This window comes from Nocardiopsis sp. iso_237, from assembly GCF_056173345.1.
The window spans coordinates 5602399-5716331 of the sequence record NZ_CM149669.1 but is presented as its reverse complement, the minus strand read 5'-3'; the positions used below and the strand labels follow the sequence as shown (position 1 = coordinate 5716331).

The following is a 113933-nucleotide window of genomic DNA, read 5'->3' as shown; positions in this document are numbered from 1 at the left end:
TTAAGCGGGAGGTGTGGGAGTAGTGGCGAAGTCCGTGACTGCCCACGAGCTGCGCGACCAGTCCGTCGAGGACCTGGTCACGAAGCTCAAGGAAGCCAAGGAAGAGCTCTTCAACCTCCGCTTCCAGGCCGCCACCGGCCAGCTCGACAACCACAGCCGTCTGCGCACTGTCAAGCGCGAGATCGCCAGGATCTACACGGTCCTGCGCGAGCACGAGCTGGGCATCGTCCCGCTGTCTGGTGAGTCGGCTGAGGAGACGAAGGAAGCAGCCGAATGAGTGAGAACCAGACCGCGACGCGCAACTACCGCAAGGTGCGCGAGGGCTACGTCGTCAGCGACAAGATGGACAAGACCGTCGTTGTCGAGGTCGAGGACCGCGTCAAGCACGCCCTGTACGGCAAGGTCATCCGTCGGACGACCAAGTACAAGGCGCACGACGAGGCGAACTCCGCTGGCGTCGGCGACCGGGTCCGCATGATGGAGACCCGGCCGCTCTCCGCGACGAAGCGTTGGCGCGTCGTGGAGATCCTGGAGAAGGCTAAGTAACCCCAGCCTGTTGGCGGCCGGCACACGTTGCCGGCCGCCGACCAGAGGGGTGAGACCACCTAGCCGTGCGGCAGTGGACCGCACGCATCACATCAGGAGCAGACGTGATTCAGCAGGAGTCGCGACTCAAGGTCGCCGACAACACGGGTGCCAAGGAGATCCTTACCATCCGTGTTCTCGGTGGCTCGGGTCGGCGCTACGCCGGGATCGGCGACACGATCGTCGCCACGGTGAAGGACGCCCTGCCTGGCGCTGGAGTCAAGAAGGGCGACGTCGTCAAGGCCGTTGTCGTGCGCACCGTCAAGGAGCGCCGCCGGCCCGACGGCTCCTACATCCGCTTCGATGAGAACGCTGCCGTGCTCATCAAGGACGGTGGGGACCCGCGAGGCACCCGCATCTTCGGCCCGGTCGGCCGTGAGCTGCGTGACAAGAAGTACATGCGCATCATTTCGCTGGCGCCGGAGGTGCTCTAAGCGATGAAGATCAAATCTGGCGACGAGGTCATCGTTCTCGCCGGCAAGGACAAGGGTGCCACCGGCAAGGTCGTCAAGGCCCTGCCGAAGGAAGACCGTGTCATCGTCGAGGGCGTCAACCTGGTCAAGAAGCACAGGAAGGCCAACCCGGCGGGCGGCCAGCAGGGCGAGGTCGTCACGAAGGAGGCCCCCATCCACGTGAGCAACATCGCGCTCGCGGAGGACGGCAAGGCCACTCGGGTCGGCTACCGCTTCGAGGAAGACGGAACCAAGGTTCGGGTCTCCCGTCGCACCGGTAAGGACATCTGATGACGGTTACCAACGACATCACCGCCCCTCCGATGCCGCGGCTCAAGGAGAAGTACCGCAACGAGATCGCTGCGGGCCTCAAGGACGAGTTCGACATCGCCAACGTCATGCAGATCCCCGGTCTCACGAAGATCGTGGTCAACATGGGCGTGGGCGAGGCGGCTCGTGACGCGAAGCTGATCCAGGGCGCGATCGCCGACCTTACGGCGATCACCGGCCAGAAGCCGAAGGTCAACCGGGCCAAGAACTCCATCGCGCAGTTCAAGCTGCGCGAGGGTCAGCCGATCGGCGCCAGCGTCACGCTGCGCGGCGACCGGATGTGGGAGTTCCTGGACCGGCTGCTCTCGCTGGCCCTGCCCCGGATCAGGGACTTCCGTGGCCTTTCCCCGAAGCAGTTCGACGGGAACGGCAACTACACGTTCGGTCTGACCGAGCAGGTCATGTTCCACGAGGTCGACCCGGACAAGGTCGACCGTCAGCGTGGGATGGACATCACGGTTGTCACGACGGCGACCACCGACGAACACGGCCGCAGCCTGCTCAAGCGGCTCGGTTTCCCGTTCAAGGAAGCCTGAGGGGTTACCACAGATGGCTAAGAAGTCCCTGATCGCGAAGGCGCAGCGGAAGCCGAAGTTCGGCGTTCGTGCGTATACTCGATGCTCGCGGTGCGGCCGCCCCCGCGCCGTCTTCCGGAAGTTCGGCCTGTGCCGTATCTGCTTCCGCGAGATGGCCCACCGGGGCGAGCTGCCCGGTATCACCAAGTCGAGCTGGTAGTTTCCGGTGGGGCCGACCCTGCGCGCTAGCGCGGTCGGCCCCCCGAAACGCCACCTGACGGTGGTACGAAGCAGTGCCCGTGCCCGCCTCCTGGCGGTGCACGGACCAGCTACATCCATTCAACAGGGCACGGCAGTCCCGGGAGGGACCGCGGTGCCCACGACCACGCCGAAGGTCCGTTTGTGCACTCTCCGGGGGTAACCCCGACGAGAGGCAGGCTCTGGGAAAGCCCGCACTCGGAAACCGCGGTGAGGAAGGGCCAGTCGGCCATGACGATGACCGACCCGATCGCAGACATGCTGACGCGTCTGCGTAACGCGAACTCGGCGTACCACGACACCGTGACGATGCCGTATTCCAAGATCAAGGCGCACATCGCCGAGATCCTCCAGCAGGAGGGCTTCATTCAGGGCTGGCGGACCGAGGAGGCCCCCGTGGGCCAGAGCCTCGTCCTCGACCTGAAGTACGGCCCCACCCGTGAGCGTTCCATCGCGGGAATCCGCCGGGTGTCCAAGCCCGGTCTCCGGGTGTACGCGAAGAAGGAGAACCTTCCGCGCGTGCTGGGTGGCCTCGGTGTGGCGATCATTTCGACGTCCGGTGGCCTGATGACTGACAAGCAGGCCAAGAAGCGTGGCGTGGGCGGCGAAGTCCTCGCTTACGTCTGGTAATAGGGAGAGACTGAAGCATGTCGCGAATCGGTCGACTGCCGCTCTCGGTCCCCAAGGGCGTCGAAGTCACGATTAACGGGCAAGACGTCACTGTCAAGGGGCCGAAGGGCGAACTCAAGCACACGATCGCCGAGCCGATCACCGTCTCCTTCGAGGACGGTATCGTCACGGTCGCTCGTCCTGACGACAAGCCGGAGAACCGGTCGCTGCACGGTCTGACCCGTGCGCTGGTCGCCAACCTCGTCGAGGGTGTCTCCAAGGGCTACGCCAAGACGCTGGAGATCCACGGTGTGGGTTACCGCGTCCAGGCCCGCGGCTCCAACCTGGAGTTCTCGCTGGGCTTCAGCCACCCGGTGGTCATCGAGCCCCCCGAGGGCATCACCTTCCGCGTGGAGAAGCCGACCATCCTCCACGTCGAGGGCATCGACAAGCAGCTGGTGGGCCAGGTCGCCGCGAACATCCGTGGTCTGCGCAAGCCTGACCCGTACAAGGCCAAGGGCGTGCGGTACAAGGGTGAGCACATCCGCCGCAAGGCCGGAAAGGCTGGTAAGTAGGCATGGGCATCACCGTGAGCCGTAAGCGCACCGCGAAGGCGACCACCTCCCGCAAGCGCCGGCAGTTCCGGGTCCGCAAGAAGGTCGTGGGCACCAGTGAGCGTCCGCGTCTGGCCGTGTTCCGCTCCTCCAAGCACATCGTCGCGCAGGTGATCGACGACACCAAGGGTCACACCCTGGTCGCCGCCTCCAGCGTCGAGACCGATGTGCGGGGCGCCGAGGGCACGAAGTCCGACAAGTCCGTCAAGGTCGGTGAGCTCGTCGCGCAGCGCGCGAAGGACGCCGGTATCACCCAGGTCGTCTTCGACCGCGGTGGTAACCGGTACGCCGGTCGTATCGCCAAGCTCGCCGACGCGGCGCGCGAGGGCGGGCTGGAGTTCTAGTTCGATGACCTCTGTACTGGCCAAGAACAAGCACGAGAAGAGGAATCACTGATGGCTGCAGCACCGCGGCGCGGCGCCGGTGGCGAGCGGCGTGATCGCCGTGACGATCGCCGCGGCGGCGCCGCAGACAAGGGTGTCTCCTACATCGAGAAGGTCGTGACCATCAACCGGGTCGCGAAGGTCGTCAAGGGCGGCCGTCGCTTCTCCTTCACCGCTCTCGTCGTCGTCGGTGACGGCAACGGCATGGTGGGCGTTGGTTACGGCAAGGCCAAGGAAGTTCCGGCCGCGATCGCCAAGGGCGTGGAGGCCGCGAAGAGGAACTTCTTCCGCGTCCCCCGCATCCAGGGCACCATCGTGCACCGGGTCCAGGGCGAGGAAGCCGCTGGCGTCGTCCTGCTCCGTCCGGCCGCCCCGGGTACCGGTGTTATCGCCGGTGGCCCCGTGCGCGCCGTCCTGGAGTGCGCCGGCATCCACGACGTCCTGAGCAAGTCGCTCGGTTCGTCCAACCCGCTGAACATCGTGCACGCCACGGTGGCGGCGCTCAAGGGTCTCAACCAGCCCGAGGAGATCGCGGCCCGCCGCGGTCTGCCGATCGAGGATGTGGCCCCGGCTGCCATGCTGCGCGCTCGCTCTGAGGCGAAGGCAGGAGCCTGATCATGGCCAAGATCAAGATCACGCAGACCCGCTCCAAGATCGGCGGCAAGGAGAAGCAGCACGCTGCTCTCCAGTCGCTGGGCCTGGGCCGGATCGGTAAGTCCACCGTGCGCGAGGACCGTCCCGAGGTTCGCGGGCAGATCACGATCGTCTCGCACCTCGTCACTGTCGAGGAGGTCGCAGAATGAGCGACTACAACCCCGACGAGCTGCTCAAGCTGCACCACCTGCGTCCCGCCCCGGGTAGCAACAAGGCCAAGATCCGCAAGGGTCGCGGCGAGGCTTCCAAGGGTAAGACCGCTGGTCGCGGTACCAAGGGCACCAAGGCTCGTAACACCGTTCGTCCCGGCTTCGAGGGTGGGCAGATGCCCCTCATCCGCCGGATCCCGAAGCTCAAGGGCTTCAGCAACGCCCGGTTCAAGACGACCTACCAGGTCGTCAACCTGGACAAGCTGAGCGAGCTCTACCCCGAGGGTGGCGAGGTCACCGTCGAGGGCCTGGTCGCCAAGGGCGCGGTTCGCAAGAACCAGCTCGTCAAGGTGCTGGGTACGGGTGAGATCACCGTCGCCGTGCAGGTGAGCGCCAACGCGTTCTCCGGCTCCGCGAAGGAGAAGATCACCGCCGCCGGTGGCACTGTCACCGAGCTGTAGGGGTTTCCCTACGATGCGTACTGGGGGCGCCCGCCCGGCAGGTCCGAAAGGTCCTGTTGGCGGGCGCCCTCACGTGTTGTGAGTGTTGATCGTTATGCCTCACGACACCAGGCGTCAGGTGATGACTGTTACAGTGCCATCTGTTTGAGCTCCCCGCTTGACGTAATGTGAGTACTTCCGAGCACCGGGCGACAGGCCCGGCGCTGACGTTCTACGACGATTCAGGATCGGCCGCGATGTCTGGAACCCGTTCCGCCGCCGAAGCCGCGCAGGAGGAGACGTGCTAGGTGCGTTCGTTCGTGCATTCCGCACGCCCGACCTGCGCAATAAGCTGCTGTTCACACTGTTCATCCTGACGATCTTCCGGCTGGGTTCGGTGATTCCCGCTCCGGGCATCGACTCGGCGGCGATCCGGGACCAGATGGACTTCATCACCGCGCAGGACCAGTCCGGTGTCTACGCGTTGGTGAACCTGTTCAGTGGCGGCGCCCTGCTTCAGCTGGCGGTGTTCGCGCTCGGGGTCATGCCGTACATCACCGCGAGCATCATCATCAACCTGCTCACTGTCGTGATCCCCCGTCTGGAGGCCCTCAAGAAGGAGGGCCAGGCCGGACAGAGCAAGATCACGCAGTACACCCGCTATCTGACCCTCATGCTCGCCGTGCTCCAGGCCACCTCCATCGTGGCCATGGCCCGCACCGGCGCCCTCTTCCAGAACTCGATCGACCCGTCGGTCTACATGCCCAACCAGGACATCCTCACCATGGTGACGATCGTCTTCGTGATGACCGCGGGTACCGCGATCATCATGTGGATGGGTGAGCTGATCACCGAGCGCGGTGTCGGCAACGGTATGTCGCTGCTGATCTTCACCCAGGTCATCGCGATGTTCCCCTCCTCGATCATGGGCCTCTACGAGGAGCGGTCGGTCTGGATCTTCATCATCATCTGCCTCGCCGGTCTGGCCCTGATCACCGCCGTGGTGTTCATGGAGCAGGCGCAGCGCCGTATCCCGGTGCAGTACGCGAAGCGCATGGTGGGTCGTCGTATGTACGGCGGCAGCTCGACCTACATCCCCCTGAAGGTCAACCAGGCGGGCATCATCCCCGTGATCTTCGCCTCCTCCCTGCTCTACCTCCCCCAGCTGGTCGTCGGTCTGATCGGACAGGACTCCACCCACCCGGTGGCGCAGTTCTTCCAGACCTACTTCCTCACGGGCACTCACCCCGTCTACATGGTGACGTTCTTCGTCATGATCGTCGGCTTCGCGTTCTTCTACGTGGCGATTACGTTCAACCCCACTGAAGTCGCGGACAACATGAAGAAGTACGGTGGGTTCATCCCGGGTATCCGTCCGGGGCGTCCGACCGCCGAGTACCTGGACTACGTCCTGACTCGTCTGACGACCCCCGGCTCGCTGTACCTGGGTGTGATCGCTCTCCTGCCCATGGTCGCTCTCGGCGCCACCGGTGCCGACATGAACTTCCCCTTCGGCGGGACGAGCATCCTGATCATGGTGGGTGTCGGGCTGGACACGGTGAAGCAGATCGAGAGTCACCTCCAGCAGAGGAACTACGAAGGTTTTCTGCGATAAATGCGTGCAGTATTGGTGGGGCCGCCTGGGGCCGGTAAGGGCACCCAGGCCCAGATCCTCGCGGAAGAGCTGTCGATCCCGAAGGTGTCCACCGGTGACATCTTCCGGGCCAACGTCAGCGGTGGTACCGAACTCGGCAAGAAGGCCAAGGAGTTCATGGACCGCGGCGACCTCGTCCCCGACGAGGTCACGAACGCCATGGTCAAGGACCGGCTGGCCCAGGACGACGCGGCGGGCGGGTTCCTGCTCGACGGGTTCCCCCGCAACGTCCCCCAGGCCGAGACGCTCCGGGGCATGCTCGCGGACCTCGGGACCCACCTGGACGTCGTCCTGGAGCTGCGGGTCGACGAGGAGGAGGTCGTCAAGCGCCTCTCGGGTCGTCGTTCCTGCCCCGAGTGCGGCCGCGTGTACCACGTGGAGTACGACGCCCCGAAGGTCGAGGGCAAGTGCGACAACGAGGGTGCGGCGCTGTACCAGCGTGAGGACGACCGTGAGGAGACCATCAGGCACCGCCTGAAGGTCTACCGCGAGCAGACGGCTCCGCTGGTCGAGTTCTACACCGGTGAGGGCCTGCTGGCCACCATCGCCGCCACGGGCCCCGTGGCGGAGGTGACGGCCCGCGCGAAGGCCGCCATCGAGGAGAAGCGGTCGGCGGTCTGATGTCTCCGAGGGATTCGGGCGTGCAGATCAAGACGCCGGAACAGATCGCCAAGATGAGGGCGGCGGGCCAGGTCGTGGCCCGCGCCCTGGACACCCTCCGGGCCGCGGTGCGGCCCGGGGTGTCCACCCTCGAACTCGACTCGGTGGCCGAGAAGGTCATCCGGGACGCCGGGGCCGTTCCGTCCTTCAAGGGCTACCACGGCTTCCCCGGTTCGATCTGCGCCTCGGTGAACGAGGAGGTCGTGCACGGCATCCCGACCGCCGAGCGCGTCCTGGCGGACGGGGACATCATCTCCATCGACTGCGGTGCCATCCTCGACGGCTGGCACGGCGACTCCGCGGTGACCATCGCGGTCGGGGACGCCCGGCCCGAGGACCTCGCCATGATGGAGGTGTGCGAGGAGTCCATGTGGCTGGGGATCGCGCAGATGCGTCCGGGCAGGCGCCTGGGTGACATCGGGTTCGCGATCGGCGGCCACATCTCGGCCAACGGCGGCTACGGCAACGTGCGCGAGTACGGCGGCCACGGCATCGGCACCGAGATGCACATGGACCCGCACGTGCTCAACTACGGCAAGAAGGGCCGCGGTCAGAAGCTGGTCGAGGGCATGTGCCTGGCGATCGAGCCGATGACCACGCTCGGCAGGCACGACGTGGTGGAGCTGGACGACGGCTGGACGGTCGTCACCCGGGACGGTGGCCGCGCCGCCCACTTCGAGCACACCGTGGCGATCACGGCGGACGGCCCGATGGTGCTGACCGCGCGTGAGTCGAACCGCGATAAAATCACCCAGATGGGGCTCGTCCAGCCGACCTGGTGACGGCGGGCCCACCCCCCGGACCACTCCGGCGACCAGCCGGAGCGGCGGGGGTGGCGACCACCCCCACGGGTGAGAGGCGAGGTACGCGCTGTGTCCGACCCGGTGCCGTCGATGCGATCGTCCGACTCCGAACGCGACCGCGTGGCGGGGCTCCTCCAGGAGCACTTCGCCCAGGGGCGTCTGGACCACGAGGAGTTCACCGAACGCCTCAGCCAGGCGTACCGGTCCCGGACCGTGGACGAGCTGGCCCTGGTCACCCGTGACCTCCCCGAGCGCGACCTCGCCGACGTCGGCCGGGTTCCGCTGGCCGACGCCGCGGCGGCCCCGCCCCTGCGGCTGAGGGACCCCGCCCTGATGGTGCCGTGGGTCCTCTACGGCGGAGTGAACGTCCTCTGCTTCTTCATCTGGCTGATCCTGTTCTTCACGACCGGGGCCAGCTACCCGTGGTTCCTGTGGGTCCTGGGCCCGTGGGGGATCATGATGTCCGTCGTGACGTTCGGGGTGCTCGCCGCCCAGCGAGGGCAGGGCGAGGACTAGCCTCCGCCGGCTCCCCGGGGCGGTGCCTCGGGGCGGGGAACAGGGTGGCCCGCGCGCCGGTTCGCCCCAGGGGACGTACGGTGTAGGGTTCTGTGCCCTTCGGTTAGGAGTACTTGCCCGAAGGGGATAGACTGTCACTGCCCATACGCGGGCTGTTGGGTCAGTCTGCCTTCTTTGTGCCACGTCATTCCACTCGACGTACGCTCTCTCGCAGTTGGCCCGAGCTTCCAGTGTGTTCAGGCTCTGGCGACCAGGGATCCCCCCGGTCGTCCGGGCTCTCGTGTCATGCGAGGCCCACTGGGGTCGCGTCGGGTTGTCATGATCAACCAATTGATGAGCGAGGCGTGGAGGACATGGCGAAGAAAGACGGCGCCATCGAGATCGAGGGTTCCGTTGTCGAGTCGCTACCCAACGCTATGTTCAAGGTAGAGCTCGACAACAAGCACACGGTCCTTGCCCACATCAGCGGCAAGATGCGGATGAACTACATCCGTATTCTCCCCGACGACCGCGTCGTCGTGGAGCTGAGCCCGTACGACCTCACGCGCGGGCGCATCGTTTACCGCTACAAGTAGCCCGTCAGGGGCCGACGGCCCAAGACTGGTGATGTGATGAGTTCGGAGTCACCATGAAGGTCAAGCCGAGCGTGAAGAAGATCTGCGCGAAGTGCCGCGTGATCCGTCGTAACCGTCGGATCATGGTCATTTGCTCGGACCCGCGTCACAAGCAGCGCCAGGGCTAACACCCCGGTCCGCTCGCCGCGGCTTCCGCACAGCGAGGACCCGGTAGGGGGAGGATCCCCCCGCCGGGCAGTGAAACAACGAAAACCTGTTCCGATCTCCCGCCGTCGAGGACGCGCGGGGGAGAACCCCCGGTCGGAGGCCGGGGCCTCGTCGATTGGGCGACGAGAGGATGGAACGGGTCAGACCTCCGCATATGCATGGATGGAGTCTCGCCCACATGGCACGTATTGCCGGCGTTGACCTCCCCCGCGACAAGCGGGTGGAGATCGCTCTTACTTACGTCTTCGGGGTTGGCCGTACCCGCGCCCTCGAAACCCTGAAGAACACCGGTGTCGACGGGAACACCCGCGTCTACCAGCTGTCCGAAGAGGACCTGGTCAAGCTGCGCGAGTGGATCGACGCCAACTACCAGGTCGAGGGTGACCTGCGTCGCGAGGTCCAGGCCGACATCCGTCGCAAGATGGAGATCGGCAGCTACCAGGGCATTCGCCACCGTCGTGGCCTTCCGGTCCGCGGTCAGCGCACGCAGACCAACGCCCGTACCCGCAAGGGCAAGAAGAAGACCGTGGCCGGCAAGAAGAAGGCCGGCAAGAAGTAGTCCGCCTCGGACCTTTCGACCGCGTCCGAGAAGATACACACGGACCGATGATCTCTGGGAGTTTCGCTCATGCCGCCTAAGGGCCGTCAGGGTGCCGCGCGCAAGGTGCGCCGCAAGGAAAAGAAGAACATTGCCCACGGGCACGCTCACATCAAGAGCACGTTCAACAACACGATCGTGAGCATCACCGACCCCACCGGTGCGGTGATCGCCTGGGCCAGCTCGGGTCAGGTCGGCTTCAAGGGGTCGCGTAAGTCCACCCCCTACGCCGCGCAGATGGCCGCCGAGGCCGCGGCCCGCCGCGCCCAGGAGCACGGTGTCCGCAAGGTCGACGTCTTCGTGAAGGGTCCGGGCTCCGGCCGGGAGACCGCCATCCGTTCGCTTCAGGCGACCGGTCTCGAGGTCGGCTCCATCCAGGACGTCACCCCGGTTCCGCACAACGGCTGCCGTCCGCCGAAGCGCCGCCGCGTCTGATTGGCACCGGTGCCCGCGCCTCCTACCGCGCGGGCACCCCGTGGTGCGGTCCGCCACCGTCTCCCGTGCGGAGACGGCGCGGACCGGGTAGGAATCCGAACAGGGGACACCACCACTCCGGTGGTGTCCGTCCGGTGGCCGTCAAATAGCGGGCGGCCATGTGGAAGGGAAGTCACGGACCATGTTGATCGCACAGCGTCCCACGCTCACCGAGGAAGTCGTCTCGGACCTGCGTTCGAGGTTTGTCATCGAGCCGCTGGAGCCGGGTTTCGGCTACACGATCGGTAACTCTCTCCGGCGCACGCTGCTGTCCTCCATCCCCGGTGCCGCTGTCACCAGCATCCGCATCGAGGGCGTCGAGCACGAGTTCACCACCGTGCCCGGGGTCAAGGAGGACGTCACCGAGATGATCCTCAACCTCAAGGGTCTGGTCGTCAGCTCCGAGCACGACGAGCCGGTGCTGATGTACCTGCGCAAGCAGGGCCCCGGTGTGGTGACCGCCGCGGACATCGCTCCGCCGGCCGGTGTCGAGGTGCACAACCCCGACCTGCACATCGCCACGCTGAACGGCAAGGGCAAGCTGGAGATGGAGCTGACGGTCGAGCGCGGCCGCGGTTACGTCTCTGCGACGCAGAACAAGCAGCAGGGCCAGGAGATCGGTCGGATCCCGATCGACTCCATCTACTCGCCGGTGCTGCGCGTGACCTACAAGGTCGAGGCCACCCGAGTCGAGCAGCGCACCGACTTCGACCGCCTGATCGTCGACATCGAGACCAAGCCGGCCATCCGTCCCCGTGACGCCGTGGCCAGCGCGGGCAAGACCCTGGTCGAGCTGTTCGGTCTGGCGCGTGAGCTCAACGTCGACGCCGAGGGCATCGACATGGGCCCGTCGCCCACGGACGCCGCGCTCGCGGCGGACCTGGCGCTGCCGATCGAGGACCTCAACCTCACGGTCCGGTCCTACAACTGCCTCAAGCGTGAGGGCATCCACAGCGTTGGTGAGCTGGTTGCCCGCTCCGAGCAGGACCTGTTGGACATCCGTAACTTCGGTGCCAAGTCCATCGATGAGGTCAAGCAGAAGCTCATCGACATGGGCCTGTCCCTGAAGGACTCCCCGCCCGGATTCGACCCCAGCACCGCGGCCGACTCCTACGGCTCCGAGGACGACGAGGGTGAGTCCTTCGTCGAGACGGAGCAGTACTAACCTTCGTCGCCCCAAGGTCCCCGGCCGAGTGCGGCCGTGGACCGCATCACTAGGAGAACGACACCATGCCCACGCCTACCAAGGGCGCCCGTCTGGGTTCCGGGCCCGCTCACGAGCGGCACATCCTGGCGAACCTCGCCACCTCGCTGTTCCAGCACGGCCGTATCCGCACCACGGAGGCCAAGGCCAAGCGCCTGCGTCCGTACGCCGAGAAGCTCATCACGCTCGGCAAGCGCGGTGACCTGCACGCCCGTCGTCAGGTGCTGACCAAGATCACGGACAAGTCCGTGGTGCACGAGCTCTTCACCGAGATCGGTCCGCGCTTCGAGAACCGCCCCGGTGGTTACACCCGTATCACCAAGATCGGTCCGCGGAAGGGCGACAACGCCCCGATGGCCATCATCGAGCTGGTCGAGGCGCTGAACGCGCCCGCCGCTCCGGCCGCCGCTCCCGTCGAGGAGACCGCCACGGCCGAGGAGACCACCACGGAGGCCCCCGAGGCCACCGAGGAGAGCTCCGAGAGCAAGTAGGGCCGACGTGCGCCGGGCCCCAGGGCCCGCGCGCCAGGCTCGTCGAGTGCCCGACCCTCGCTGGGGTCGGGCACTTCTTCTTTTCACGGGGGCGTGTCCCGTGGGACGCGTCCGGATGCGGGGTGGGGATGGACGAGAACGAAACGACCGTCCGGCTGCGACTGGACATCGCCTACGACGGCACCGACTTCTCCGGGTGGGCGACCCAGCCGACCCGGCGCACCGTCCAGGGTGAGCTGGAGTCCGCGCTGGCGAAGGTGCTCCGGCTGCCGTCGGCCTCGGTGACGTGCGCGGGGCGCACCGACGCCGGGGTGCACGCGTGCGGCCAGGTGGCGCAGGTGGACGTGCCGCTCGCGACCTGGGAGAGCGAGGGGGAGCGGGTGCTGCGCAGGCTCGCCGGCGTGTTGCCCCGGGACGTGCGGGTGAACGCCGTCCGGGTGGCGCCGCCGGGGTTCGACGCGCGCTTCTCCCCCCTGTTCCGCCGGTACGTGTACCGGATCAGCGACGCCCCGTACGGGGTGGATCCGCTGCGCCGCCGGGACGTGCTGTGGCACCGGCACCCGGTGGACGTGGACCGGATGAACGAGGCCGCCGCGCTGCTGGTGGGTGAGCACGACTTCGCCGCCTTCTGCAAGAGGCGCGAGGGGGCCACGACCATCCGTGAGCTGCTGCGCCTGGAGTGGGTGCGGGAGGAGCGGCACCTGATCGCGGGGACGATCCAGGCCGACGCGTTCTGCCACAACATGGTGCGCGCCCTCGTGGGGGCGCTCCTGGCGGTGGGGGACGGGCGGCAGGGGGTCGAGTGGCCCGGCCGGGTGCTGGGCGCGGCTGTGCGCGACTCCTCGGTGCACGTGGTGGGTCCGCAGGGCCTGAGCCTGGAGGAGGTGCGCTACCCGGCCGACGAGGAGCTGGCCGGGAGGGCGAGCCTCACCCGGCGCGTGCGCGAGCTGCCCTGCAAGGGGCACGCGGAGTAGGCGCCACGGGGAGGCGGCCCTGGGACGGCCCCGTGGCCCCACTGGTCGAGCTGGAGACGCGGGAGGGCGCCACCCCGGTCCACGGTCTGTGGACAACCGGGTGGCGCCCTCCCGTGCGTCAGGCGCGGTCGTCGGCCAGGGCCGTGTGGGCGCTCTCGATGAACCCCTCACCGATGTCGCGCAGCTCGGTGGCGTCGGCGCCGTCCTCGGTGCCCTCGTCGCTGCCGTCACTGTTGGCGGACAGGGAGAAGAGGAGGTAGCGGCCCCACTGGCCGCTGCTGCCGTGGCCGCCCGAGTAGCCGAGGCGTTCGGCCGGGGTGCCCTCCTCACCGGGCAGACCGGCGAACCAGGCGGCGCCGACCAGGTCCTGGGCGGCCAGCGCGGTCTCGGCCTCGGAGTCGCTCGGCAGGGCGGCGATCCCCACCGTGACCGCGTGGTTCTGGTCCTCGCTCAGGTAGGAGGCGCGGACCAGCTGTCGGCAGTCGTTGTCGCTGAGGACCTGGCCGTAGTCGCCGTGGGTGCCCGAGGCGCAGTCCTCGCTGTCGTCCACGGCCACGCGGCTGAACGTGCCCTGGCCCTCGATCTCGATCTCCTCGGGGAAGAGGCCGTCGGGGGTGAGGGCCCCGGAGTCGGCGCCCTCGTCGGAGACCGCGGCGCCGCCGCCGGATCCGGACCCGAAGTAGAAGGCGCCGCCGCCCGCGATCGCGAGCAGGGCGACGAAGCCCGCGCCCATGAGGACGAGCTGGCTGCGGGGACGCTTCCGCGCGGGCCGGTCGTCGTAGTCCTCGTAATCGTCGTAGTCGTCGTAGTCGTCCCGCACGCTCTGGACGTCGAACTGGGCGGTGTCCGCACCGGCGTCCTCGGGCACCTCGTCCCGGTACAGGGGGCGGGCGCCCGCGGCGGGGGCGGCCGGGACCGCGCGCAGGTTCTGGGTCGCGCCCATGGCGTCGGCCGGGAAGACGGGGTCCTCGGCGGGTCTGGGCGGCTCGGGCGGCTGGACGGGGTACGACGGCGGGCGGGCCCCGGCGGGCGCGCCGTGCGGGGGCATACCGGGACCGCCGGGGGCGCCCGGCGGAAGGGAGTTGGGCGGGGGCGGGATCGGTCCGCGCATCGACTGCTGGCCGCCGGTGGGCATCGCCTGGGGGCCTCCGGGCGGACCGGGAGGCGGGCCGGGCTGGCCGGGCTGGCCGGGAGGAGGCTGTGGCGGACGGCCCTGCGCGTACGGCGGCACCGGGGCGCCCTGCCCGGGGTGCGGTGCGCCGGGGGGCAGCGGCTGACCGGGGTGGGGGTGGCCGGGAGCCTGCGGTCCGGTGGCCGGGCGTCCGGGGCCCTGCGGGCCGCCCTGGGGGCCGCCGGGGGGGACGTTCGGGCCGCTCTGAGTGAGATGTCCCATTCCGGGGTGGCCGCCCGTGGGGACGCCGGGGCCGCCGAGGCGCGGGCCGCCCTGCTGCGGGCCGCCCGGGTACGGCGGCGCCTGCGGGCCGCTCGGACCCGCGTGCGGCGGAAGCTGGGGGCCGCTGTGGGCACCGGGAACGCCCTGCGGGCCGGTGCCGCCCTGGGGCGGCTGGGGGAACTGGCCGTGCGGGGGACGGCCCGGAGCGGGCTGCGGCGGCTGCGGGCCGGAGGGCCCCGCGTGCGGTGGGAACTGCGGACCCGAGGGTCCCGCGTGCGGAGGGAACTGCGGCCCGGATGTGGAATGCTGGCCCTCAGGCTGGGAGGGCGCACCGAGCAGGTCCCGACCGTCGCCGGCCTCCGGCTGGAGAGGTCGTCCGTCTGGGCCGTACTGAGGCGGGTTCGGATGGGTACTGATGGGAGTCTCCGAAGGCTCTGAGAGTGGGACTGGGCCGCGGTTCGCCGGGCCCGTGGCCTGTGTCCGCGCTGTGGCTTCCGTACTGCTTCAGCGGACGTTCGGCGATCGTGACGGGCGTCTCCAAGGTGCGGTTCACCGCCCGTGGTACCGGGCGGATACCGGCCTTTTGGTGCAAGGGTAACCAACGCGCGGGCGAGAGCAGGACGAAGCACTCCCGGCGACAGGCATAATAAAAGGCGGAGAGGTCACGGATGTGAACCCGTCCCGGCGCTTTCCCGCCAGACGTATCCCACCGGTCGGCCCGACGCTCGCTTTGACCTGCGTTAGGGTGGACAGGTAGGATATTTCGTCGTTGTGCGTTGAGTTGCCGTGGGCCCCAAACTCCCGAAGCTGGGTGCCGATCCACGCACCATCGTCTGCGCACTCACGACCGGGTCGTCCTGATTGGACATGGGACATCCGGCCAAGTAACAGCCCCGCACCCGCGGCGGCTGTTCCCGGCCCCGCACCCGTAGGGGTGTTCCGTAATACGAGTCCACCATCCCGTTCGGGATGGGGCAGCCGACTGAAGAGCGAAGGCGAACGATCGTGCGCACATACAGCCCCAAACCAAGCGATGTCCAGCGTCAGTGGCACGTTGTCGACGCTACCGATCTCGTGCTCGGGCGTATGGCGAGCCAGGTCGCCACGCTGCTTCGGGGCAAGCACAAGCCCTACTACGCGCCCCACATCGACACCGGCGACTTCGTCATCGTCGTGAACGCCGAGAAGGTCGCCCTGACCGGCAAGAAGCTGGACCAGAAGCGCGCCTACCGGCACTCCGGTTACCCCGGCGGTCTGCGTTCGATCGCGTACGCCGACCTGCTGGAGAAGAACCCCGAGCGGGCCATCGAGAAGGCCGTCAAGGGCATGCTCCCCAAGGGCTCCCTCGGCCGTCAGATGGGCAAGAAGCTCAAGGTGTACGCCGGTGCGGAGCACCCGCACCAGGCCCAGCAGCCGGTTCCGTTCGAAATCAAGAAGATCGAGCAGCCCGCCTAGGCGTTCGCAGACTTTTACAGGAAGCACGAGGATAACCGTGGTCGAGCCCACCGGCATCGAAGACGTCGAGCAGGAAATCGCCGAGAACCCGGAGGAGTTCCCCTCCGAGTACACGAGCGAGTCGGACGAGACGACCGCCGCCTACGTCCCCACCGCGTCCGGCCCCAGCGCCGGCACCGGTCGTCGTAAGCAGGCCGTCGCCCGCGTCCGCATCGCCCCCGGTTCGGGCGAGTGGAAGATCAACGGCAAGCCGCTTGATGTCTACTTCCCGGACAAGGTCCACCAGCAGACGGTCAAGGACCCCTTCGTCTCCCTCGGGTTCGACGGCGCCTACGACGTCTTCGCCCGTCTTGACGGCGGCGGCACCAGCGGCCAGGCCGGCGCCCTGCGTCACGGCATCGCCCGTGCGCTGGCGACCCTGGACGCCGAGAACAACCGTCCGACCCTGAAGAAGGCCGGCTTCCTCACCCGTGACGACCGTGAGGTCGAGCGGAAGAAGGCCGGTCTCAAGAAGGCGCGCAAGGCTCCGCAGTTCTCCAAGCGCTAATGCTCATGCGCCGGCTCCTGCTCGGCTGAGCTTTCGCCCGTACGTCGTTCCCTCTGTCGGGGACGGCGTACGGGCTTTTGGTTTTTCCGGTGGCTTTCACCGCCACGCTGAACTTCACCGGCGCCCACTCCGGCGCCGCTTTCGAAAGGGGCTGTCGCCTGTGGCTCGGCTGTTCGGAACCGACGGTGTACGCGGTCTCGCGGGACGCGACCTGACCGCTTCGCTCACCCTGGAACTGTCCATCGCGGCGGCGCGGGTCCTGGCCCGCACCGAGGGGGAGCGTCGACCGCTCGCGGTGGTCGGCCGCGACCCCCGCGCGTCCGGTGAGTTCCTGGAGGCCGCGGTCGTCGCGGGTCTGGCCAGCACCGGTGTGGACGTCGTGAAGGTCGGTGTGCTGCCCACCCCGGCCGTGGCGTACCTCACAGGGGCCCTGGGCGCCGACTTCGGCGTGATGCTCTCGGCCAGCCACAACCCGGCGCCGGACAACGGGATCAAGTTCTTCGCCCGGGGCGGCCAGAAGCTGGAGGACGCCCTGGAGGAGGAGATCGAGGGCATGCTCGGCGTCCCCTCGACCCCCGCCGTGGGCGACGCGGTGGGCCGCGTCACGGAGTCCCACGACGGTGCCGAGCGGTACACCCGGCACGTGCTGGACTCGCTCCCGCACGCCCTGAACGGGCTCAAGGTCGTCATGGACTGCGCGCACGGAGCGGCCAGCGCGGTCGCCCCCGAGGCGCTGCGCCGGGCGGGTGCGGAGGTCATCGCGATCGGTGACCGGCCCGACGGTCACAACATCAACCAGGGGTGCGGGTCCACCAGCCTGGCGGCCCTCCAGGAGGCGGTGCGGCTGCACGGCGCCGACGCGGGTATCGCCAACGACGGCGACGCCGACCGCTGCCTGGCGGTGGACGCCGAGGGCAACGTGGTGGACGGCGACCAGATCCTGGCGATCCTGGCCACCGAGGCCAAGGACGCCGGGCGTCTGGAGCGGGACACCCTCGTGGTGACGGTCATGTCCAACCTCGGTCTGAAACTGGCGATGGCGCGCGAGGGCGTCACCGTGGTGGAGACCGCGGTCGGCGACCGCTACGTGCTGGAGGAGATGAAGCGCGGCGGGTTCGGTCTGGGCGGCGAGCAGTCCGGCCACGTGATCCTGCTCGACCACGCCACCACCGGCGACGGTCTGCTGACCGGCCTGCACCTGCTGGCGGCGATGGCGCACCGTGGACAGGGCCTGGCCGAGCTGGCCAAGGTGATGACCCGCCTGCCGCAGGTACTCATCAACGTCCCCGACGTGGACCGGTCCCGGGCCGCGGAGTCCGAGGAGCTGGCCGCCGCCGTTCGCGAGGCCGAGGCGGAGCTGGGCGAGACCGGCCGAGTGCTGATCCGCCCGAGCGGGACCGAGCCGAAGGTCCGCGTGATGGTGGAGGCCCCCGAGCTGGAGCAGGCCACGGCCGTGGCCGAGCGTCTGGCCGGAGTGGTGCGCACCGCCCTCGGGTAGGGCGTCCTCCCACGATTCCAGCGCGCATCCGGGCACATCGCGGCCCGGGTGCGCGTTTTCGTGTGTGTGCGGTGTGGTGGGGCGGCCCCGGACGGGCCGCTCCCTAGGGTCGGACGGGGATCGCCTGGTCCCCGGCGGGTGGAGTGGAGCGGGCATGATGACGGACGCGCGGTACGGGCACTCCCTCACCGTCGGTGTGGACATCGGGGGGACCAAGGTCGCCGCAGGGGTGGTCACGCCCGGCGGCCGGGTGCTGGCGCGGCTGCGCACGGAGACCCCGGCGCGGAGCAGGAGCGCCACGGTGGTGGAGGACACGATCGTGTCGGTCGTGTCCGAGCTGCGCCGCGAGTACCGGGTGCGGGCCGTGGGCGTCGGCGCGGCCGGGTTCGTCGACGAGCGCCGTTCCCGGGTGCTGTTCGCCCCGCACCTGTCCTGGCGTGAGGAACCGCTCAGGGACGCCCTGTCCGTGCGTCTGGGGCTGCCCGTGGTGGTGGAGAACGACGCGAACGCCTCCGCCTGGGCCGAGGTGCGGGCGGGTGCCGCACGGGGTGTGGACGACGTCGTGGTGGTGAACCTGGGCACGGGGATCGGCGGCGCGATCGTCCTGGGCGGTGAGCTCAGACGCGGGCGCTACGGGTTGGCGGGCGAGTTCGGTCACATGACGGTGGTGCCGGGCGGGCACCGCTGCGAGTGCGGGAACCGGGGCTGCTGGGAGCAGTACGCGAGCGGCAACGCGCTCACCCGTGAGGCCCGCGAGCTGGTGACGGCGGAGTCCCCTGTGGCGGAGGTGCTCTGGCAGGCCGTGGGCGGGGACCCGGCGCTGATCACGGGGCCGCTGGTGAGCGAGCTCGCCCGGAAGGGGGACCGTGCCTGCCGTGAGCTCCTGGAGGAGGCGGGCGGGTGGCTCGGTGTGGGGTTGGCCAACCTGGCGGCGGCCTTCGACCCGGAGCTGTTCGTGATCGGCGGGGGTGTGTCCGAGGTGGGCGAGCCGCTGCTCGGCCCGGCGCGGAACGCGTTCGCGAGGAGTCTGACCGGGCGCGGCTACCGGCCGGAGGCCCGTGTGGTCGCCGCCGCCCTGGGCAACGAGGCGGGCCTGGTGGGCGCAGCCGACCTCGCGCGCGAGGCCCTGCCGAGGGGGCGCGGACGCCGCCGCCAGCAGCGTCTGGGCAGGGCCCGGTGGTGAGTGTCAGCGCCGAGGGGTCAGCGCCCTCACGTCGACGTCGATGGGGAAGGGCACGTCCAGCTTGAGCCGTTCCCGGGCGACGGTGGTCGGGACGTACCGGGGCGAGGCGGTGCCGTCGAGTTCGTACACGTGGATCGCGGGTCCCGTCTCCTCGGGTTCGATCCGCCAGAAGTGCGGGATCCCGGCGGCCGCGTACTTCATCGGTTTGGTGGTGCGGTCCCGCTCCCGGGACTCCGGGGAGACGATCTCGATCGCGATGAGCACGTCCTCGGGCGGGACGTGGGTGGCCTCGTACCAGTCGAGGTGGTCGTCCCTCCCCTCCGCGAACTCGTAGACGAGGATGTCGGGCTCGGGCCGCTGGTACCTGCCCAGCTTCATCGTCATCCCGACCACGACGTCGACGTTCCCAGACGCGGCTCGTTGGATCTCGTTCGCCAGCCTCGTCCGCACGTGTGAGTGGAACCGGGTCTGAGGGGAGAGCGGGACGAGCGCTCCGTCGACGAGTTCCACTCGGGGTGCCCCCGGCGGAAGGTCGTCCATGCCGTCGGCGGTCCAGCCTCCGGGGGGTGTGAGAAACCGTTCGGGGGGCGGCTCGGCCATCGAATCCTCCTCGGTTGAATCCTGAAGTCCCTCTCAGTGTCGCTGGTCAGGGCGTTACCCGCGATTAACCGAACCCGGTTCTAGTGCGCGGGTCACATTCTCTGTAGAGTGCGGCCATGGATCTCAACGGAATCTCCGCCCTCGTCTCGGGCGGCGCCAGTGGCCTCGGTGAGGCCACCGCCAAGGAACTCGCCTCCGCCGGAGCCACCGTCGTCGTCGCCGACCTCAACGCCGAACGCGGCGAGGCGGTCGCCAAGGAGATCGGTGGCGTCTTCGTCTCCACCGACGTCTCCCAGGAGGACCAGGTCAAGGCCGCGGTGCAGGCCGCCGTCGACACCGGCAAGCCCTTCCGGGTCGCGGTCTCCTGCGCCGGGATCGGCTGGGCCACCCGCACGGTGGACCGGAACGGCAACCCCCACGACCTGGACAGCTACCAGAAGGTCATCCAGGTCAACCTCATCGGCACCTTCAACGTGCTCCGCCTGTCGGCGGCCGAGATCGCCAAGACCGAGCCGGTCAACGAGGACGGCGAGCGCGGCTCCATCCTCAACACCGCCTCCCTCGCGGGCATCGAGGGCCAGATCGGTCAGATCGCCTACTCCTCCTCCAAGGGCGGCGTGATCGGTATGACCCTCCCGGCGGCGCGCGACCTCGCCGCCATCGGCGTCACCGTGAACACCATCGCCCCCGGCATCCTGGAGACGCCCATCTACGGCGACGGCCCGGGTTCGGAGGAGTTCAAGCAGCGCCTCGCCGCCCCGGTCCCCTTCCCCAAGCGCCTGGGCACCGCCGCGGAGTTCGGCAAGCTGGCCCGGACCCTGCTGGAGGTCAGTTACGTCAACGGCGAGGTCGTCCGGATCGACGGCGGCCTCCGCATGCCCCCGAAGTAGGAGGACACCGTGTCCGACGAGGTTCTCTACACGGCTGAGGACGGCGTCGCCGTCATCACCATCAACCGTCCCAAGGCGAAGAACGCCGTGAACGCGGCGGTCGCGGCGCGCATCGCTGAGGCGCTGGACGACGTGGACGCCCGCAAGGACGTCAACGTCGCGATCATCACCGGCGCGGGCGGCACCTTCTGCGCCGGGATGGACCTCAAGGCCTTCATGAAGGGCGAGGTCCCGGTGGTCGAGGGGCGCGGGTTCGGCGGTTTCGCCGAGCGCGGCCCGAAGAAGCCGCTGATCGCGGCGGTCGAGGGGTACGCCCTCGCGGGCGGGTTCGAGGCGGTGCTCGCCTGCGACCTGGTCGTCGCGGCGGACGACGCCAAGTTCGGGATCCCCGAGGTGAAGCGCGGCCTGGTCGCCGGGGCTGGCGGCCTCCTGCGGCTCCAGCACCGCATCCCCCGCAACATCGCGATGGAGTTCGCCCTGACCGGCGACTTCGTCGGCGCGGGGCGCCTGGCCGAGCTCGGTCTGGTCAACCAGGTCACCGAGAGCGGCGGCGCCCTGGAGGGCGCCCGGGCCCTGGCCGCCCGGATCACCCCCAACGGCCCGCTGGCCCTGAAGGTCTCCAAGGAGATCATCCAGGCCTCGGACGACTGGTCCTCGGACCAGATGTGGGACCGGCAGAACGAGTTGGCGGGCCCCGTGTTCGTCAGTCAGGACGCCATGGAGGGGGCGATCGCCTTCTCCGAGAAGCGCGCCCCCGTCTGGAAGGGCGAGTAGCGCTCACCTGCCCGGCGGCCGTCCCCGAGGGGGCGGCCGCCGTTCGCGTTCTCCGAACCATGCGTTCCCGAGTGGTCACGCTCCGTGTGTAGCCTGGGATCTCCATTCCGAACGCCAAGGAGACGGCTTCGTGACCCTCATTCCCACTGGGAGCCGCCCCGCTACCCGGGTCGGGGCGCCCACGATCCTGGCGGTGGCCGACTCGTCGGAGCGGGTCGGGCTCACCGTCACCATGCTCGACCGGCTCTCCGGTGCCGGGACCACCGTCGGACTGGCGGTCGCCCGCACCGACCGGACCCCCTCCCCGGCCCGGATCCGCGACGAGACCGAGGGCAGCCGCCAGGCCGGTCTGCGGGTGCCGGTGCTCACCGCGCGCCAGGTCCGCTCCCTGGTCCGGCGCCACCGCCCCGACGTCGTGCTGCTCAACTGCTCCGGCCCGCTGGTGGAGACGCTGTCCTGCTCCCTGAGGTCCGTGGTGCGCCGGTACCGGCCCGTGGTGGTGTCCGCGCTTCCGCCGCTCTCGCTGCCCGCCACCGAGGGGGAGTGGCTGCACCGCTCCAGGGTCGACCTGCTCGTGGCGCACAGCCGCCGCGAGGTCGCTGAGTACGCCGCCCTGGGCGAGGGGCTCGGCGTCCGGGGGGAGGTGGGGCTGGGCAGCCTGCCGTTCGGACGGCGGACGGAGGGCGCCCGGCGCGACCGGATCGTGTACGCGGCCCACCCAGGGGCGCCGGACACCGAACGCGGGCGCCGGGGCGTCCTGCTGGCCCTCACGGAGCTGGCGGAGGGCCGACCCGACCTGGAGGTCGTCGTCCACCTGGGACGTGAGCGGGGGGAGCGCCACCCGTTCGTGGAGTCCTGGCGCTCACTGGTCCGCGCCGACCTGGCCGAGGACCACACGCTGGTCTTCCGCTCCGGGCGCCTGTCCGACCAGCTGGACCGGGCGCGCGGCCTGGCGGCGGTCGGTTCGGCGGCGGTGGTGGAGGCCGTCGCGCACCGGGTGCCCACCCTCGTCCTCACCGACTTCGGGGTCGGCCCGGAGCAGGGCAACGCGGTCTTCGAGGGCAGCGGCCTGCTCGGCACCCTCGCGGACGTGCGCGCCACCCGGTTCCGGCGGCCCAGCCGGGAGTGGGGAGAGCAGAACCACTTCCACGCGCCCGAGCACGACGACTGGGTGGACCGCCTGCGCGTCCTGCACGGGCGCAGGCTCCGGGGCGAGCTGGGGTGAGGCCCGCCGCGGTCAGGACTGGTTGCCCACCTCCACCGCTTCCTCCTGGAGCGGCAGGGCGGCCTCCGCGAGGGTGAGCTCCGCCTCCGGCGCCCGGTTCGCGGCGGCCAGCAGGTAGGGCTCCATGACCATCGCCAGCGACTGGGAGAAGGAGTAGGAGAAGTGGTTGGTGTCGTAGTACACCAGCTGGTTCCCGATCACTCCGTGGCACACCTCCTCCTGGCACAGGTAGTTGGTCATGTCCAGGAACCGGGTGTTGGGCGGGACGTCGGTGAGCTCCTCGTAGGGGGCCTCCGCCGCCATCGAGTTGGACCTCGGCTCCGAGCACTCCGACCGGTGGTTGCGGTCGGTGCAGTCGGGGACCCGGAAGGAGAACCGGGGGGTGTCCCGGACCGCGACGACGTCCACGCCCCGCTCGTCCAGCTGGCGCCAGCGCTCCACGAAGCCCTCGGGGACGTGCTCGTCGGGGCCGGTGCGCACACTCGTCAGCGAGGCCAGGGTGAAGACCGTGTCCGGTTCCAGCTCGTCCAGCGCGGCCATGACGTTGTCGTTCCACCGCGTGCACTCGGGGTACTCCGCACCCCGGTACCACTGCTCCTCGGCGCTGAACTGGCAGGCGTTCTTGGTCATCGTGACCAGCCGCCACCCGTGCTGGTCCGCGAGGGTCTCCAGGGCCTGGAACCAGTGCCGCACGTGGGAGCTGCCCACCAGGGCGATCGTGTAGTCGGAGCGCACGTCCCCGAACTCGCAGGTGACCACCTCGGGCTGGTTGGTCAGCGCGTTGCACTCGCGGGTCTGGTCGATGGTGTCCCGGGCGACCGTGGTCGTGTCCGGGTAGATCGGCAGGGCGGGCAGGTTCCGCGCCAGGTCCTGGTCGAGGTGGACGGCGGCGCCCGGGTAGGCGAGCGGGTTGGAGCTGAGCTCGGTGCGCAGCTGCCGGTCGCGTTCGATCGACTGCCCCCACAGGGACCCCGCCACCAGCACGGGGACGACGAAGAGCACCCCGGCCGCCAGTGACCACACCGGGGCGCGGAGCCCCCGGGTGGCCCGGTTCACGCCGCCGTCCACCAGCCAGCTCGTGGCCAGCGCCGCCGCGAAGGACACCCCCAGGACGAGCAGGCCGCCGCCGGGGGTGGGGCGGTCCAGCCCGGTCAGCTCCAGGTGCAGGACCAGCACCGGCCAGTGCCACAGGAACAGGGTGTAGGCGTGCCCGCCCAGCCAGGTCAGCGGGCGCGCGCCCAGGAGGCGGTTGGCGGACAGGCGGCCGTTCGCCGCCCGGCCCGCCCCCGCGAGGATGATCAGCAGCGCGGCCAGGGTGGGCCACAGGGAGGCGTAGCCCGGGTAGGCCAGGGAGTCACCGATCACGAACCCGCACAGGACCAGCGCGACCAGGCCGAGCCATCCGGCGGCCGTGCGCGCCCAGCCGGGCAGGTCCACCCGGTGCACGAAGAGCGCGAGCAGGCCACCCAGGGCCAGTTCCCACAGGCGGGCGCCGGTGTCGAAGTAGGCCCACACCGGCTCGGTGGAGGTGATCCACAGCGAGTAGGCGAAGGAGGCCGCGAACACCGAGCCGACCGCCACGGCGGCGCCCCAGCGGACGGAGCGGCCCAGCCGGGCGGCGACCAGTGCGGCGACGCCGACCAGAACGGGCCACAGCAGGTAGAACTGCCCCTGCACGGCCAGGGACCAGAAGTGCTGGACGGGGCTGGCGGCGGAGTTCTCCGCCATGTAGTCGACCGATCCCAGCGCCAGGTGCCAGTTCCCGTAGTAGAGGGCGGCCGCCCACACGTCCTCGATGACGGTGGTCCACTGGGAGCGCGGGAAGTACGCGTGGGCCATCAGGAGGACCGCGGCGAGCACCACCGCTCCCGCGGGGAAGAGCCGTTTGACCAGCTTGGTCCAGAAGGCGGCGAGGTCGACGCGCCCGTCGCGTTCCATGGCCCGGACCAGCGACCCCGTGATGAGGAAGCCGGTGAGCAGCAGGAAGACGTCGACACCGCCGGAGACCGTGCCGAACCAGATGTGGTAGACGGCGATCAGCAGGGCGGCGACGGCGCGCAGCCCCTCGATGTCGGGGCGGCGGCGGGTCACGCGGGGTGTGACGGGGTCGTGGGCGCGGTTCAGGGCGGGAACGGACACGGGTCTGCCTCGGGCTCGAAGGAGGTGAGGGCAGGGGCCAGCCGGGCCGTTCGGTGCTTGCGACGGGGTGCCGGAACGCGGTGGGGGCTGAGGGAGACGCCCTGCCGGTCCAGTATCAGCAGCACCGGGGTGTGTCCTGTGTGAGGTACGGGCGCTGTTGTCGAGTCGAGATGGAATCTGTGTGAATGCGTATCCCTGAACAGGGGAAACGTGTGTGCCGGGTCACATGTGAGGTTGCGGGTCCACCCGCACGGGGTTCGTCGCCCCGGCGCTCCCGTGGGGTGCGTCGAACCTCGCGTTCATCACGATGTGTCCCGATCTTGGTTCGTGTGAACCCCTTCGTTCACTTCGGCGTCTTCCTTTGGCTGACGAACACAACAGAGATGCCCCGGAGTACGGCCCTGACCGCGCCGGACCCCGGTCTTCGGTCTCCCCCCTGCGAACCCGCTGGCGCCGAGATCCCCCAGGCACCTCCGACGACGGCCACGTGGCCACGGGTCCCGCATACCCCGTGCCACGAGTTGCCCTACGCCGCCCCTCCGTGGCGGCACCCCCAGAACATGCCTGGAGTCACCGGAATGTCATCCTTCACCCTCCAAGACGTACGGGAACAGACCTACAAACCACGCGACTCGTGGTGGACGGTCTGGCTGGTCGATCCCCTCGCGTCCCGCCTGGTCCGCTTCACCGCCAACCGCACCTCGATCACCCCCAACCAGCTCACGCTGGCGGCCCTGGTCCTCGGACTGGTCGCCGCGCTCTGCTTCTACCTCGCTGACTGGTACTGGCTGCTCACCGGGGCCGTCCTCTTCCACCTGAGCTTCGTGCTCGACTGCATGGACGGCAAGATCGCCCGGCTCAAGGGCAACGGCTCGGTCTTCGGTAGCTGGCTGGACTACGTCTTCGACCGCATCCGCGTTCTGATCTGCGGAATCGCCCTCATGGGCGGCCAGTTCGCCGTCACGGGGAACCCGCTCTTCCTGTGGGTCCTGCTGGGCATCGTCTTCACCGACATGTTCCGGTACCTGAACTCGCCGCAGATGGCGAAGGTCCGCTCCGCCATGCGCCGCCACATCGCGCAGGCCATCCGCGAGGTGGAGGAGCACGCCCAGGACCAGGACACCAGCGGCGTGCGCCGTGTGGCGGCCGGGTTCGACGACGACGGTGCGGGCGACGACGACGGCGTCGCCATCGGCCGGGTCGAGCAGGTCAAGGCCCCGGTCGCCCGCGCCGAGAGCCGGTCGGACGAGCCGGAGGACACCGACGGGGCCGAAGGGGCCGACGGCCCGGTCGTCCTCACCCCGAACCGCAAGGCCAAGGCGCTCCAGAGCACCGCGCTCCAGGAGGGCTTCCACCAGCGGTTCCCCTGGTACCGGCGCTACCGTGACGTGCTGCGCGGGAGCCGGATCCGCCCGCACCTGTTCAGCGGTATCGAGTTCCAGATGGGCGTGTTCATCGTCGCCCCGCTGGTCGGGATGTTCTCCCCCGTCGGCATGGTGGTGACCATCATCGCCTCCGCCGCCATGATGCTCGCCTTCGAGATGCTCATCATCTACAAGCTGTGGCTCTCCACCCGGGAGTTCGCCCGGGTGACCCGGGACATCAACCAGGCCCTGGAGGAGCTGGAACTGGCCGCGCCCGAGAACCGGAAGGCCGCCTGACACACACCCTGACGAGAGTGGGCCCGCGCGAGGATCGCGCGGGCCCACTCTCGTCGATGACCGTCTCCGGCCCCGTGGTGGTCAGTCGCCCACGGGCACCGGGGTGTCGGCCGGACCCCGGAACGGGTCGGCCGGGATCGGCTCGGCGGTCGTGCCGAGCGGGAAGTCCAGCAGCGCCCGTTCGTAGAGGTCGTTCACGGCGGTGTCGAACCGGGTCAGCGAGTCCGGCTCGTCCGGGCCCAGCAGGTACTGCTTGAGCACCGCGCGGCGTCCGGCCAGCTCGTCGCCCTCCGGCTCGCGGGCGGCGGCCAGGACGGTCTCCAGCCCGGCCAGCCCGGGGCGCAGCACGTAGCCCGCGCCCGCCGACGGGAACTGCCGACGGAACTCGTCGTCGTCTGTTCCCTGCATGTCCACGATCGCGTACGGCTTCCCGCTGGCCACGAAGTCCGCGACCACGCTGGAGATGTCGCTGACCATCACGTCGGACTCGTTGAAGCACGAGAGCAGCGACGGAAGGGTGCCGGTGACCACGTGGTGGCGCAGGGGGCCCGAGGAGGTCCAGTACAGGGAGTGCCAGCGGTCCAGCAGCTCCCGGTAGCCGACCAGGTCCTCGGGGGACACGTGCCGCTCCGAGGCGCCCTCCCGGAAGGCGTCGATCCGCTCCCGCAGCTCGGTGAGCTCGCGCACGGCCTCGGGCGTCACCGGCTCCAGGCGGCCGTTGGCCTCCTCGATCAGCTCGATGATCCGCCGGTGCGCCGCTCCGGCGGCGGGGGCGCGCCGCCCCAGCAGCGGGTGCGGCTTGTAGATCACCGTGACCGGTTCGGGTCCCCTGACCAGCCGTTCCACCAGCTCCAGCCCGGCGGTGTCCGCCGAGGTGAGGTAGTTGTTGTCGTCCACGCCCTCCCAGGTCGGCGCGTAGATGACGGTCGGTACCGCGCGCTGTTCGGGCGGCCGGTGCCCCCGCACCTCCACCAGCTGCGGACGGCCCACCTCGACCACGTCGCGGTCGTCGATGGCGTGCCGGACCCGCTCGTAGCGGTCGCGGCCGCCGCGCCCGGCCACCCAGATCTCGTCGAAGATCCGGCTGACGCGGTTGCTGCTGGGCAGCTTGTCGCTGTCCCCGTGGCCGACGAACACGTGCTTGATCTCGGCGCGCTGGATCAGGTGGATGTTCTTGCCGGTGTTGCCCGGGTAGAGGGCCACCCGCACCGCCGAGAGGTCCAGGGCGGCCAGGTCGTCGGCGCGCGGCACGCACACCACCGGCAGGGAGGTCGGCTCCAGGTGCGGCAGGTTCCCGCGTTCCCGGAAGATCACCAGCGCGCGCCGGTCGCCCTTCTCCAGGGCGTCCAGCCACATGTTCGCCTGGTAGACGGCGTTCTGCTGGCCCACACCGAAGGTGAAGTACAGGACCACCTCGGGCTCGATCCCCCGCAGCGCGCGGTTGACCTCCTCGATGACCTCCTCATGGGAGGGCATCCGCAGGTGGGCCAGGAAGACCGGGACCACGAACCCGACCGCGACCACCGCCAGGAGGATCGTGAGCGCCGCGCCGGCCTCGGCCAGGACGGCCGGGCCGCCCGCGAGATGGCCGACGGCGCCCAGGACCAGCGGGAGGTCGGCCAACAGGAGTCGGCTCATGGACAGTTTCCGCAGCGGCTCGGGGACCTCGGGCACCCCGAGCGCGGACAGGTCCAGGTTGCGGGTCTTCACCGGCATCCTGGCCCGGCGGAACACCTGCTGGCGGAGCAGGTCGTAGGCGAGGGTCAGGACGAAGAACGCGGCCACGGCGCCGACGGTCCACCAGTAGGCGGGGGTGCCGACCGCGTCCACGGAGGCGTACAGCGCCAGCACCAGCACCTGACGGGCCAGGGTGCGCACGGTCAGGCCGAACCGGATGCGGCTCAGGACCTTGCCGAGCGCGGTGACGCGCTGGGAGACCAGCCACTCGGTGGCGTACAGGACCAGCGCCAGCGCGCCGAAGACCCAGACCTGGGCCAGGGCGACCTCGATCGCCTGGAGGAGGAAGGTCAGCCCCATGATCCCGAGGACGGCCAGGGCGGTGCGGTCCAGCCCGAGCCGCGCGAGGTAGTTCTTCACTTCGCCGCTTCCCGTTCCTTCTCGTGCGTGCGGGCTCCTGCCGGGGACAGGGCGGGGCCGTCCCGGCGCACGTCGACGACGTGGCCGGTCAGGTCGGAGAGGAGGACGTCGACGGAGGTGCGGGCGACCTGGTCGGAGCTGAGCAGGCTCCCCGCGGGTTCGTCACCGAAGGCCCTGGTGCGCATGGGCGTCTGGGTGCGCTCGGGGTTGATGCAGTTGATCCGCACCCCGTCGGCGGACCACTCGTCGGCCAGGGCCTGGGTGAGGTTGACCGTGGCGGCCTTGGTGGAGGAGTAGAGGCTGTACTCGGCGCGGCCCCGCGTGTAGGAGCTGGACGTGTAGAGCAGCAGCTGCCCGCCGGTCCGGGCCAGGTACGGGAAGGACGCGCGGGCGATGTTCACCGGCGCCAGGTAGTTGACCCGGAGGGTGTCCTCGATCTCGGCCGGGTCGGTCTGGTCCAGGCGGCCGATGCGCAGGACCCCGGCGGTGTTGACCACGAAGTCCACCCGTCCGGTGGCGGTGTAGGCCTGCTCCAGGGCACCGGCGACGTCGTCCGGGTTGGCGACGTTGGTGCGGGTGGCGCTGCGGGAGTAGCGGAAGACGCGGGCGCCGTGCCTCTCGGCCAGGTCCGCGACACCGGCGCCGATGCCGTAGCTGCCGCCGAAGACCACGACGGTCCTGCCGGAGAGCTCGCGGGCGTACTCCTCCTCGGACAGTTCCGGGGTGGCCGAGGTGGCGAGCTGGAAGAGCTTGTCCGCGATGAAGATGTCGACCGGCTGGGTGACCTTCATGTTCTGCTCTTCACCGGCGACCACGTGGATGGGGACGTCGGGGGAGTAGCGCAGCACGACGGAGCAGTCGTCGGTGGCCTCGAAGCCGGGGTCCTCCCACGCGCGCGTGTAGGCGTCGCGGATGGCGGAGAGCCGGAAGGCCTGCGGGGTCTGCCCGCGGCGCAGTCGCGACCGGGTGGGGACGTCGGTGATCAGCTCGTCGTCGACCTCGATGATGGTGTCCGACGACGGGATGGCCACGTCCACGGCCTCGTGGGTCTCCAAGGCCGTCACGCAGTCCTCGATGATCCGCTGGGAGAGCATCGGCCGGACGGCGTCGTGGAAGAGGACGTTCGTGGTGGGCGCGGGCAGGTGGGCCAGCGCGTCCAGGGCGAGCTGCGTGGTGGCGTTGCGGGAGGTCCCCCCGGGGATCACCTGGGTGACCTTGGTCAGCCCGGCGCGGTCGACGATGTTCTGGGCGTCGGTGACGAAGCCGGGGTTCATCATCACGATGACCTCGTCCACCCGCTCGGCCCGCTCGAAGATGGTGAGCGTGTGCTCCAGGATCGTCTTCCCGGCGATCTTGAGCAGCTGCTTGGGCGTCGCCAGGCCGATGCGTTGGCCGCTGCCTCCCGCCAGGACGACCGCCACCGTGCGGGTGGCGGGGGCGGGGATGGGACGCGGGGTGGTGATATCAGGCAAGTTCGTCTCCCGTGGAACTCGTGGAAACTCTGTGCCCGACCTTGGGGGGACAACGTGCTCGGTGGCGGCACGTCAGGCCGAGTCGCGGATGACCGTGACGCCCCGTGGGGTGAAGGGTTTCGCGGATGGTGTACTGACGCTTTTCTGGTGTTCACGCACCATTCGTACGAGAACTCCACATTGATGACGGCATGGGGCACGATCCGGTTCACACGCCGGGTTGACGTGTCGCCCACGGGGACGCGGTGGCGTGAGTGTGCCTGAGAGGTCCGCTGGCCGTCGTTCCCCACGTGGCGGATGCCCGGGGGATGTACGCAGATTTCGACGTTACCCCCCTCTGACCACGGAAAACAACGAAACATGCCGTGCTGTTCGGCACGCTGTGTCCGGTTGGTCGGCCCGGGAAGCGGGGCCGGGCCCGGCGTGTCGGGAGATGCCGGACACGGACCCCGCGCGGTCGTGGACCGGGTCAGTGGCTCCGCGTTTCGGTGCGCGCCCGGGAGAGGAAAAGGGTCGACCCCGGTTCTCGCATGGTCACTGGCCATTGCGAGGAACCGGGGTCACGGTGTCACGGGGGCGGGGTCAGGCCGCGGGCTGGGCGGGCCTCCCCGCAGCGGCGAGGTCGGCCTCCTGCTGGCGGCGGTCCGGGACGAACCGGCCCAGCGCCCAGTGCAGCAGCAGTGCGCTGAGCAGTGCCACCACCCAGCCGTAGTCGGCCAGCGGGGCCAGGAACCCGATGACCGGGCCCGAACCGAGGTCGGCGCCACCCACGGCCAGCAGGGCGCCCACACCGAAGGCCACCAGCGCGCGCCAGTTCCAGCCGCGCGAGTACCAGTACTCGGAGTCGCGCGTGTAGAGCGCGGGCAGGTTCACCCGGGTCCGGCGCAGCAGCCAGTAGTCGGCCAGCAGGATGCCCGCCACCGCGCCGAGCAGGCTGCCGACCGTGCCCAGCCACGAGAAGATGTAGACGTTCTCGTCCTCCATGAGCTTCCAGGGGAAGATCATGACCCCCAGGAACGACGTCGTGATCGCGCCCACCCGGAAGCTGAACCAGTTCGGCTTCAGGTTGGCCAGGTCGAAGGCGGGGCCGACCAGGTTGGCGGCGATGTTGGTGGACACGGTCGCCAGCAACACCACGAAGATCGCGAAGAGCAGGCCGATCCCGCTGCCCATCTGGTTCACGACGTCGATCGGGTTCCACAGCGCCTCGCCGTACACGACCGACGTCCCGGCCGTCACCATCACCGCGATCAGCGAGAACAGCGTCATCGTGGTGGGCAGGCCGAGCGACTGGCCGAGGACCTGGGAGCGCTGCGAGGAGGCGAACCGGGTGAAGTCGCTGATGTTCAGGGTCAGGGTCGCCCAGTAACCGATCACGCCCATGAGCGAGGGGAAGAACAGCACCCAGAACGACGGCCCCCAGCCGAGGCCGTCCTCCGTGCTGAGCATCGGGCCGAAGCCGCCCGCCTCGAAGGCCATCCACACCAGCAGGGCCACGCCGCCGACGGCCATCAGCGGCGCCGCCCACACCTGGAGTTTGCGCACGCCCTCCATGCCCCACAGGATGATGGCGACCTGCACCAGCCAGAACAGGCCGAACGACAGCCACAGCGTCCACGCGTAGCCGCCGATCGCGGCGGCGCCGGTCCAGGAGTCACCGAACAGGCGACCGGCCAGGACGTACACGCCCTGCCCGCCGACCCACGTCTGGATGCCGAACCACCCGCAGGCGACCGCGCCGCGCAGCAGGGCGGGCAGGTTGGCGCCGCGCAGTCCGAAGGAGGACCGGGCGAACACCGGGAACGGGATGCCGTACTTGGCGCCCGCGTGGCCGGTCAGCACCATCGGCAGCAGCACGATCAGGTTGCCCAGGACGATGGTGACCATCGCCTGCCGCCAGTCCATCCCGGCGGCGATCAGCCCGCTGGCCAGCGTCCACGCGGGGATGCTCACCGACATGCTCACCCACAGCGCGGTGAAGCTCCCGGTGCCCCAGGTCCGCTTGGACATGGGGACGGGCTGGAGGTCGTCGTTGACGAACGGGCCGTCGGGGAGCGTGGTGCCCTCGGGCATCGACACCCGGCCGTCGGGGTGGACGACCTGGGATGTTGACTCTGGCGCGGATGGCGTGTGGGACACGGGACACCTGTGTTTCGGTGGTGCTGACGGGGAGCGAGGTGCGTGGGCGCGACGCCGGGCCCACGCGCGTGCGGCCTGTGCGAGACCCCGGGCATACCCGAAATATCCTGATCTGCTTCAGGCCATCGAATATCTTCGCACGTCATCCGTGTCGTACTGACGCCTCGTGGGCCGGGACCCGCACGGGTACCGGCCCACGAGGGCGGGGGAGCGGCGTCAGGCCACGGGTTCCCCGGACAGGGCCGGCACGATCTCCCGGCCGTAGGTGTCGATCACCCCGTCGACGTCGTCGTGCATGGCGTAGACCGCGAACTGGTCCACCCCCACGGCGCGCAGCCGCTCCAACTTCTCCACGTGGTCGGACACCGGTCCGACCAGGCAGAACCGGTCCACGATGGCGTCGGGCACGAAGTCGGTGTCCGGGTTGTCCACCCGGCCGTGGTGGCTGTAGTCGTAACCCTCCCGGGCCTTCACGTAGTCGGTGAGCTCCTGGGGCACCATGTCCGACTGGTCGCCGTACCGGGCCACGAGGTCCGCGACGTGGTTGCCGACCATCCCCCCGAACCAACGGCACTGCTTCCGGGCGTGCGCCAACCCCTCGGCCGACCCGTCGGTGACGTAGGCGGGCGCGGCCACGCAGATCCGCACCGCGTCGGGACCGCGCCCGGCGGCCTCGGCGGCGGTGCGTACGGCCCGCACCATCCACTCGGTCAGGTACGGGTCCGCGAGCTGGAGGATGAAGCCGTCCGCCTCGCGCCCCACCATTTCGAGGGCCCTGGGGCCGTACGCGCCCATCCACATGGGGAGGGAACCCTCGCGCACCCACGGGATGCGCATACCGGCCCCGCCCACCTGGGCCTCCCGGCCCTCGGCCAGGTTCCGGATCACCGTCATCGCCTCGGAGAGCTGGGCGAGCGTGGCGGGTTTGCGTCCGGCCACCCGCATGGCGGAGTCTCCCCGGCCGATCCCGCAGACGGTCCGGTTGCCGTGCATGTCGTTGAGGGTGGCGAACGTCGACGCCGTCACCTCCCACGAGCGGGTGCCCGGGTTGGTGACCATCGGGCCGATCACCAGCCGTTCGGTCCGGTCCAGCACCCGGCTGTGGATGACGAAGGGTTCCTGCCAGAGCACCGCGGAGTCGAACGTCCACCCGTGGGTGAAGCCGTGCCCCTCGGCGCGGACCATCCGTTCGATCAGCAGGTCGGCGGGCGGATCCGTCTGGAGGACGAGTCCGAAGTCCATGTGAGCCTCCTCAGACCAGGTACTGGCAGGTGGACCGGGGCACGTAGGAGCCGTCACCGGCCGAGCCCAGGTAGGAACCGTCGTCCACGATCACGCGGCCGCGCGAGAGCACGGTGCGGGCCCGGCCCGTCACCCGCTTCCCCTCGTAGGCGGAGTAGTCCACGTTCATGTGGTGGGTGGCGGCCGAGAGGGTCTGCTCGGCGCCGGGGTCGTAGACCACCAGGTCGGCGTCGGCTCCCGGGGCCACGGTGCCCTTCTTCGGGTACATCCCGAACATGCGCGCCGGGGTGGCGCAGGCCAGCTCGATCCACCGGCGGCGGCTGATGCGCCCCTCCACCACGGCCTGGTGCAGCAGGTCCATCCGGTGCTCGACCCCCGGCATGCCGTTGGGGATCTTCGAGAAGTCGCCCGCGCCCAGGTCCTTCTGACCGACGAAGCAGAACGGGCAGTGGTCGGTGGAGACCACGGACAGGTCGTTGGTGCGCAGCGCCCGCCACAGGTGCTCCTGGTGGTCCCGGGGGCGCAGCGGTGTGGAGCACACGTACTTGGCGCCCTCGAACCCCGGTTCGGCGAGGTTGTCGGTGGACAGGAACAGGTACTGCGGGCAGGTCTCCCCGAACACGTTGAGGCCCAGGTCCCGGGCGCGGGCCAGCTCGGCCACCGCCTCGGTCGCGGACACGTGCACGACGTACAGCGGCGCCCCGGCCACCCGGGCCAGCTGGATGGCGCGGTGGGTGGCCTCGGACTCCAGCAGGGCCCGGCGCACCTCCCCGTGGTACCGGGGGTCGGTCCGGCCCTCGGCCAGCGCCTGTTCCACCAGGACGTCGATGGCGATGCCGTTCTCCGCGTGCATCATGGTGAGCGCGCCGTTGGCGGCGCCGCGCTGCATGGCCCGCAGGATCTGCCCGTCGTCGCTGTAGAACACGCCCGGATAGGCCATGAACAGCTTGAACGAGGTGATGCCCTCGTCCACGAGGACGTCCATCTCCTTGAGGGACGACTCGTTGACGTCGGACAGGATCGCGTGGAAGGCGTAGTCGACCGCGCAGTTGCCGTCGGCCTTGGCCATCCAGGCGTCCACCCCTGAACGCACGGACTCGCCCGGCCGCTGGATCGCGAAGTCGACGATGGTGGTGGTGCCGCCCCACGCGGCCGCGCGGGTGCCGGTCTCGAAGGTGTCGGCGGACCGGGTACCGCCGAAGGGCATCTCCATGTGGGTGTGGCCGTCCACGCCGCCCGGGACGACGTAGTGGCCGGTGGCGTCGATGGTCCGGGCGCCGCTCTCCGCCCAGGAGCGGGCCGGGTCGCTGCCGCGCAGGGCGAGCGCGGCTACCCTGCCGCCCTCGACGAGGACGTCCGCCTCCAGTTCCTCGGAGGCGGTGACGACGAGGCCGCCGCTGATGAGGGTCCGAGTCATGGGCCTACCCCTCCACCAGCGGTCCGTAGGCGTCCGGCCTGCGGTCCCGGTAGAACGCCCACTGCTGGCGGACCTCGTCGACCAGGTCGAAGTCGAGGTCGCGCACGACCAGTTCCGCGTCGGTGTCGGAGGCCACGTCTCCGACGAACCGCCCACGCGGGTCCACGAAGTAGCTGCTTCCGTAGAAGTCGTTGTCGCCGTACTCCTCGACCCCGACCCGGTTGATCGCCGCCACGAAGTACTCGTTGGCGACGGCCGCGGCGGGCTGCTCCAGCTTCCACAGGTAGGCGGACAGGCCCCGGCTGGTGGCGGAGGGGTTGTAGACCAGCTGGGCCCCGGCCAGTCCGAGCGCGCGCCACCCCTCGGGGAAGTGCCGGTCGTAGCAGATGTACACGCCGATCCGCCCGACCGCCGTGTCGAAGACCGGCCAGCCCAGGTTGCCGGGGCGGAAGTAGTACTTCTCCCAGAAGCCCTTGACCTGGGGGATGTGGTGCTTGCGGTACTTGCCGAGGTAGGTGCCGTCCGCGTCGATGACGGCGGCGGTGTTGTAGTAGAAGCCGGGCTTCTCGACCTCGAAGACCGGTAGCACCATGACCATGTTCAGTTCCCTGGCCAGGGCGCCGAACCGGGTGACGGTGGGGCCGTCGGGGACGGGCTCGGCCCAGCGGTGGTGTTCGGGCTCCTGCACCTGGCAGAAGTAGGGGGCGTTGAAGACCTCCTGGAAGCCGATGACCCGCGCTCCCTGGGCGGCGGCGTCGCGTGCGTACTTCTCGTGGGCGGCCATCATGGATTCGGCGTCACCGGTCCACTCGGTCTGTACGAGTGCGGCCCGGACGGTGTGCGGCATGGTTCCCTCGCTCCTCTTCGAGCGCCGCCCCGACTGCGGGCGGCGAAGGACGCGGCCGGCGCGTTGTAGAGGTCGCACCTTAGGTAAGAGGGGAATGGCCGGTCAACGTCCGACATCCGGGCGACGGAAAAGAAACCGGTGAACCCTGCACACTCCCGTGGCCAGGGTTGCCAATGTCCTTTGTGCGGTGAAATCAATTCGGAGGAAGCGACAGGTTTCGCCGCGCCTTGGGCATGGATTTTCATGCCTTCGTACACGCGCCCGAGGGCGGCCGGGCGGGTGTGCCCGGCCGCCCTCGGGCGGTGCTGCCCGGACCGTGGTCGCGGTCCGGTGTGGAGGAGTGCGGCTGGGGCGCGCTCGGTCGGAGCGGGTCAGCCGGTGACGTCCACCTCGATCTCGTCGCCGCCGAGGAACTCGGCGCTCAGACCCATGTACGAGATGTCCGCGGGGTCGTCGACGTCGAAGACGATCGGCGCGACCTCGGACTCACCCGGGGCCAGGTCGACGTCCATCTTGAGGTTCGAGTCGAAGCTCTCCGTGGCGACGTAGTCCTCCTGGATGGCCTCGTCGTCGTAGGTGTAGAGGTGCTGCTCGTCGCGCCAGAACTCGATGTCCTCGTTGCCGTCGGGGGTGACGTTCACGTACACCACGACGTACTGGCCGTAGGGGGTGTGCCCCGGGACGTCGGCGTCGACCTCGATCTCCGTGATCGTGAAGGCCATGCCGTTGTGGCTGACCTCCTCACCGACCCCCGGCATCTCCGGGTTCGAGCGCTCCTCGTTGCCCAGGCCGGTGCTGGTGTTGCCGGAGGCCTCGCCGGTGCCCTCGGACTCCTCGGACTCCGAGGTGCCGCCGGAGGAACCGCCGCCGTAGGGGTCGTCGCCGCCGTCGTCGGAGAGGAAGAAGACGAGGAGGACGACCAGGGCCACGCCGATGACGAAGAGGCCGCCGCAGCCCAGGCTGATCCAGAGCCAGGGGCCGCCGCCCTTGGACGGGGGAGGGGTGGGCGGACCGTACTGGCCGCCCGCGTACTGGCCGCCGTAGGGGTCGCCGCCGTAGCCGGGGCCGCCCGGGGCGCCGTAGGGGTCACCGCCGTAGGGGCCGCCGGGGCCGCCGGGAGGGAACCCACCGGGCGGGGGCGGGCCCATGGGCGGCGGTCCGCCGCCGGGGGGCATCCCACCGGGAGGCATTCCGCCCGGGGGCATCCCGCCGGGGGGCATCCCGCCGGGCGGGGGCGGACCCATCGCGGGCTGGCCACCGGAGGGCGGGCCCATGGCGGGCTGGCCACCGGAGGGCGGGCCCATGGCGGGCTGGCCGCCGGAGGGCGTTCCGTAGGGAGGACCACCCTGATAGGGGTCCTGTCCGTGGGGAGGAGGCTGATTCATGGGGTCCTTGGCTTTCTTCCGCGGTGCTCACGGTGAGCGGGAGCGTGTGACCGGGCCACGCCAGGGGGGATCTGCCTAATGTGGGGGGCATGGCACGACTCCTCATCGTTCACCACACGGTCTCCCCCGCCACCAGGGAACTGCTGGACGCGGTGCTCGACGGCGCCCGTACAGACGATATCGAAGGCGTACGAGTGCAGGTCAAGGCAGCACTCTCCGCGAACGCCGCGGACCTGCTCGAAGCCGACGCCGTGGTACTCGGCACCCCCGCCAACATCGGTTACATGTCCGGAGCCCTCAAGCACTTCTTCGACACCGTGTACTACCCCGTGCAGGTCGACACACAGGGGCTTCCGTACGCACTGTACGTCCACGGTGACAACGACACCTCCGGAGCGGTCCGCTCGGTGGAGTCGGTGGCCAAGGGTATGGGGTGGCACCGACACCGGCCCCCGGTCGCCGTCACCGGCCGTCCGGACGCGGACGCCCGGGAGGCCTGCTGGGAGCTGGGCGCGGTGACCGCGCTGGCCGCCCTGGAGCACGCGGGAGAGGGTGGCGGAGGAGGGTAGGCGCGGGTCGCCGTTCTCCGCCGATCGCGGTGGATCGCCGACCGTGCCCGGAGACGGCCGAGAATTCCAAGCACATACCGTTCTCTGATCACTTATGGGACAGTGTAGAGAGCCTCGCTGAGGGAGGATTCGCTGGTGAACTCCCCCATTGTCCGGATTCTCGGAACCGCCGTCAGCGAGCCGATCCGGAAACCCGGTATTTCGGTTATGCGCAATAGGAGTTCTGGTGAGTCCCCACCCCCTGTCACCCGCTCGGCTGAACTACGCCTCGGAGGAGGTGGTGGCACCGGCGGCCCCGATCAGGGTCCTCGTGGTGGACGACCACGCGCTCTTCCGCAGGGGGCTGGTTTCGGTCCTCAACGACGAGGCCGACATCGACGTGGTCAGTGAGGCGGCCGACGGCGACGAGGCGGTCGTGCTCGCCACCGAGTTGCGGCCCGACGTGGTGCTGATGGACGTCATGATGCCCAACTCCACGGGGATCGAGGCCTGTCCGAGGATCCGCGCGGCGGTGCCCGAGGTCAAGTTCGTCATGCTCACCATGAGCGAGGACGAGGCGGACCTCTTCGAGGCGCTCAAGGCGGGGGCGACGGGTTACCTGCTCAAGGAGATCGCCGTCACCGACATCGCGCGCGCCGTCCGGGCGATCGCTGAGGGGCGTTCCTTCATCAACCCCTCCATGGCGATCAAGCTGATCAGCGAGTTCGCCGGGTTGGCCAAACAGGAGCGCACGCCCAAGGCCGCTCCCGCCATTCCCGAGCTCACCCCTCGTGAGACCGAGGTGCTGAAGCTGTTGGCGCGTTCGCTGAACAACAGGGAGATCGGTGAGCGCCTCTTCATCACGGAGAACACCGTGAAGAACCACGTCCGGAACATCCTGGAGAAACTCCAGGTGCATTCCCGTACGGAGGCGGCCATCTACGCGGTGCGCGCCGAGTACCTGGGTTAGCCCCCTCTCCGGAGGCTGCGCCGCGCCCGTCCCGGTTTCCCCGCTGAATTCGGGGCCAGCGGGCCGACCGTCGCTACGGCCGGGTGAAGGTCATGTGCGTGACGCCGCTGGGGGTGGTCACGGACTCGGTCTCGAACCGCCCCTCCAGCCCTTCGAGACCGTCCCACAGGCGCTCGCCACGGCCCAGGACGATCGGGACGACGGCGACGTGCAGGTGGTCGACGAGGTCCGCCGCGAGGAACTCGCGGACCGTGGTCGGCCCGCCGCCGATTCGTACGTCCAGGCCACCCGCGGCCTCGCGCGCCTGGCGGAGCGCGTCCCGTGGTGCGGCGTCGATGAAGTGGAAGGTGGTGCCGCCCTCCATCTCCAGCGAGGGGCGGGGGTGGTGGGTCAGAACGAAGACCGGCGTGTGGAAGGGCGGGTTGGATCCCCACCAGCCCTTCCAGTCGTCGTCCTCCCAGGGGCCGCGCTCGGCGCCGAACTTGTTGCGGCCCATGATCTCCGCCCCGATGCCCACGGCCCAGGTGCCGGCGATGGCGTCGTCGACCCCGGTGCTCCCGCCCGGGTTGCCCTGCATCCGCTGGAAGGTCCTGGTCGGGAAGAACCACTGGTGGAGCCGCGATCCGGCGTGGCCGAACGGGGTGTCGAGAGCCTGCCCCTCACCGGTGGCGAACCCGTCGACGGAGACGGAGAAGTTGTGGACCCTCACACGGGACATGACGGGACTCCCACCCTCGAACCGATGCGGCCGCGAACCGCGGTCACTCACCACAGAGCCTGGACTCCGCGACGCGGGAATGCAATCACCGGCACCGGAAGTGGGAGCCGTGCTTCGGGTTGGCGCGGCTCGACCGCACCGAACAGGGGATCGGGTCGAGCGCCCCCGGCGGCCGTGTACACCGCTCCTGTGGTTGACTTCGATCCGTAGCTTGCTGATGACCCTCGGTGTTCTCTCGGGGTCGAGTCGAACGGAGTCCGATGTCGAAGTTCCCTCTGCTGGCCGGGATCACCCTCGCCCTGCTGATGACCGCCACCGCCACCGCCCCCGCTCACGCCGAGCCCTCGGGCTGTCCGGTGCTGTCCCCGCCGCCCAGCGCGGAGGACCTGGAGCGCTACCTGTGCGGCGACCCCCGTCTCGGCCCGTCCGAACTGCCGCAGGACGGCCCCGTGGGAACCCTGGTCGAGGGGTACGACCGGTTCGGTGGCCTGTCCCCCGTGGAGTTCCTCGACCGCTGGTGGACCGTGGACGGCAGCTGGGACTACCCGGAGCACGACGGTTTCGTGGTCGTCGACGGCCAGCCGGTGAAGGAACTCCAAGAGCTGCCCTCGGGCTGGATGCTGGACCGCTTCGGCTCCCCGTGGGGCTCGTTCCTCGCTCCGGCCGGCGCCTCCTACGAGGAGCGTGCGCTGCCGCCCAACTCGCTGAACACGTGGCCGGACGGGCCCGAGCACAACTACAACTGCTACGAGGTCACCGAGCCGGTCACCGCGTGGGTCGGCCCGATCGCTCCGCACTTCGAGCAGCCCGGCGGCGGCGAGCAGCTGCTCGTTCCGGCGGAGGAGGTCCCCGAGGCCGAGGGCGAGGGCAACGTGCCCGTCAACGACCTCCTGGAGTGGGGCTACCTGGAGCAGCGCCCCGCCGAGGAGTGCGTCCTCGTCGACGGCTACGGCCTGAGTGCCTGATCGAGCGTCCCGCGCCCTGCTCAGGAACGAGGCTCGCGCCTCAGGGGGCGGAACCCCTCCACATGGCCACTCCAAGGGCAAGAGGTGACACCCGTCGGCCGCATCTCGGGATTGAGTCCGGGGTGCTCGCTCCCCAGGTCAAAGACGTCCGGACTCGCGTAGTTCGGTCCAGTGGAGCCATCCACGGGAACTCTTGAGCCGTGCCCGGTCGGACACCACTTCTCAGACGGTCCGGCCGGGCACCGTCGCGTCCAGGCTCCGGGCGCGGAGCACGGCCGACAGCAGACCGGGGAAACGCTCCTCCAGGTCCTCGGTGCGCAGTCCGCTCATGCGGGAGGTGCCCTCGTAGTGCTGGCGGATGACGCCGGCCTCGCGCAGGACGCGGAAGTGGTGGGTCGAGGTGGACTTGCTCACCGGGAGTTCGAAGGCGATGCAGGCCATGTCGTCGTGGCCCAGGAAGAGGTCGTGGACGATGCGCAGCCGGATCGGATCGGACAGCGCGCTGAGCACGTCCTCCAGGCGGATCTGGTCGGTCTCGGGATGCGCGCACTGTCGCCCCTGGCTGGCGCGGGCGGTCCTGGCCATGCTCTGACCCCCTTCCGTTCGGCTCGTGTCTCAATGTACGAACACCGTCGTAGTTTGACAAGCGCCGTAGTACGACTTGTACCGTACAAAGGTCGGTCCCGCCGACACCCGAGACCGCCTATGCGAAGGAACGCCTGTGAGCACCCTGTTCACCCCGCTGACGCTGCGAGGGCTGGAGATCCCCAACCGCGCGTGGATGTCCCCGATGTGCATGTACTCCGCACCTTCCGAGGGCCCCGAGACCGGGGTGCCGACCGACTTCCACCTGGCGCACCTGGCCGACCGGGCGGCGGGCGGCCTCGGCCTGGTCATGGTCGAGGCGACCGCCGTGCGCCCGGACGGGCGGATCAGCCCGTGGGACCTGGGCCTGTGGAACGACCGGCAGCAGCAGGCGTTCGCGCGGATCACCGCCGCCGTCCGCGCCCACGGATCGGTGCCCGCCATCCAGCTCGCGCACGCCGGACGCAAGGCCTCGGTCGACAGGCCCTGGCTCGGCAACCGGCCCGTCGCGCCCGCCGACGGCGGATGGACCACGGTCGGGCCCAGCGCCGAACCGTTCCACGACCACCCCGCACCCGCCGAGCTGACCGTCGAGGAGATCGGCCAGCTCGTGAGCGACTTCGCGAAGGCGGCCGAGCGCTCCCTCGCCGCCGGGTTCGACGTCGTGGAGGTGCACGGTGCCCACGGCTACCTGCTCAACTCCTTCCTCTCCCCGGCCGCCAACCACCGCACGGACGCCTACGGCGGCACCCTGGAGAACCGCATGCGGTTCCCGCTGGAGGTCGTCGAGGCCGTCCGAGAGGTCTGGCCCGAACACCTGCCCGTGCTCTTCCGCACCTCCGCTACGGACTGGATCTCCGAGAACACCGAGGACCCGCGCGAGGGATGGACCGCCGAGGACACGGTGCGCCTGGCCAAGGAGCTCCAGACCAGGGGTGTCGACCTGCTCGACGTGTCCACCGGCGGCATGGTCCACGACGCGTCGATCCCCGCCGCTCCCGACTACCAGGTCCCCTTCGCCGAACGTGTGCGCCAGGAGACCGGCCTGCCCACCGCGGCGGTCGGCCTGATCCTGGAGCCCGCCCAGGCGGAGGAGATCGTGGCCTCGGGCCGCGCCGACGCCGTGTTCCTGGGCCGCCAGCTCCTGCGCGAGCCCTACTGGGCCCACCGTGCGGCGGATGAGCTGGGAGCCGAATCCCGCTGGCCCGTCCAGTACGGCTACGCCGTCGGCCGCGGCCCGAAGTAGCACCGACCTCGGAGGGAACCTTCGCGGGGGCGGAGGTTCCCTGGTCCGTCGCCCGGGTCAGGTGAGACGCAGGAACGCCGTCCACTCAGGGGAGGGGAAGGCGAGGTGTCCGTGCTCGCGGTGCCTCGTGTCGCGGACGGCGGCACCGCAGGGCAGGTCCGCGACCTCGATGCGGTCGTCACCGGAGCCGCTGTGAGTGGACCTCCGGAAGTGGGCGACCTCCACACACTCTCCCGCGGTGTTGCTGTGAGAGGACTTGCGGAAGGTGAGTGCTTCGGCCTGGGGGTACATGTCTGGAGCCTCCGAGGGGGATGGGTCTGTGGACTCACCCACTGTCCTGCCCACGGTGACACCCCGAACTCGGCGGAGAACGTCCTGTGCCCGTGTCCAGCTGTGGCCACTCCCGGTCGACGCCGCCGACGTCCCGCTCAACGGCCCACGCTCACGGTGATCGGGACCCCTCCACCTGGAAGGGCTCCATCAGCGTGCCCCGCGCGCTCAGCCCGCCCAGCGGCACGTACCCGCCGGTCGACCCCTGGGCAAAGGTGATCATGTCCCGCCCCGCGGCGAGCACTCCATCCTGAGCGCCCCACTCAATAGAAACAGTCGCCTCAGGCCAGCCTCTGTCAAGTATTCCGTCGAGCCGCCCAAACTTCACAACGGAATCCTTTGGTAAGGCTTGAAGTCGCCCAACGGTGATGGCAGTGTCGGGTCACAGGCCACACACACCCGCGCGCCCGCTGCGCCCGAACCCAGGGAAGCCGCCGTGACCCAAGGGCCCGAAACCGAACACCTGCGCAACTTCGTGAACGGCGCGTACGCCGACACCGTCGAGGGCCGCCGCGGCGAACTCGTCGACCCCGCCACGGGACGGGTCTTCGCCACCGCTCCGGTCTCCGGCCCCGAGGACGTCGACGCCGCCTTCCGGGCCGCGCACCGCGCCTTCGAGGACGGCTGGCGCGACTGGACCCCGGCCGAACGGCAGATCGCGCTCAACCGGTTCGCGGACGCCGTCGAGGCCCGCGCCGACGACCTCGTCGCCGCCGAGGTCCGCAACTGCGGCAAACCCGTGGGCCTCACCCGGACCGAGGAGATCGGCCAGGTCCTGGACGCCCTGCGGTTCTTCGCCGGAGCCACCCGCAACCTGGAGGGCCGCGCCGCGGGCGAGTACCTGCGCGACCACACCTCCTGGATCCGCCGTGAACCCCTCGGCGTGGTCGGCCAGATCACCCCGTGGAACTACCCGATGGCCATGGCGGCCTGGAAGATCGGCCCGGCCCTGGCGGCCGGGAACACGATCGTGCTCAAGCCCTCGGACACCACCCCGGTCTCCACGCTGCTGCTCGCGGAGATCGCCGCCGAGTTCCTGCCCGCCGGGGTGTTCAACGTGGTCTGCGGCGACCGCGACACCGGCCGCGCCCTCGTGGACCACCCGATCCCCGCGCTGATCTCCCTCACCGGCTCCACCCGGGCCGGGATGGAGGTCGCGCAGGCCGGTTCGCGCGACCTCAAGCGCCTGCACCTCGAACTCGGCGGCAAGGCACCCGTGATCGTCTTCGACGACGCCGACGTCGAACGGGCCGCCGAGGGCATCGCGGAGGCCGGGTTCTTCAACGCGGGCCAGGACTGCACCGCCGCCACCCGTATCCTCGCCGCCCCCGGCATCCACGACGACCTCGCCGCCGCCCTCACCGAACAGGCGCGCGGCACCGTCACCGCCGGGCCGGACCACGCCGACGCCGCCTACGGCCCGCTCAACAACGCCGACCAGCTGGCCCGGGTCACCGGCTTCCTGGCGCGCACCCCCGACCACGCCGAGATCCTCACCGGTGGCTCCCGGGTGGGTGAGCGGGGGTTCTTCCACGCGCCCACGGTCGTCTCCGGGCTGCGCCAGGGCGACGAACTGGTCACCGACGAGATCTTCGGCCCCGTGCTCACCGTCCAGCGCTTCACCGACGAGGACACCGCGGTGAACTGGGCCAACGCGGTGGAGTACGGCCTGGCCTCCAGCGTGTGGACCCGCGACCACGCCCGCGCGCTGCGGGTCTCGCGCCGCCTCGACTTCGGCTGCGTGTGGATCAACACCCACATCCCGATCACGGCGGAGATGCCGCACGGCGGGTTCAAGCACTCCGGCTACGGCAAGGACCTCTCCGCGTACTCGTTCGAGGAGTACACCCGGGTCAAGCACGTCATGAGCTACATCGGCCCCTGACACGACCACCGCCGCGCCGCCGACCGACCCCGCGCCCCCCAAGCTGGAGGGACCGGCCGCCGAACCCCGGCGGGCCGGTCGAACGACGAGAGACGAGTGAGATCCTTGGCCGACACCACGCGCGACGCAGCGGCACGGGCCCTGGAGGGCGCCCGTGCCCGGGTCTTCTGGCTGGACCCGGACGTCCCCGGGCACGAGGTCCCCGAAACCGCCCCGACACTGGTCGGGGACGTGCACACCGACCTGGCCGTCGTCGGCGCCGGATACGGCGGACTGTGGACGGCGCTGATCGCCAAGGAGCGCGACCCGGACCGCGACGTGGTCGTGGTGGAGGCCCGCACCACCGGCTGGGCGGCCTCGGGGCGCAACGGCGGGTTCTGCGCGGCCAGTCTGACCCACGGCCACGAGAACGGCGCCGAGCGCTGGCCCGAGGAGATCGACGAGCTCGAACGCCAGGGCATGGCCAACCTCGACGCCATCGAGGAGACCGTCCGGCGGTACGGCATCGACTGCGAGTTCGAGCGCACCGGGGAGACCCTCGTGGCCACCGCGCCCTGGCAGGCCGAGGGGTTCGAGGAGGCCGCGGAGGCCGTACGGGCCCACGGCGGCACCGCGCACGTGTGGGACGCGGAGGAGACGCGGCGGCACATCGACTCACCCACCTACCTGGGCGCCCTCCACGACCCCGACGGGGTGGCGATGCTCCACCCTGCCAAGCTCGCGTGGGGGCTGCGCGCCGCCTGCGAGGAGCTGGGAGTGCGGTTCTTCGAGAACAGTCCCGTACGCGCCATCGGCTCGGTGCCCGCCGGGCTGCGCCTGGAGACGCGGTCGGGGAGCCTGCACGCGCCCAAGGTGGCCTGGGGCGGCGGGGCGTTCCCCGGCCCGCTGCGCCGTCTGCGGCACTACCTCGCCCCGGTCTACGACTACGCGCTCATGACCGAACCCCTGACCGACGAGCAGATGGCGTCGATCGGGTGGAAGGGCCGCCAGGGGGTCTCCGACTCCGCCAACCTCTTCCACTACTACCGGCTCACCGCCGACAACCGCGTCCTGTGGGGCGGCTACGACGTGGTCAACCACTCCGGGAAGGTGCGGCCCGAGTACGACCAGCGGCCGGAGACCTTCCAGAAGCTGGCCGAGCACTTCCTGGAGACCTTCCCGCAGCTGCGCGGCATCCGGTTCGGTCACACGTGGGGCGGGGTGATCGACACGTGCAGCCGCTTCTCGGTGTTCTTCGGTGAGGCCCACGGAGGCCGGCTCGCCTACGCCGCCGGGTACACCGGCCTGGGCGTGGGCGCCACCCGGTTCGGCGCGCAGGTGGTGCTGGACCGGCTCGACGGGCTGGACACCGAGCGCACACGGCTGCGGATGGTCCGGGAGAAGCCGCTCCCGTTCCCGCCCGAGCCGGTCCGGTCGCTGGGCATCGAGCTCACGCTGAGGGCCACCGCCGCCGCCGACCGCAACGGGGGACGGCGCAACCTGTGGCTGCGCGGTCTGGACTCCGTGGGGATGGGCTTCGACAGCTGACCAGGGAGTCGGGCGGCGGAGCGGGAGCCGGGCACGGGCGGGGTACGGGGCCGGGCGAAGGACGACCGGTGCTGGATCCGGGCACTCACGCACACCAGGCCGGAAACCAGGCCTTTCCGGCAAGGATCGGTAAGTCTGTGCCAAGGGTTGTCATGTGGGGCGATGCGGGCGGCGTGGCGTGTGTGCCGCCCACCCGGCGCGGGCGAGGATGGGGATCGGGCCGCAGGGGGGTCGACGAAGGTGACCGGACCCCTCGCGCGGTCCGCCCTACCTCCCCAGGACCCACCGCGTGGCCGCCCACTGGCCCAAGGTTCCAGGTCGCGCGGTGTCAGACGTGAACGGCGCCCGTACCCCCGGTACGGGCGCCGAACGCGTGCGGTCACCGGTGCGAGGAGCCGTCGGTGCGTCGGGCCCCACCGCCCCCTGCCCGTGGAATCGAATGGCCTCGGCCCCGACGGGCGAGGCCTGCGCGGGACACCGGCGGAAGACGGGCGCACTCAGCTGGGCGGGTCGGCGGCGCGCAGCTCCTCGTTGATGCGCAGGGCCTCCTCCAGCTGGTCCTCAAGGATGATGATGCGGCAGGCGGACTCGACCGGCGTCCCCTGGTCGACGAGTTCGCGGGCGCGGGCGGCGATCTTGAGTTGGTACCGGGAGTAGCGGCGGTGTCCGCCGTCCGAGCGCAGGGGCTCGATCAGTTTGGCCTGGCCGAGGGTGCGCAGGAAGGCCGGCGTCACGCCGATCATCTCCGCTGCGGCGCCCACGGTGTAGGCGGGGTAGTCGTCATCGTCGAACCGGTGGCCGGTCTCGGGACGGGGCAAGTGCGTGTCCTTCTTCTCCTGAACGCACGTCGAGGGCCCCAGCGCCGTACGGCGCTGGGGCCCGAGAGTTCAATACCACCTACCGGCGACTGCCGGTCTTCCGCCACCCGACGTCAAGCTGGGTCGGGATCGCGGGGATCGCGGTTGTGTGACCGTGGACCACCTTCTTCCGAACCGGGGCCTGCGGTACCCGAGCGGAACTGTCTCTCGCCCAGGCGATCCTGATGGCATCTACTCCTCTCGTTCTCACTTCGTGCACTGCTTTCGACTGCGGTCCTACCGGCTCCCGGCGCCGTACAACCGTGCGCCGGTCGAGCCCTACCGCGTCCTTCCCTCTGCTGCGGTCTCTCCTGTGTGAGCGAGAGACCGGTACTGCGTTACTGCGGGTACTGCTGTACTTCGGCACTGCGGTCCTACCGGCTCCCGGCGCTGAACAACCGTGCGCCGGTCGAGCCCTACCGCGTCCTTCCCTCTGTTGCGGTCTCCCCTGTGTGAGCGAGAGACCGGTACTGCGTTACTGCGGGTACTGCTGTACTTCGGCACTGCGGTCCTACCGGCTCCCGGCGCTGAACAACCGTGCGCCGGTCGAGCCCTACCGCGTCCTTCCCTCTGCTGCGGTCTCCCCTGTGCGAGCGGGTGACCGGTACTGCGGTACTCCTCGACTTCCGTACTGCGGTCCTACCGGCTCCCGGTGTCCTGAAGCACGTGCACACCGTCGAGCCGACCTGCTCTCCACCGGCGTATCCGGTGGTCCAGCCGTGTGTCTCAGTGGCTACGACAGAAAACATAGCAGGGTGCGGGGCGCATGTCTACAGCGACCGGTGCAAGTTTGTGGACGTGTCGGAGGGAGCTTCTCCGGGGGTTCTCGCCCCGTGCCCTCCGTACCCTCGATCAGTAGCCGCGCCAGGCCTGACGGTCCTGGTGGTAGCCGATGATCCTCGGGTGCATCATCGTCGAGGACTCCACGTCACCCTCCCGGCGGTCGATGGGGAAGACCAGCGCCGCGCTCAGCAGGTCCTGGTCCAGGAAGCGCAGCTCGGGGGCGTCCTCCGCCAGGGTCAGCTCCGGAGCGCCGCCCGGATCGGAACCGGACACCCCCAGGTAGAAGCCCCAGTTCCCGAAGGTCGGCACGTCCACGTTGTACGGGGTGACCGCGAGCCCGGCCTCCTCCAACGAGTGCCCCACGCTCCAGTAGGCGTCCGGGGCGAAGAACGGCGAACCGGCCTGCACGACCACCCGGCCCTCCGGATCCAGGGCCTGCTCCAACAGGGCGTAGAACTCGATCGTGTACAGCTTCGAGGTACCCACGTCCGTGCCGTCGGGCAGGTCCGCGATCACCACGTCGAAGTAGTCCCGGTTGTCGCGCAGCCACTGGAAGGCGTCCGCGTTGACCACCTCCACGCGCGGGTCCTGGAAGGAGTCGTCGTTGAGGTCGCGGATCACGGGCTCCGTGGAGGCCAGCTCGATCACGGCCGGGTCGAGGTCCACCAGGGTCACCGACTCGACGTCGTCGTAGCGCAGCAGCTCGCGGATGGCCAGGCCGTCCCCGCCCCCGAGCACCAGGACGTCCTCGCGGGGCCCGTCCATCGCCGGGTGGATCAACGACTCGTGGTACCGGTACTCGTCCAGCGTGGAGAACTGGAGGTCGCCGTTGAGGAACATCCGCACGTCACGGCCGTCCAGGGACTGCGTGAGCACGATCTCCTGGTACTCGCTGCGCTCCGCGTGCGCGATCGGGTCGCGGTACATGGCCTGGCGCGCGTCCACCTCGAAGTTCTCCGCGAAGTAGTAGGCCAGGCCCAGCACCGCCACGATGAACGTCAGCCCGACGGTCAGTCCCACGTAGGCCAGCCGGGTCAGGTCCGTGCGGAACAGCCACAGCACCACGGCCACGCCGATCACCGCGTTCAGCACACCGACCATCAGGGCTCCCTTGGGCAGCCCCAGCAGCGGGAGCAGCAGGAACGGGAAGGCCAGACCACCGATCAGACCGCCCACGTAGTCGGCGGCGAACAGGTCCGCCACCGCCTCGGAGGCCTCCTGCTTGCGGATGCGCTGGATCAGCGTCATCAGCAGCGGGATCTCGATACCGATCAGCGTGCCGATCACGAACGCCAGGAGCACCAGGGTGGGCTGGTAGGCGGAGGCCGACAGCCAGGCGAAGGACCCGTACAGCAACAGGACCGACAGGCCGCCGACGAGGGACAGCAGCCCCTCCACCACGGCGAACGACAGCGCCGGCCGGGACTGGTACCGCTTGGAGAGCAGCGAACCCACACCCATGGCGAACACCATCACGGACAGGACCACGGAGGCCTGGGTGATGGTGTCACCGAGCAGGTAGCTGCCGATGGCGACGAGGGCCAGCTCGTACACCAGGCCGCAGGCGGCGCAGATGAACACCGCCAGCAGAACGAAGAACCGGGCCGCGCGCGGCGGCACCGGGAGTCGGGGCCGTGCGTGGGCCGTGGTCTCGCTCAAGGTACTGCTTTCTCAGGAAGGGACACGAGGGTGTGCGGAGGGCGTCGGGGGGTCGGGCTGGGTGCCCAGCCCGACCCCCCGAACGCGCGGACTACTTGCCGAAGCCCGAGCCTCCGCCGCGGTTGTCGCTTCCGCTACCGCCGCTGTTGGAGTTGTTGTTGCCTCCGCCGCCGAAGCCGCCGAAGAAGAAGAACCCGCCGCCTCCGCCGCTGCGGCCGTTGGAGCAGTCGTCGGTCGGGGAGGGGCTGGGCGTGGGTCCGGACGCCGTGTTCGAGGTCCCGGTGCTGGTCGAGCTGGTGGAGCTCGTCGTGCTCGCGCTGGGGTCGTCCTTCGGCTCGCAGTCGGCGTTGTTGCCGCCGCTGGAACAGGCAGAGAGGAGGATCAGCAGGGCGGTCGCCCCGCCGATCGCGGCGAGCTTGTGTCTGGGAGCACGGGCTCCCCTGGTCGTGGTCGTGGCCATGTCGGCCTCCTCTTAGGGGGTCAGGGTTGTGGTCGTCGTCACCAGCTCGTCGCTTTGCGGGTAGGCGTGCCAGGTACGCCAGCGCAGGGACGCCCCGCTGCCGGAGGTCAGGTGCAGCGCGGTGATCGCGAGTGGATCACCGGGAAAGGCGACGAGGAGCCCGCCGGGCGAGTCGGAGGCGACGTCGTGCACCTCCGCCACCCGGCGGGTGAGTTCCGCGCGAGACAACGACTCGACGACCGAGTCGAAGCGGTAGTCGCCCACCCCAGGCAGGGGGTGCTCGGCGTTGCCGGGTAGCCCGCCGGAGGAACCCGGCAGACAGGCGACCGTCTCCACCAGCTCGCCGCCGTCGGAACCGGGGCGCAGGACCACCTGGTGTGAGGCGCCGAGCACCCGTAGCTCGATCTCTCTGCCCGACACCGTGACGGTGCGGGTGGCGAGGGGTTCGACCAACGGGTGGTTCAGGGTCCAGACCAGGTCGTCGGCCTTGGTGTCGACGAAGGCGGCGCTGATGCTCGCGCGCATGTGGGTGTCAGCTCCCGGGGAAGATCGTGAAGGTACCGGGGGCGACCTTGGTTCCGGTGCTGACTTCCCAGCTGCCGTGATCGAACCGCTCGAAGGCGAGCAGCTGGCCGTCCTCGGACTCGTAGTCGGCGTAGTCCATGCCACCCTCGGCCTTGAGGCCGGTGGTGCCCTCGGAGCGGTAGGAGCCGGAGCCCTTCTCCTCAAGCTTGTAGGTGACGCCCTCAAGCTCGATGGACTTGCCCTGGGGGACCATGGTCAGGTCCGGGCGGCCGGTCCACAGGGCCAGTTCGACGTCCGGGTCCTCCTCGACCGAGAGCCAGCGCTTGCCGCCCTCGACCTCCAGGAAGTGCTCGGACCAGACGTAACCGCCCTCGGAGAGGCGGAGGGTGCCGCGAATCCAGGTCCGCTCGTTGCCCCAGTCGATCATGTCGCCCGCCTTGATGTTGCGCGGGTCACCGGCGGTGTCGGTGGTGGCGGAGGCGGCGAAGGGGTCCTGGGGAGGCGGGGGCGGTGTGTCCTTCTTCTGGGCCTGCGAGCGCTGCTTGTATATCAGGACCGCGATCACGATCCCGGCGATGAGAATCAGTAGCAGGAGGAGTTCGATCACCAGTGTTCCTCGATTCGCGGTGAAGCACGTCTTGGGGGTTCTCCCGGGGCCGGGCGGTCCCGTGCGATGTGACGCCGGTGCGGGAGGTGTGGTTCCGCTCCTGGCCGGATCGGGTCAGGGAAAGAGGGCGCTGGGGGGAACTCGTCTCGGGTGTCAGCAGTGCGCAGGACCAGCACGTTCCGGATTTTTCGGACCGTTGCCCTCCCAGCCTAGGTGGTTTTCGGCCCGTCTGGGGGCCCTGTACGCAGCGTGCCGGGAACGCCACGGGGCCCGCGCGGAAGGCGCGGGCCCCGTGGTGGTCGGTCTTGGTCCTGTCGTCAGGACCGTGGGTCCCCGGTCTCCAGGGGGAGGGAGTCGTCCCCGCCCCAGCGGCTCCACGAACCCGGGTAGAGGCGGGTCTGGCCGAACCCGGCGTGCTCCAGGGCCAGGAGGTCGTGGCAGGCGGTCACCCCGGAACCGCAGTAGGCCGTGACCGTGCGGGCGGAGTCCGCGCCGAGAGCGGCGAAACGCTCGCGCAGGACCTCGGGGGCGGCGAGGAGGCCGTCCGGGGCCAGGTTGGCGGGCCACTCGGCGCTGCGGGCACCGGGGATGTGACCGGCGCGGGCGTCCACCGGAGCGGGGGCCTCACCGGTGTAGCGGCCGTGCACGCGGGCGTCCAGGAGCAGCTGGTCGGGGTCGGCCAGCTCCTTCTGGAGGGCTTCGGTGCCGACGATGCGGTCGGCGGGCCAGGGGAGGGCGGTCCGGTGCGCCGGCTCGGTGCTCACCTCGCCCTTCTCCAGGTCGCCGGTCCAGGTCTGGAGGCCGCCGTCGAGGAAGGCGGCGGGGGTGCCCAGCACCCGCAGCATCCACACCAGGCGCGCGGCCACGGAGCCGTTCGCGTCGTCGTAGACGACCACGGAGGAGCGGTCGCCGATCCCGAGGCGGCCCAGGGTGCGGGCGAAGTCGGCGGCGGCCGGAAGGGGGTGGCGGCCACCCTCGTCACTGGACGGCGCGGCGAGGTCGGTGTCCACGTCGGCGTGCACGGCCCCGGGGATGTGGCCGTTCAGGTGGGCCTCGCGGCCGGAGCGGCCGTCGAGGTACCAGCGGGAGTCGACGAGGACCACCTCGTCGCGGTGGTCACGGAGCCAGGCGGCGGAAACGGCCACCGGCAGGGACAGCGTCTGATCGGACATGGCGACAGCCTAGTGGGGGCATCTGTCGGAGAGTCGCCGCGCCCCGACGCACGGTGGTGGTCAGGTGCCGGACGGAGAGGGGCCCGTGGAGGGGCGGAAGGCCGCGTAGGCCAGCCCGGTCAGGAGCGGGACGGAGAACCACAGCTGGTACCAGAACACCGAGCCGAGGTCGGACCACGGCATGGTGGCCACGGAGGCGGCGCCCACCAGGCCGATCGCGAACGTCACCGCGCTACGGGGCAGGTACGGGGCGGAGGGCAGGCCGTCGAGGAACAGCCGGGCCGCCAGGAGGACGGCGCCGAGGAACCACAGGGAGAGGAAGATCTGGTGCCGGGCGGGGTCGGGGACCGCGTCGCCCCAGGCCGAGAGGGTCAGGACCAGGCCGATGGCGAGGACGGTCGGGCCGCCCACCGCCGCAGGGGTGAGGGGCGTCCGACTGAGGGTGCGCGTTCGGGTGTGTGCCTCCATAGGCATCATCCATGCCCCGAGGGTGCCGGTCCATGCCTGGGCGGGCGCGTCGGCTTCGCCACAGGTCGGGCTGGTTTGAGTGGCTACGCGTCCCGGTCCATGCGGTGGACGTGCAGGATCCACCACAGACCCAGCGCCGGCAGGACCAGCGGGATGAACAGGTACCCGCTGCCGAAGTGCGACCACACCGTGTCGTCCGGGAACGCACCGGCGGCGAACACGCTGAGCGCGCCCACCACGAGGACCCCGATCATCTCCACGGACACCGACACCAGCGCGACCATGCGCGAGGTGCGTCCGGCTCGGGCCAGGCCCACCGCCGCGACCAGGTAGATCACCCCGGCGAGCACGGAGAGCCCGTACGCCAGCGGGGCCTCGTCGAACCGGGTGGCCAGCTGGTAGGAGCCGCGCGCGGTCGCCGCGAGCGCGAACACGGCGTACACCGCGACCAGCAGTCGGCCGGGGCCGGTGCGCAGGGTGCGGTCGACGGATGCCTCAGACAACGGGACTCCACATCTGCTCGACCCGGACCATGAGCACGGGGAGGATCAGGCAGGCGAAGGCGATCACGGCCGGACCCCACTTGCTGCGCTCCATGAACCCCCACACGGCGCAGGCGGGCGGCAACAGCGCGACGGTCGCGAGGTAGGAGACGAGCATGACCGTCTCACCGGGGCGCTCGCCGCCGACCATCGCCACGGTGATCGCGCCGACCTGCCCGAGCACGAGCAGCCACAGCACGCCCATGCCCACCAGGTGGGGGACGAGCATCGGCTGGTCGCGGAAGGTGGAGACGAGACACCACACGGCCATCGCCAACGACACCATCTGAATGGTCATGGTCAGCCAGTCGACCACGCCGCCTCCGCTCCGCACGTCCGCCCATGTCAGCGGACCACAACAAACTACGACGCATCGTAGTCGTTGGCGGGCACCACCGCGTACCCGGCCCCGTCCCGGGGCCGGGTCCCCCGGTTCAGCGCTTCCAGTAGAAGACGTCGGCGGTCGCGGACGTGATCTGGGCCTCGACCTTGCCGTACTGGGCCACCCGCACGCGTACCCGGCGCCCCTCGCCCAGGTTGCCCTTCCACGAGTAGGTGAAGTGGGCCCGGCCGCCCACGTGCACGGGGCTGTCGATCGGCCGGTTGCGCGCCACCTTCCAGCCGCCGTTCCCGTTCGGCTCGTACTCGGTGAGCCGGATCTGCGCCTCGGCACCGGAGTCGAGTCCCTCCAGGGTCACCCCGACGGAGATGTCGTAGTAGGCGCCCTTGGTCTCCTCGACCCCCACGAGGGCGTAGAACTCGCCGGTCTCGCCGTCGTGCCGCTTGTCGAAGGCCAGGCTCGCCCAGCTGCCGGGCTCCAGCTTCTGGGTCTTGTCCTTCTCGAACCTGCGGTGAGAGGGCATGTCGTCGTCTCCTTCAGTGTTTCCGGGAGCTTTGGCGAAGGTGCCGTCCTTGACCAGCGCGTAGGCCTTGTCGCCGGGGCAGGACGTGGAGATGAAGTCGCGGTGGCCGAGCACCTTGCCGGAGATGGAGGTGTCGGGTTCCATGAGCCACTGCCGCAGCTGGCGGACCGCGTTGATCTGTTCGGGGGTGATGGGGTCGGAGGGGCCGGTGGCCAGGGTGCAGGAGTAGTGGGAGGAGTTCCCGCCCGGCTGCGCGGCCTGGGTCCGGTACAGTCCGCGCCCTTCGAGCACGTACCCGTGGGGACAGGCCATGAACGAGTTCCCGGTGAAGTACACCGTGCCCCGTCGACGGGCCAGCCAGGTGCCGTTCGGGGTGGTCGGACACCACACGTGCCCGCCGTGGGTCTCCTCGCTGATGGTGAAGGCCCCTCGACGGGACGCGGCGGCCTTCGGGGAGAAGTGGGTCTGGCGACGCAGTTCCACCTTCCACACGGCGTGGTCCGTCGCGTCGGTGGGCGGCCTGCGGGTCAGCGAGGTGGCATGCCCGGCCAGGATGGCCGCGAACTGGAACGCTTCCGCCCCGTCCCTGTTCTTCTGGCTGAGTGCCCGTGAGCCGTTGGTCCGGTTGTTGTGCCCGTCCGCCAGAAGTGAGACCTCGATGAAGCGTTCGAGCTGCGCTCCGGTGAGGGAGGACAGGAACGCGTGGGTGGGAACCCGGTTCGGAGCCAGCTCCAACAGGACCCGTTCCGCGTCCGCGGACAGGTGGAACTCCACCAGGCCCCGGTTGAGGGCCTCACGCCAGCGGGGAACTCCGTCCGAGGCCGAGCCGGTGCGGGGGAACCGCTCGCACGGGGGGCCGAAGAGGTCGAGGAGGGCGGCCCTGATCCTGGCGACGTTGTCCGGGTCGCGCTCGGCTGACTGGTGGACGGCCACACCGGAGCTGGGTTCGCGGCTCCGGCTCTGCGGCTTGACGTGGCCCTCGGTCCAGAACCAACCGAGCAGCTCGACGAGGGAGTCCTCCCACTTGGGTTCGGCGGGCAGGCTCTCGCAGGGCGCCGACAGGGGGATGCGGTCCCGGTGGGTCAGTGACTCCGTGGTCGCCCACACCCGCTCACGGCCCTGGTCCCCGCGCTCCGCGCGACCGGTCGCGGCCCACCGTCCGTCAGCCGACTTCTGGCGTTCCGTACCCGTTCGGCGGTGGAACCGCTCAACGGGCCAGCGGTGCTGGGGGGTGGTCAGGGAGGAGTGTGAACTCCCCTCCATGCGGATGAGCGTGCGCTCGGTGGCCGGGAAGACGTTGACGGCCTGGACCGGCTGCCAGCGGGAGGTGCCGGTCTCGTGGTCGAGGGTGAGGACCGCGTCGCCCGTGCGGAGGTCGCGGAAGGACCGCCAGCCGTCCTCGGTGAGGATCTGCGTCTCCTCGTCGGCGCAGTACCCGATGTCCGCCCAACCCCGGGAGGGACCGGTGTGGAAGTTGCGGGTGTTGCGCCAGTAGGTGACGCAGGAGGAGTGGTTCTTGTCAGCGAGGTTCTGGTCGCTGCTGTCGTAGTGGATGACGAGACCGGAGCGGGGGTTGGACCGTTCGGCGGGGGAGGCACCCCAGCCCAGATCGGACCTGGACACATATTTGCTTGGTCGAGGCATGCACCCATTGTCCCCTGCGAGGACTTCTCTACGTGTCGATTCCGTGACAACGGGCTATATGTGTAGAAAGTGACCTCTGAGAAACAAGTCCCTTTTGTGGCCCCCGTGGCTAGAGGGGCCAGAGGAAGACGACGGCCTCGGCGGAGACCAGGTGCGCGTCGGCCTCCCCGAACTGCGCGGCCCACATCTCGACGCGGTGGCCCGGCTCCAACCGGTCCTTCCAGGCGTAGGTGAAACCCCCGTGCCCCACTGCGTGGGTGGTGACCTCCACCGGCAGCTCCCGCCCGAGGGAGCCGTCCGGCGCGAACTCGACCGCGCGCAACTGGACCTCCCGGCCCGGGGTGATGTTGGTGAGCGTGACCCCCACGGCGAGGTCGTACAGCGCGCCAGCGGGCTCGGTGGATCCCACCAGCTCCGCCGGATCGGTCGGCGGTTGGCCGTCGCGCAGGTCGAAGCCGATCCGGTGCCACTCCCGTGGCTTCAACGGCTGGCCGATGGACTTGGTGAAGCGGCGGTAGCCGGGTGCCATGGGTGCTTCCTCCCGTGGGAATCGGGTGGCTCCTACCCATGCCACCTGCGGTCACATCAAAAAGTAGTCCAGTATCACTCTCGGTGTCCGCACTGCTCCGGGCGCGTCCCCGTCCGAGATCGTCGCCCCGCCCGGTGCCCGTGGCGCGGCGCGGACACGCTCCCTTCGGTCCGGGACGGAGTGCTCCGGGAGGGGCGCCCCGAGTGCCGTGCGCGCTCGTTCGAAGCGGGTGCGCGTCCCTGCGGGGTGCCCAAGGGTGGCGGTGGCTCCAGGCGCGGCGGTGGCTGGTACGTGTGCCGAGGCGGAGCGTCCTCAGCGGGTCGTGTCGGGGCAGGGGGGTATCCGGGGTGCGCCGGGGCCTGTGTGCGTGGTGGTGCGCATGTTCCTTTTTGGGGTGCGGAAGGGGGCTGGGGTGGCGATGTGCGTCGGGGCGGCGGTGCCTTTGGGGCTGGTGAGGCTCGTGTACCTGCTGAGGTGGAGCGTCCTCAGCGGGTCGCGTCGGGGGAGGGGGTGCCGGGGTGCCTCTGGGGCCTCTGTGCGTGGTGGTGCGCATGTTCCTTCTTGGGGTGCGGAAGGGGGCTGGGGTGGCGATGTGCGTCGGGCTGCGAGGGAGCGCTGGTGTCTCGGGGCTGGTGTGGTTCGTGTGCCTGCTGAGGTGGAGCGTCCTCAGGGGGGGAGGTGCCTGGGGTGTGCTGGGCTTGTGTGCGTGGTGGTGCGCACGTGCCCTCTGGAGGTGCGGAGGGGTGCCGAGCGGCGATGTGCCTGGGTGCGTGGTCGTGCCGTTGGGGCTCGCAGCTCGTGTGCGTGCTGGGGCGGGTGTTACCAGCGGCGCGCGCCGGGTGGCAGGCGAGGGGGCGATGCCTCCTGTGAGGTGGTGCGCATGTTCCTTCTTGGGGTGCGGAAGGGGGCTGGGGTGGCGATGTGCGTCGGGGTGCGAGGGAACGCCGCTGGCTTCGGGATTGGTGCGGCTCGTGTGCGTGGCGGTGTGGGTGCGTTCCGGGGCGTGCGCCACGATGGAGGCACCGCCCCTCGAAAGGTGTGACCCATGCGCTCCGCCCACGTCGTCAGCGTCGTCCGGGAGGCCGAGCAGGCGCTCATGGCCCGACTGCCCGAAGGCGCGCTGATGCGTCGGGCCGCCATGGGCCTGGCCGTCCACTGCGCCCGCATGCTCCCCCGCGTCCACGGCGCCCGCGTGACGCTGCTGGTCGGCGGCGGCGACAACGGGGGCGACGCCCTCTTCGCGGGGGCGAGCCTGGCGTCGCGCGGCGCGTTCGTGCGGGCGGTCCTGGCGGGCAGGCGGGTCCACCCCGAGGGGATGGCCGCGCTGCTGGCGGCGGGCGGTCGGGTCATCGACAACGGCCCGGCCGTGGCCTCCGGGGCGCCTGAGGCCACAAGGAATTTCGGGGCTGGTGGGGAGGGTGGTGCACCTCGCGCGCTGATCACCGCCGAAGCGGAGTCCGCGCTCCTGGACACCGACCTCGTCGTGGACGGCCTGGTCGGGATCGGCGGGCACGGCGGACTCCGTGAACCCTATGCCTCGCTCGCCGTCCTGGCCTCGGACTCGTCCGCACCCGTCGTCGCGGTGGACCTGCCGAGCGGGGTGGACGCCGACACCGGCGAGGTCGCCGGGGAGGCGGTGCGCGCGGACGCCACGGTCACCTTCGGCACGTACAAACCGGGGCTGTTCGTCGACCCGGGAGCGGTGCGGGCCGGGAGGGTCAGCCTCGTGGACATCGGGCTGGAACCGGAGCTGCCCGAGGCCGGTCTCGTCCGTCCACAGGCTGTGGACATCGCCCGACTCCTGCCCGTCCCCGCCGCCGAGGACGACAAGTACCGCCGGGGCGTGCTCGCCGTCCGGGCCGGTTCCGACCAGTACCGGGGCGCCGCCGTCCTGTGTGTCGGCGGCGCGCTCCGCACCGGGGTGGGCATGGTCCGCTACGGCGGCGGCGAGGACGTCCTCTCCCAGGTGATCGCGCGGTGGCCCGAGGTCGTGGGCCTGCACATGGACCCGAGGAGCAGCACCGACCTCGGTCCGGGGCGGGTCTCGGCGGTGGTGGTCGGGCCCGGTCGCGGCACCCACCCGGCCAACGCGGACGAGCTGCGCGCCCTTCTGGAGAGCGACGTCCCGGTGCTGCTGGACGCCGACGCGCTCACCCTGGTGGCGAGCAGCGTCCCCCTCACCGAACTGGTGCACCGGAGGGGCGCGCCCACGCTGCTCACCCCGCACGCGGGGGAGCTGTCCCGGCTGCTGCCGGACACCGACCGCGCCGAGATCGAGGCGCACCGGCTGGCGCAGGTCACCCGCGCCGCGAAGCTGTACCGGTCGACGGTCCTGCTCAAGGGGTCCACGACGGTGATCGCCCACCCGGGGGAGCGGACCGTGGTCAACCCCACGGGCACCCCGCTGCTGGCCACCGCGGGCTCGGGTGACGTGCTGTCGGGCGTGGCCGGGGCGCTGCTGGCCTCGGGCCTGTCCGGGCAGGACGCCGCGATGTGCGCCGCCTACCTGCACGGGCGGGCGGCGGTCCTGGCCCGTGAGGGCGCGCCGATCAGCGCCTCGGACCTGTTGGACGCGCTGCCCCTCGCGGTCGCGGAGGTCAGGGCCGGGCGGCCTCCAGGCCGAGCCTGACGATGTCGGTGATGAAGTAGTCGCCGGGGTCGCGGGCGTCGCGCAACAGGTGCAGCTTCGAGTCGTCGACCCACATGTACTCGGTGTGCTTGTCGGCCTCCAGCACGGGGGCGGACAGGTCGCCGTCCACCCGGACCAGGTAGTCCACCTCGCGGCGGGTCACCCCGTCACCCGGGTCCCAGTCCAGCCGGTACAGCTCCGCGACCACGGCCGACAGGGTCCAGCCGGTCTCCTCGCGGATCTCGCGGGCCAGCGCCTGGAGCATGGTCTCGCCGTCCTCCACGTGCCCGCCGACGATGTCCCAGCAGTGCGGGAACACCTTGCGGGAGGCCGACCTGCGCTGGGCGAAGGCGTGGCCGCGTTCGTCGACGACCACGGCTCCGGCGACCCAGCGCTCCCCGTCGGCGGTGTCGGGGAAGACGATCCCCTCGCTGATCTCCACGTTCACGGTGCTCTCCTTCACGGGTTGCTCTTGTCGGGGGTCCCGCGGCGGGGCAGGCGCAACGTGAGCAGCTTGGCGCGTGGCGCGAGCCTCCCGGCCAGGTCGAACACGCCCTCGGTGCGGCTGCGGTCCTCGTCGAGCACGGAGAACAGGTTCACGCCCAGGTAGAAGGTGATCGCCGCGTACGCGACCTCCTGCGCGGGCAGCAGCCGTCCCAGGGGCGACCCCCCGAGCACACGATCCCACTCGCCGGCGATGAAGTCGATCCACGGCTGGGAGCGCTCATTGATCTCCGCGCGCAGCTCGGGCTTGGTGACCGCCGCCGCGACCAGCTCGGAGAACTCCGCGATGTGGCCGCGCTCCAGGTCGGTCCGGTAGATGCGGGTGGCCACCTCCACGAGCTCCTCCAGGGTGCGGGCCTGCGCGGCGAGCTCCCGGTAGAGGGTCATGCGCTCGGCGCTGGAGCGGTCGAGCGCCGCGAGCAGCAGCTGGTCGACGCCGCCGAAGTGGTAGAAGACCAGCGCCGAGTTGGCCTCCGCGCGGGTGGCGATGGCCCGGGCCGAGGCCCCGGCGTACCCCTCCTCGCGCAGTACCTCGCTGGCCGCCGTGATCAGGCGCTCCCTGGTCTCGGCGCTGTTCTTGCGGCTCCCGCCGCCGGTCCTGGCCATGGTCCTCCCTCGGGTCGGGATTCATCATACGGTTTAATCGAGTGATTAAACCGTGTGCTTTAATCATGTCGTCAAGTCAGCGACAGCCGAGGAGCCCCCACCGTGACGCAGCCATCCCTCGAACCGGACCGTCCCCCGCCCCGGGCCAGACCCACGGCGGCCCGGTGGATCCTCGCCGGGATCGTCCTCGCGGCCTTCACCGCCCTGCTCGCCGTCCGGGTGACCAGGTTCGGCGGCCTGGACCAGACCGCCCTGTTCTACGTCGGGCTGCCCGCCCTGCTGGCCCTGTTCGTGGTCCTCTGCGTCCGGGCGCGCGGCGCCGTCCGCGTCGCCATGGCCGTCACCACGGTCTGCCTGCTGGTGGCCGGACCGATGCTCGGGGAGGGCATGGTCTGCCTGCTCATCTCGGCCCCGCTGATCTACGGCGTGGTCGCCCTGGTCGCCTGGGTGGTCGACGCGCTCCGGCGGCCCAGGCGGAGCCACCCCCACGCCCTGCTGGCCGTCCCGCTCCTGTTCGCCCTGGCCCTGGAGGGGGTCGCCGGGTTCTCCCTGCTTCCGAGGGAGGACGCCGGAACGGGGTCGGTCCTGGTCACCGCGGACCCCGCCGACGTGGCCGACGCTCTCGCGGCGCCGCCCGCGTACGCCGCCCCGGACGCCTTCCTGTTGAGGGCCGTCCCCTTCCCCGAGCCGGTCGAGGCGGTCGGCTCCGGGCTGGAGGAGGGCGACACCCGGGTCGTCCACTTCACCCCGCGCCGGACCCTGGCCCTCGGCGCCGAGCCCACCCCGCGCCACCTGGGGCTGGAGGTCGTGGAGAGCGAGGTGCGCGCCGACGGCGGCCGGGTGGTCTTCGCCGTCACCGAGGACACCGCCTTCGCCAACTGGATGGAGATGGAACGAGCGGTGGCCACCTGGCGGGGCGAACCCGACGGGACGCGGCTGACCTGGGAGATCGAGTACACCCGCACCTACGACCCCTCCTGGTACTTCGGTCCGGTGCAGTCCCACGTCACGGACCTGGCCGCCGACTACCTCGCGCGGACCTTCCAGGCGGAGGCCCGGGCGCTCGCGGGAGGTGGGTCCCGATGACGCCCGAACTCCCCGCCCTGGCGGTCCGGGGTACGGGCCTCCTCCTGCCGGTGCTCGCGGTCGCGGCGCTGTGCCTGTGGCGGGCCCCCGGGCAGCGGGAGATCGCGGCGATGGTCGTCGCCTCCGGCTGGGCCCTGCTCACCCTGCTGCCGCTGAACCTGGTCGCGCAGGGGACGGGCTGGTGGTCCTTCCACGCCCAGGGCGCGGTGTGGCAGGGCGTTCCGGTGGACCTGCTGCTCGCCTGGGTGCTGCTGTGGGGCGCGCTGCCCGCCCTGATGCTCCGCTTCCTGCCCGTCCCGCTGGTCACCGCCGTGCTCGTGTGGCTGGACCTCATCCTCATGCCGCTGGCCGAACCCGTGGCGGTGCTCGGTCCGCTGTGGCTGCTCGGTGAGTTCCTGGGCGCCGTCCTCTGCCTGATCCCCGCGCTGCTGCTGGCCTTCTGGACCCGGCGCGGCCAGCTGGTCCACGCGCGGATGTGGGCGCAGGCGGTGCTCGCCCTCGGCCTGCTGGTGGTCCTGCCGGTGTACGTCCTGGCCACCGCCCCGGTCGGGCCGTCCTGGAGTTGGACTACCTCCCCGGAGGCCCTGACCGCGGGCGCGCAGGTGCTCGCCCTGATCTGCCTGCCCGGCTTGGCGGCGGCACGGGAGTTCGCGACGGTGGGCGGCGGGACCCCGCTGCCCTACGACCCGCCCTCGCGTCTGGTGACCAGCGGCCCCTACGCGTACGTGCGCAACCCGATGCAGCTCACCATCGTGCTCCTCTACCTGGTCCTGGGCCTGCTCCATCCACCGCTGCTGGTGGGCGTCCCCGTCGCCGTGGCCTACGGCGCCGGGTTCGCCTCCTGGCACGAGGGCGGGCAGCTGCGCGCGTCCTTCGGGGCGGACTGGGAGGTCTACCGCGCGGGTGTGCGGACGTGGCTGCCGCGTTGGCGGCCGTGGGCGGGACGGGCGCGGGGCACCCTGTACGTCGCGGCCGACTGCGGCCCATGCCGGGACGTGGGCGCCTGGCTGGCCGCGCGCGGACCGACCGCCCTGACCCTGCGCCCGGCCGCCGAGCACCCCGAGGTGCTGTACCGGCTCACCTACGAGAACGCGGAGGGGGTGCGGTGGAGCGGTGTCGCCGCCCTGGCGCGGGCCATGGAGCACCTGCACCTGGGCTGGGCGATGACGGGCTGGGCGCTGTCCCTGCCGGTGCTGCGCCACTTCGTACAGCTGTGCGGCGACGCCTTCGGCGCCGGACCGCGCCCCTCCAGAACCGCCACCGGGCGTTCCGGAGAACCGCCGAAAACGGACACGGTGGCCATGACCCGTCCTTTCACCTGACCACGTCCGGCAACCGAACGATCGCCGCGAACTCACATGTTCCACGGGACCCCCTCGCCGTTATGCTCATGCGGGGCCGCGCCTCCCACAGGGCACGCCCGACCCACGCACCCAGCCCCCCGGCACGAGGATGTCCATGGAAGAACAGGCGATGCTCGCGCGCGACCTCGTGCTGCGCGTCTGTGCCGGCCCCACCGAGTTCTCCCACCAGTGGATCCAGGCCAGGGGCAAGGTCACCACCCCGTTCGTGGTGCCGCGCGACCGCAACCTCATCCGGGGCGTCGTCGAGGCCGGACGGGCCCTGGGCGTCGACCGGCTCCTGGTCTGCCGCACCCGCGCGGAGTACTCCTACGACCCGGTGACCGAGGTCCCCCTCGACACCGACACCCTCATCGACCTCATCCGGGGATGGGGGCCCACCCCGACCGACTTCCTCGTGTGCGTCGAGGACTTCTCGGCCGCCGTCCTGGTCTCCGCCAGCGAACTCACCGTCGCCTCGGGACCCGTGGACTTCGTCCGCGAGATCGTCGGCCCGGACATTCCCCGGGTGCGCGCCGACTTCGCGACCAGGGCCCTGGACGCCAACCGGCCGGACCTGCTCCGCGCCGCGCAGCACTACAACTGCGTCGAACCCGGCGCCCGGCACGCGCGCGCCCCCCGTGCCCCCGGCCCCGACCTGGCCGAACGGCTCGCCCGCGGGGCCGAACGCGCCCGCGAGCGCAGACCGGGAACAGTGCGGTCCCTGCGCGCCCTGCGCGGCACCTGGGGCTGGCTCATGCTCGGCGTCCTGCTGGTCGCCCCCCTCGCGGTCCCGGCCCTGGGCGCGGCCCCGCCCGCCCTGTTCCTCGCCTACCTGCTGCTGTTCCAGCTGGCGCTGCTGGCGCGCTCCCGGACCGTCTCCTTCGCGGCGCTCCTGCGGGTGACCGCGCTCGGCGCCCTCCTGCTCTGGCCGCTGGCCCTGCTGTCCTCACTGATCAGCGGGGCTCTCGGGTGGGACGTCGACGGCGTGCTCAGCCAGACCTACGTGGCGGTCACCGTGGAGGAGGTCGGCAAACTCGTCCCGCTGCTGGTTCTGGTGCTGCTGGCCCGCCGCCGCGTGCGCCGCCTGTCCGCCGTGGACTTCCTGCTGCTCGGAGCGGCCTCCGGCGCCGGGTTCCAGCTGGCCGAACGGCTGTTCGTGGGGATCTCCGCGCCCCTGATGGACCCCGCCACCGGGCTGGTGAGCGGGACCGCGCCCGAACCGTACTCCGGGCACGCCGTCGCCACCGGCCTGATCGGCGCCGCCCTCGGCCTGGCGATCGTCGGTCGCCGGTACGGGGGCTGGCTGTGGCTGCTTCCGGTCCTGGCCACCTCGCTGGTGTTCCTGGACCACCTGGACGTCAACGCCCGGGCGGCTGGGGCCCGCCTCGACGGCTTCTCCACCCTCGTGCACACGCTGTTCGGCGGCGGCGCGCTCACCCCGTGGCTGCTGCTGCTCGCCCTGCTGTTCGCGGTGGCCATGGACTACCGGGTGATCGCCACGGCGGCCGAGACCACGCCCCCGCTGCCCGGCCGGACCCCGCTGCCGGGGCTGCGCCGCTGGGCGCACGGCAGGTCGGTGGCCCTGCGGGTGCGCGTCCCCGCCGACATCGCCCCGCTCTTCCGTCGGATCGCGCTGTCCTGGGTGAACCTGCCGGTCACCCTCGCCACCACGCTCACCACGATCGCGCACGAGCTCGCCACCGCCACCATGGCCGCCAAACAGGGCCCGGGAGCCCTGGCCGACGCGCTGCGGTTCCTCCGCTGGCGACGGGCCAACGCCATGGGCGAGGCCCGATCACGGGGCCGGAGCTGGCGCCGCTATCCCTCCCAGGAGGAGCTGGCCGACAACGCCCGCGACCTGGCCCGCCGGATCGGCCTGGCCGGGACCGGGGGCATCGTGGTGGCCGTCGCCGCGCTGCTCGTCCTCGGGGCCGGGGCGGTGCCGGAAACCGCGCCAGAGGGGACCCCCGGCTACGCGGTGCGGGCGGTGGAGCTGTTCCTCGGCTGGGTCACGGCGGCCGACACCGCCACCCTGGTGTGGACCTCCCTCACCGGACTGGCCGTGCTCACCCTGCTCACCACGGGCAACGCCGTGCCGCGCGCGCACCCGCGCATGGGTGAGTTCCTGCGCGCCCCCACCGCCAACACCGGAGCGATCCTGGGCATGCTCGCCCCCGGCCAGGTCGGCTACGCGTTCCTGGGGCTGGTCGGGCTCATCCTGCCCGCCGGGGTGAACCGCCTGATCCGCCGCTGACCGACCCGGTCAGCCCTCGAACGGCTCCACACCCACCGGGGGGTCGAACGCGCGGACCCTCGGCGGGGTGCCCGCGTACGGCTCCACCCGCACCCGCACCAACTGGCCGGTGCAGCCCTGGGACAGGGACGAGGTGCCCACGTCCTCGGTGAGGGCGTTCGGGTTGCCGTGCACGCAGGTGACGTCGGCGCCCGACGGGTCGTACCAGGCACCGGTCGAGAGCTGGACCACCCCCGGCCGCAGGGCGTCGCTCACCACGAGCCCGGCCAGGCACGACCCCCGCGCGGCGGACACCCGCACCACGTCGCCGTCGCGGACCCCGGCCCGCTCGGCGTCGTCGGGGTGCATGCGCAGCGGGTCGCGGCCGTGGACCTTCCGGGACGCGCTGTACCCGCCCATGTCCTGCTGGCTGTGCAGACGGGTGGCGGGCTGGTTGGCGACCAGCACCAGCGGCCGTTCGTCACCGCCGACGGCACGGTGTCGTCCGCCCGGCCCGTCCTCCGAGCCGTCCTGCCCGGTCACCGCGGGACCGGGCAGCCAGACCGGGAGCCCGGGGCAGTCCTCGTAGCCGAAGGACGCGATGGTCTCCGAGTACAGCTCGATCCGCCCGCTCGGGGTCCGCAACGCGTTGCCCTCGGGATCCGCACGGAACTCGCCCAGGTGGGTCTCGTCCTGGACCCGGGCGGGCATGTCGATCCGGCCCCGCTCCCAGAACTCGTCGAAGCCGGGGACCTCCAGGTCGCGGCGGGCCAGCAGCGCCCGCCACCGCTCGTAGACCACCCGCGTCCACTCGCCGCTGGTCCGGCCCTCGGTGAACTCCTCCCGCACGCCCAGGCGTTCGGCCAGGTCGGCGTAGGTGTCGTACTCGTCGCGCGCCTGCCCGTGCGGCGGGACCACGCGGGGCATCGCGCGCAGCGCCAGGTCGCCCTGGCTGGCCGCCAGGTCGTTCCGCTCCAGCACGGTGGTCGAGGGGATCACGATGTCGGCGTGCCGCGCGGTGGCCGTCCAGTGCGTCTCGTGCACCACCACGGTCTCCGGACGGCCGAAGGCCGTGGTCAGCCGGGCCAGGTCCTGGTGGTGGTGGAAGGGGTTGCCGCCCGCCCAGTACACGAGTCTGATGTCCGGGAAGACACGGCTCTCGCCGTTGAAGTCGTAGGTCTGCCCTGGACGCAGCAGCATGTCGGAGACCAGCGCGACCGGGATGGACGAGCGCACCGCGTTGTTCCCCTGCGGCATGCGCGGCAGCCCCAGCGGGGTGGCCCCGCCCCCGTAGTTGCCCATGGAGCCGTACCCGGACGCGAACCCCGCCCCGGGCAGCCCCACCTGGCCCAGGGCACAGGCCAGCGCGAACCCCGCCCACAGCGGCTGCTCGCCGTACCGCGCCCGCTGGAGCGACCAGCCCACGTTCACCAGGGTGCGCTTCTCGGCCATCCGCCGGGCCAGGGCGCGCAGGTCGGCGGCGGGCACCCCGCTCACCCGCTCGGCCCACTCGGGGGAGCGCTCCACCCCGCCCGGGTTCCCGCGCTCGTCCCGCTCACCCAGGACGTAGGCGCGCAGCCGGTCGGCGCCCACCGTGTGGCGGTCCAGGAAGGCGGTGTCGGCCAGCCCCTCGCGGAACAGCACGTGCATGAGGGCCAGCATCACGGCGGTGTCCGTCCCCGGGCGCAGCGAGACCCACGCCGACTTCACCCCGGCGTCGGTGTCGTCGCGCAACGGGGACACCGACACGAACTCCACCCCGGCGTCCGAGGCCGCCCGCATCGCCGCCCCGGCGGTCTGGGCGGCCCGACCGCCCGAGGTCGTCCACGTGTTGGAGACCCGCAGCCCGCCGAAGCTCACCAGCAGCTCGGTGTGCTCCCGGATGCGTTCCCAGGACGGCACCCGGCTGAACAGGCGGTTGGCGTCCCTCGTGCCGATCAGATGGGGGAACAGCACCTCCAGGGCGGCGTGGCTGTAGGTGTTCACCGACCGCGTGTACCCGCCGACGGTGTTCAGGAACCGGTGCAGCTGGCTCTGCGCGTGGTGGACGCGGCCCGCGCTGCCCCAGCCGTAGGAACCCCCGTAGATCGCCTCGTTGCCGTGCTCCGTGCGCACCCGGTCCAGCTCCTTGGCGAGCAGGTCCAGCACGGTGGACCACTCCACCTCCACGTAGGCGTCCTCCGGGTCGCCCCGGCGCGGATCCGGGCCGGGGCCGTGTTCCAGCCACCGGCGGCGCACCGCCGGGCGGGCCACCCGGGTGCGGTGGTGCTGGGCGGCGGGGGTGTTGCCGATGACGGGAGACGCCTCCGGGTCCTCCGGGTTGGCGCGTACCCCGACCACCCGGTCGTCGTGGACCTCGACCTGGTAGCTGCCCCAGTGGGCGCTGGTCGGGCGAAGCGTCGCGGACATGTGCACTCCCGTGTTCCCCTGCGTGGCCACGGACGGCGGTACGGACCCCCGTCCCGGCTCACACTCTACGCAGCGACGGGGGCGCGCCTCGTGCGGCGCCCGCGGCCGGTGCGATGATGAGCCGCGCAGCCAACACGAGTGGACACACACGGCAGGGGAGCGGACGACGATGGGCGAACTCAGGTCACGGCGGTCGGTACTCGCGGTCCCGGGGTCCAACCCCCGGTTCGTGGAGAAGGCCCGGGGACTGGACACGGACGCCATCTTCCTCGACCTGGAGGACGCCGTGGCGCCGCTGGAGAAGGAGGCCGCCCGCGCCACCGTGGTCCGGGCGCTCAACGACGGCGGCTGGGAGGGCCGGGTCCGGTCGGTGCGCGTCAACGACGTCTCCACCCCATGGGCCTACCGCGACGTCATCGCCGTGGTCGAGGGCGCCGGAGCCCACCTCGACACCCTGGTCCTGCCCAAGGTCACCGGGGCCCGGGACGTCCACTGGCTGGACACCCTCCTCACCCAGATCGAACGCGCCTCCGACCTGCCGGTCGGCCGGATCGGGATCGAGGCGCAGATCGAGGACGCCAGGGGCCTGGTCGAGGTGGACCGGATCGCCGCCGCCTCACCCCGCCTGGAGACGCTGGTCTACGGACCGGCCGACTTCATGGCCTCCGTCAACATGAAGAGCCTGGTGGTGGGGGAGCAGCCGCCCGGCTACGACACCGGCGACGCCTACCACCACGTGCTCATGCGCATCCTCGTGGCGGCGCGCGCCCACGGGCTCCAGGCCATCGACGGCCCCTACCTCCAGATCCGCGACGTCGACGCCCTCCGCCGGGCGGCCGGGCGCACCGCCGCGCTCGGGTTCGACGGCAAGTGGGTCCTGCACCCGCTCCAGGTGGAGGCGGCCAACGAGGCCTACGCCCCCTCCCAGCAGGACTACGACCACGCCGAACTGATCCTGGACGCCTACGCGCACGCCACCACCGTGGACCGGCGCGGCGCCGTGATGCTCGGTGAGGAGATGCTCGACGAGGCCTCCCGCAAGATGGCGCTGGTGGTGGCGGGCAAGGGCCGCGCCGCCGGGCTCAGCCGTACCCGGACCCTCGACCCCGACGCCTGAGCCATCGGTCTCGTATCCCTCCGGCCCGCCTCTTACCGACCTCTCACCAAGGTGGGAGAGCATGGGCCCCATGGAAAGCACCGCCACCGTCCTGATCGCCGACGATGACCGGGCCATCAGGGAGTCCCTGGAACGCGCCCTCCAACTGGAGGGGTACACGGTGCGGACGGCGGCGGACGGCGTCCAGGCCCTGGCCGCCGTCCACGCCGACCCCGTGGACCTGCTCGTCCTCGACGTGATGATGCCCGGGGTCGACGGACTCGGCGTGGCCCGGGTACTGCGCGCGGAACACGACCGCACCCCGATCCTCATGCTCACCGCGAGGGTGGAGACCCCGGAGCGGGTGGCGGGGCTGGACGCCGGTGCCGACGACTACCTCGCCAAGCCCTTCGAGCTGGACGAACTCCTGGCGCGGCTGCGCGCCCTGCTGCGCCGGGCAGCGCCGGTGCCGGAGGAGTTCGACGGGGACGCGCCGCTGCGGGTGGGCGAGCTGAGGCTGGACGGCCGGGCCCGCCGGGTCTGGCGGGGCGAGCGGGAGATCGAGCTGTCCAAGACCGAGTTCGACCTGCTCGAACTCCTCATGCGCAACGCCGGGATCGTGCTGGACCACGCCACCATCTACGACCGCATCTGGGGCTACGACTTCGGCCCCGAGTCCAAGAACCTCGCGGTCTACATCAGCTACCTGCGCCGCAAGCTGGAGGACGGCGGTCCACCGCTGATCCAGACGGTCCGGGGCGTCGGGTACACGCTGCGTCCCCAGGGGTGAGGCCGGTGACCGCTCCCATGACGGACCCCACCGGAGCCCCCGGCCCCGGCCCCGCAGCCTCCGGCGCCACGCGCGGCAGCGTGGTCCTGCACCCCGGCGAGTGGCGCCTGGGCACCCGGTTCGCCGTGCTGTTCGCCCTGGTCGCGGCGGTCACCATCGCCCTGGTCGGCACCCTGGCCTACAGCACCGCCGCCGCGCTCATCCGGGCCGACGCCGAGAGCGAGTTCAACGAGGCCGTGCAGAACCTGTCCCGGCAGCTGGAGATCTCCGCGCGGAACAACCAGGACGCCCCGGACGGCAGCACCTTCACCTTCCTGGCACCGGGCAGCCTGGACGCGCAGATCCTCACTCCGGACGGCACCTGGGCTCAGCTGCTCGCCAACCGGCACGAACTCGCCTCCTTCCACCCCACCGCCGAGGACCTGGAGGTGGCGCGGGCCGACGACGCCGGGGTGGTCGACACCCGCGAGACCCTGGTCCAGGGCCAGGAGTACCGGGTGGGCACCGTGTCCCTGGGGGAGGGGCACGGGGCGATCCAGCTCCTGCAACGGCTGTCGCCGGTGGAGCAGATGATCGGGCGCCTGGCCGTCCAGATCCTGTGGGTGGGGCTGCTGGTCGCCCTGTGCGCGGCCTCGGTGGGCTGGCTGGTCGGCCACCGCATCACCGGCCGCCTCGTCCGGCTGACCAACGCGGCGGAGTACGTCAGTTCCACCGGGCGCCTGGACCCGGTCACCCCGAACCGGAACGGCAACGGGGACCAGGCCGACGCCGTCGGCGGGGTCGGCGCCCCGGAGGAGCCGGGCAACGACGAGGTGGGGCGGCTGAGCAGCGCGTTCAACGCGATGCTGGCCCGCCTGGCCCGGTCCAAGGACGAACAGCGCCGCCTCGTCCAGGACGCCGCGCACGAGCTGCGGACCCCGCTCACCAGCCTGCACACCAACGTCCAGGTGCTGGGCCGGGTGGACCGGCTGAGCCCGGAGGGCAGGCAGCGGCTCATCGACGACCTCCAGGGGGAGACCCGCGAGCTCACCGGACTGGTCAACGAACTGGTCGGGCTGGCCACCGGTAACCACGAGGACGAGACGCCGAGCGCGGTGGCGCTCGCCGGGGTCGCGGACCGGGTGGCGGCGCGTAGTCGGCGGCGCACCGGCCGGGAGATCCTGGTGGACGCCGACGACAGCGTGGTGTGGGGCCGTCCCGGTTCGCTGGAGCGGGCCCTGGCCAACCCGGTGGAGAACTCCGCCAAGTTCGACCCCGACGGGAGGGAGCCGATCGTCATCCGGGTCCGCCGGGGCGTGGTGGAGGTCCTGGACCGGGGCCCGGGGGTGGACCCGGCCGAGATCGGGCACCTCTTCGAGCGCTTCTTCCGGGCGACGGTCGCGCGCGGTCTGCCCGGCTCCGGGCTGGGACTGTCCATGGTCCAGGAGATCGCGCAGACGCACGGCGGCCAGGTGTTCGCCCGCAACCGCGAGGGCGGCGGCATGGTGATCGGCCTCCAGCTGCCGCTCCACCAGCCTCCGCAGGACGGTCCGCCGCCCGCACCGCAGGGACCACCGGCCGCTCCTCCGGGATCTCCGCCGTCGCCCGGGAGGCAGGGGCCTCCGCCCGCGGGACCATCCGGTCCGTCATTCGGACCCCCGTCCGGTCCGCCACCCGGCCCGCAGGGGCCACCACCCGGCCGGTCCGCTCCGCACCACGGACCGTCGGGCCCGCCACCTGGAACGCCTGGTCCTCCCTCCGGGCCACCCGGTCCGCCGTCCGGTCCGCAGGGGCCGCCACCCGGCTAGGTCGTCGGCCGGTCGGTACCCGCCCTCACCAGGGGCGGGTACCGGCCGTCGCGTCCCGGTAGATCCGCTCGAAGCGCTCCAGCGAGTCCTCCAGACGGTGCCGGGACGCCATCAGCCTGCTGTGCCCGCCCATCCGCGCCCGCGTGGCCTCGTCCTCCACCACCAGACGCAGCCGCTCCGCCAGCTCGGCGGGGCGGCCCGGCCGGTACAGGTAGCCGTTGCGGCCCTCCTCCACCAGGTGGGGCAGGGCCATCGCGTCGGCGGCCACCACGGGCAGACCGCTGGCCATGGCCTCCAGTGTGGCGATGCTCTGGAGCTCGGCGGTGCCCGCGATGGTGAACACGTCCGCGCACCGGTACACGTCCGGCAGGTCCTCGTGGGCGACGAACCCGAGGAAGACCACCCGGTCGGTCACCCCCTCCGCGCGGGCGAGCTCCTCCAGCCTGGCCCGGTGCGCGCCGTGCCCGGCCAGCAGCAGCTGGACACCGGGCAGGAGCCGGACGGCCCTGACCAGTTCGTCGGCGTTCTTCTCCTCGTCCAGGCGGCCCACGAACAGCATCGACGTGAGGTCGGGGACTCCGAACCGCTCACGCAGGCGTCGCCGCTCGGTCGTACGGGCCCTTTCGGGCAGCGGCTGGAAGCGCGCCAGGTCGATGCCGCAGGAGACCGGCTCCACGGGCCGGGCGAACCCCTGGTCCGTCAGGAGTCCGGCGGCGGCCGGGGTCGGCGTGGTCACGTGCTCGACCCTGGACAGCACGCGGCCCAGGTCCCACCAGGCCAGCCGGGCCGCGTACGGACGCAGGGGCTCGGGTATCCGCATGGGGTCGAAGAGGTTCTCGGGCATGAAGTGGTTGGTGGCCACCACCGGGATGCCGTGGGCGCGCGCGGCGTGGGTGAGCATCCGGCCGACCAGGAAGTGGTTCTGGATGTGCACGGTGTCGGGGCGCAACCGGTCCAGGAGCCGGTTCAGGTGCCCGCGCACCCCGGGTGGCAGTGCCAGACGCACGCTCTCGTGCGCCAGCGACGGCATGGACCGCAGCCGGTGCTCCACCACCCCGTCCCGCTCGGTCACGTAGGGGCGGCCGGTGGGCGAGGGGCCCAGGACGTGCACCTCGGCTCCGCGCCCGGCCAGGCCGTGGGCGAGCCGGGCGGTGAAGTAGGCGGCGCCGTTCACGTCCGGCGGGTAGGTGTCGGTACCGATGAGGACCCGGACGCGGCGCCTCCCGCGGCCCTTCTCCGGAGACCGGGGAACGGTGGGGGACTTCGGTGCGAAGGACGTGGACATACCGGTTCTCCTGGAGGCGTCGAGCGGCTGGGCCGTGCTCTGGTCCGGTGTGGCTGCCACGAGTGTGGTCCACCGGTATGGACCGCCGCCGACCTTCCGGTGACGCCGAGGCGACCGGCGACGTAGCACAAGGCGCAGGGATGAATACTCTCCGTGTCCGCCTTTGTGTGTCAAGTCACCATCGCCGCGTGCGGAGTGTCGGTTCGGGACCAACGACCCGCGCACAGCGGACGGGGGCGGGCTGGCCCCCGCGGCCAGCCCGCCCCCGTCCTGGGATCGGAGAAAGGGAAGGAAGACGCCCCCGTCAGTCCTCCTCGATCTCCGAGGCCTCCTCCTCGGCCGACGCCGCGCTCTGCTCGCCCAGCGTCACCTTGACCTCCTGCTCCGAGCCGCTGCCACCGGGCAGCACGCCCAGGGTGGCCTCGTCGCCGGGCCGGAGGGCACGGATCTGGGCGATCAGCTGGTCCGGTGAGGACACGGCCTCACCGTTGACGGACACGACCACGTCCTCGACCTTCAGGCCCGCCTTCTCGGCGGCCCCGCCCTCGGTCAGTTCCATGATCTGCGCTCCGCCGACCGGGCTGGGCGCGATGGTGGCCTGGATGGCCGGGTAGCTGGCGCTGCCGGTCTCGATCAGCTGCTCGGTGATCGGCCGGACCTGGTTGATGGGGATGGCGAACCCCAGACCCACCGAACCGCTCTCCTGGGACAGCCCGGCGATGGCGGTGTTGACGCCGATCACCTCACCGGACATGTTCACCAGCGGACCGCCGGAGTTACCGGGGTTGATCGCGGCGTCGGTCTGGATCGCGTTGATCACCGTCGCGGTCTGACTGCCGCCGCTCTCGGTGGCGCCGGTGTTCACCGGACGGTTGAGCGCGCTCACCACACCCGTGGTCACGGTGCCGGACAGGCCGAGCGGCGAACCGATCGCCACCACGTCTCCGCCGACGCCGACCTGGTCGGAGTCACCGAGCTTGGCCGGGGTCAGGTCGGTGCGGTCCTTGGCCTTGACCACGGCGATGTCGGAGACCGGGTCGGCCCCGAGCAGCTCCGCCTCCGCAGAGGTGCCGTCGTTGAACCGCACGAGCAGGGGGCCGTCACCGGCGGCCTCCACGACGTGCGCGTTGGTCAGGATCTGGCCGTCCGAGGAGATGATCACCCCGCTGCCGCCGCCCGCGCTGGTCTGGATGGAGACCACGCTGGGCAAGACCTGGTCCGCGACGTCACCGACGGCGCCCTCGGTGGCGGTGGACCCCTGCTCGCCGGTGAGCGAACTGATCGGGGAGCTCGCCCCGCCGGGCATCAGGTAGGCGGTGCCCAGAGCGGCGGCCGGTCCCACGATGAGGCTGGTGACCAGGGCGGTCGCCGCCGCCACGGCCACGATCCGGCCGGTGCCGCGCTTGCGCTGGGCCTGCTGCGGCTGGCCGGGGAAGGGCCCCGGGCCGAACTGCTGGTACTGCGGCGGTCCGAACGGGCCGGGCTGCTGCGGTCCGCGCGGGTACGCGCCGCCGAAGCCGCCGGGTCCCTGCGGGCCGCCGTGACCTCCGGCCATGAAGGCCGCGGTGGGCGGGCCCTGGGGCGGCGCCCCGGGAGTCGGGTGCCCCGCCGCACCCGGACTCTGCGGAGCTCCGAAGCCGCCGGGCCGCTCGGGGCCGTCGGCGGGCCGGGGGCCCTCCGGGGCGGTACCGGGAGCGGTACCCGGGTGGCCTTCGGGGCCGGGGAAGACGTAGGAGGCCCGGTCCGTGTCGTTGGGTCCGGTCGCCCAGCCGGGCTCGGGGCCCTCGGGCGCGGAGAGGCGGGGCGCGGACGGGCCGGGGGCCGGCTCGCCCGGCGCCTCCTGACCGGTCACGCCGTCGTCCTTGGGAAGGGAGTCCTCGAAGGACGTCCCGCCGGTCTCGGGCTGGTCCGTGGCACCGGACCCGGTGCGACCGTGCTCGGCGTCGCCGTGCTCGGCTCCAGCACCGGTCTCCGGACCTTCACTCGGGTCGTTCGGGTGCAACTCATCCTCCAGCGGACGGGACGATGTACTGACTTGCTTCATCTTGGGGGGCGTGGGTTAGAACAGGGTGAGAGCCCGATACAGCGTGGTTTCGAGTTGGCTCCGGCCCTGGTCGGCGGTGTGTCCCGATGTGTGGTCCCCGCGAAGACAGGGACTTATGCACCACAATGTCCGAAACGATACCCCGCGCCCGCCTCCGGAACCCGGTACGACAGGGAAGGCCCCACCCGTGATCAAGCTCGTGCTCGCCGACGACGAACACCTGGTGCGCGGAGCGATCGCCGCGCTCCTCGGACTGGAGGACGACCTGGAGGTCGTCGCCGAGGTGGGCCGCGGCGACCAGGTGGTGGACACCGTCCTCGAACACGGGGCCGCCGTCGCCGTCCTGGACATCGAGATGCCCGGCGCCACCGGGCTGGAGGCCGCCGCCGAACTCAAGCGGCGCGCCCCCGACTGCGGGGTCGTCATCCTCACCAGCTTCGGCCGCCCCGGATACCTGCGCCGCGCCCTCACCTCCGGGGCCCGGGGCTTCCTGGCCAAGGACGCCCCCGTCGAACAGCTCGCCGGGGCCATCCGCAGGGTCCACGAGGGCGGCCGCTACATCGACACCGAACTGGCCGCCGCCGCGATGGTCGGCGGGGAGAGCCCGCTCACCGACCGCGAGGCCGAGGTGCTGCGCGCCGCCGCCGACGGCGCCACCGTCGCCCGCATCGCCGGGACCCTGCACCTCACCGAGGGCACGGTCCGCAACTACCTGTCCAACGCCATCGGCAAGACCGGCGCCGACAACCGCATGGCCGCCATCCGCACCGCCCAGGACATGGGCTGGCTCTGACCCGTCACCCACCGACCCCGCTCCGGACGGGACGGGGCCGGTGCGGGCCCGGGACGGGCTACAGGAAGCGCAGGACCAGCATCGCGGTGTCGTCGGAGTTGCCGCCCGGGGCGTACTCCTCCAGCTCACGGTCGATCCGGCTGATCACGGCCTGGGCGGTGAGGCCCGCGGCTCCGGAGAAGATCTTCATCAGACCCTCGTCACCGAGCATGTCCGAACCGCTGCGGCGCTCGGTGACGCCGTCGGTCACGGCCAGGACCACCTCGCCGGGGCGGATGTCCACGCTCTCCGTGCTGAAGCCCACGTCCTCGAAGGCGCCCAGCAGCGGCTGGGAGGTGCCGAACGGCTCGACCTCGCCCTTCTGGTTGAGGCGCAGCGGCAGCGGGTGCCCGGCGGACACCATGCGCACGCGCATCCCGCCCGCCTCGTCGGTGGCCGGGGTCATCTCCCCGTAGAGCATCGTCAGGAACCGGGTCGAGGTGTTCTCGTCCAGGATCGCCAGGTTCAGCCGCTGCATGATGTGCGCCGGGGTGAACCCCTCCCGGGCCAGGGCGCGCAGCGTGTGCCGGGCCAGCCCGGTGACGGCCGCCGCCTCCGGGCCGGTGCCGCACACGTCACCGATGGCGAAACACCAGCGGCCGCTCGCGGAGAACACGTCGTAGAAGTCCCCGCCCACCTCGCTGCGCTCGTCCGAGGGCCGGTAGTAGACCGCGTGGTCCACACCGGGGATCACCGGCTCCTTGTCCTTGGGCGGCAGCAGGCTGCGCTGGAGAGCCGTGCTCATCGCCGTGTGCCGCTCGTGCAGCCGGGCGTTCTCCATCGCGGACGCCACCCGTCGGCTGAGGTCGTCCGCGACGTCGGCCTCCTCACGGGTGAAGTCGTCCGAGTCGTTCTTGCCGATGGTCATCCGGCCGAGCGCGCGACCGTGGGCCACCAGCGGGATGCTGATCGCCGGACCGCGCGCGATCGACCCGGTCATCTGCTCGTCCAGACCCTCCTGGACCAGGTCCTTGTTCGACCACAGCGGACCGGGCTCGCGCTGCTCGCGCGGGGGCAGCGCGGTCAGCAGGGACCGCAGGACGTCGTTGAGGTTCTCGTCGCCGTGCACCACGTGGGTGAGCGTGGAGCCCCCGAGCTCGTTGATGGTGTGGATGGCGCACCACCGGCCCAGGCGCGAGGTGATCAGCTGCGCGGCCAGGGCACCCGTCATCCGTTCGTCCAGCGTGCCCGCGAGCAGGTCGCTGGCCTCGGCCAGGAAGCTCAGCGAGGCGCGGCGGCTCAGCTCGACCTCGGCCAGCCGGGACCGCTCCACCGGCAGGGCGATCAGGTCCGCGCCCTCCTGGAGCCGCTTGGCCGCCGCCGGACCGAAGTGCCGGGCCCGTGTGGAGGCCACGCCGAGCAGGCCGGTCACCCGGCCGTCGACGATCAGCGGCGCCGTCACCAGCGAACGCATCCCGGCCCTGGCCAGGGCGCCCCGGGTGGTGCGGGAGATCATCATGTCGTCGTTGATCACCGGGCCGGGCTCGGGCGCCGCCGACGGGAAGATCTCCTCGGAGCGCACCCGCAGCGGACGCCAGGGAGCGCCGCCGGTGAGCCCCACCGCCGAGCGCACCTCCCACATGGTCTCGTCGGAGGTCGCCAGCGCTATGTACGCGGCGTCCCCGCTCAGCGCGGTGGTCGAGTACTCCACGGTGCGCTCGAGCAGCTGCGGCAGGGAGAGCCGGGAGCCCAGGGCCGAGTCCAGCGCGGACCACGCGGGCGGCCGCACCGGGCGGGACGGACCCCGGCGCACCGGCGGGGACTCCAACGACGGGTGGTCACCCGGCCGGTCCTCGATCCGGAACCACACGGCCTTGTCGTTGCGCCCGTAGCTCACGCCCCAGCTGGACGCGATGGCCGACGCCAGGGCCAGCCCCAGACCGCCGCTGCGCTCGTCGCCGGTGGAGGGCGAGGTGTCCACGGCGAGCGGCCCCGCCTGCGGGACGGCGCGCTCGGGCGCGGAGTCGGTGACCATCACCTCGGTCGAACCCTCCGCGCGGCGCACCGCCACCTCCAACGCCGAGTCCGCGTGGATGACGGCGTTGGTGACCAGCTCGCTCACCAGCAGGATGATGTCGTCGAAGGGATCGGGCACGCCCCAGCTGAGCAGGGTGTCGTGCACGAACTCCCGGGCCGCCGCCGCGGTCTCGGGGGCAGGCGGGAACTCTCGTCGTGCGACCTTCAACGCGTCTTGTGCTGCCAAGCCGTCGGTGTCCTTCGTCACTGGGCGCGGGTGTGGGAGGGGTGGCCACTGCCACGATACGCGTGCCGTCCTCCCGGGGAACCCCGAACCACCCCGAACCTTCCGTGACCCCTCACGGGAACGGTGTGTACGGGCGGGACCCGGGGTCGGTCAGCCACGAGCGAAAGGGCAACATGGCCAACACTCCTGTGCGCTTTGGCTCAGGCAGTTAGTGTAAGACGACACATCCGCTTCTTTCGGGTGGTATTCCGCGACGATAGCGTGACGGGATGTCACCAGGGGTGCGCGTGAGGCACGTGCCACCCCCGAGTCCCGTGCGTGCGATTCGCGCGGGACCCTTTCACCGTGGGCCGTGCGCGGTCGGTGGCCGAGAAGACGTGCGGGATTGAGGAGGGGTTCATGCCCGAGGCGGTCACGGGACTGGCCGACGACCAGCTCGACGAGATCCTGAGTGCCCTGTACCGGATGCGTGACGGCGACTTCAGTGTCCGGCTCAGGTCGCGGGGCAGCGGCAAACTCCGCGAGATCACCTCCGTGTTCAACGAGGTGATCGACCACAGCGAGCAGCTCAGCACCGAACTCCAACGGGTCGGTGACGTCGTGCGCGACGAGGGCCGACTCAACGAGCGGGTCAACGTCCACCCGGCACGGGGAGCGTGGGGCAACAGCGCCAGAGCCCTCAACATCCTCCTCGACGAGGTCGCGGAACCCGTCACCGACGTCGCCAGGGTCCTGGACTCGGTGGCCGAGGGCGAGCTGAACCGCAGGGCCTCCACCGAGGGCCGCCGGGGCGAGCTCAAGGGCGACCTCCTGCGCCTGGCCAACACCGTGAACCGGATGGCCGACCAGATGAGCGGCTTCACCGAGGAGGTCACCCGGGTCGCCCGCGAGGTGGGTACCGAGGGCAAGCTGGGCGGCAGCGCACGCGTCGAGGACGTCTCCGGTGCCTGGCGCGAGGTGACCGAGTCGGTCAACCAGATGGCCTCCCGCCTCACCCTCCAGGTCCGTGACATCTCCACCGTCACGACCGCCGTCGCCCGCGGTGACCTCAGCAAGAAGATCACCATCGACGTCCAGGGCGAGATGCTGGAGCTGAAGGACACCTTCAACACGATGGTGGACCAGCTCTCCACGTTCGCGGACGAGGTCACCCGCGTCGCCCGCGAGGTCGGCACGGAGGGCAAGCTCGGCGGTCGCGCCAACGTCCGCGGGGTCCAGGGCATCTGGAAGAACCTCACGGACAACGTGAACTCCATGGCGGACAACCTGACCAACCAGGTCCGCGACATCTCCAAGGTGACCACGGCGGTGGCCCGGGGCGACCTGACCCGCAAGGTCGAGGTGGACGTCCAGGGCGAGATGCTGGCCCTCAAGAACACCGTGAACACCATGGTCGACCAGCTCGACTCCCTGGCCGACGAGGTCACCAGGGTGGCCCGTGAGGTCGGTACCGAGGGCAAGCTGGGCGGCCGCGCCAACGTCAAGGGCGTGTCGGGCATCTGGAAGGACCTGACCGACAACGTCAACTCGATGGCCAACAGCCTCACCTACCAGGTCCGCAACATCTCCCAGGTGACGACGGCGGTCGCCAAGGGCGACCTCAGCAAGAAGATCACGGTCGACGCCCAGGGCGAGATGCTCGACATGAAGGACACCATCAACAAGATGGTGGACCAGTTGTCGACGTTCGCGGACGAGGTCACCAGGGTGGCCCGTGAAGTGGGCACCGAGGGCAAGCTGGCCGGTCAGGCCCACGTGCGCGACGTGTCCGGGGTCTGGAAGGACCTCACGGACAACGTGAACTCCATGGCCAACAACCTGACGTACCAGGTGCGGCAGATCTCCATGGTCACGCGGGCGGTCGCCGCCGGAGACCTGACCAAGAAGGTCACCGTGAACGCCAAGGGCGAGATGCTGGAGCTGAAGGACACCATCAACGTGATGGTGGACCAGCTGTCCGCGTTCGCCGACGAGGTGACCCGCGTGGCCCGCGAGGTGGGTACCGAGGGCAAGCTGGGCGGCCGCGCCAGCGTCAAGGGCGTCTCCGGCATCTGGAACGACCTCACCGAGAACGTGAACTCGATGTCGCACAACCTGACCACCCAGGTGCGCAACATCTCCGAGGTCACGACCGCCGTCGCCGCCGGTGACCTCACCAAGAAGATCGACGTCAACGCCCAGGGAGAGATCCTTGAGGTGAAGACGACGGTGAACACCATGGTCGACCAGCTGTCGGCCTTCGCCACCGAGGTCACCCGCGTGGCGCACGAGGTGGGCAGCCAAGGCCAGCTCGGCGGCCAGGCCAAGGTCGAGGGCGTCACCGGGACCTGGAAGCAGCTGACCGACAGCGTGAACGGCCTGGCGGGCAACCTCACCACGCAGGTCCGCGCGATCGCGGAGGTCGCCAACGCCGTCGCCAAGGGCGACCTGACCCGGAACATCCAGGTCGACACCCGCGGGGAGATGGAACAGCTCAAGTCCAACATCAACCTGATGGTGTCCAACCTGCGCGAGACCACCGCGGACCAGGCCGACGCCGACTGGCTCAAGTCCAACCTGGCCCGCATCTCCGGTCACATCCAGGGCCACCGCGACCTCAACGAGCTCGCGCGCCTGATCATGACCGAGGTGACGCCGCTCATCCACGCCCAGCACGGCGCCTGCTACCTGCCCGAGGACCAGGACAACGAGGGCGTCTTCCGCCTCTACGCCGGGTTCGGCTTCGACCCGCCCGAGGGGCGCCAGCGCATCCGCAAGGGCGTGGGGCTGGCCGGAGAGGCCCTGTCCCAGCAGGTCGAACAGCACGTGTCCCACATCCCGCCCGGCTACGTGATGGTCGAGTCCGGACTGGGCGGGGCGCAGCCGCGCCACCTGTACATCCTCCCCATCGTCACCGAGGGGCGCTCGCTCGGCGTGATCGAGTTCGCGTCCTACGACGAGTTCCGGGAGATCCACAAGAACTTCCTGCGCCAGCTGGTGGCCCTGCTCGGCACCACCATCAACACCATCCTGGCCAACAACCGCACCGAGCACCTGCTCGAACAGTCCCAGCAGCTCACCAGCCAGCTGCGCGAACGCTCCAACGAGCTCCAGCGCCAGCAGGAGGAGCTGCGCGGCAAGAACGCGGAACTGCGGCAGAAGGCCACCCAGCTGGCCAACCAGAACCGCGCGATCGAACTCCAGAACCAGCAGATCCAGCGCTCCCGGAACGCGTTGGAGGAGCGCGCCCACCAGCTCCAGGTCTCGTCCAAGTACAAGTCCGAGTTCCTGGCCAACATGTCCCACGAGCTGCGCACGCCGCTGAACAGCCTGCTGATCCTGGCCCGCCTGCTCGCGGACAACGCCGAGCAGAACCTGTCCGCGAAGCAGGTGGAGTTCGCGCAGACCATCCACAAGGCCGGCAGCGACCTGCTGCTGCTCATCGACGAGATCCTCGACCTGTCCAAGGTGGAGGCGGGCCGCGCCGAGGTGCAGCCCAGCGAGGTGTCCATCGCCCAGCTCGTCGACTACGTGGAGGCCACCTTCCGGCCGGTCACCGGCGAGCAGGGGCTGGCGTTCGCGGTGGACGTGTCACCGGACATCCCGGAGACGCTGTGGACCGACGAGCAGCGCCTCCAGCAGATCCTGCGCAACCTGCTCTCCAACGCGGTCAAGTTCACCCCGCAGGGCGAGGTGCGGCTGCTGATCGAGCCCGCCTGGGCGCTGGAGGACACCGACCTCGACATGTTCGTGGAGAACGAGGAGGTCATCGCGTTCACCGTGGCCGACACCGGCATCGGGATCGCGGAGGACAAGCTCCAGGTGATCTTCGAGGCCTTCCACCAGGGTGACGGCGGCACCTCGCGGCGCTTCGGCGGCACGGGCCTGGGCCTGTCCATCAGCCGGAACTTCGCCCGCCTGCTCGGCGGCGAGATCCGGGTCCAGAGCGTGGCCAACCAGGGGTCGACCTTCACCCTGCTGCTCCCGGTCCGCCTGCCCGACGACGCCGGGGAGAACGCGGACGAGCTCACCGCCCTGGAGCCGGTGCCCGCGATCGAGCCGAGCCGGATCGAGTACGACTCCCTGCCGGACCTGTCCGACGATGACCTCAATCTGCCCGACGAGGACTTCGACGCCGTCGTGGCGGCCCTGACCGACTCCGGGGAGACGGTCGAACCGCTGCCCATGGTGCAGGTGCTCAAGGCGCCCGAACCCGCCGAGACGGAGTCGGCCGAGAGCTCCCAGGAGACCGTGGAGGCCCGCACCGACCCCGAACGGCGCGCCGTGCTCGCCGGTCAGCGGGTGCTGATCGTCGACGACGACGTGCGCAACGTGTTCGCCCTGACCAGCGCCCTCGAAGCCCAGGGGCTGGAGGTCCTCTACGCTGACAACGGGCACACCGGCATCGAGAAGCTGGAGGCCAACGAGGACATCTCCCTCGTCCTGATGGACGTGATGATGCCCGAGCTGGACGGCAACCAGACGACCCAGCGCATCCGTGAGATGCCGCAGTTCGAGGACCTGCCGATCATCTCCCTGACGGCCAAGGCCATGCAGGGCGACCGGGAGCGCAGCCTCGCGGCGGGAGCCACGGACTACGTGACCAAGCCGGTGGACCTGGACCACCTCCTGGACGTGATGCGGCGGTGGCTCACGGCGGGCCCGGAGGAGACCAGGGCCGGTGCCGCGGGCGACGACCTCAGGGCCGGTGGGACGGCCGGGTCACAGGCCGGGCACAATGGCGCCACGGGTCCCGACAACCGCAGTGACACCAGGGATAACAACGACGCGAGCGGGGACACCGACAGCACCGGTAACACCCCGACCGAAGACTCGGAGTAGCCAGCAGTGACTCAGAAGGCCAACATCCTTCTCGTCGACGACCGCGACGAGAACCTCATCGCGTTGGAGGCGGCCCTCACGTCCCTCGACCAGAACCTGGTCCGGGCCAACTCCGGTGAGGAGGCGCTGAAGCACCTTCTGGGCACCGACTTCGCGGTCATCCTGCTCGACGTGATCATGCCGGGCATGGACGGCTACGAGACCGCCGCGCACATCAAGCAGCGCGAGAAGACCAAGGACGTGCCGATCATCTTCCTGACCGCCCAAGAGGTCGATCGGCACCAGGTCTTCCGCGGCTACTCGTCACGCGCGGTGGACTTCCTGATCAAGCCGTTCGACCCGTGGGTGCTGCGCTCCAAGGTCGAGGTGTTCGTGGAGCTGCACCAGCTCAAGGCACAGATGCGCGAGCAGGCGAGGTCGCTCCAGCGGGTCCTCAACCAGGAGACCGGCGAACCCGGCCGGGTCCTGGCCGAACAGCTCGCCCAGCGCTCCCGCCAGGTCCAGACCGACCTCGCCGCCCTGCGCGAGCACATCGTCGACAACTACCAGGAGGTCGACCAGCCGCTGGTGGACGCCGTCCGCAGGGTCGACCGGTCCGCGTCACGGTTGTCCACCCTGGTGGACACGCTGCACGGGCCCGAGTAGCTGTACTCCTTCGCATCTCCGCTTCAGTTCGACGCGAGTTCGGTTGTACCTCTTTGGGCCGAAGCGGAGCGGAGACGCAAAGAAAACACGGCAACACCCCTAACGGGGCGGCAGGGCCAGGCCGATGTGCTCACCGATCTCCTCGATGAGCCCGAGGTCGGCCAGCCGGAAGCTGCCCCGGTTGCTGCGTCGGATCAGCGTGAGCGCCCCCCGTACGCCCCGGCTGCCCCTCAGGGGCACGGACAGCAGCGATCCCGCGCCGAGGACCGACAGGAGGGGCGCGCCGCTCTCCGAGTGGCCCAGGACCGTCTCGTCCTCGATCAGGGGGAACAGCAGGGACTGGCCCCGGCCCAGCACCTCGCCGGGGATGTCCGAGTCGCCCGGGGTGAGCCCCGCGACCTCCTCGCGCTGACCCTCGGGGGCGTCGGCGGGGCCGACCACCGCGGCGCGGCGGGCCGCCCTGGGACCCTCGGGCAGGTCGCAGACGTCGATGATCACCCAGTCGGCGTACGAGTCGGCCAGGAGGTCGGCGGCGTCGGTCAGGGCCAGGTCCCGGGTCGGGGTGGTGCCGCGCAGCAGGAGCCGGGTCATCCGGGTGAGCACGTCCAGCCGCCGTGCGGCCAGCACCACCACCTGGTCCTCGACCTCGGACTCCAGCGGGGCGGGCCCCTCCTCCTCGGAACCGCTCATGGGCGGGGACATCGCCACCAGCACCAGCGGCTGTGCCTCGGTGGGCAGCTCCAGACGCGTGAGGGTCAGGTGCACGTCCTCCGCCCAGCCGCGCTGGGCCAGCCGCGACTCCAGGTGTGCCGGGCCGTCCCCGCGCAGGACGGCGGCCAGCCAGGACTGCATGGCGGCCCGCTTGCGCAGGTCCACGAAGTGCGTGAAGGGCTTGCCGGTGAGGTAGCCGGGCGCGCTGCCCAGCTGCGTGGCCCCGGCGCCGTTGATCCTGCGGACGTAGCCGTCGTGGTCGAGGAGCACCACGGGCACGCTGAGCTCGTTGAAGACCGCGCGCAACAGGGCGCGGTCGCCCTCGTCGGCGGGTCTGCGGGGTTCGGGGGCCTCGCTGTGCGTCCGGGCCAGTTCCGACCCGGCCGTTCCCAGCAGGCGTTCGGCGTACTCCAGCTCGGCCAGGGCGGCCTCGGCGGTGCCCCGGGCGTCGTCCGGGTACATGGCGTGCGTGGTGCGCAGGGCGCTGATGCGCTCACTCAGAGCGGCGATCTCGCGTTGCAGTTGTGCGAGGTTCTCCGGCACGCACGGTCTCCCGGTCATCATCGAGGGCGTCCCGCCGGCGACGGGTCTGACACCCGGCCGGTCCGGTCGAGGGTCCCCCGAAGGTTACCTTTGGAGCGGGGAGCCGGGAATCGTCTGAGGAGGTTCGGACTGTGTGGATCGAACACCTCGCCCGTGACATCGGTGCGTTGGGGCAGGAGGAGCACACCACCCTCGAACGCGCCCTGGACCAGATGAGCAGGGCCGCATCCCTCGGGGTCCCCGGCTGTTCGGCCGCGCTGGTGGTGGTCTGGCGCGAGGTGGTGGGCCGGGACGGCTCCATCCGCCACGTGGTCACCGACTACGGCGCCTCGCACTCCGACCTCGCGGAGGCCCTGGAACACCAGTACACGACCGACCAGGGCCCCACCGTGGAGGCCGTCCGGGAGATGTCGCAGGTCCGCGTCGGGGACGTGCTGCGCGAACACCGCTGGCCCCGGTACACGAGCATGGCGGTCCAGTGCGGCGACCGCTCCTCCGTCACCCAGCCCAGCAAACTGGCCGGGGACGACGGTGACGAGGACCGCATCCTCACGTTCGGCGTGCACTCCGGGCGCCCCGACGCCTTCGACGAGGAGGTCGTCACCCAGCTCACCGCGCTGCTGGCCGAGCACGCGGCGATGGCCCTGAACACCGCCGACCGCCGCGCGGACGCGGCCCGCGAGTCCGCCCACATGCGCCGTGCGATGTCCGCTCGCACCGTGATCGACCAGGCCAAGGGCATCATCATGCACGCCCGGGGCTGCGACGCGGACACCGCCTTCGCGGCACTGCGGGAGGTCGCGCAGCGTAACCGGAAGAAGGTCGTGGACGTGGCCCGGGAGCTCGTCGCGGAGAACACCGGGCCGCAGCGGTCGCGCCGTCCGAGGCCAGACGGGCGCTGAGACGGCGGGTTCGCCTACGTGTCGAGGTCACTCCGAGTCCAGAGCGTGACAGTGAGCCGTCATGATGAAGGTTCGGGGCCGTCGCGGTACGCGGTGGCGGTCGGTCCGCCCGGGGGAGCGTCGAGCTCCTCACGGTGCACGCGAACGACAAGGAGAACCGAGCGTGACGTCAGACATCTCGATCCGCCGCGAGGATGGCGTCGTCGTCGTGACACCCGTGGGAGAGATGGACGCGGTCACCTCGCCCGCCCTCGCGGAGGCTCTGGACGAGGTGCTGTCCGCACCCCTGCCCGTCGGGGTGGTGGTGGACCTGGCCAAGGTGGGCTTCTGCGACTCCCGCTGCATCGGGGTGCTGGTCTCGGCCTTCCGTCAGGCCCGTGACCTCGGGCTCGGACTCGTCGTCACCGAACCCCAGCCGCAGGTGAACCGCCTGTTCGTGATAGCGGGCATCGACCAGGTCATCCCGATCGACGCGAGCACGGACAACGCCGTGGACACGCTCAAGGGGTGACCCCGGCACTCCGGCCGCACCCCGTGCGGCCCGAGTCCGCGCGCGCCGGATCCACGAAGTGGAGCCGGGTCAGCGACCCCTCGCCGCTGCCGCAGATCTCCAGGAAGTCACAGGTCTGCCGGGTGATCCACAGCCCGTAGCCGCGCGACCGGAGCGTGTCGGCCGGGCGGTATCCGGCGAGCGGATCGCTGAGGTCGCCGTGTTCGTCGAACACGTCGCACACCCACCGGTCCGGCGCCCGCCACAGGTGGACGCTGCCCTTGCCCGCGCCGTGTTCGAGCACGTTCGCCGCGAGCTCGTTCACCGCCACGACCATGCTGTCCACCCGGCCCCGGGGCAGGCCGACCGCGTTCGCGAGCGACCCGATCTCCTCGCGCAGCCGGGGCAGCGACTGCCCGATCTCCAGACGGTGCACCGGCCCCCGCACGGGGAGCGGCTCCGGCGCGAGCGGCCGCTGTCCGAAGGCCTCCGTGCCCAGGTACGCGGGGTTGGGTCGGGGCCCCGCCTCCCCCACGAGCGTCGGGTGGGTGGCCCGGACCGCGGCGCGCACCCCCGGACCCAGGGGGCGCTCGTCGTGCACGCACAGCATCCTCATGCGCATCGGCGCCAACGCGGTGCTCAGCACCGACTCCAGCCGGTGCCACTCGCGCAGCTCCATCGCGGGGCCATGGGCGAGCGGCGCCAGCGGCGGCTCGGCCACCACGCTCACCGGTCCCGGCCCGTGGAGGAGGGCCAGCCGGTGCAGGGCGGCCAGAGTGCGCCCAGGGGCCTCGTAGAGGTCGTCCCTTCCGATGACGTCCACCCTGCCGCGCTCGTGCCGGTCCAGCCCGTTCAGGAGCGGGGCGGGGTCGGCGACGGAGAGCACGACGTGGGCGTCGGCGCGGACGGAGGACCGCAGCCGCTCCAACGCCACGTCGTGGAACCGTCTCTCATGGCGGAAGAGGAGTCCCTGGTGTTCGAACGTCATCGGTGTGGGCGGACCGTTCAGTTGGGGGAACCGGACAGGAGGAGGTCCGCCTCATCTTCCTCGATCTCGTCGCGCGCGGCCAGCTGCGGACGGGAACGTTCGTAGGCGAGCTCGGTCTCGATGGCGATGCGCTGCCACGTGAACCGGGAACGGGCGCGGTCCACGGCGGCGATCCCGTAGGCGGTGCTCATCGTGGGCGTGTTCAGCACGGCGCGCACTGAGCGGGCGACCTCGTCGGGACGGCCGAAGCGCATCAGGACCCCGCTGGTGCGGTGCAGGACCGCGCCGGGGACCGCGCCGGTGGCGGTGGCCACCACGGGCAGCCCGCAGGCCATGGCCTCCAGGACCGCGCCGCCGTAGGGGTCGTAGGACGCGGCCGACACGAACACGTCGGCCGAGCGGAGCAGGCGCGGCAGCTCCTTGCGCTCCACCGGGCCGGTCAGGTGCACGCGGTCGTCCACGCCGAGCTCCTTGGCGAGCAGCTCGATCCCCCGGGCGTTCTCGTCCAGGGCCACCTCCTGGTCCTCGGCCGTGGAGACGAGCACCAGCTCGGCCTCGGGCAGGCGGACCATCGACTCCACCAGACGCCGGGCGCCCCCCGCCTCGGTCAGGGAGGTGACGGAGACCAGCCGGGCGCGCTCCTCGCGGCGGGAGTGCCACGGCTCGGCCGAGGCGCTGCCCTCCACGCTGAAGTGGTCGGGGTCCACGCCGAACGGCACGACGCTCACGTGGTGGCGGGGCACGCGCAGGCGGGCCAGCTCCCCCTGCTGGTCGGTGGAGTTGACCAGGACGTGGTCGGCGCGTGCGGCGAGGATCGTCTCCATGCGGGCGCGGTCGGGCCGGTGGGGCAGACCGGATCGCTGCTCGCTGGCGTTGAGCGAGTGGAAGGTCTGGACGATCGGGGTGCCGCTCTGGTCCTTCTCGCTGTGCGCCTGGGCGTGCAGGGCGGCCAGTCCGCTGGTCCAGCCGATGGCGTGCAGGACGTCGGGGACGTCCTCGTCCAGGACGGCGGCGAGCGCGGTGCCGAAGGCCCCGGTGTGCTCGGCGTGCTCGTCCTCGGAGAGCGGGCGGGCGGGCCCCGCGTCGAGGTAGGCGACCGAGACGCCGCGCGCCATGCGGGTGCGGCCGTCGGGCTGGTCGGGGTCACTCCGGCGGACGTAGACGGTCACCCGGTGCCCGCGCTTGGCGAGCTGGCGGGACAGGGCACACACGTGCAGGCTCGCGGGGCAGGCCGGTTCGCCCCGGTGAGCGGGAAGGGGATTGGCGTGTTCGGCGACCATGGCGATCTTCACTGGGCTTGGACTCCTTGGACACCGCCGTGGTGTCCGTCGTGGATGGGCCCGGTGGGACTCCGGAGCGGGGAGTCGGAATCCTCCCGGGCGGGACTTGCGCGGGTGGTCCGTCGTCGGCGGCCGCGGTGGCGCCGGTGCCGCCCGGGTACGGGGGCGGCGGGACCGGGGGATCGTGGCGGACGGTTCAGTGGAACGCGCGTCCGGGATCGGGGCCCGGTGGAGGGGGATGGCGGGCGGCACGGAGCGCCGCGCGTGCGCGGCGCGCACGGACGGTGGAGACCGGAGAGGAGAGAGGAAGGGAAGGACGCATGAGACCACACCAAACGACCGTCGAAAGGGAGTTCGAGCCACCGGGGAGCCTGAGGAGGTCAGGGCACCGCCCGGGGCGGTCGTGTGTGTCTGCGTCTTAGACACCCAACGGGACCATTCTGCCAGACCCTCAGGGAACCGACAACGTGGCACCGATCCCCTCCGGGGTGCCGGGGGAGTGTCCGGACCCGGCCCGGGAGTCGTCGGACCGGACCCGTGCAGGGCCTCTGGTCTGCGGGTTGACCGAACCTGGCGGTGGGCCCTGTCGGGAGGTCCCCGGCACCGCTACTGTCAGACCCGAACCGAACGACGGCACCACACACGTCCCAGGATCAACCGCCACAACACTTTTGGCGGCGAAAACCGGTGCGGGAACTGCATATCCGGGTGTTTTCCGCCATGATGTACGCGGATTTTGACCGACTCCGGCGGTGGCTCGGTACGGTTACAGAATCCAGACGATGTACGGGACTCGACCAAGGCCCGGCGCCAGACGCCGGGCAACCGGCCACGGCCGATGAAACGGGAGGAAGGGCGTATGGGTGTCGCTGGTGGGGAAGTCATTGTCACGGCCCTCACGCACCGGGGCGCTATCCGCCCCGCCAACGAGGACTCCGTGGTCATGGGTGCTCTCACCGTCGCCAGCGCGAACATGACCTCCCCGGTCCGCTGCGTGCTGCCGGTGAGTGAACCGGTCATCCTCGCTGTCGCGGACGGGATCGGCGGCCAGGCCGCCGGAGAGATCGCCTCCGAGCACGCGGTGCACCGCATGGCCGAGATGGGGCCGCGCCTCAGCGGCCCGGAGGAGATCGCCCAGCTCCTCACCAACATCGACGAGGAGATCAAGGACCACGCGCTCCAGCACACCGAGTTCTCCGGCATGGGGACCACGGTCGCGGGTGTCCTGCTCAACAGCGACGGCAACTTCTGGTTCAACGTGGGTGACTCCCGCACCTACCGTCTGGAGGGCCGCCACCTGCGCCAGCTCTCCGAGGACGACTCCCCGGCCCTTCCTCCCTCCGAGGACGGCCGCCCCGTCACCACCAACTTCATCACCCAGTCCCTGGGCGGCAGCTCCGGCGGGTCGATGGTCCCCCACGTGGGACGGGACGACGCCGCCGACCCCAGCGCCTGGCTCATGTGCAGCGACGGCCTGTCGGATCTGGTGCTGCCGGAGGAGATGGAGCGGATGATCGCGGAGGCCGGGAGCGACGAGGCCGCCGTCCACGCCCTGTGGCAGGCCGCCATGGAGGCCGGAGGCAAGGACAACATCAGCATCCTGCTGGCCCGGAGACGGTGACGGTCCGTTGACCGGGGAAGGGGCCCGCACGCCGAAGCGTGCGGGCCCCTTCGTCGTTCCGCGCTACTTCCGGGATCCCTCACCGGAGCCGGGGCGGTTGCGCGAGCGCACCACCACGAGCACGACCGCGCCGATGGCGGCGACGGCCACGACCACACCGGCCAGGACCATCAGCGGGGAGGTCCCGCCCTCTTCGGCGGCGGTGTCCTCGGCGGCGGCGGGGGTCTCGCTGGCGGCCTCCTCAGGGGCCTCCTCCTCGGCGGCCGGCTCCTCCTCGGTCTCCTCCGGGGCGGCGGCCGCGACGGCCTCCTCGGACAGCGAGAAGCTCAGGGTGTCCTGGATGGGGTGACCGTCCGAGGAGACCACCCGGAACGAGAGGCCGTACTCGCCCGCCTCGGTGGGCGTCGCGAGGGCGACGGACACGTCGGTGCCGTCGAAGGTCAGCTCGCCCTCCTGGATCTCCGTGCCCTCGGGGCTGGTCACGACGATCGCGCTGCCGCTGCCACCCGCCATCGGGGAGTTGTTGAAGGTGAGGGTGACCTCCTCGGGGGCGGTGTCGAGGGCGGCGCCGTCCTCCGGGTCGGAGGCGATCAGCACGTCGTGGGCGAAGGCGGGGGCGGGGGCCAGCAGCAGTGCGGCGGCGAAGGGGGCGACCAGGGCCGCGGTACGGATTCTTCTCATGATCTTCTCTCAGGCCGTTCGGGTGCGGTTCGCGCCCGGCGGGCACGGGTCGGGGACCGGTGCTCGTCCGGGGCTTTCTGGGGGACCGCCTCGACCGCCGGAACCGGGGGTTACGGGAGGGCCGGGCGGAACGCGGGCGAACCGGGGGGCCCGCGGGGACCGTGCGTCGACGGCTCTGGGGAAGGGGGCGCCGGGGAAGGGGGCGCGACGGGCGCGGCCCCGGACTCCACGGGCGCCAGGTCGGGCAGGCGTGGCGGTCGCGGGAGGGCCCGGGCGACGGCGGTCGCCAGGAACCAGAGCGCGGACTCGCCGTGGGCCAGCAGCGCGGAGGCGAGCAGGGCCGCCCACAGGTGGGCGAACAGCATGCCCGGCGCGAGGCCGAGGACGGCGGATCCGTGCCCGGCGTGGTCGATCGGGACGACCCCGGGGCCGGACAGCTGGAGGATCAGGTGCAGGGCGACCTGTGCGAGGGCCATCACGGCGAAGATGTCGCCGAAGCCCCGCATGATCCTGGTGAACCGCCACAGGAGGCCGAACAGGAACGCCGTGGCCAGAAGGAAGCCCCAGGCCCCGGCGGGGGTGTCGGCCCCGATGTTGTGGCCGACCCAGGCCAGCCCGGTGCACGCACCGGCGAGGAGCGCCGTGCGTGTGAGTCGGAGCGTGCCGTGAGCGGGTCGCACGATAGTGAACCTAGGCCGTGCCACAGGGGCCCGCAAGACCTCCGGACGTGAGAACGCGCTCCAACGTCTCGGAGTGGGGGCCTCGGTGACAGACGTGAGCCGCCGGACGCGAGTGTTCGCGTCCGGCGGCTCCGCCTTCGTCCTAACCCGCCGGGACCAGCTCGCGGCGCATGTAGCGACGCTGCTCCGGGGTGGTGCCACCCCAGACTCCGTGGGCCTCTCCGGCGCGCAGGGCCCACCGCAGGCATTCCGGGCGAACAGTACAGCTGCGGCAGACGGCCAGGGCGCGCTCCGTGTCGGTGCGGCCGATCCCGGTGCTGCTCACCGGGAAGAAGATCTCGGGGTCGTACGAGCGGCAGTTCCCCTGCTCGACCCAGTCCTCGCTGTCGTGGTACAGGCGGTTCACGGACGCCTCCGATCCCTGGTCAGTGGTCCTCGCCGTGTTCCCACGGCGGGGGCGACGAAGTTCGAGTCCGCACTGCCGTCCCGGGGGTGCCGGACCCGCATGGGCTGCGGCGAAGCGGTGCGACTAATTGTAGTACTACATGAGGTCGTACTACACAGAGTCTGATGGAAAGTCAGGGATTCATCAAGGTCGTCCGACGGTGGCGCCGGTCTCCGCGCGTCCGGGCGCACCGGGCGCGAGGGGCGCTTCCGGCCCGCCCCGAGGGGCGGATTCCCCGGCTCGCGAGCCGAGGAAATTCCTGCGTACAGGTGGTTCCAGCGGGCGGCGCGCGTAACGTGTGACGTGCGAGGCGACCCTGCCCGGGCGATATGTCGCGAGCTTTCCACCGAATTGATGTGACTTAACGCACGCTTAATATTCGCCGTGGAGGCTCTATGTTTGACCCTGACGGTTGCCGACCACCCGCCCGCGAGTCACCTCCCACCTCGCGCGACGCAGGTCCGCCCCAGGGGCCGAACCCCCTGATAGACAGGGCGTGGACGGGGAGGACGGCCGCTACCCAGCGTCACCTGGGAGCCCCGTCCAATGCGGAATCAAGCTGCTAAATAAACAAGCCCTACCCATTGGTAATCCTCCCAAACATCTGCGCGGAATCTCGCTGAAACTCCTTTGACCTTCTTTCGCTAAGTTCGATCGACGTGCCACATCAACGAACGAACCTCCAAGCACGCGACCGAATCGAAGGTGGGGCTGTGAGCTCCGAGACCACGGAGGCCGCGGGCCGTGAGGACGTGCGCCTCTCGCACCCCTCCCCGGAGGACGGGCCGCACATGTGGCGGTTGGCCGGCGACACGGGGATGGACGTCAACTCCCCGTACGCCTACACGCTCTGGTGCCGGGACTTCGCCACGACCAGCGTCGTGGCACGGGACGCCGACGGCCGGATGGCGGCCTACGTCACCGGCTACGTCCGTCCCGACAGCCCGGACACGTACTTCCTCTGGCAGGTGGCCGTCGGCTCCGAGTACCGGGGCCAGCGGCTGGCCCGCCGGATGCTCGACTTCATCGGCGAGCGCCTCGTCGACCAGGGCCTGCGCTACCTCGAAGCGACCGTCACCCCCGACAACGAGGCCTCCCGGGCCCTCTTCTCCTCGTTCGCGCGGAGCCTGGGCGCCGAGGCCGCGTGGAGCCCGCTCTTCGGCGCGGAGCACTTCCCCAAGGACGGAGAAGGGCCCCACGACCCCGAGGACCTCGTGCGCATCGGGCCCATCGGCGCGCACTCCGACACCGACGACTGACCGTCCGCTCCGGATCGAACGCGATCCCCACCCGCCCCTCGTCTCAGCCCTGAGCCCACGAAGTTGGGGAAAGGAACCAAGGAACATCACGATGGAGACCTTCCAGCGCCTCGAGTCCGAAGTCCGCGGATACTGCCGGAACTGGCCTGTCGTCTTCGACAAGGCGGTCGGCAGCCACGTCCACGACGAGAACGGCCGCCCGTACCTGGACTTCTTCGCCGGGGCCGGATCGCTCAACTACGGGCACAACAACCCCGAGCTGAAGACCTCGCTCATCGAGTACCTGACCGACGACAAGATCGTCCACAGCCTCGACGCGTACAGCGTGGCCAAACGCGAGTTCCTGAAGACCTTCGACGACGTCATCCTCAAACCCCGGAACCTGGACTACAAGGTCCAGTTCCCCGGCCCCGCGGGAAACAACGCGGTCGAGGCCGCGCTCAAGCTGGCCCGCAAGTACACCGGCCGCCAGACCATCATCAACTTCACCAACGGCTTCCACGGCATGACCCTGGGCGCCCTGGCCGTCACCGGCAACTCCATGAAGCGCGGCGGCGCCGGTGTGCCGCTCGACCACGTGGCCACCATGCCGTTCGACAACTACCTCGACGGGCAGACCCCGGACTTCCTGTGGCTGCGCTCCCTCCTGGAGGACAGCGGCAGCGGTCTGGACGCCCCGGCGGCCGTGATCGTCGAGGCGGTCCAGGGTGAGGGCGGCATCAACGTCGCCAGCGCCGAGTGGCTGCGCGGCCTCTCCGACCTCTGCCAGGAGTACGGGATCCTGATGATCCTGGACGACATCCAGATGGGCTGCGGCCGCACCGGCAAGTTCTTCAGCTTCGAAGAGGCCGGCATCACCCCGGACATCGTCACCCTGTCCAAGTCCATCAGCGGCTACGGCCTGCCGATGGCGCTCACGCTGTTCAAGCGCGAGCTGGACGTCTGGGAGCCGGGCGAGCACAACGGCACCTTCCGCGGCTTCAACCCGGCCATGGTCACCGGTACCGAGGCGCTGCGCCGCTTCTGGTCCGACGACACCTTCGCCCAGGCCACCCTGGCCAAGGGCCAGCTGGTCGAGGGTCGCCTCGCGGAGATGGCGGCCGAGCACGCCGACTTCGGCGCCCACGTGCGCGGCCGCGGCCTGGCCCGCGGTCTGGCCTTCGACGCCGAGGGCGGCATCGCCAAGAAGGTCGCCGCCGGGTGCTTCGACCGCGGCCTGCTCCTGGAGACCTCCGGTCCCGAGGACGAGGTCGCCAAGCTCCTCCCGCCGCTCACCACGACGGAGGAGGAGCTCACCACCGGTCTGGACATCATGGCCGACGCCGTCCGCGAGGCGGTCAAGGTTCCCCAGACCGCCTAGACGCGACACGCCGGTGCCGTTTCGGACCGGCGTGCCCACCGAATCGGGCGCGGGGCCGGCCAGTACCTCTACCCGGGGTGCCGGTCGGCCCCGTACCGTGTACCACCAGCGCATACACAGCGCGCATCAGAGCGTGAAGGAGACACAAGTGATCGTTCGCAGCATGGACGAGGTCAACGACACCGACGCTGACATCAAGACCGAGAACTGGCGCAGCCGTCGGATCGTCCTGGCCAAGGAGAAGGTCGGCTTCTCCTTCCACGAGACCGTCCTGTACGCGGGCACCGAGTCGACGTTCTGGTACGCCAACCACATCGAGCTCGTGCACTGCATCGAGGGCGAGGCCGAGCTGACCAACGAGGAGACCGGGGAGAAGCACATCATCACCCCGGGCACCCTCTACCTGCTCAACGGCCACGAGAAGCACACGGTCCGCCCGAAGACCGACTTCCGCGTGCTGTGCGTCTTCAACCCCCCGGTCACCGGCCGTGAGGTCCACGACGAGAACGGCGTCTACCCGCTGGTCGTCGAGGAGGACGTCAACGCCTAGTTCCACAGGGCGCGTCGAGCCGACGCGGGGCGGGGTCCGGAGGTCCGGGCCCCGCCTTCGTGTTACCGGGGGTAGGAATCCCTCGGTAACGGGCATAAGAACCCATAGTCACGAACCACAGGTGGCCAGCTCGGAGGGAGCTTGTCGTCGGGTCACCCGACGAACAGAGACTCATAACCAGTGCATAACGGACCAAACGGGTTCAGTTACTGCACCTCGGGCTCGGGGAGGGAGACCCCGTACCAGCGCCGTCGTCCCGAGCACCCGGGCAACGGTCACGACCGCGGCCACCGCGCCGCGGAACGCGCCCACACGAGGCGAACCAGCATTCCGAACGCGTGAGGCCTCGCCCCGTCCTTCGGGCGAAGGCTCCGCACCCGCGAGTTTTCGAGGAGCAGTCGTGAAGAATCAGGTACCAGCGCGTCGGCGGGGAACCTGGGGACGTCGAGACGCCTTCCGCCTGGCCGGAGCAGGTGCGGCGGTCGCGGGCCTCGCGGCGTGCAGTCGGGTCGACTCCGGGGCCGGCGGCCAGAACGCGGAGGGCCAGAGCACCCTGGAACGCCTGCGCGAGCAGGGGTTCGTGGCGGTCGCCCTCGCCAACGAGGTGCCCTTCGGCTTCGTCGACTCCAGCGGCAACCCCGCCGGGCAGTCGCCCGCGGTGGCCAAGGCGGTCTTCGAGGAGCTGGGCGTCCCCGAGATCCAGGCGTCGGCCACCTCCTGGGACGGACTGATCCCCGGCCTCCAGGCCAACCGCTACGACGTCATCGCGGCCGGTGTGTTCATCACGCCCGAGCGCTGCCAGGAGGTCGCGTTCAGCGAGCCCACCGCGACGTCCCCCGAGGCGTTCCTGGTGGAGAAGGACAACCCGAACAAGATCCAGCACTTCGAGGACTTCGTCGAGAACCCGGACCTCAAGCTGGCCGTGCTCAACGGGTCGGTCGAGCAGACCTACGCCGAGTACTTCGAGGTTCCCTCGGGGCAGCTCGAACTCATCCCGGACCAGACCCGCGGCTTCGAACTGCTGGAGAGCGGCCGCGTCGACGCCGTGTCCATGCTCGCGGTGTCCCACTCGTACCTGCTCATCGAGCGCGACCTGGAGGACCAGTACACCGTGTCCGACCCCTTCTACCCCGTCATGGACGGTAACGAGGAGAAGGGCTGGGGCGGACTGTGCGTCCGTCCCGAGGACGAGGAGCTCCTCTCGGAGATCAACCGCGTCGTCGCCGAGTTCACTGAGAGCGGTCGCCTGCTCGAACTCGGTGAGGAGTGGGGGTTCACCGAGGACGACCTGCCCGACGGGACCACCACCGCCGCGCTCTGTGAGGGCTGATTCCGCGTGGAGTTCCTGATCGCACAGTGGCCGCGCTTCCTCGACGGGACGCTGCTCACGATCCAGCTCACGCTCGGCGGCATCGTCCTGGCGTTCGTCCTGGCGATGACCTTCGGGATCATGGGCACGATGCGGCACTGGCTGCCGCGGGCCGTCGCCACGGTGTACGTGGAGGTGTTCCGGGGCATCGCGGCGCTGGTCGTCATGTACTGGCTGATCTACGCCCTGCCCCTGGTGAGCGGCTTCCAGCTGGAGGACATGTTCGCCGCGATCCTCGCGCTGGGCCTCAACCTCGGCGCCTACGGGGCCGAGGTGGTGCGCTCCTCGATCAACGCCGTGCCCAGGGCGCAGGTCGAGGCGACCGTCGCCCTGAACATGTCCTGGGCGCAGCGCATGCGCCTGGTGGTCCTGCCGCAGGCGTGGGCGCAGATGCTGCCGACCTTCGGCAACCTGGTCGTGGAGCTGATGAAGGCCACGGCCGTGGTCTACCTGGTGTCGATGCACGACCTGTCCTGGATCGCCGACGACCTGCGCCGCCTCACCGGTGAGACGATCCCGGTCTTCCTGGTGGCCTTCGCGCTCTACTACCTGATCGCGCAGGTCCTCATCTTCGGCGTGCGGCTCCTCGAACGACGGGCCAACCGCAAGCTGGGCCGCGTCCCGCCGTCCGGCGGAGGGATCATCGGGCTCCTGCGACCCCCGACAGTCGGTACGAAGGTGGGGGTGGCCAAGTGAACGGCCTCATGGAGTTCGTGAACGGCCTGTGGGACTTCCAGTACACCGGCCAGGTCCTGCCCGACCTGTTCAGCGGCCTGCTGGTCACCATCCAGGCGACGGTGATCGGCTACGCCATCGCCCTGACCCTCGGCCTGCTCATCGCGGTGGTCCGGCGGGTGCCGGTCTTCGGCACCCTCCTGCACTTCCTGATGGAGTTCATCCGGACGACGCCGCTGGTGATCCAGCTGGTGTTCGTCTTCGCGCTGTCCCCCGCCAACATCTCGGTGTTCACCATCGGCGTCGTCGTCATCGGCGTCCACTACGCGGCCTACACCGCCGAGGTGTACCGCTCCGGCATCGAGGGCGTGGCGAAGGGGCAGTGGGAGGCGTCCCGGGCGCTGAGCCTGCCGACCTCGCGGACCTGGACAGCGATCGTGCTGCCCCAGGCCATCCGCAGGGTCATCCCCGCGCTGGGCAACTACCTCATCGCGATGTTCAAGGACACGCCCCTGCTCTTCGCGATCGGAGTCGTCGAGCTGTTGGCCGTGGCCCAGCAGGTCGGCAGCAAGGACTTCCGCTACGTGGAGACGTTCACCATGGTCGGGTTCCTCTTCCTCCTGGTGAGTGTCCCGTCCGCGATTGTGATTCGACGACTGGAGAAGCGATATGTCGCCGTCTGATACCCCTGAGAACACGACGGCGCCAGGTGTCGGAGACAGCGCCGCCGACGGACCGCTGATCGAGTTCGACCAGGTGGTGAAGCGCTTCGGCGACCTCACCGTCCTGGACCACCTCGACTTCGGTGTGGCCGCCGGAGAGCGTGTCACCCTGATCGGGCCCAGCGGCTCGGGCAAGACCACCATCCTGCGTCTGCTCATGACGCTGGAGAAGGTCACCGAGGGCCGCATCAACATCGGCGGGGAGCCGTTCAGCCACATGCCCAAGGGCAGCGGCCTGGCCCCGGCCAGCGAGAGCTACCTGCGGCAGCGCCGCAAGAGCATCGGCATGGTGTTCCAGCAGTTCAACCTGTTCCCCAACATGACGGTTCGCAAGAACATCATGGAGGCGCCGGTCCACGTCCTCGGCCTGTCCAAGGACGAGGCCAGTGCCCGGGCGGAGGAACTGCTGGACCTGGTGGGCCTGGGCGACAAGATCGACGCCCACCCGACCCAGCTGTCCGGCGGCCAGCAGCAGCGCGTGGCGATCGCCCGCGCCCTGGCGATGCGCCCGGAGATCCTCCTGCTGGACGAGGTCACCTCCGCCCTGGACCCGGAGCTGGTGGCGGGCGTGCTGGACGTGCTGCGCGAGGTGGCCGAGACCACCGACATCACGATGCTGTGCGTCACCCACGAGATGGGCTTCGCGCGGGACGTGTCCCACCGGGTCCTCATGTTCGACCAGGGCCGGATCGCCGAGGAGGGGCACCCGGACCAGATCTTCGGGGACCCCCAGGAGGAGCGGACCAAGACCTTCCTGAAGTCGGTCCTGGAGAACGGGCACTAGCCCCCTCCAGGGAAGCCCGCGAGAGCGGGGCGGGCACCGCCCGCCCCGCCTCTGACGTGGGAAGGTGTCCGCGAAGGCCGGGAGTCATGGGATGGTCACACCATTGCCGTGACCATGATTCACTGTCGGTTGCACCACAAGTGCACCTCCAGGACACCTGACCGTACCCAGGCCGCTTGCCGGGTTCCCTCGCGCGTATCCCGCCGAGCCCGTTCCCGTGAGACTCCAGGCCTCTGGCCTTCTTAGGAAGACCGTTGACCACAACGCAGAACGGGGCCAAGCCCCCCACACGCAGGATGCGACTGACTCTCGGCGTCCTCTCCGCCATCGAACGCGTCGGCAACAAGCTGCCGCACCCGTTCTGGCTCTTCGTCATCATGGCCGGCCTGGTGATCCTGACCAGCGCCGCGCTCAGCGCGCTGGACGTCTCGGTCGTCTCACCGGCCGACGGCTCCACCATCGCGGTCCGCAGCCTGCTGAGCCCCGAGGGCCTGCACTTCATCGTCGGTGACGCCGTCGCCAACTTCGCGGCCTTCCCGCCGCTGCCGCTGATCGTGTCGGTCATGATCGGCGTCTCGGTGGCCGAGCAGAGCGGCCTGATCACGGCGGCGCTTCGCGGCAGCGTCACCCGGGTGCCGAAGAAGCTGCTGACCTTCGCCGTGGTGCTCACCGGCATCTGCGCCAGCGTCGCCTCCGACGCGGCCTACGTGGTCTTCATCCCGCTGGCCGCCATGGTCTTCAAGGCCGTCGGGCGCAGCCCCGTCCTCGGCCTCATCGTCGGCTTCGGCTCGGTCAGCGCCGGATACAACGCCGCGCTGACCGTCACCCTCACCGACGCGCTGATGTCGGGCATCAGCACCAGCGCCGCCCAGATCATCGACCCCGACTACGTGGTCAACCCGCTGTCGAACTTCTTCTTCACGTTCGTCTCCGCCCTCTTCCTCGCGGTCGTCATCACCCTGCTCACCGAGCTGGTGCTGGTGAAGCTGACCGACAAGGTCCAGGAGGACGGCGACGGCGGAGCGGGCGACCTGGGCTCCATGCTCCTCACGGACGAGGAGCGCAGGGGCCTGCGCTTCGCCGGGATCGCGCTCGTGCTCTACCTCGGCGCCCTGGCCGCGATCGTGCTCCCGCCGGCGTCGCCGCTGCGCGGTGAGGACGGCGGTCTCCTGAGCTCACCCATGCTGACCGGCGTGGCCGTGGTCCTCGCCGTCGGGTTCCTCATCGTCGGCATGGTCTACGGACGCGTCGTCGGATCCCTGCCCACCACGGCCTCGGTGCCGCCCGCGATGGCCGTCGGCGTCCGGGAGCTGGCCCCCGTCCTGGTGCTGTTCTTCGCGGCGGCCCAGTTCATCGCGTACTTCTCCTGGTCGGGGATGGCCGACGTGATCGCCGTCTCCGGCGCGGACATGCTCGACTCCCTGAGCGTGCACCCGGTGCTGTTCTTCGTCGGGTTCCTGCTGCTGGCGACCGTTCTGAACGTCTTCATCACCAGTGGTTCGGCCCAGTGGGCCCTCATCGCCCCGGTGTTCATCCCGATGTTCATGCTCATGGGGGTCAGCCCCGAGACCACCCAGGCGCTCTACCGGATCGCCGACTCGGCCACCAACATCATCAGCCCGATGAGCGCCTACTTCATCCTGGTGCTGGGCCTGCTCCAGAAGTACCGCAAGGACGCGGGCGTCGGCACGATGATCTCGCTGACCATGCCGATCAGCGTCACGGTCTTCGTGAGCTGGTCGCTGTTCTTCTTCCTCTGGTGGGGCCTGGGCATCCCCCTGGGGCCGGGCTCGTCCTACACCTACTAGGCGGTGGTCGGTGATCGACGGGGGGCGGGGTCCGGGCGGGCCCCGCCCCCGCGTGTGTCCGGGCGGGCCTACTCGGCGACGAGGACGAAGAAGAGGAACCCGAGGAACCGGGTGTGTCCGTGGCGGAACTCGGGCAGCAGGTGGGCGGGGGTGTCCTCCGCGACGGGCGGTTCGTCGATGTCCGCGACGCGGAACCCGGACCGGGTGAAGTCCTTCACCATCGCGTGCAGCGGGCGGTGCCAGACGTTCAGGACGGCCCGGACTCCCCGGAACTCCTCCTCCACCAGCCAGGGGGCGACCGTGAAGTAGTCGGTGTCCGGCCTGATGAGCACGTGGGCCGCCGGATGGTCCACGGAGACGAGGAGACGGCCCCCGGGCCGCAGGACCCGGCGCAGCTCCCGGAGCGGCCCCTCCCACTCCCTGAGGTAGTGCAGCGACAGGGACGAGACGACGTCGTCGAACGCGCCGTCGGAGTACGGGAGCGGTTCCGCGAGGTCGAGCACGCGTAGGTCGGTGTCGTCCCCGAGGCGCTTCCTGGCCAGTCCGATCATCTCCGCGCTGGAGTCGAACCCGGCCACCACGGCGCCCCGGTTCCGGAGTTCCAGTGCGAGGGGGCCGGAACCGCAGCCCGCGTCCAGGACGCGGCGGCCCTCGACCTCACCCGCCAGGTTCAGCATGGCGGGGCGTTCGTAGTGGGCGTTCATGAGACTGGAGTCGTTGTCGGCCGAGTACGCCTCGGCGAAGGCGTCGTAGTCGCTGTGGGTCACGGGGGGCTCTCTTCCTGGTTCACCGCGCGTGTCGGGACGCCGGTGACAACGGGGTAACGACATACCGTAGTCATTAAGTCGCTTTTAGTTTTCCCTGGTGCAGAATGTGTGTTCTGAGACAGGGGGGACACTTGTGACCATGGTGCGAAGATGGGGGCTCGCCTGGGCCGTCGCCCTCGCCGCCGTCCTGATCATCGGGCCGGCGCTCATCCGCCCGGCGATGCGGGACGACGTCGGTGGGTCGTCCGTGCTGTTCCTGATCTCCTGGATGCCGATGGTGATCGGCATGGTCATCGCCTGGGGGCTCGTCCGGGCGTTCGGGCGGCGGGAGGAGCTCGACCGGCGGATCGCCGCCGCCATGGACGGGCACCCCGTCTACCGTGAACTCGGCTGGATGGTGCTCCTGCTCGCGGGGCTGGTCCTCTCGATGGTCGTGCTGTCGTGGATCTTCACCGTCTACGGGGAGCAGACCGGCGTCTCCCCGGACCTCGCGATGTCCGTCGCACTGGTCTCGCGTCTGCTGTTCCTCTTCGCCGTTCCGCTGCTGATCCTGGACCGCTCGGGCCTGACCGTCGACGGCAAGGGTACGGCCATGCCCTCGATCGCGCTGAAGGTGAGCGAACCCTGGCGCTGGCTCGGGGTGGTGCCCGTGGTCGTCTCGGTGCTGCTGATCGGCCTCCTGATCACGCCGCACATCGGACTGCCCCCGCCCTCGCTCACCCTGTACGCCATGCTGGTCGCCTTCACCGTCATCGCCCTCTGCGAGGAGATCTTCTTCCGGGGCATGATGCAGAGCCGACTCGAACTGCTCCTGGGGCGCTGGGGCGGCATCGTGCTGACCTCGGTGGTGTTCGCGATGACCTACGCGTTCATCCAGCCCTACGACGCCGTCTCCCAATTGCCCGGCATCGACTTCGTACACGACACCGGCATGGCGATGCTCACCTACGGCGCCGCCGGTCTGCTCTACGGCTACCTGTGGGCGTGCTTCCGCAACACGTGGATCAACATCCTCATGCGCGTGTCGATGTTCCTGCTCATCCTCCCGCCCGACCTCCAGATCGGTATCGGCCAGTAGCCCCGACGCCCGACAACGCCCGCCAACACGCGCGTCCCGCCAGGTCAGGTGGGGCGCGTGGTCGCGTCATGAGGGAAAACTTGCCCGTCGTCCAGGGACACGGGCAGCGATATGGGTACAGATGCTCCATAGCAGTCGCGTTGCGGTCATTTTCCCCTCACGGGGTTGTCACCGTGTGGTCATGAAAAAGGGGGAGTCTGCCCACTGTGAGCACGGAATCAGCGCCAACGCCAGCGGGACCCGCCACCGCCGACCTTCCCGCCGACAGGTTCATGGACCGAGAGGAGGGATGGCTCCGCTTCAACCAGCGGGTGCTCGAACTCGCGGAGGACGAGGACATCCCGCTGCTCGAACGGACGCGGTTCCTCGCGATCTTCTCCAGCAACCTGGACGAGTTCTTCATGGTGCGGGTGGCCGGCCTCAAACGCCGCCTGGCCACGGGGCTGTCCGTCGCCTCGCCCAGCGGACACCACCCCAGGGACCTGCTGGAGCGCATCTCCCTGTTCACCCACGACCAGATCCTGCGCCTGACCGCCTGCTTCGAGGACAGCGTCGCCCCCGCCCTGGCCAGGGAGGGCATCAGCATCGTCCGGTGGAACGAACTGGACGACCGCGAACGCGAGTACCTGCACGGCTACTTCCGCCGTTCCATCTACCCGCTGGTGACGCCCTTCGCCGTCGACTCCGCGCACCCCTTCCCCTACATCTCGGGCCGCTCGCTCAACCTCGCCGTCACGGTGCGCGACTCCAGCGACGACCGGCACATGTTCGCCCGCGTCAAGGTGCCCAGCGCCCTGCCCCGGTTCATCGAGCTCACCACCCACGGCGGCGGCCGCTTCGTCCCGGTCGAGGACATCATCGCCGCGCACCTGCCCCAGCTCTTCGAGGGCATGCGGGTGGTCGAGCACCACGCCTTCCGGGTCACCCGCAACGCCGACCTGGAGGTCGACGAGGACGAGACCGACGACCTCGTCCAGTCCCTGGAGAACGAGCTGCTGCGCCGCCGCTTCGGGCCCCTCGTGCGCCTGGAGGTCGAACAGTCCATCAGCGACGAGGTGCTGTCGATCCTCAGCCAGCAGCTCGGCGCCGAGGACGAGGAGGTCTACCGCGTCCCCGGCCCGCTCAACCTGGCCGGGCTGGCCCAGATCGCGGACACCGACCGCCCCGACCTGCGCTACCCGCCCATGGTCCCGGTCGAACCGCGCGCCCTCACCTCCGGCGACCTGTTCGCGACCATCCGCGAACGCGAGGTCCTGGTTCACCACCCCTACGAGTCCTTCGCCACCACCACCGAGCGGTTCCTCGCCCTGGCCTCCACCGACCCCAAGGTCGTGGCGATCAAACAGACCCTCTACCGCACCAGCGGCGACTCACCGATCGTCGAGTCGCTGATCGAGGCGGCGCGGGAGGGCAAGGAGGTCGTGGTCCTGGTCGAGGTCAAGGCCCGCTTCGACGAACAGAACAACATCCAGTGGGCCCGCAAGCTGGAGGAGGCGGGCTGCCACGTCGTCTACGGGGTCGTGGGGCTCAAGACCCACTGCAAGCTGTCCATGGTCATCCGCCAGGACGACGACGGCCTGCTCCGCCGCTACTGCCACGTGGGCACCGGCAACTACAACCCGAGCACCGCGCGGATCTACGAGGACTTCGGCCTGTTCAGCGCCGCCTCGGAGGTGGGTGAGGACGTCAGCGACCTCTTCAACAGCCTCACCGGGTTCTCCCGCAAGAAGCACTACCGCAGGCTCCTGGTGGCCCCCGCCGCCCTGCGCCAGGGACTGCTCAGGCAGATCGAGACCGAGGTGGAGAACCGCCTCAAGGGCGAGCCCGCCCACATCAGGATCAAGGTGAACTCCCTCGTCGACGAGGAGATCATCGACGCCCTGTACCGCGCCTCCCAGGCCGGGGTGGACGTCGACCTGTGGGTGCGCGGCAGCTGCGTCCTGCGCGCCGGGGTACCGGGCCTGTCCGAGAACATCCGGGTGCGCAGCATCCTGGGCCGCTTCCTCGAACACTCACGGGTGTTCGTCTTCGCCAACGGGTGGCGCCCCAAGGTCTGGATCGGCAGCGCCGACCTCATGCCCCGCAACCTCGACCGGCGCGTCGAGGCCCTCGTCCGGATCGCGGACCCCGAGCAGTGCCGCCGACTGGTGGGCATCATGGACCTGGCGATGTCCGACAGCACCTCCTCGTGGCGGCTCGAACCCGACGGCTCATGGAACCGGGTCACCCGTGACGAGGAGGGCCAACCGCTGGTCGACCTCCAGGACACCCTGCGAGGCGACCGGCACCTGAGAGTGGTGGACGGGTGAACACCCACGAGTACGGGGCCGGTCACGGGGGCCCCGACGCGGGACCCCCGGAGACGAACGTCCCCGAGATCTGTATGACCAGCGCGTTCCCGCCGCGCGACACGGCGGTCGGCGGGTATCTGGAACCCATCCGGGCGGGTGGGGCCGTGCTCTGGCGCGACGGCCCCTCCGGCCGGGAGGTCGTCCTCATCCGGCGGCCGGACCGGGGCGACTGGACCCTGCCCAAGGGAAAGCTCAAGAACGGCGAGCACCCCATCATCGGCGCCGTCCGCGAGGTCGTGGAGGAGACCGGCCTGACCCCCGTCATGGGGCGCCGCCTCCCTCCGCAGCGCTACCTCAAGGACGGCTGGCCCAAGCAGGTGGAGTGGTGGGCGGCCACCCCCGCCCAGCCGGGAGGGCGGATCGACTACGAACCCAACGAGGAGGTGGAGACGGTCGAGTGGGTCCCCGTCGCGGAGGCCCGGACCCGTCTCACCTACGACCACGACGTCCAGGTCCTCGACAACTTCCGGGTCGGCCCCGCCCGGACCTTCCCGATCATCCTGCTGCGCCACCTGTCAGCGGGGGAGAAGCGCTCCTGGACCGACAGCGACCTGCTGCGGCCCCTCGACGCGACCGGCCGCGCCGACGCCCTGGCCCTGCCCCGGGTGCTGGGCGCCTACGGGAGCCTGCGGGCGGTGTCCTCGGCGGCGGCCCGCTGCACGGAGTCCCTGCTCCCGCTGACGGTCGAGTGCGACGTCCCCATGAGCACCGAACGCGCCCTCACGGTGGGGGCCGAGGGCGGGGGCCACGACGTCGAGGACGCCCGGGAGGTCATCGCGCGGGTCCTGGACGAGCGGCGGCCGACGGTCGTCTGCACCCACGGTGAGCTGGTCCCGCACCTGCTCACCGAGGCGCTCACCCGGCTCGGCGCACCGCTGTCGCAGCAGCGCGGCCTGCGCAAGGGGTCGTTCTGGGTCCTGCACATCTCCTCGGAGGGCGAGCTGGCCGGGGTGGAGCGGCACGAGGTTCGCGAGTGAACCCCGCCCGACAACCCCGGTGGGGGAGCGGTCCGCGACGGTGACATGATTCCGTCATGCCCAAACACATGGTGGCCCGGAGCGTCGTGGTCGACGCACCGGCCAAGCGGATCTTCGACCTCGTCGCCACACCGTCCCAGCACGCCGTGCTCGACGGTTCCGGCACCGTCCAGGGCGCGCAGCACGGCCCGGAGCGGCTGGAACTCGGTTCCGAGTTCGGCATGGACATGAAGATGCTCGGCCTCCCCTACCGGATGACCAACCGCGTGGTGGAGTTCGAGGAGGGGCGGCTCATCGCCTGGAAGCACGTGGGCTCGCACCGCTGGCGCTACGAGCTCCGGGAGCTGCCCGAGGGCGGGACCCTGGTCACCGAGACCTTCGACTACTCACGGGGCCAGACCGCCTTCTACGTGCTGAGCGGAGCCCCCGCGCGCAACGTGCGGGGGATCGTCCGGACGCTGGAGCGGCTCAAGGCGGCCGCCGAGGCCGAGGAGGTCTGACCCGCGCTCCGGCCGACGCAGCCCCCACCCCCCGACCCCCCACGCGCACTCCGGGCCCCGGTCACACGGCCGGGGCCCGCCGCGTGCGCGGACCGGTCCCGAGCGGTCGGACACCGAGACGGCGGCGGCCCCCGGGCCGGTCCGGGGGCGTTCGACCAGTTCACCGAGGCCCGGAGCGGCGCCCGTTTCGGTCCGGTCCGCGGCAGCCCGACACACACGGCACTCTCCGAAATGCCCTAAAGTTCGGCAAGGGCCGCGTTCCCCCGCGCCTCCCAGCCGCCGCGGCGCCGGGTGAGCGGGCCCGCTGACAGGGAGTTCCGGTGGCGGGCGCGCACCGGTCGATGCGGGAAGTCGGGAGACCAGTGGTGGGAACGAGCTTGGGCGACGTGTGGCAGGACGTGGTGACCGGCCAGCCCGATCCTGAACAGTGGATCATCGTCACGACCGCCGTGGTGGCCCTGGCGGCGGTGCTGCTGGGTCCGCCCTGGCGGGTGGCCCGCAACGTCGTCACCATCGCCCACGAGGGCGGGCACGCACTCGTGGCCCTGCTCAGCGGACGTCAGCTGACCGGGATCCGACTGCACTCGGACACCTCCGGGGTGACGGTCTCCCGGGGCAGGCCCACCGGCATCGGCATGATCCTCACGGTCTTCGCGGGCTACGTCGCCCCGAGCGTGATCGGCCTCCTCGGCATCATGATGCTGAAGGCGGGCTACATCACCGCGCTGCTGTGGCTGAGCATCGTCGTGCTGGCCGCCATGCTGCTCATGATCCGCAACTTCTACGGCGTGCTGTCGATCGTGGTCACCGGAGCGCTGGTCTTCGGCGTCAGCTGGTTCACCCCGGACGAGGTCCAGGGGGCCTTCGCCTACCTGTTCATCTGGTTCCTGCTGTTCGCCGGCGTGCGTCCGGTCATCGAGCTCCAGTCGCAGCGCGTGCGCAACCCCTCCCCGCACTCCGACGCGGACCAGCTGGCCCGCCTCACCGGCCTGCCGGGCACCCTCTGGGTCGGGGTGTTCCTGCTGGTGAACGCCGCCGTCACCCTACTGGGCGTGTGGCTGCTGTTCTTCTGACCGGCGGACGCCGCCCCCACACACGAAGACAGGCCCCGCGTCCTGACGCGGGGCCTTCGTGGTGCCCGGAGGCGGGCGGGGCTACTGGGCGGTCTGCGGGGCGCTGAGCGCCAGGGCGACCGAGGAGAACACCGGGATGCGGGTGTCCAGCGAGGTGACGCGCAGGATCTGCGTGACGCGCGGCACCGGAGCGGCGATCACCAGGAGGGCCTGCTGCTCCTTGGCGGCCTTGTGGGCTCGGATGAGCACGCGCAGCCCACTGGAGTCGATGAACCGCAGATCGGCGCAGTCCAGCACGACGCGACCGAAGGGCTGCGTGGTCAGCGCCTCCGTGACCGCCTCCTGGAAGCGGTTCTCGGTGGCCATGTCGATCTCCCCGTCCAGGGCCAGGACTCTTCCGGCCTCATGGAGGGTGGAGGAAATGGTCAGGTCGGGCATGGCGACTCCGGCGTACTCGGGCCGTGCCCGACGGGTCGACGAGGCAGGCCGAACGTCTCCCCACCGGGGACGTGCGGTGACCGGTGCGATGGTTGCGTTACCGCGTGAGCCAAGCTGATGGTTCATCAAGTTCCTTGCGTGGTGCCCCGGGCTGGGAACCGGGGAGGAAACGCCTTTCTCGCCTGGTTTGCTCGGAAAAGCACGGCACCCCTACAACGCCTGGCCTGGGCCAGGCGTTCCTGGTGCCGTGTGTCATCGGTGTGACTTGCGTCGTGCGACGAGGGCGCGGTTCATGGTGTCCCCGTGCTCGGCCGTCCTGCCGGAGCCGGCGGCCGGGCCGGGCCCTCCGCCAGTGAGAACCCGCCCGCGGCGGCGGGCATTCCCCGGTGGGCCGCGGCGGGGACCGTGACTGGGCCGGTGGTCCCCGGTGGACCCGACTCCTCCCGGCGCGCCGTCAGGGCGCTGGGACGCGTTGGTGTCGGGGCCGTCCAGCCTCGGACTTTACCACAGGGCCGTGGCCGTTTCGTGACGGGAGCGACGCAAGGTCGTGCCCCCGCCGATTGACCGTTTCCTGGATTACTGGTGTATGGATCACGCCTTGGGGACGTATGCGGTCTCCACCGGGTCCTCTTCGGGCTCCCGCTCGCGCTGCTGGAGCGCCCACACACACGCGGACAGGGTGAGCGGGACCGCCACGGTCAGCGCCAGCGCGGGGATGGCCACGCCGGAGTCGTTGGCCGCGAACCCCACCAGTGCCGTCACCAGGGAACCGGTCAGACCGGCCCGGAGCGTCGGCGCGTACTCGTAGGCACGCTGGAGCGCGCCGATCCGCCATCTGCCCGGCCGGTTGAGGACGGCGAACAGGAAGACCAGGGCCCCGGCCGCCAACAGGGTCAGGTGCCAGTTGCCCAGGGTGCCCAGCATGGCGCCCAGCTTGCGGGCGAGCACCGTCCCGGCGTCCCCGCTCACCACCTGCTCCGCGAACGCGCCGAAGTGGCTGCGGTCCTCCACCGGCCGCATGTAGTCCATCCAGGCCAGCAGGGAGATCGCGGTGACCGAGACGACGCCCACCGCGGCCAGGCGCAGGGCGGTGATCCGCACCCCCGCGATCATCATCGTGGTCACCGCGAGGCCCGGGATCAGGGCGATCACGCCGCCGAAGTCCGTGCCCAGCCCCGGCCAGCCGATGATCAGCACCGAGGCGGTCCCCACCAGCAGGGTCGTGATCACCGCCGCGCGACGCCTGCCCCGCGAGATCAGCGAGTGGGAGATGCCCGCGACCGCCATCAGCATGCCGGTGGCGAAGGTCGCGAAGGCGATGTTCCCTATCCCGTAGAAGCGCCCGGCCACGATCGGTGAGTACCCCGTGGGCGAGTTCATCTGGAGGTGGGCGCCGAAGCAGAGGTCGAGGAAGAGCACGAGGGTGGTCGCGCCCGCCACCACCGTCATCGGGCCGAGGATGGTCCGGCGCCACGGTCCGGCCACCGCCAGCGCCACCACCAGGGCGTCCACGGCCAGGACCGACGCCAGCAGGGCCAGCGGCGGGACCTGCGTCGCCCACCACGGGATGAGGTTGGCCAGGTAGCTCGCCACGGGGAAGGCCGCGCCCGCCAGCGCCACGACCCGGGTCACCGACAGCACCACGGCCCGCTTGCCGCGCTCACCCCAGGAGTACCGGTGCATGGCGTAGGCCGCCGCCGCGTAGATGAGCAGCTGGATGGCGACCAGCCCGCTGAAGAACCCGGGGATGGCCGCGCCCACCACCACCGCCGCGGTGTTGAAGTCCACCAGGCGGACCACCGCCTCCTCCACCGGCTGGGGGCGGTCGGTGGTCTGCCACACCCGTCCGCCGGTGGGGCCGCCCGCGTCCAGCCCCAGCTCGGCCAGCACCGTCACGGTGGTGTCGGTCAGGGCCACCAGCCCGGGGCGGCGGGTCGACTCCGAGGCCAGGTAGGAGGCGGGACCGGCCAGCCCCTGCTCGGTCACCTCGCCGGTGAGGGCGACGGTCAGCTGTGAGGGGCCGGTGTCCATGGAGACCCCGACCACCATCAGGGTGGATCCGGCGGGCAGGTTCCCGACCAGCGCGGACAGCCGGGAGTCGAGGGTCTCCAGGGTGTCCTCGCGGACCTGTTCCGGAACGTCCTCGGGTTTGGCCTCCTCGGGCTCGTCCCCGTCCTCGGTTTCGGCCGGGTAGAGGCTGGTGAGCTCGGGCAGCTCCACCGCCGCGAGGGAGACGCCGCGCAGGCGCTCCTGGGAGAGGTCCCGCGCCGAGTCGACGTAGTGGTCGACCCGGCCGGACTCGTCGGCGGCTCCCAGTGCGGCGCCCGGCCCGGCGGCCAGGGTCAGTCCGCCCTGGTCGCGGACGGTCTGCCCGAGCAGGCCCACCGGCGCGGCGAAGACCGACCGCGCGTTCTGCTCGACGAAGTCCCGGAACCCCGGGACGGTCGCGCCCGACCCGTCCACGACCGGCTCCGGAGCGGGCTCGCACACGGTGAAGCGCTCCCGGTCGGAGAGAGAGCGCTGCCCCGCCGAGACCGAGAGCCAGCCGTCCGTGGGGCAGGTCCGGGAGGTCACGGTGCGGATGGAGACGTTGCCGATCGCCCCGGCCTCGGCCAGCTCCCACAGCGCGGGCGTGTGCTCGGGGGTGACGTCCTCCCAGAGCAGCCCCGGCACGCCCACGAGCACGACCGGGCCGTCGGACGGTCCGGCGCGGCCCGGGTCGAGCCCGGGCGGGCTCCCCGAGCCCGCGGCGGCGGGGGCCGTGCAGAGCAGGACCGCCACCACCAGCAGGAGGGCGTACAGGCGCCTGGGCGGGCGCCTTCCCGGCTGCCCTCCCGGGCGCCCGGCCCGTTGTCGGGCACGGCCTCCGGCCGCACACCGTTCCGAGCGCACGCCGAGCCGTCGACTCGGTGACATGGCGGTCCCCCCGATCGCGATCACCTCACTGGTCGCCCACCCTAGTGATCACACGGCTCTGAGCGGGGAAAACGGCGATTCCGGACAGGGGAATCGCGGGGTGCGCCGGGGAGGGGAACGGCCGGGCCGGGGGAGCGGTCCGGGCCGGGGGAGGTGAGGGTCAGGGGGTGAGGCCCCACTCCTTCAGGGTCGCGTCGGTGTCGGGCAGCGGGCGCCCCCGGGTGACCTCGCCGGGGGTACGGCCGAACCTCGGCGCCGGTCCGGCCACGACCCGGTCGCCCTCGCGCACGAGCGCGCCCCGCGCCCGCACGTGCGGGTGGTCGGGAGCCTCCGCCAGGGACAGGACCGGCATCACGCAGGCGTCGGTCCCCTCGAAGACCGCCCCCCACTCGTCGCGGTCGCGCGTGCGCAGCACCTCCGCGAAGCGCGCGCGGAGCCGGGGCCACCCCTCGGTGTCCCACTGGTCGGGCAGCTCCTCGGCGTCCAGCCCCGCCCCCGCGAGGAACGCCGCGTAGAACTGCGGCTCGATGCAGGCCACGGACAGGTGGCGGCCGTCGGCACACTCGTAGACGTCGTACCAGGGGGCCCCGGTGTCGAGGTAGTTGGTGCCGCGCTCGTCGGTCCACGAACCCCGCGCGCGGTCCTCGTGCACCATCGACATCAGCAGGGCGCTGCCGTCCACCATCGCGGCGTCCACGACCTGGCCGAGCCCGGAGCCCCGCCGTTCCAGGAGGGCGGCCAGGATTCCGGTGACCGTGAACATGGTGCCCCCCGCGAAGTCACCGAGCAGGTTGATCGGCGGGACCGGAGGGCCGTCCGCGCGTCCGATGGAGTGCAGGGCGCCGTTCACGGACACGTAGTTCATGTCGTGTCCGGCGGTGCGGGCCAGCGGCCCCTCCTGGCCCCAACCGGTGACGCGCGCGTACACCAGGCGCGGGTTGAGCTCCAGACAGTCGTCGGGGCCCAGGCCCAGGCGTTCCATCACCCCCGGGCGGAAGCCCTCCAGGAGGACGTCGGCGCGGGAGACGAGTTCGCGGGCGCGGGCGATCCCCTCGTCGGACTTGAGGTCGGCGCCGAGCACGGCGCGGCCCTCGCTCATGTGCGGTCCCGTGGAGCCGGAGGCCATGGCCTCGGCGGCCCCGGGGCGGTCGATCCGGATGACGCTGGCACCCATGTCGGCCAGGAGCATTCCGGCCATCGGCGCCGGGCCGATCCCGGTGAACTCGACGACGCGGATTCCGTTGAGGGGTCCCATGGTGCCTCCGGGGCGTTGGTCGGGAGAGGTGACTGGAAGGGCGGTGACTCGATCGGGGTGACGATCCGCAGGTGACTAGAACGGCGTTCGGTTCATTGTGCAGGCTACGCCGCCCCGAGACCAGGCCGTCGCGTGGGGGCGGGGCGGAAAAAGAATAGGGGGAAATGCACGATTTGCAGCGTAATGGTTTTCGGGCCATGTAAAAAACCCACGCTCACCTGGTGTTAATGTGACCCTGTTCGGCCCTCGGAAGCCCCTCCACCACCGAGGACTCCCACGGACCACCCCTTGAAGAAGGGCTCGGAAGTCATGCCCACAGAATCCGGGAAGAACGGCTCCCGGCGCCGTTCCCGAAGGCGCCGACGCCCCAGGGCGTCCCTCCTCCTCCCCCTGCCGGTCATGGCGGGCGCCGTCGCCTTCGTCCTGGTCCTCGCGGGCGGAGGCACCGCCCTGGCCATGGAGAAGACCGTCCTGCTCGACGCCAACGGCCAGGAGAGCGAGGTCAGCACCTTCGGGGACAGCGTCCAGGACGTCCTCGACTCCGCCGGGATCGAACTCGGTGAACACGACGTGGTCGCCCCCTCCCCGGACACCGAGGTCACCGCCGGCGACCACGTGGTCCTCCGCTCACCCCGCGAGATCACCGTCGACCTCGACGGCCACGAACTCAACCACCGGGTGCACGCCGCGACCCTCGACGAGGCACTCCGGCAGATCGGCCTCGACCCCGAGGGCGTCGAACTCTCCGAGGAGCACGACACCCCGATCCCCGAGGACGGCCTCACGGTGACCGCCGAGCGCGCGCCCCGCATGGTCGTCATGTACGACACCGTCCGCTCCGAGACCCGCACCACGGGCGCGACCGTCGCGGACGTCCTCAGCGCCGCCGGGGTCGAGACCGGTGAGCACGACATCGTCTCCCCGAAGCCGGACGAGCCCGCCGAACCCGACATGGTGGTGCGCGTCCTGCCCGCCCTCGGTCAACCCGAGACCGAGGAGGTGGTGATCGAGGCGGAGACCGTCGAACGCGAGAACCCCGACCTCCCCGAGGGCGAACGCGAGGTCGTGACCGAGCCCGAGGACGGGCTCAAGGAGGTCACCACCCTCCGGGTCCTGCGCCACGGCGAGGAGGTCGACCACGAACTCTCCGAGGAGGTCGTCACCGAACCCGTCGAGGGGTTGGTGGAGATCGGTACCAAGCCCGAGGAGGACGACCCCCAGGCCAGCGGTGAGGCGGGCGGCCTCAACTGGGCCGGGTTGGCCCGGTGCGAGTCCGGGGGCGACGCCTCCGCGGTGAACGCGGCGGGCGGCTACTACGGGCTCTACCAGTTCAGTCCGAGCACCTGGGCTTCGGTCGGCGGCAGCGGACTGCCCTCCGACGCCAGCGCCGCCGAACAGACCCAGCGCGCCCAGCAGCTCTACGACAGCGTCGGCGGGAACTGGCAGAGCCAGTGGCCGCACTGCGGGGTCCACCTCTTCGAGTGATCGGGGTCCACCGGTCGATCAGCCCGCCCCGACCGGTGGCCGCCCCCCGCGGCGTGGATGAGCGGGTGGGCGGCGGCTGGCAAGATGTGTGGGTGACACAGACACCCGAACCCGACCCCGCCGACCGTTCCCGCCTGCTCACCCCCGCCGACGTGCGGGCCCTCGCCGAGCGGTTCGGTATCCGGCCCACCAAGACCCTGGGCCAGAACTTCGTCATCGACCACGGCACCGTCCGCCGCATCGTCCGCGTCGCGGGCGTCGGCGCCGACGACGTGGTCGTCGAGGTGGGGCCCGGGCTCGGATCGCTCACCCTCGCGCTGCTCCCGCACGTACGGCACGTCACCGCGATCGAGATCGACCCGGCACTGGCCGAGGCGCTGCCCGGCACCGTCACGGACCACGCGCCCGACCTCGTCGACCGGCTCACGGTGGTCCCCGGTGACGCCATGCGCATCACCGAACTGCCCGGCCCCGCGCCCACCGCGCTCGTGGCCAACCTGCCCTACAACGTCTCCGTGCCGGTCCTGCTGCACCTGCTCGAACTCCTGCCGAGCCTGGAGCGGGTGCTGGTCATGGTGCAGGCGGAGGTCGCGGACCGGATCACCGCCACCCCGGGCGGGCGCATCTACGGGGTGCCCTCCGCGAAGGTCGCCTGGTACGCCAGCGCGCGCCGGGCCGGAGCGGTCGGCCGGAACGTCTTCTGGCCCGCGCCCAACGTCGACTCCGGGCTGGTGGAACTGGTCCGCCGCCCCGAGCCCAGCACGAAGGCCCCGCGCAAGGAGGTCTTCAAGGTCATCGACGCGGCCTTCGCCCAGCGCCGCAAGACCCTGCGCGCCGCGCTGTCCGGCTGGGCGGGGTCGGCCCCCGCGGCCGAGGCCGCGCTCCGGGCCGCCGGGGTCCAGCCGAGCGCGCGCGGGGAGTCCCTCGGCATCGAGGAGTTCGCCGCGATCGCGGAGCACCGCCCGGAGTAGCACCCCGAGCTCCGCCCCGGGGGACGCGCACCGGACACCCACGGGACACCGGACACCGGACCCCGGACACCGCACTCCGGCACCGGGGGTTTCGGTCAGGACATCGGAAGCGGGACACCGGTCGCCAACGGTCGCCGGGCACGGGAAAGGGGCGCCCTCCGAGGAGGACGCCCCTTTCCCGTGTTCACCGATCCCCTCTCGGGGGCGATCAGCCCTGGTCCGTCGGGGGAGGCGGGGGAGGCAGCTCCTCGGCCTCCCGGGGGCGCGACCGGAACAGCGCCCGCGCCATCGCCGCCACGCCCAGGCCCACCGCCAGCACCGGCAGCAGCCACATCACGTTCGGTTCCCAGTCACCGCTGCCCCGGACGGCGATCGCCACAGCCAGCCCCAGGAACAGCACTCCCGCGACGAGCGATCCCCAGTCAGTTCCCCGCTTGGCCATACCGCACCTCCACTGTCCCGGCCACGCTGCTGGTGTGCACGTTGATCACCGGCACCCCCTCCGGCCCGTTCCTCGTCTCCCCGGTCCGTTCCGAGCCCCGTGGGGGCTCCGTCGGCTCGAAGGTCTCCTCGTGGTTCACGCCCAGCCCGGCCACGAAGTCGCCGTCGGGTTCCATGCCGCCGATCCCGACCGCACCCGCCGTGACGTCCGACACCAGGTTCACCCGGGCGTCCTCGGGAATCACCAGCAGCAGGCTCCCCACGTCCACCCGGGCCACCACGTCCACGGACCCCTCGGGGCCGAGTTCTGCGGGCAGGGACGTCAGGTCCAGCGTCCCCGAGCCCACGTTCAGCCACTGGTCGTCCGACCGCGCCTCCGCGACCGTGGTCGGCCGCCACAGCTCGTCACCGATCCGCGTCCGGGTGACGTCGACCGAGGACACCAGGACCGCGCCCAGCACGGCGAGCGCACCGAGGACCATCAGGCCCCGGGGGTTGCCCACCCAGG

At 70.8% G+C, this 113933-nt stretch carries 108 protein-coding genes (2 of these 108 only partly in view); 66 read left to right on the top strand and 42 right to left on the bottom strand.

What is annotated here, in order from left to right:
- From rplP to truA, 24 genes are all read left to right on the top strand, one after another.
- On the top strand, nt 1–23 hold the 3' portion of the coding sequence (gene rplP, locus AC0VYM_RS25665; protein ID WP_378738545.1) for a 50S ribosomal protein L16. It extends 394 nt beyond the left edge of the window; the window shows 23 of its 417 coding nt (coding positions 395–417); its start codon lies off the left edge, out of view; the stop codon is at nt 21–23.
- The gene (gene rpmC / locus AC0VYM_RS25660; protein WP_017542999.1) at nt 23–277 is read left to right on the top strand and encodes a 50S ribosomal protein L29; all 255 of its coding nucleotides are present in this window, start codon (nt 23–25) and stop codon (nt 275–277) included. The genes rplP and rpmC overlap by 1 nt, the downstream gene beginning before the upstream one ends.
- Nucleotides 274–546, top strand: a complete 273-nt coding sequence (gene rpsQ, locus AC0VYM_RS25655) for a 30S ribosomal protein S17 (protein WP_017542998.1) — start codon at nt 274–276, stop codon at nt 544–546. Before rpmC ends, rpsQ begins: the two co-directional genes overlap by 4 nt.
- Before the next feature lie 104 nt (nt 547–650).
- A complete protein-coding gene (rplN, locus tag AC0VYM_RS25650; protein ID WP_013156121.1) occupies nt 651–1019 on the top strand; it encodes a 50S ribosomal protein L14 in 369 nt (122 codons plus the stop codon).
- 3 nt (nt 1020–1022) lie between these two features.
- Nucleotides 1023–1328, top strand: coding sequence for a 50S ribosomal protein L24 (gene rplX / locus AC0VYM_RS25645; RefSeq protein WP_475456328.1), 306 nt, complete (start codon nt 1023–1025; stop codon nt 1326–1328).
- The gene (rplE, locus tag AC0VYM_RS25640; protein WP_475456326.1) at nt 1328–1903 is read left to right on the top strand and encodes a 50S ribosomal protein L5; all 576 of its coding nucleotides are present in this window, start codon (nt 1328–1330) and stop codon (nt 1901–1903) included. Before rplX ends, rplE begins: the two co-directional genes overlap by 1 nt.
- Before the next feature lie 13 nt (nt 1904–1916).
- Nucleotides 1917–2102 (top strand): type Z 30S ribosomal protein S14, encoded by a 186-nt coding sequence (locus AC0VYM_RS25635; protein ID WP_017573364.1) that lies wholly within the window; start codon nt 1917–1919, stop codon nt 2100–2102.
- 269 nt (nt 2103–2371) lie between these two features.
- Nucleotides 2372–2770: a 30S ribosomal protein S8 gene (gene rpsH, locus AC0VYM_RS25630; protein ID WP_026119486.1), complete on the top strand. Its 399-nt coding sequence runs from the start codon at nt 2372–2374 to the stop codon at nt 2768–2770.
- 17 nt (nt 2771–2787) lie between these two features.
- Nucleotides 2788–3324 (top strand): 50S ribosomal protein L6, encoded by a 537-nt coding sequence (rplF, locus tag AC0VYM_RS25625; RefSeq protein WP_017542994.1) that lies wholly within the window; start codon nt 2788–2790, stop codon nt 3322–3324.
- Between the two features lie 2 nt (nt 3325–3326).
- Nucleotides 3327–3707 carry a 50S ribosomal protein L18 gene (rplR, locus tag AC0VYM_RS25620; RefSeq protein WP_357760537.1) on the top strand — a complete coding sequence of 127 codons (381 nt, stop codon included), beginning with the start codon at nt 3327–3329 and terminating at the stop codon, nt 3705–3707.
- Nucleotides 3708–3758: 51 nt separating this feature from the next.
- Complete coding sequence (gene rpsE, locus AC0VYM_RS25615; protein ID WP_017542992.1) at nt 3759–4361, top strand: 30S ribosomal protein S5; 603 nt, start codon at nt 3759–3761, stop codon at nt 4359–4361.
- 2 nt (nt 4362–4363) lie between these two features.
- Nucleotides 4364–4549 carry a 50S ribosomal protein L30 gene (gene rpmD, locus AC0VYM_RS25610; protein ID WP_014912857.1) on the top strand — a complete coding sequence of 62 codons (186 nt, stop codon included), beginning with the start codon at nt 4364–4366 and terminating at the stop codon, nt 4547–4549.
- Complete coding sequence (rplO, locus tag AC0VYM_RS25605) at nt 4546–5010, top strand: 50S ribosomal protein L15 (RefSeq protein WP_017542990.1); 465 nt, start codon at nt 4546–4548, stop codon at nt 5008–5010. Before rpmD ends, rplO begins: the two co-directional genes overlap by 4 nt.
- A 280-nt stretch (nt 5011–5290) precedes the next feature.
- Nucleotides 5291–6604, top strand: coding sequence for a preprotein translocase subunit SecY (secY, locus tag AC0VYM_RS25600; RefSeq protein ID WP_475456322.1), 1314 nt, complete (start codon nt 5291–5293; stop codon nt 6602–6604).
- Nucleotides 6605–7264, top strand: a complete 660-nt coding sequence (locus tag AC0VYM_RS25595; protein ID WP_475456320.1) for an adenylate kinase — start codon at nt 6605–6607, stop codon at nt 7262–7264.
- A complete protein-coding gene (gene map, locus AC0VYM_RS25590) occupies nt 7264–8085 on the top strand; it encodes a type I methionyl aminopeptidase (protein WP_475456318.1) in 822 nt (273 codons plus the stop codon). Before AC0VYM_RS25595 ends, map begins: the two co-directional genes overlap by 1 nt.
- 90 nt (nt 8086–8175) lie before the next feature.
- Nucleotides 8176–8622 (top strand): DUF1707 domain-containing protein, encoded by a 447-nt coding sequence (locus tag AC0VYM_RS25585; RefSeq protein ID WP_475456316.1) that lies wholly within the window; start codon nt 8176–8178, stop codon nt 8620–8622.
- A gap of 353 nt (nt 8623–8975) precedes the next feature.
- The gene (gene infA, locus AC0VYM_RS25580) at nt 8976–9197 is read left to right on the top strand and encodes a translation initiation factor IF-1 (protein WP_017578623.1); all 222 of its coding nucleotides are present in this window, start codon (nt 8976–8978) and stop codon (nt 9195–9197) included.
- Nucleotides 9198–9250: 53 nt separating this feature from the next.
- Nucleotides 9251–9364 (top strand): 50S ribosomal protein L36, encoded by a 114-nt coding sequence (rpmJ, locus tag AC0VYM_RS25575; protein WP_082206327.1) that lies wholly within the window; start codon nt 9251–9253, stop codon nt 9362–9364.
- 218 nt (nt 9365–9582) lie between these two features.
- The gene (gene rpsM, locus AC0VYM_RS25570) at nt 9583–9963 is read left to right on the top strand and encodes a 30S ribosomal protein S13 (RefSeq protein ID WP_017542983.1); all 381 of its coding nucleotides are present in this window, start codon (nt 9583–9585) and stop codon (nt 9961–9963) included.
- A gap of 69 nt (nt 9964–10032) precedes the next feature.
- Nucleotides 10033–10437, top strand: coding sequence for a 30S ribosomal protein S11 (gene rpsK / locus AC0VYM_RS25565; RefSeq protein ID WP_017542982.1), 405 nt, complete (start codon nt 10033–10035; stop codon nt 10435–10437).
- A 181-nt stretch (nt 10438–10618) separates the two neighbouring features.
- Nucleotides 10619–11641 carry a DNA-directed RNA polymerase subunit alpha gene (locus AC0VYM_RS25560; protein WP_017542981.1) on the top strand — a complete coding sequence of 341 codons (1023 nt, stop codon included), beginning with the start codon at nt 10619–10621 and terminating at the stop codon, nt 11639–11641.
- A 65-nt stretch (nt 11642–11706) separates the two neighbouring features.
- Nucleotides 11707–12171, top strand: coding sequence for a 50S ribosomal protein L17 (rplQ, locus tag AC0VYM_RS25555; RefSeq protein ID WP_475456313.1), 465 nt, complete (start codon nt 11707–11709; stop codon nt 12169–12171).
- A 128-nt stretch (nt 12172–12299) separates the two neighbouring features.
- Nucleotides 12300–13145: a tRNA pseudouridine(38-40) synthase TruA gene (truA, locus tag AC0VYM_RS25550; protein WP_475456311.1), complete on the top strand. Its 846-nt coding sequence runs from the start codon at nt 12300–12302 to the stop codon at nt 13143–13145.
- Nucleotides 13146–13263: 118 nt separating this feature from the next.
- On the opposite strand, the gene AC0VYM_RS25545 is transcribed toward truA, so the two are convergent.
- Complete coding sequence (locus tag AC0VYM_RS25545; protein ID WP_475456309.1) at nt 13264–14538, bottom strand: hypothetical protein; 1275 nt, start codon at nt 14536–14538, stop codon at nt 13264–13266.
- A 1005-nt stretch (nt 14539–15543) separates the two neighbouring features.
- Between AC0VYM_RS25545 and rplM the strand changes: the two genes are divergently transcribed.
- The 4 genes from rplM to AC0VYM_RS25525 all read left to right on the top strand — a co-directional run bounded on the left by rplM (nt 15544) and on the right by AC0VYM_RS25525 (nt 19221).
- Entirely contained in the window at nt 15544–15993 is a 450-nt protein-coding gene (gene rplM, locus AC0VYM_RS25540) for a 50S ribosomal protein L13 (protein WP_378738514.1), read from the top strand.
- Between the two features lie 37 nt (nt 15994–16030).
- On the top strand, nt 16031–16540 hold the full coding sequence (gene rpsI, locus AC0VYM_RS25535) for a 30S ribosomal protein S9 (RefSeq protein ID WP_017542976.1): 510 nt from the start codon (nt 16031–16033) through the stop codon (nt 16538–16540).
- A 160-nt stretch (nt 16541–16700) separates the two neighbouring features.
- Entirely contained in the window at nt 16701–18038 is a 1338-nt protein-coding gene (glmM, locus tag AC0VYM_RS25530) for a phosphoglucosamine mutase (RefSeq protein WP_475456306.1), read from the top strand.
- 154 nt (nt 18039–18192) lie between these two features.
- Nucleotides 18193–19221, top strand: a complete 1029-nt coding sequence (locus AC0VYM_RS25525) for an ROK family glucokinase (RefSeq protein WP_475456304.1) — start codon at nt 18193–18195, stop codon at nt 19219–19221.
- 3 nt (nt 19222–19224) lie between these two features.
- Here AC0VYM_RS25525 and AC0VYM_RS25520 read toward each other — a convergent pair whose 3' ends face one another.
- A complete protein-coding gene (locus AC0VYM_RS25520) occupies nt 19225–19821 on the bottom strand; it encodes a Uma2 family endonuclease (protein WP_475456302.1) in 597 nt (198 codons plus the stop codon).
- A gap of 116 nt (nt 19822–19937) precedes the next feature.
- Here AC0VYM_RS25520 and AC0VYM_RS25515 point away from each other — a divergent pair, with 116 nt between their 5' ends.
- The 3 genes from AC0VYM_RS25515 (at nt 19938) to AC0VYM_RS25505 (ending at nt 22710) form a co-directional block, all read left to right on the top strand.
- Nucleotides 19938–20711 carry an SDR family NAD(P)-dependent oxidoreductase gene (locus AC0VYM_RS25515; RefSeq protein ID WP_475456300.1) on the top strand — a complete coding sequence of 258 codons (774 nt, stop codon included), beginning with the start codon at nt 19938–19940 and terminating at the stop codon, nt 20709–20711.
- 9 nt (nt 20712–20720) lie between these two features.
- A complete protein-coding gene (locus AC0VYM_RS25510; protein ID WP_475456298.1) occupies nt 20721–21485 on the top strand; it encodes a crotonase/enoyl-CoA hydratase family protein in 765 nt (254 codons plus the stop codon).
- 130 nt (nt 21486–21615) lie between these two features.
- Nucleotides 21616–22710: a DUF6716 putative glycosyltransferase gene (locus tag AC0VYM_RS25505; RefSeq protein WP_475456296.1), complete on the top strand. Its 1095-nt coding sequence runs from the start codon at nt 21616–21618 to the stop codon at nt 22708–22710.
- 12 nt (nt 22711–22722) lie between these two features.
- On the opposite strand, the gene AC0VYM_RS25500 is transcribed toward AC0VYM_RS25505, so the two are convergent.
- Nucleotides 22723–24849 (bottom strand): acyltransferase family protein, encoded by a 2127-nt coding sequence (locus AC0VYM_RS25500; protein ID WP_475456294.1) that lies wholly within the window; start codon nt 24847–24849, stop codon nt 22723–22725.
- 578 nt (nt 24850–25427) lie between these two features.
- Between AC0VYM_RS25500 and AC0VYM_RS25495 the strand changes: the two genes are divergently transcribed.
- Nucleotides 25428–26510, top strand: coding sequence for a CDP-alcohol phosphatidyltransferase family protein (locus AC0VYM_RS25495; RefSeq protein ID WP_475456292.1), 1083 nt, complete (start codon nt 25428–25430; stop codon nt 26508–26510).
- A gap of 81 nt (nt 26511–26591) precedes the next feature.
- Here AC0VYM_RS25495 and AC0VYM_RS25490 read toward each other — a convergent pair whose 3' ends face one another.
- The 7 genes from AC0VYM_RS25490 to AC0VYM_RS25460 all read right to left on the bottom strand — a co-directional run bounded on the left by AC0VYM_RS25490 (nt 26592) and on the right by AC0VYM_RS25460 (nt 37109).
- Nucleotides 26592–28607: a glycerophosphotransferase gene (locus AC0VYM_RS25490; RefSeq protein ID WP_475456290.1), complete on the bottom strand. Its 2016-nt coding sequence runs from the start codon at nt 28605–28607 to the stop codon at nt 26592–26594.
- Nucleotides 28604–30079, bottom strand: coding sequence for an SDR family NAD(P)-dependent oxidoreductase (locus AC0VYM_RS25485; protein WP_475456288.1), 1476 nt, complete (start codon nt 30077–30079; stop codon nt 28604–28606). Before AC0VYM_RS25485 ends, AC0VYM_RS25490 begins: the two co-directional genes overlap by 4 nt.
- 582 nt (nt 30080–30661) lie before the next feature.
- Nucleotides 30662–32218: an NCS1 family nucleobase:cation symporter-1 gene (locus AC0VYM_RS25480; RefSeq protein ID WP_475456286.1), complete on the bottom strand. Its 1557-nt coding sequence runs from the start codon at nt 32216–32218 to the stop codon at nt 30662–30664.
- A gap of 216 nt (nt 32219–32434) precedes the next feature.
- Nucleotides 32435–33460: a TIGR03842 family LLM class F420-dependent oxidoreductase gene (locus tag AC0VYM_RS25475; RefSeq protein WP_475456284.1), complete on the bottom strand. Its 1026-nt coding sequence runs from the start codon at nt 33458–33460 to the stop codon at nt 32435–32437.
- A 10-nt stretch (nt 33461–33470) separates the two neighbouring features.
- Nucleotides 33471–34877 (bottom strand): dihydropyrimidinase, encoded by a 1407-nt coding sequence (gene hydA / locus AC0VYM_RS25470; RefSeq protein WP_475456282.1) that lies wholly within the window; start codon nt 34875–34877, stop codon nt 33471–33473.
- A gap of 4 nt (nt 34878–34881) precedes the next feature.
- The gene (locus AC0VYM_RS25465; protein WP_475456280.1) at nt 34882–35724 is read right to left on the bottom strand and encodes a nitrilase-related carbon-nitrogen hydrolase; all 843 of its coding nucleotides are present in this window, start codon (nt 35722–35724) and stop codon (nt 34882–34884) included.
- 371 nt (nt 35725–36095) lie between these two features.
- A complete protein-coding gene (locus AC0VYM_RS25460) occupies nt 36096–37109 on the bottom strand; it encodes a DUF4352 domain-containing protein (RefSeq protein WP_475456278.1) in 1014 nt (337 codons plus the stop codon).
- 89 nt (nt 37110–37198) lie between these two features.
- Between AC0VYM_RS25460 and AC0VYM_RS25455 the strand changes: the two genes are divergently transcribed.
- Both AC0VYM_RS25455 and AC0VYM_RS25450 read left to right on the top strand, forming a co-directional pair.
- Nucleotides 37199–37678, top strand: coding sequence for a flavodoxin family protein (locus tag AC0VYM_RS25455; protein WP_475456276.1), 480 nt, complete (start codon nt 37199–37201; stop codon nt 37676–37678).
- 226 nt (nt 37679–37904) lie between these two features.
- Nucleotides 37905–38627 (top strand): response regulator, encoded by a 723-nt coding sequence (locus tag AC0VYM_RS25450; protein ID WP_378738474.1) that lies wholly within the window; start codon nt 37905–37907, stop codon nt 38625–38627.
- Between the two features lie 73 nt (nt 38628–38700).
- Here AC0VYM_RS25450 and AC0VYM_RS25445 read toward each other — a convergent pair whose 3' ends face one another.
- Entirely contained in the window at nt 38701–39345 is a 645-nt protein-coding gene (locus tag AC0VYM_RS25445; protein ID WP_475456274.1) for a dihydrofolate reductase family protein, read from the bottom strand.
- Nucleotides 39346–39605: 260 nt separating this feature from the next.
- Here AC0VYM_RS25445 and AC0VYM_RS25440 point away from each other — a divergent pair, with 260 nt between their 5' ends.
- On the top strand, nt 39606–40310 hold the full coding sequence (locus AC0VYM_RS25440; protein WP_475456272.1) for a TNT domain-containing protein: 705 nt from the start codon (nt 39606–39608) through the stop codon (nt 40308–40310).
- Between the two features lie 222 nt (nt 40311–40532).
- Here the strand turns inward: AC0VYM_RS25440 and AC0VYM_RS25435 are convergent, their stop codons facing one another.
- Nucleotides 40533–40895: an ArsR/SmtB family transcription factor gene (locus AC0VYM_RS25435; RefSeq protein ID WP_475456270.1), complete on the bottom strand. Its 363-nt coding sequence runs from the start codon at nt 40893–40895 to the stop codon at nt 40533–40535.
- 136 nt (nt 40896–41031) lie between these two features.
- Between AC0VYM_RS25435 and AC0VYM_RS25430 the strand changes: the two genes are divergently transcribed.
- Nucleotides 41032–42141, top strand: a complete 1110-nt coding sequence (locus AC0VYM_RS25430; protein ID WP_475456268.1) for an NADH:flavin oxidoreductase/NADH oxidase — start codon at nt 41032–41034, stop codon at nt 42139–42141.
- 57 nt (nt 42142–42198) lie between these two features.
- On the opposite strand, the gene AC0VYM_RS25425 is transcribed toward AC0VYM_RS25430, so the two are convergent.
- A complete protein-coding gene (locus AC0VYM_RS25425) occupies nt 42199–42432 on the bottom strand; it encodes a DUF397 domain-containing protein (RefSeq protein WP_475456267.1) in 234 nt (77 codons plus the stop codon).
- A gap of 475 nt (nt 42433–42907) precedes the next feature.
- Between AC0VYM_RS25425 and AC0VYM_RS25420 the strand changes: the two genes are divergently transcribed.
- Nucleotides 42908–44356 (top strand): gamma-aminobutyraldehyde dehydrogenase, encoded by a 1449-nt coding sequence (locus tag AC0VYM_RS25420; protein ID WP_475456265.1) that lies wholly within the window; start codon nt 42908–42910, stop codon nt 44354–44356.
- A gap of 105 nt (nt 44357–44461) precedes the next feature.
- Nucleotides 44462–45883: an NAD(P)/FAD-dependent oxidoreductase gene (locus AC0VYM_RS25415; RefSeq protein WP_475456263.1), complete on the top strand. Its 1422-nt coding sequence runs from the start codon at nt 44462–44464 to the stop codon at nt 45881–45883.
- Between the two features lie 497 nt (nt 45884–46380).
- Here AC0VYM_RS25415 and AC0VYM_RS25410 read toward each other — a convergent pair whose 3' ends face one another.
- The 11 genes from AC0VYM_RS25410 to AC0VYM_RS25360 all read right to left on the bottom strand — a co-directional run bounded on the left by AC0VYM_RS25410 (nt 46381) and on the right by AC0VYM_RS25360 (nt 55992).
- The gene (locus AC0VYM_RS25410; RefSeq protein ID WP_475456261.1) at nt 46381–46701 is read right to left on the bottom strand and encodes a MerR family transcriptional regulator; all 321 of its coding nucleotides are present in this window, start codon (nt 46699–46701) and stop codon (nt 46381–46383) included.
- A gap of 891 nt (nt 46702–47592) precedes the next feature.
- On the bottom strand, nt 47593–49182 hold the full coding sequence (locus tag AC0VYM_RS25405; RefSeq protein ID WP_475456259.1) for a polyamine aminopropyltransferase: 1590 nt from the start codon (nt 49180–49182) through the stop codon (nt 47593–47595).
- A gap of 91 nt (nt 49183–49273) precedes the next feature.
- Nucleotides 49274–49642 carry a hypothetical protein gene (locus AC0VYM_RS25400; RefSeq protein WP_475456257.1) on the bottom strand — a complete coding sequence of 123 codons (369 nt, stop codon included), beginning with the start codon at nt 49640–49642 and terminating at the stop codon, nt 49274–49276.
- Nucleotides 49643–49654: 12 nt separating this feature from the next.
- On the bottom strand, nt 49655–50167 hold the full coding sequence (locus tag AC0VYM_RS25395; RefSeq protein ID WP_475456255.1) for a DUF2617 family protein: 513 nt from the start codon (nt 50165–50167) through the stop codon (nt 49655–49657).
- Between the two features lie 7 nt (nt 50168–50174).
- Nucleotides 50175–50774: a DUF4178 domain-containing protein gene (locus AC0VYM_RS25390; RefSeq protein ID WP_431872943.1), complete on the bottom strand. Its 600-nt coding sequence runs from the start codon at nt 50772–50774 to the stop codon at nt 50175–50177.
- Between the two features lie 317 nt (nt 50775–51091).
- Nucleotides 51092–51946 (bottom strand): sulfurtransferase, encoded by an 855-nt coding sequence (locus tag AC0VYM_RS25385; RefSeq protein ID WP_475456253.1) that lies wholly within the window; start codon nt 51944–51946, stop codon nt 51092–51094.
- A gap of 60 nt (nt 51947–52006) precedes the next feature.
- On the bottom strand, nt 52007–52414 hold the full coding sequence (locus AC0VYM_RS25380; RefSeq protein WP_475456251.1) for a hypothetical protein: 408 nt from the start codon (nt 52412–52414) through the stop codon (nt 52007–52009).
- Between the two features lie 83 nt (nt 52415–52497).
- Entirely contained in the window at nt 52498–52917 is a 420-nt protein-coding gene (locus tag AC0VYM_RS25375; RefSeq protein ID WP_475456249.1) for a hypothetical protein, read from the bottom strand.
- Nucleotides 52910–53272, bottom strand: coding sequence for a cyclin family protein (locus tag AC0VYM_RS25370; RefSeq protein ID WP_475456247.1), 363 nt, complete (start codon nt 53270–53272; stop codon nt 52910–52912). Before AC0VYM_RS25370 ends, AC0VYM_RS25375 begins: the two co-directional genes overlap by 8 nt.
- A gap of 118 nt (nt 53273–53390) precedes the next feature.
- The gene (locus tag AC0VYM_RS25365) at nt 53391–55442 is read right to left on the bottom strand and encodes a peptidoglycan recognition protein family protein (protein ID WP_475456245.1); all 2052 of its coding nucleotides are present in this window, start codon (nt 55440–55442) and stop codon (nt 53391–53393) included.
- A gap of 130 nt (nt 55443–55572) precedes the next feature.
- Nucleotides 55573–55992 carry a hypothetical protein gene (locus AC0VYM_RS25360; RefSeq protein WP_475456243.1) on the bottom strand — a complete coding sequence of 140 codons (420 nt, stop codon included), beginning with the start codon at nt 55990–55992 and terminating at the stop codon, nt 55573–55575.
- A gap of 1045 nt (nt 55993–57037) precedes the next feature.
- Here AC0VYM_RS25360 and AC0VYM_RS25355 point away from each other — a divergent pair.
- Complete coding sequence (locus AC0VYM_RS25355) at nt 57038–58621, top strand: NAD(P)H-hydrate dehydratase (RefSeq protein ID WP_475456241.1); 1584 nt, start codon at nt 57038–57040, stop codon at nt 58619–58621.
- Here AC0VYM_RS25355 and AC0VYM_RS25350 read toward each other — a convergent pair.
- On the bottom strand, nt 58590–59084 hold the full coding sequence (locus AC0VYM_RS25350; RefSeq protein ID WP_475456239.1) for an NUDIX hydrolase: 495 nt from the start codon (nt 59082–59084) through the stop codon (nt 58590–58592). The two genes, AC0VYM_RS25355 and AC0VYM_RS25350, sit on opposite strands and share 32 nt — an antisense overlap.
- The gene (locus AC0VYM_RS25345) at nt 59081–59731 is read right to left on the bottom strand and encodes a TetR/AcrR family transcriptional regulator (RefSeq protein ID WP_475456237.1); all 651 of its coding nucleotides are present in this window, start codon (nt 59729–59731) and stop codon (nt 59081–59083) included. The genes AC0VYM_RS25350 and AC0VYM_RS25345 overlap by 4 nt, the downstream gene beginning before the upstream one ends.
- A 102-nt stretch (nt 59732–59833) precedes the next feature.
- On the opposite strand from AC0VYM_RS25345, the gene AC0VYM_RS25340 reads away from it, so the two are divergent.
- The 3 genes from AC0VYM_RS25340 (at nt 59834) to AC0VYM_RS25330 (ending at nt 64414) form a co-directional block, all read left to right on the top strand.
- A complete protein-coding gene (locus AC0VYM_RS25340; RefSeq protein WP_475456235.1) occupies nt 59834–60817 on the top strand; it encodes a hypothetical protein in 984 nt (327 codons plus the stop codon).
- Nucleotides 60814–62139 carry a methyltransferase family protein gene (locus tag AC0VYM_RS25335; protein WP_475456233.1) on the top strand — a complete coding sequence of 442 codons (1326 nt, stop codon included), beginning with the start codon at nt 60814–60816 and terminating at the stop codon, nt 62137–62139. Before AC0VYM_RS25340 ends, AC0VYM_RS25335 begins: the two co-directional genes overlap by 4 nt.
- Nucleotides 62140–62275: 136 nt before the next feature.
- Nucleotides 62276–64414, top strand: coding sequence for a PrsW family glutamic-type intramembrane protease (locus tag AC0VYM_RS25330; RefSeq protein WP_475456231.1), 2139 nt, complete (start codon nt 62276–62278; stop codon nt 64412–64414).
- 9 nt (nt 64415–64423) lie between these two features.
- Here the strand turns inward: AC0VYM_RS25330 and AC0VYM_RS25325 are convergent, their stop codons facing one another.
- Complete coding sequence (locus tag AC0VYM_RS25325; protein WP_475456229.1) at nt 64424–66802, bottom strand: molybdopterin-dependent oxidoreductase; 2379 nt, start codon at nt 66800–66802, stop codon at nt 64424–64426.
- 169 nt (nt 66803–66971) lie between these two features.
- Between AC0VYM_RS25325 and AC0VYM_RS25320 the strand changes: the two genes are divergently transcribed.
- The 3 genes from AC0VYM_RS25320 to AC0VYM_RS25310 all read left to right on the top strand — a co-directional run bounded on the left by AC0VYM_RS25320 (nt 66972) and on the right by AC0VYM_RS25310 (nt 70475).
- Nucleotides 66972–67919 carry an HpcH/HpaI aldolase/citrate lyase family protein gene (locus AC0VYM_RS25320; protein WP_475456227.1) on the top strand — a complete coding sequence of 316 codons (948 nt, stop codon included), beginning with the start codon at nt 66972–66974 and terminating at the stop codon, nt 67917–67919.
- A 70-nt stretch (nt 67920–67989) separates the two neighbouring features.
- Nucleotides 67990–68688, top strand: a complete 699-nt coding sequence (locus tag AC0VYM_RS25315; protein ID WP_475463244.1) for a response regulator transcription factor — start codon at nt 67990–67992, stop codon at nt 68686–68688.
- A gap of 80 nt (nt 68689–68768) precedes the next feature.
- Nucleotides 68769–70475, top strand: a complete 1707-nt coding sequence (locus tag AC0VYM_RS25310) for a sensor histidine kinase (RefSeq protein WP_475463243.1) — start codon at nt 68769–68771, stop codon at nt 70473–70475.
- Between the two features lie 25 nt (nt 70476–70500).
- On the opposite strand, the gene AC0VYM_RS25305 is transcribed toward AC0VYM_RS25310, so the two are convergent.
- Together AC0VYM_RS25305 and AC0VYM_RS25300 are read right to left on the bottom strand one after the other, a co-directional pair.
- Complete coding sequence (locus tag AC0VYM_RS25305; RefSeq protein ID WP_475463241.1) at nt 70501–71760, bottom strand: glycosyltransferase; 1260 nt, start codon at nt 71758–71760, stop codon at nt 70501–70503.
- Between the two features lie 304 nt (nt 71761–72064).
- Nucleotides 72065–73762, bottom strand: a complete 1698-nt coding sequence (locus AC0VYM_RS25300) for a S1C family serine protease (RefSeq protein ID WP_475456225.1) — start codon at nt 73760–73762, stop codon at nt 72065–72067.
- Between the two features lie 229 nt (nt 73763–73991).
- On the opposite strand from AC0VYM_RS25300, the gene AC0VYM_RS25295 reads away from it, so the two are divergent.
- A complete protein-coding gene (locus AC0VYM_RS25295) occupies nt 73992–74597 on the top strand; it encodes a response regulator (protein WP_475456223.1) in 606 nt (201 codons plus the stop codon).
- A gap of 58 nt (nt 74598–74655) precedes the next feature.
- Here AC0VYM_RS25295 and AC0VYM_RS25290 read toward each other — a convergent pair whose 3' ends face one another.
- Nucleotides 74656–76821 carry a SpoIIE family protein phosphatase gene (locus AC0VYM_RS25290; protein WP_475463239.1) on the bottom strand — a complete coding sequence of 722 codons (2166 nt, stop codon included), beginning with the start codon at nt 76819–76821 and terminating at the stop codon, nt 74656–74658.
- A gap of 417 nt (nt 76822–77238) precedes the next feature.
- Between AC0VYM_RS25290 and AC0VYM_RS25285 the strand changes: the two genes are divergently transcribed.
- Both AC0VYM_RS25285 and AC0VYM_RS25280 read left to right on the top strand, forming a co-directional pair.
- Entirely contained in the window at nt 77239–81660 is a 4422-nt protein-coding gene (locus AC0VYM_RS25285; RefSeq protein ID WP_475456221.1) for a HAMP domain-containing protein, read from the top strand.
- Nucleotides 81661–81666: 6 nt separating this feature from the next.
- Nucleotides 81667–82305 (top strand): response regulator, encoded by a 639-nt coding sequence (locus AC0VYM_RS25280; protein ID WP_378738389.1) that lies wholly within the window; start codon nt 81667–81669, stop codon nt 82303–82305.
- Between the two features lie 99 nt (nt 82306–82404).
- Here AC0VYM_RS25280 and AC0VYM_RS25275 read toward each other — a convergent pair whose 3' ends face one another.
- Complete coding sequence (locus tag AC0VYM_RS25275; RefSeq protein WP_475456218.1) at nt 82405–83559, bottom strand: PAS domain-containing protein; 1155 nt, start codon at nt 83557–83559, stop codon at nt 82405–82407.
- 131 nt (nt 83560–83690) lie between these two features.
- On the opposite strand from AC0VYM_RS25275, the gene AC0VYM_RS25270 reads away from it, so the two are divergent.
- Nucleotides 83691–84461: an ANTAR domain-containing protein gene (locus AC0VYM_RS25270; RefSeq protein ID WP_475456216.1), complete on the top strand. Its 771-nt coding sequence runs from the start codon at nt 83691–83693 to the stop codon at nt 84459–84461.
- A gap of 163 nt (nt 84462–84624) precedes the next feature.
- Nucleotides 84625–84972: an STAS domain-containing protein gene (locus tag AC0VYM_RS25265; protein WP_475456214.1), complete on the top strand. Its 348-nt coding sequence runs from the start codon at nt 84625–84627 to the stop codon at nt 84970–84972.
- Here AC0VYM_RS25265 and AC0VYM_RS25260 read toward each other — a convergent pair.
- The gene (locus AC0VYM_RS25260) at nt 84962–85939 is read right to left on the bottom strand and encodes an anti-sigma factor RsbA family regulatory protein (protein WP_475456212.1); all 978 of its coding nucleotides are present in this window, start codon (nt 85937–85939) and stop codon (nt 84962–84964) included. The two genes, AC0VYM_RS25265 and AC0VYM_RS25260, sit on opposite strands and share 11 nt — an antisense overlap.
- 17 nt (nt 85940–85956) lie before the next feature.
- Entirely contained in the window at nt 85957–87231 is a 1275-nt protein-coding gene (locus tag AC0VYM_RS25255; RefSeq protein WP_475456210.1) for a glycosyltransferase, read from the bottom strand.
- A gap of 847 nt (nt 87232–88078) precedes the next feature.
- Here AC0VYM_RS25255 and AC0VYM_RS25250 point away from each other — a divergent pair.
- Nucleotides 88079–88840, top strand: a complete 762-nt coding sequence (locus AC0VYM_RS25250) for a PP2C family protein-serine/threonine phosphatase (protein ID WP_475456208.1) — start codon at nt 88079–88081, stop codon at nt 88838–88840.
- Between the two features lie 63 nt (nt 88841–88903).
- Here AC0VYM_RS25250 and AC0VYM_RS25245 read toward each other — a convergent pair whose 3' ends face one another.
- The 3 genes from AC0VYM_RS25245 to AC0VYM_RS25235 form a co-directional block, all read right to left on the bottom strand.
- Nucleotides 88904–89521: a copper resistance CopC family protein gene (locus AC0VYM_RS25245; RefSeq protein ID WP_475456206.1), complete on the bottom strand. Its 618-nt coding sequence runs from the start codon at nt 89519–89521 to the stop codon at nt 88904–88906.
- 110 nt (nt 89522–89631) lie between these two features.
- On the bottom strand, nt 89632–90201 hold the full coding sequence (locus AC0VYM_RS25240; protein WP_475456204.1) for a copper resistance protein: 570 nt from the start codon (nt 90199–90201) through the stop codon (nt 89632–89634).
- A 142-nt stretch (nt 90202–90343) separates the two neighbouring features.
- Nucleotides 90344–90607: a WhiB family transcriptional regulator gene (locus AC0VYM_RS25235; RefSeq protein ID WP_475456202.1), complete on the bottom strand. Its 264-nt coding sequence runs from the start codon at nt 90605–90607 to the stop codon at nt 90344–90346.
- 791 nt (nt 90608–91398) lie between these two features.
- Between AC0VYM_RS25235 and ectA the strand changes: the two genes are divergently transcribed.
- From ectA to AC0VYM_RS25195, 8 genes are all read left to right on the top strand, one after another.
- The gene (gene ectA / locus AC0VYM_RS25230) at nt 91399–91905 is read left to right on the top strand and encodes a diaminobutyrate acetyltransferase (RefSeq protein ID WP_475463237.1); all 507 of its coding nucleotides are present in this window, start codon (nt 91399–91401) and stop codon (nt 91903–91905) included.
- 91 nt (nt 91906–91996) lie between these two features.
- Nucleotides 91997–93265: a diaminobutyrate--2-oxoglutarate transaminase gene (gene ectB, locus AC0VYM_RS25225; protein ID WP_475456200.1), complete on the top strand. Its 1269-nt coding sequence runs from the start codon at nt 91997–91999 to the stop codon at nt 93263–93265.
- 148 nt (nt 93266–93413) lie between these two features.
- Nucleotides 93414–93815: an ectoine synthase gene (locus AC0VYM_RS25220; protein WP_026129663.1), complete on the top strand. Its 402-nt coding sequence runs from the start codon at nt 93414–93416 to the stop codon at nt 93813–93815.
- Between the two features lie 460 nt (nt 93816–94275).
- On the top strand, nt 94276–95145 hold the full coding sequence (gene ehuB / locus AC0VYM_RS25215) for an ectoine/hydroxyectoine ABC transporter substrate-binding protein EhuB (protein WP_475463236.1): 870 nt from the start codon (nt 94276–94278) through the stop codon (nt 95143–95145).
- 6 nt (nt 95146–95151) lie between these two features.
- Nucleotides 95152–95880, top strand: a complete 729-nt coding sequence (gene ehuC / locus AC0VYM_RS25210) for an ectoine/hydroxyectoine ABC transporter permease subunit EhuC (RefSeq protein WP_475456198.1) — start codon at nt 95152–95154, stop codon at nt 95878–95880.
- An 8-nt stretch (nt 95881–95888) separates the two neighbouring features.
- Complete coding sequence (gene ehuD, locus AC0VYM_RS25205; protein WP_475463231.1) at nt 95889–96542, top strand: ectoine/hydroxyectoine ABC transporter permease subunit EhuD; 654 nt, start codon at nt 95889–95891, stop codon at nt 96540–96542.
- Nucleotides 96529–97365, top strand: a complete 837-nt coding sequence (ehuA, locus tag AC0VYM_RS25200) for an ectoine/hydroxyectoine ABC transporter ATP-binding protein EhuA (protein ID WP_475456196.1) — start codon at nt 96529–96531, stop codon at nt 97363–97365. Before ehuD ends, ehuA begins: the two co-directional genes overlap by 14 nt.
- A gap of 296 nt (nt 97366–97661) precedes the next feature.
- A complete protein-coding gene (locus tag AC0VYM_RS25195) occupies nt 97662–99173 on the top strand; it encodes an AbgT family transporter (protein ID WP_475456194.1) in 1512 nt (503 codons plus the stop codon).
- Between the two features lie 68 nt (nt 99174–99241).
- On the opposite strand, the gene AC0VYM_RS25190 is transcribed toward AC0VYM_RS25195, so the two are convergent.
- Nucleotides 99242–99940, bottom strand: a complete 699-nt coding sequence (locus tag AC0VYM_RS25190; RefSeq protein ID WP_475456192.1) for a class I SAM-dependent methyltransferase — start codon at nt 99938–99940, stop codon at nt 99242–99244.
- 139 nt (nt 99941–100079) lie between these two features.
- On the opposite strand from AC0VYM_RS25190, the gene AC0VYM_RS25185 reads away from it, so the two are divergent.
- The 5 genes from AC0VYM_RS25185 to AC0VYM_RS25165 all read left to right on the top strand — a co-directional run bounded on the left by AC0VYM_RS25185 (nt 100080) and on the right by AC0VYM_RS25165 (nt 105919).
- Nucleotides 100080–101018, top strand: a complete 939-nt coding sequence (locus AC0VYM_RS25185) for a lysostaphin resistance A-like protein (protein WP_475456190.1) — start codon at nt 100080–100082, stop codon at nt 101016–101018.
- A 206-nt stretch (nt 101019–101224) separates the two neighbouring features.
- Nucleotides 101225–103327 (top strand): RNA degradosome polyphosphate kinase, encoded by a 2103-nt coding sequence (locus AC0VYM_RS25180; RefSeq protein ID WP_475456188.1) that lies wholly within the window; start codon nt 101225–101227, stop codon nt 103325–103327.
- A 74-nt stretch (nt 103328–103401) separates the two neighbouring features.
- Nucleotides 103402–104346 carry an NUDIX hydrolase gene (locus AC0VYM_RS25175; RefSeq protein WP_475463229.1) on the top strand — a complete coding sequence of 315 codons (945 nt, stop codon included), beginning with the start codon at nt 103402–103404 and terminating at the stop codon, nt 104344–104346.
- Between the two features lie 56 nt (nt 104347–104402).
- Complete coding sequence (locus AC0VYM_RS25170; RefSeq protein ID WP_475456186.1) at nt 104403–104846, top strand: SRPBCC family protein; 444 nt, start codon at nt 104403–104405, stop codon at nt 104844–104846.
- A gap of 341 nt (nt 104847–105187) precedes the next feature.
- Nucleotides 105188–105919, top strand: coding sequence for a M50 family metallopeptidase (locus AC0VYM_RS25165; protein WP_475463227.1), 732 nt, complete (start codon nt 105188–105190; stop codon nt 105917–105919).
- 81 nt (nt 105920–106000) lie between these two features.
- Here AC0VYM_RS25165 and AC0VYM_RS25160 read toward each other — a convergent pair whose 3' ends face one another.
- The 3 genes from AC0VYM_RS25160 to AC0VYM_RS25150 all read right to left on the bottom strand — a co-directional run bounded on the left by AC0VYM_RS25160 (nt 106001) and on the right by AC0VYM_RS25150 (nt 110528).
- Nucleotides 106001–106357, bottom strand: a complete 357-nt coding sequence (locus AC0VYM_RS25160) for an STAS domain-containing protein (protein WP_475456184.1) — start codon at nt 106355–106357, stop codon at nt 106001–106003.
- Between the two features lie 591 nt (nt 106358–106948).
- The gene (locus tag AC0VYM_RS25155) at nt 106949–109273 is read right to left on the bottom strand and encodes a hypothetical protein (RefSeq protein ID WP_475456182.1); all 2325 of its coding nucleotides are present in this window, start codon (nt 109271–109273) and stop codon (nt 106949–106951) included.
- Nucleotides 109274–109433: 160 nt separating this feature from the next.
- Nucleotides 109434–110528, bottom strand: coding sequence for a CaiB/BaiF CoA transferase family protein (locus tag AC0VYM_RS25150; RefSeq protein WP_475456180.1), 1095 nt, complete (start codon nt 110526–110528; stop codon nt 109434–109436).
- 309 nt (nt 110529–110837) lie between these two features.
- Here AC0VYM_RS25150 and AC0VYM_RS25145 point away from each other — a divergent pair, with 309 nt between their 5' ends.
- Together AC0VYM_RS25145 and rsmA are read left to right on the top strand one after the other, a co-directional pair.
- On the top strand, nt 110838–112013 hold the full coding sequence (locus tag AC0VYM_RS25145) for a ubiquitin-like domain-containing protein (RefSeq protein WP_475456178.1): 1176 nt from the start codon (nt 110838–110840) through the stop codon (nt 112011–112013).
- An 86-nt stretch (nt 112014–112099) separates the two neighbouring features.
- On the top strand, nt 112100–112984 hold the full coding sequence (gene rsmA, locus AC0VYM_RS25140) for a 16S rRNA (adenine(1518)-N(6)/adenine(1519)-N(6))-dimethyltransferase RsmA (RefSeq protein WP_475463226.1): 885 nt from the start codon (nt 112100–112102) through the stop codon (nt 112982–112984).
- A gap of 208 nt (nt 112985–113192) precedes the next feature.
- Here the strand turns inward: rsmA and AC0VYM_RS25135 are convergent, their stop codons facing one another.
- Together AC0VYM_RS25135 and AC0VYM_RS25130 are read right to left on the bottom strand one after the other, a co-directional pair.
- Nucleotides 113193–113426, bottom strand: a complete 234-nt coding sequence (locus AC0VYM_RS25135; RefSeq protein ID WP_475456176.1) for a hypothetical protein — start codon at nt 113424–113426, stop codon at nt 113193–113195.
- A protein-coding gene (locus AC0VYM_RS25130) for a PspC domain-containing protein (RefSeq protein WP_475456174.1) crosses the window boundary here: on the bottom strand, nt 113407–113933 show its 3' end. 1024 nt of this gene lie beyond the right edge of the window; the window shows 527 of its 1551 coding nt (coding positions 1025–1551); its start codon lies beyond the right edge, outside the window; its stop codon occupies nt 113407–113409. The genes AC0VYM_RS25135 and AC0VYM_RS25130 overlap by 20 nt, the downstream gene beginning before the upstream one ends.

Coding starts and splice junctions, on each gene's coding strand:
- AC0VYM_RS25385 (WP_475456253.1), bottom strand. CDS start 51,946: ATGTCCGATCAGACGCTGTCCCTGCCGGTGGCCGTTTCCGCCGCCTGG.
- AC0VYM_RS25260 (WP_475456212.1), bottom strand. CDS start 85,939: ATGACGTTCGAACACCAGGGACTCCTCTTCCGCCATGAGAGACGGTTC.
- ehuD (WP_475463231.1), top strand. CDS start 95,889: ATGGAGTTCGTGAACGGCCTGTGGGACTTCCAGTACACCGGCCAGGTC.
- AC0VYM_RS25440 (WP_475456272.1), top strand. CDS start 39,606: ATGTCGAAGTTCCCTCTGCTGGCCGGGATCACCCTCGCCCTGCTGATG.
- AC0VYM_RS25160 (WP_475456184.1), bottom strand. CDS start 106,357: ATGCCCGACCTGACCATTTCCTCCACCCTCCATGAGGCCGGAAGAGTC.
- rplX (WP_475456328.1), top strand. CDS start 1,023: ATGAAGATCAAATCTGGCGACGAGGTCATCGTTCTCGCCGGCAAGGAC.
- infA (WP_017578623.1), top strand. CDS start 8,976: ATGGCGAAGAAAGACGGCGCCATCGAGATCGAGGGTTCCGTTGTCGAG.
- AC0VYM_RS25445 (WP_475456274.1), bottom strand. CDS start 39,345: ATGTCCCGTGTGAGGGTCCACAACTTCTCCGTCTCCGTCGACGGGTTC.
- AC0VYM_RS25145 (WP_475456178.1), top strand. CDS start 110,838: ATGCCCACAGAATCCGGGAAGAACGGCTCCCGGCGCCGTTCCCGAAGG.
- truA (WP_475456311.1), top strand. CDS start 12,300: ATGGACGAGAACGAAACGACCGTCCGGCTGCGACTGGACATCGCCTAC.
- rpsH (WP_026119486.1), top strand. CDS start 2,372: ATGACGATGACCGACCCGATCGCAGACATGCTGACGCGTCTGCGTAAC.
- rpmJ (WP_082206327.1), top strand. CDS start 9,251: ATGAAGGTCAAGCCGAGCGTGAAGAAGATCTGCGCGAAGTGCCGCGTG.
- ehuA (WP_475456196.1), top strand. CDS start 96,529: ATGTCGCCGTCTGATACCCCTGAGAACACGACGGCGCCAGGTGTCGGA.
- rpsM (WP_017542983.1), top strand. CDS start 9,583: ATGGCACGTATTGCCGGCGTTGACCTCCCCCGCGACAAGCGGGTGGAG.
- AC0VYM_RS25475 (WP_475456284.1), bottom strand. CDS start 33,460: ATGGACTTCGGACTCGTCCTCCAGACGGATCCGCCCGCCGACCTGCTG.
- AC0VYM_RS25245 (WP_475456206.1), bottom strand. CDS start 89,521: ATGAGAAGAATCCGTACCGCGGCCCTGGTCGCCCCCTTCGCCGCCGCA.
- AC0VYM_RS25560 (WP_017542981.1), top strand. CDS start 10,619: ATGTTGATCGCACAGCGTCCCACGCTCACCGAGGAAGTCGTCTCGGAC.
- AC0VYM_RS25285 (WP_475456221.1), top strand. CDS start 77,239: ATGCCCGAGGCGGTCACGGGACTGGCCGACGACCAGCTCGACGAGATC.
- AC0VYM_RS25455 (WP_475456276.1), top strand. CDS start 37,199: ATGGCACGACTCCTCATCGTTCACCACACGGTCTCCCCCGCCACCAGG.
- AC0VYM_RS25135 (WP_475456176.1), bottom strand. CDS start 113,426: ATGGCCAAGCGGGGAACTGACTGGGGATCGCTCGTCGCGGGAGTGCTG.
- AC0VYM_RS25495 (WP_475456292.1), top strand. CDS start 25,428: ATGTCATCCTTCACCCTCCAAGACGTACGGGAACAGACCTACAAACCA.
- ectB (WP_475456200.1), top strand. CDS start 91,997: ATGGAGACCTTCCAGCGCCTCGAGTCCGAAGTCCGCGGATACTGCCGG.
- AC0VYM_RS25150 (WP_475456180.1), bottom strand. CDS start 110,528: ATGGGACCCCTCAACGGAATCCGCGTCGTCGAGTTCACCGGGATCGGC.
- rpsK (WP_017542982.1), top strand. CDS start 10,033: ATGCCGCCTAAGGGCCGTCAGGGTGCCGCGCGCAAGGTGCGCCGCAAG.
- AC0VYM_RS25460 (WP_475456278.1), bottom strand. CDS start 37,109: ATGAATCAGCCTCCTCCCCACGGACAGGACCCCTATCAGGGTGGTCCT.
- rplR (WP_357760537.1), top strand. CDS start 3,327: ATGGGCATCACCGTGAGCCGTAAGCGCACCGCGAAGGCGACCACCTCC.
- AC0VYM_RS25545 (WP_475456309.1), bottom strand. CDS start 14,538: ATGGGACATCTCACTCAGAGCGGCCCGAACGTCCCCCCCGGCGGCCCC.
- AC0VYM_RS25400 (WP_475456257.1), bottom strand. CDS start 49,642: ATGGCCACGACCACGACCAGGGGAGCCCGTGCTCCCAGACACAAGCTC.
- AC0VYM_RS25335 (WP_475456233.1), top strand. CDS start 60,814: ATGACGCCCGAACTCCCCGCCCTGGCGGTCCGGGGTACGGGCCTCCTC.
- hydA (WP_475456282.1), bottom strand. CDS start 34,877: ATGACTCGGACCCTCATCAGCGGCGGCCTCGTCGTCACCGCCTCCGAG.
- rpsQ (WP_017542998.1), top strand. CDS start 274: ATGAGTGAGAACCAGACCGCGACGCGCAACTACCGCAAGGTGCGCGAG.
- AC0VYM_RS25515 (WP_475456300.1), top strand. CDS start 19,938: ATGGATCTCAACGGAATCTCCGCCCTCGTCTCGGGCGGCGCCAGTGGC.
- rplE (WP_475456326.1), top strand. CDS start 1,328: ATGACGGTTACCAACGACATCACCGCCCCTCCGATGCCGCGGCTCAAG.
- AC0VYM_RS25360 (WP_475456243.1), bottom strand. CDS start 55,992: ATGGCACCCGGCTACCGCCGCTTCACCAAGTCCATCGGCCAGCCGTTG.
- rpmD (WP_014912857.1), top strand. CDS start 4,364: ATGGCCAAGATCAAGATCACGCAGACCCGCTCCAAGATCGGCGGCAAG.
- AC0VYM_RS25345 (WP_475456237.1), bottom strand. CDS start 59,731: ATGGCCAGGACCGGCGGCGGGAGCCGCAAGAACAGCGCCGAGACCAGG.
- AC0VYM_RS25155 (WP_475456182.1), bottom strand. CDS start 109,273: ATGTCACCGAGTCGACGGCTCGGCGTGCGCTCGGAACGGTGTGCGGCC.
- AC0VYM_RS25305 (WP_475463241.1), bottom strand. CDS start 71,760: ATGTCCACGTCCTTCGCACCGAAGTCCCCCACCGTTCCCCGGTCTCCG.
- AC0VYM_RS25595 (WP_475456320.1), top strand. CDS start 6,605: ATGCGTGCAGTATTGGTGGGGCCGCCTGGGGCCGGTAAGGGCACCCAG.
- map (WP_475456318.1), top strand. CDS start 7,264: ATGTCTCCGAGGGATTCGGGCGTGCAGATCAAGACGCCGGAACAGATC.
- AC0VYM_RS25465 (WP_475456280.1), bottom strand. CDS start 35,724: ATGCCGCACACCGTCCGGGCCGCACTCGTACAGACCGAGTGGACCGGT.
- AC0VYM_RS25250 (WP_475456208.1), top strand. CDS start 88,079: ATGGGTGTCGCTGGTGGGGAAGTCATTGTCACGGCCCTCACGCACCGG.
- AC0VYM_RS25325 (WP_475456229.1), bottom strand. CDS start 66,802: ATGTCCGCGACGCTTCGCCCGACCAGCGCCCACTGGGGCAGCTACCAG.
- AC0VYM_RS25635 (WP_017573364.1), top strand. CDS start 1,917: ATGGCTAAGAAGTCCCTGATCGCGAAGGCGCAGCGGAAGCCGAAGTTC.
- AC0VYM_RS25165 (WP_475463227.1), top strand. CDS start 105,188: ATGCGGGAAGTCGGGAGACCAGTGGTGGGAACGAGCTTGGGCGACGTG.
- rplF (WP_017542994.1), top strand. CDS start 2,788: ATGTCGCGAATCGGTCGACTGCCGCTCTCGGTCCCCAAGGGCGTCGAA.
- AC0VYM_RS25195 (WP_475456194.1), top strand. CDS start 97,662: ATGCGACTGACTCTCGGCGTCCTCTCCGCCATCGAACGCGTCGGCAAC.
- AC0VYM_RS25170 (WP_475456186.1), top strand. CDS start 104,403: ATGCCCAAACACATGGTGGCCCGGAGCGTCGTGGTCGACGCACCGGCC.
- AC0VYM_RS25380 (WP_475456251.1), bottom strand. CDS start 52,414: ATGGAGGCACACACCCGAACGCGCACCCTCAGTCGGACGCCCCTCACC.
- AC0VYM_RS25520 (WP_475456302.1), bottom strand. CDS start 19,821: ATGGCCGAGCCGCCCCCCGAACGGTTTCTCACACCCCCCGGAGGCTGG.
- AC0VYM_RS25525 (WP_475456304.1), top strand. CDS start 18,193: ATGATGACGGACGCGCGGTACGGGCACTCCCTCACCGTCGGTGTGGAC.
- AC0VYM_RS25355 (WP_475456241.1), top strand. CDS start 57,038: ATGCGCTCCGCCCACGTCGTCAGCGTCGTCCGGGAGGCCGAGCAGGCG.
- AC0VYM_RS25320 (WP_475456227.1), top strand. CDS start 66,972: ATGGGCGAACTCAGGTCACGGCGGTCGGTACTCGCGGTCCCGGGGTCC.
- AC0VYM_RS25330 (WP_475456231.1), top strand. CDS start 62,276: ATGGAAGAACAGGCGATGCTCGCGCGCGACCTCGTGCTGCGCGTCTGT.
- AC0VYM_RS25175 (WP_475463229.1), top strand. CDS start 103,402: ATGACCAGCGCGTTCCCGCCGCGCGACACGGCGGTCGGCGGGTATCTG.
- AC0VYM_RS25395 (WP_475456255.1), bottom strand. CDS start 50,167: ATGCGCGCGAGCATCAGCGCCGCCTTCGTCGACACCAAGGCCGACGAC.
- AC0VYM_RS25185 (WP_475456190.1), top strand. CDS start 100,080: ATGGTGCGAAGATGGGGGCTCGCCTGGGCCGTCGCCCTCGCCGCCGTC.
- rplQ (WP_475456313.1), top strand. CDS start 11,707: ATGCCCACGCCTACCAAGGGCGCCCGTCTGGGTTCCGGGCCCGCTCAC.
- AC0VYM_RS25425 (WP_475456267.1), bottom strand. CDS start 42,432: ATGTACCCCCAGGCCGAAGCACTCACCTTCCGCAAGTCCTCTCACAGC.
- AC0VYM_RS25315 (WP_475463244.1), top strand. CDS start 67,990: ATGGAAAGCACCGCCACCGTCCTGATCGCCGACGATGACCGGGCCATC.
- AC0VYM_RS25435 (WP_475456270.1), bottom strand. CDS start 40,895: ATGGCCAGGACCGCCCGCGCCAGCCAGGGGCGACAGTGCGCGCATCCC.
- rpsE (WP_017542992.1), top strand. CDS start 3,759: ATGGCTGCAGCACCGCGGCGCGGCGCCGGTGGCGAGCGGCGTGATCGC.
- rplO (WP_017542990.1), top strand. CDS start 4,546: ATGAGCGACTACAACCCCGACGAGCTGCTCAAGCTGCACCACCTGCGT.